This is a genomic window from Parabacteroides sp. B2-S-102 (assembly GCF_023656665.1).
Taxonomy (GTDB): domain Bacteria; phylum Bacteroidota; class Bacteroidia; order Bacteroidales; family Tannerellaceae; genus Parabacteroides; species Parabacteroides distasonis.
The window spans coordinates 288,358-403,700 of the sequence record NZ_JAMOKM010000003.1 but is presented as its reverse complement, the minus strand read 5'-3'; the positions used below and the strand labels follow the sequence as shown (position 1 = coordinate 403,700).

Sequence of the window (115,343 nt, the reverse complement as noted above, 5' to 3'; positions counted from 1 at the left end):
CACTCGATCTATTATAGAGGAGAAGCATGACGGGAAGATAGAGGTGGAATCGAAAGAAGGTGAGTTTACCCGTTTCATATTCCTTATTCCATTAACGAAATAAACAGAAGAATTATGGCGATCAAGATATTAAGCGTAGACGACGAACAGGATCTGGAAGCGTTGCTAACCCAATATTTCCGTCGGAAGATCCGTAAGGGAGAGTATGAGTTCTCCTTTGCCCATAATGGTTTGGAGGCATTGAGGATGATGTTGGACCATCCGGACTTTGATATCATATTGAGCGATATCAATATGCCGGAGATGGATGGCTTGACATTGCTGACGAAGATTAACGAGATGCGTAACCCGGCCTTGAAATGTATCATCGTATCGGCTTATGGGGATATGGAGAATATTCGTACCGCCATGAACCATGGTGCTTTCGACTTCGCTACCAAGCCGATCGATATGGAGGATCTGGAACGTACGATCGAGAAGGCGGTCGAGCAGATTTCTTTTATCAAGGAGGCCCAAAAGGAACATCATCAGCTAGAGGAGATACAATACGACTTGAACGTGGCACGTGAGATACAGCAATCGATCTTGCCGAAGCAGTTCCCTCCGTTCCCGCAATATAAGCAATTCGATCTCTATGCGACCATGAGCGCGGCGAAGGCCGTGGGGGGTGATTTCTATGATTTCTTCTTGGTGGACGATAATCATCTGGGTTTTACGATCGCTGACGTGTCGGATAAGGGGATTCCCGCCGCTATTTTCATGGCGATCAGCCGTACGGTGATCCGTGCTACGGCGCTTAGGCAGCTTTCCCCGGCGGTCTGCATGAAGGAATCGAATGATCTATTGTGCCGTGAGAGTGTCAATGGGATGTTTGTCACTACTTTTTATGCGATCTTGAATATCCATACGGGCGACGTGGTTTATTGCAATGGGGGGCATAATCGTCCGGTTTGGATTCGTAAGAACGATAAGGTATCTCTTTTGCCGATGACTGGTGGGATGGCCTTGGGAGTCGTGCCGGGATTAGCTTATAAAGAACAATCCTTGAAACTGGAGGCGGGAGACAGCTTGTTCCTCTATACGGATGGAATCAGTGAGGCGATGAACCTGCGGAATGAGCAATATGGAGATATCCGTTTGGTAGAGGCTTGTAGCTCCGTAAAGAACCAATCCCCCAAATCCATGATCGAAGGTATATCCGAATCCGTCCAATCATTCGTGAACGGCGCTACGCAGAGCGATGATATTACGATGTTGGCGCTGACTTATAAAGGATAGGCTGGGCTTGTTACACGAAAAAAGGGGCTGTGTCAAAATGAGGTATGACACAGCCCCTTCGCTTTCTTATCTCATTGTGTGGGAGGATCCGGCCATTCCTGACCTTCCATGGGATCTCGCTCTTGCTCGATATGGAGGATTAGTGACTGGAAGCCATCGCCCCCAATCTCTAGCATAAAGTAACGCTTCTTTCCCATGTTTTGATGAATCCACATCTCTACATGATCCTCTCGCTCATAGCAGTCGATACAACCTGTATATAGCCTCTTTGGATACGTGCCGGAGGCGGATATCGGATTGTTGAAAACAGTCGTATCCTGTCCCTCTATCATGCAGGCCTTTATCAAGCTCCACCCGGAAGGTTGCACTGCGATTTTGAGCCTATTCCCGTAATAGGGCACGACCGTGTCCCGTGCGCTCACCTCTAGTGCGGTTAACTCTTTTTCCGGAATAACCTCTTCGTTATCGCAGGCGATCATCGCCCCGACAATCAATAAAAGCAAAATAAACTTATTCATTGGGTCCTGTATATGTTTTGTTATCAGAGTTTGCTTCTTCATCGAAACCGTCGATATACAATGTATAGTATAAATCCGTATAATCAAGAATCTCTCCGGGAGGGAATTTGAACCATCCATTGTCCGTTCCGTTCCATCCAAAGTTACAATGAATTCTATACCAAAACACGGGAGGATTGTAATAATCATATTCCATTCCATCCAAAATCCAAGTATGTCCTTCTGATTCTGAGTAACCGACTATGATCGCCGGTCTACCTTCCATGATATTATTATATAGTTTATTGTGGGAAGGTGCCCCATTTGCTATGTTCCATTGATATCCTAAAAGATCGAAATCCTCAAAATTATGGGGCCATGCTCCACTTGCGTTACATTGATAATTCATGTTTGACTTTACGCCGCAATAATGGACAAATTTGGCTACCATATCTTGTAGGTTGGGGGTAAGATTTGTGGCAGAAGGGACAGCGGTCATGGCAGAATGGTTAAACACCCCTTGAAATCTTGAAGATGGTTTATCAAAGTATGCGATAACTTGTGCTAAGGCAACGGCGGTACAACCTGCCGGAGGTATACAGCTATTCCCCGTTACTTGACAAGTTTTATTATAAGGGTGCCTTTGCCCCCAAGTCGTTTTTATCAGATATATAGGATTACTTAGGCTTAATGTTGACGATTGCGGGGAAATGGAATTGGTTTGTATTTGCTTTAATTCCTCTTTTATGACGGAGGAGAAATTGTTAATGATAAATTTTAATCCCCAATTAAATGTCGTGTCAGTTATATTTCCATTCTCGACTATCGCATATACACTACTAAGCCTTTGATCTCCACTGGCAATAGCGAATCCTTTATTTCCATTATTAAAGTAATCAAATGTGAAAAGTTTAATGGAATCTTGTTCACTACCACCATCTATCTTGACTTTCATCTGTTTACATTCTCTGAGGGATAGAGTATATATTGGGAGTGATTCTCCCTTGGTTAGAGGTTTGGCGATTAAACGCTCTATAGCTTTTTTTGCATTTTGCAACTCGATATCTTGAGTATGTAATGTGATATTTTCCATTTCTTGGTCATTGCATCCGATGAACAAGAAAATAGAGATTATGTAAATTAAGATCTGTTTCATGTCTATAATTTTTTTAATTGTTGACTTATATTGTTCATATCCCTTATTCTTTCCTCTTGGCTGCCGCCTTCGCCGCACCGACGCGCTGGTTGTAAAGGGCGGTGGTCTCGTCGATGAGGGCGTTCAGCTCGTTGACGAAGCGGGTGGTCTCGGCGGTGGGAGCCGCTACGCTCTGCACGAAGGCGATCGTGGTCATATCATCGTAAAGGTCGTCCATACGTAGGCGTACGGCCGCGCTCGCCTCTTTGATGGAGGCTGCCTTGTTGCCGGTGCGCTGGGCGGTCAGTTTCGCGTATTCGTCGTTCGCCGCACGGAGGCTATCCTGTATCTCTTTCAGCCCCAATGTCTGTATCAGCGCCGGAACCCCCTCCTTGTCGAGATCTAGCAAAAGACCCTGTATCTGCGCCGTCTCTTGCTGGTTGGCCGATTTATAGATGCCGATATAGGGTTTGATAATATTGTAGACAGTCTGTGCCGCCGCACGTTGCGCCTCGATGGGGTTTTTCCTCATTTGCGACACCGAGGAGGTGAGATAGACCACGAGGTCGTCGCGTTGTTTGTCCAAGTCTAGCAACTGGGCGGTCTCGTCGCTGATGTGGGATTGGTTCACGAGGTCGGTCATTAAGACTTGATCCTTCTCGAAGGCCGCCTTTTGCGCGTCGGTGATGCCTAGCGGGTTATTGTCCAGACTGATCTCGTCGGGGCTTTCGGAGTCACCACCTCCCCCTCCGGCAGCGAACGCCAGCCGGTAGAAGGCGTTCATGAAGTTTGTGTACTCTGCGTTGTTCAATTTAGTCAGGCCCGCGGGTTTGATTTTCGTGTATGTTCCCATTTTTTTTGTATTTAAGGTTTAACTTATTGTTTGTCCTCAGTGGCTAAAGGTAGGAATTAATTTGGATACTATGCTTATTTGGTAAATAATAGTCGCCGCCGGAGTCGGAACGGTAGCGAAGTGGGGGGCGAGGGGCGCCATACGTTTCGCTTTGCTTTGGAGTCGTGCGGCGGGGGTCGCCGTGCGTTTCGCTTAGCTTTGGGGTTATGCGGCTAGGGTCGCCATGTGCTTCGATACCGTTCCGACTCCGGCGGCGGGGGCCGTTCATCATCTTCTTAATGGTTGTACATATCCTTATTATAAAAATCCAGCACCTTGATCGCCATATCGTAGGCCGCTTGTGCCGGGCTTTCCGGATTGATCTCTATCGCTTGCAGGTAGCTGTTGAGGGCTAGGCGTACGTTGCCTAGTTTATAATGAGCTTTTCCGAGGAGAAACCAAGCCTCGTCGGATCTCGGTTGCTCCGTGAGGTAAGCGTCCAAGAGCCGGATCGCTTCTTCTAGTTTATTCTCTGAAATAAGTCGCTTTATCTCTTCCATATTTTTGAATAGCTTTTTGATTTTGTCCCGCGAAGGTAAATAGAAACGCATGACTATATATATAATGTATAGGAAAAAACGCTTTTTTAGTGATCGATATACTGCGTACGTTAATTATTTGTGTAAGTTTGCACCCGATTTCTAACCAGCAAAAAATAGATATGCAAAAGAATTTGGTAATAGTGGAGTCACCCGCCAAGGCAAAAACCATCGAGAAGTTCCTCGGAAAGGACTATAAGGTTATGTCTAGCTATGGTCATATCCGCGACTTGAAAACGAAAGATTTCAGTATAGACCTCGAACACAATTATGCCCCCCAGTACGTGATTCCCTCTGACAAGAAGAAACTCGTGACCGAATTGAAGAACGAAGCGAAGAAAGCCGAGCAGGTTTGGTTGGCTTCCGATGAGGACCGGGAGGGAGAGGCCATCTCTTGGCATTTATATGAGGTATTAGGATTGAAACCTGAGAATACGAAACGTATCGTTTTTCATGAAATTACCAAGAACGCTATATTACATGCGATTGAGACGCCGAGAGATATCAATATCGATTTGGTGAACGCGCAGCAAGCCCGTCGTATCTTAGACCGTATCGTGGGTTTCGAGCTATCCCCCATTCTTTGGCGTAAGGTGAAGCCGGCTTTATCCGCGGGGCGCGTGCAATCGGTTGCCGTACGTCTGATCGTAGAGCGGGAGCGAGAGATCAACGAGTTTGTCTCGGAGGCCGCCTACCGTGTGATCGCTAGCTTTATCTTGCCGGATGGTACGACAATCCTCAAGGCGGAGCTGAACCGTCGTTTGAAAGATAAGGAAGAGGTGGAGGCATTCCTTGAATCTTGCAAGGACGCTTCTTTCACGATCGATGATATCTCGAAAAAGCCGGTGCGCAAGACACCAGCCCCTCCTTTTACGACATCTACCTTGCAGCAGGAGGCCGCCCGTAAGTTGGGTTATTCGGTCTCGCAGACCATGATGATCGCCCAACGCCTGTATGAGTCCGGATTGATCACGTATATGCGTACTGACTCCGTGAACTTAAGTGATTTGGCTTTGGGGACGGCAAAAGAAGCTATCTTGGATACCTACGGTGAGAAATATTATAAATTCCGTCAATATCATACCAAGAGCAAGGGAGCGCAAGAAGCGCACGAGGCGATTCGTCCGACCTATATCAGCAATGATGAGATAAGCGGGACCGCTCAGGAAAAGAGATTATACGAATTGATCCGCAAACGTACGATCGCTTGCCAGATGGCGGACGCCGAGTTGGAGCGTACGACGATCTCCGTAGGTATCGGCGGCAAGAAAGAGAAGTTCGTGGCTACCGGTGAGGTCATTACTTTCGACGGTTTCCTTCAGGTGTACCGCGAGAGTTTTGATGACGAGAATGAGAAGGAACAGGAAAACGGCCTTCTTCCTCCGGTTACCTTGAACGAGGTATTGAGTATGAAGGATATAGTCGCTACCGAACGTTTCACGCAACGTCCGCCCCGCTATACGGAAGCAAGTTTGGTTCGCCGTTTGGAGGAATTGGGAATCGGTCGTCCTTCTACCTATGCTCCTACGATCCAGACGATCCAGAATCGAGAGTATGTCGTGAAAGGGGATAAGGAAGGAACGGAGCGTACTTATAATATCATAACCTTGGCTCAGCATACGATCAAGGAAGTCCAAAAGACGGAGATCGTAGGAGCGGACCGGAATAAGTTGATGCCAACCGATATCGGTACGGTCGTGAATGATTTCTTGATGGAGTATTTCCCGGGCGTTATGGATTATAACTTCACGGCGAGCGTAGAGAAGGAATTCGATGCCGTAGCGGAAGGCGAGATGGTATGGACGGACGCGATCGATAAATTCTATAAACTATTCCATCCGATCGTGGAAGAGGCAGCCTCTGTCCGTACGGAGCATAAAGTGGGTGAGCGTGAATTGGGTATCGATCCGAAGAGCGGCAAACCTGTTTTCGTGAAGATCGGTCGTTATGGCCCAGTCGTACAGATCGGGCAGGCGCACCCAGAGGATAAAGAGGCTCCTAAACCTCAGTTCGCAACCTTGATGAAGGGGCAATCTATCGAGACGATTACTTTGGAAGAAGCCTTGAAATTGTTTGATCTACCCCGTACGATCGGTGAATATGAAGGTAAGGTCATGGTTGCCGCTGTCGGACGTTTTGGCCCGTTTATCCGTCATGACGGAAAGTTCGTATCCATACCGAAGGGCTTGAATCCTTTGTCGATAACAGCCGAGGAAGCTATCGAGTTGATCGAGGCAAAAAAACAAAAAGATGAGCAACGATTTATCAAGAAGTTCGATGAGGATCCGGAAATGGAGATCTTGAATGGTCGCTTCGGCCCTTATATCTCTTATAAGAAAAAGAATTACAGAATTCCTAAGACGATAGAGAAACCGGAGAACTTGACCTTGGAGGAATGCCAGAAGATAATCGCCGAGGCGGGAGAAAAACCTGCTGCGACGAAGAAACGTACGACACGGAAAAAGGCTTGATTATAGGCTCTAAAAATTCATAGTTATGATTTACTAAACTCATAACTATGAATTTTTCAAAACATAACTATGATTTTTTTAGACATCGATGCCCGTAAATTCTTTTAACGCATATCCGATCAAGAAGCTTAATGCGGCCACGCTAAAACTAAGTACTGCCATCTCAGTAAAACGCTTCCGGAAACTCTCGCTTCTCGCTATGGAATAATAATAGTTGAAAAGGGCGATGATACTCAACGCTATGATGAGCATAAGCCCTAAAGCCATTAATACGTTCGATATAAAGATAAATGGAGCGACCAAGGCGACTACCGTAAAGATATAAGCTATTCCCGTATAGATCGATGCCTTAACAGGATGTTTCCCGTTTTCATTTCCATTCTCGGACTTGGTAGATAGATATTCGGAGGAAGCCATGGATAATGCGGCGGCTATTCCAGTGATGCTTCCGGTCAACGCTATTAATCTAGAGTCGCTCAAGGCAAGGGTAAAGCCAGCTAAAGCACCTGTAAATTCTACCAAAGCGTCATTTAGCCCCAGTACGACAGAACCCATATATTCCAACCGTTCCTCATTGATCAAGGCGATCAACCTCTGCTCATGCTCATCCTCGTCACGTGCGATTTGTTGCAAATCCGGATACTCATCATAAGAGGCGTAATCATTCTTGGCGCTTTCCTCGCTACCTTCCATTAGCTTAATGGCGAAAGTAATCCCCAAGATACGTGCCAACCAGTAGTATTTAGTGACACGTAATTTATTCGGGGAGATCTCTTGCCCCGTATACTTTTTCAGGATCGTATAATGTCCTTTCTCGTCATTCGCTATCTGTAGTAATACTTCCTTGTTGCTTGGATCTTTCTCGATAGCGGCGAGTTGCGTATAGAGAAGGCTCTCCGTGATTTCATTTTGTTGAAATCGAAGGAGAGCCTTTCTTGTTTTCTCGTTTATGTTCATCTTCTATCGTTACATTCTTTCCGGAACCTCGATGCCTAATAAATCCATACCGGATTTCACGATCTTAGCTACATTGGCGGATAAGACTAAACGGAAGTTCTTCAATTCCGGATTCTCTTCGCGAAGGATGGAGAAATCGTGATAGAATTGATTGTATTCCTTTACCAGATCATAAATATAGTTGGCGACACAGGCCGGGCTGTATAGCTTACCTGCCTCTTTCACGATCTCCGCATAATCGGCGATCATTTGGATCAGGTTCTCTTCTTTCTCGGAAATGGCGAAAGTAAGCGGTAATTGCTCCGGTAATACGATGCCCTGTTCCGCCGCTTTGCGCAATACGGAACGGATACGGGCGTAGGTATATTGGATGAATGGTCCCGTATTCCCATTGAAGTCGATAGACTCTTTCGGGTTGAACGTCATATTCTTGCGAGGGTCTACCTTTAATATGAAATATTTCAAGGAGCCAAGACCTACGATTCGGGCGATATTCTCAGCCTCTTCCGGAGTCATCTCGTCCAATTTCCCTAATTCTTGGGAAATCTCACGTGCGGTACTGATCATCTCGGCCATCAAATCATCGGCATCTACGACCGTTCCCTCACGGCTCTTCATCTTACCTTCCGGTAGCTCTACCATTCCGTAGGAGAAGTGGACCAATCCTTTGCCGAACTCGAAGCCTAACTTATCCAATAAGATCGATAATACTTGGAAGTGATAATTCTGCTCGTTCCCTACCACATAGATCATCTTATTGATCGGGTAATCATCGAAGCGCAGCTTGGCGGTACCGATATCCTGCGTCATATAGACGGAAGTTCCATCCGCACGAAGCAATAATTTCTCATCCAGCCCGTCTTTCGTCAAATCAGCCCATACGGAGCCGTCTTCACGGCGATAGAAAATCCCTTTCTCTAGGCCTTCCATCACCTTACCTTTTCCTTCCAGATACGTTTGAGACTCATAATAAATCTTATCGAAATCTACGCCCATCATCTTATAAGTCTCGTTGAACCCGGCGTATACCCAATTATTCATCATTTCCCAAAGCGCACGCACCTCTTTGTCTCCGGCTTCCCATTTACGAAGCATCTCACGGGCTTCCGCCATCAAGGTGGATTGAGCCTCGGCTTCTTCCTTGGTAAGGCCTTTCGCTTCTAACGCATGGGTCTCCTCTTTTAATTTGTTGCTGAATAATACGTAAAAGTCACCGATCAGATGGTCACCCTTCTTTCCGGTAGACTCTGGGGTAGCTCCATTTCCCCATTTCTGCCAAGCCAACATGGATTTACAGATATGGATACCACGATCGTTTACGATATTCGTCTTTACGATCTGGTTACCGTTCGCTTTCATGATCTTCGATAAGCTGTATCCTAATAAGTTATTGCGGACATGGCCCAAGTGAAGCGGTTTATTTGTATTGGGAGAAGAATATTCGATCATAACCAAAGGCGACTGCTCGGTAACCGGAATGATACCGTAAGCGGGCTGCTTATTGATCGAGTTTAGTAAATCGATCCAGCAAGAGCAAGCGACCGTCAGGTTAAGGAATCCTTTGATTACATTGAATTCAGCTACCGCTGGCTCGTTTCTCAACAAGTACTCACCGATTTCCTGAGCGGTCTGCTCCGGAGATTTCTTCGACATGCGAAGGAATGGGAATACGACTAGGGTCAAGTGCCCCTTGAATTCTTTTTTCGTTTTTTGTAACTGCACTTGGCTAGCGGTGACATCCGCTCCGTACAGCTCTTTGATGCCGGCTATGATAGCCCCGGTAATCTGTTGTTCGATAACCATATTCGTCTAACTATAATTCGGATTTTATTTGCACGCGAAGGTACACAAAAAAAGGATACAATTTGCATCGTATCCTTCTTCTATAGAGAATAATGGTGTTTCTTATTTGATTAGCTCGTTCAATTCAGCACCAGCCTTGAACTTCACGGCCTTGCGAGCTGCGATTTCAATGGTTTCTTTAGTTTTCGGGTTAACACCTTTACGAGCGGCCTTCTCTGACACAGAGAATGAACCGAAGCCAAGTAGAGCGACTTTACCGCCTTCTTTTAATTCGTTAGAAACTGTGTCAACAAAAGCTTCTACTGCCTTTTTAGCATCCACTTTGCTGAGACCTGATTTTTCAGCGACTGCACTAATAAATTCTGATTTGTTCATGATGGTTTGACTGTTAATATATTAAACAAAACTATGATAACCGATAGACGGCTCCAAATGTAGTTTTATTTTGAAATATCACAAAAGAAAAACCTACTTTTTTTACCGATTTACATATGTTTTAGTATTATTATGGGCAAAAACGGCTAAAATATATTTACCTTTGCCGCTAAATTAACGTAGTATATGATGAATCAGACAAATTCGGGGTTCTTGAATAGTATCCCGCCGGTAACGAAAAATCTTATCATTATAAACTTGCTATTTTGGGTAGCCAGCCTTGCACTGCCGAAAGTCGGCATCGATTTGGTGGATTTATTAGGGCTTCACTTCCCGGGTGCTACCGACTTCAAGGCTTATCAGATCGTTTCTTATATGTTCATGCACGATACCCATTCGTTCGCGCATGTGTTTTTTAATATGTTCGCCGTTTATATGTTCGGCCGGGTATTGGAGAACGTATGGGGCCCCAAACGTTTCTTGATTTTTTACTTCGTGACGGGTATAGGCGCCGGTTTGGTACAAGAGGTGGTATGGTTCTTTAATTTGCGGGATGTGATCTTCGCTAGCCAAGACATGATAAACTTGAATGGAGCCCAGATTATCAGCAAAAGCGAGTTCTTGAATTATTTCGTGACCATTGGCGCTTCGGGTGCCGTATTCGGAATCTTGTTGGCATTCGCGATGATCTTCCCGAATGTTCCTTTGTACTTGATGTTCATACCGATCCCGATTAAAGCCAAATATTTCGTAATATTTTATGGTCTTGCCGAACTATTTATGGGTGTGGCTAGTTTTGGTGGCGATACGGTAGCGCATTTCGCTCATTTGGGGGGTATGTTATTCGGTTATTTCCTAATTCGTTATTGGAAAAAGAAAGATGCAGACAATGGACGGTATTTTTACTAATTTGAAGCGTATGTTTCAGTCGGGTAATATCCTGTCGAAACTGATATATATAAATGTAGGCTTGTTTATCTTGATACGTTTGGCCAGCGTATTGTTTATGCTCTTTAATGTGCAAGGGGTACCTTTTTTGCAGTATTTGCAGTTACCGGCTTCTCCGGAACTTTTGCTCTTCCGTCCGTGGACGTTGTTTACTTATATGTTCACTCATTTTGACTTCTTGCATATCTTGTTCAATATGCTTTGGTTGTATTGGTTCGGGGGATTGTTCTTGAATTTCTTCAATGAGCGGCAGTTGGGAGGCTTGTATATATTGGGAGGTCTTGCGGGTGCGATATTGTTTGTCCTTGCTTATAATATTTTCCCTTATTTCCAGAACGTGGCTTCTTTTAGCTATTTGATGGGGGCTTCGGCATCTGTTATGGCGATCGTTTTCGCCGTGTCGTTTTACCGGAAGGATTTGGAGATTAATTTATTCTTGATCGGAAGGATCAAATTAATTTATTTGGCTATCTTTACGCTGGTGATCGATTTGTTGGCGATGACTTCTGATAATGCGGGAGGACATATCGCCCATATCGGCGGGGCTTTGTTTGGTATGTGGTTCGCTTCCCGTATTCGTAATGGAAAGGACTTGACCGCTCCAATGAATCGGTTGATCGACTGGTTCGTGAATTTGGGCAAACGGAAACCGAAGATGCGTGTGACTTATAAACGTAACGAAACGGATTATGAGTATAACGCACGCAAACATCAGGAGTCGGTGGATCTAGATACTATACTGGATAAATTGAAACGTTCCGGTTATGAGAGCCTTTCCGCTGAAGAGAAAAAGCGACTTTTCGACGCCAGTAAGAAATAACAGATACTTATGAAAACTCTACGGATTTTTCTTCAATTCTTATTTGTCGTAGCGAATGTGGTGGCTGTCGTGTTGTTGATAGTCTCGGCTTACTCGGATCGGGTGTCTCCTGAGACGAGTATGACGTTATCTTATCTGGGATTAGCCTTTCCAGTCTTATGTGTAGTCAATCTTTGCTTTATTATCTATTGGCTGTTCTTATGGGAATGGAAGTTCTTATTGATCGGCATATTCTCCTTCTTGTTATGTTGGGGTCCCGTGAAACGCTATTTTCCGTTTCACTCGCATAAGGATGTCCCTCGGGAAGAGGTACTGAAGGTGCTGACTTATAATGTGATGGCTTTTGGGTACAAGAATCATACGAAGATAGCTCCGAACAAGATTATCCAATATATCGCTAACTCGGACGCGGATATTGTTTGTTTGCAGGAATATGCCACGGCTAAATCAGAGAAGAGCCTTACTGCCTCTAAGATCTATGATGCGTTGAGCATGTATCCTTATCGTTCTGTATTTTATCAAAGCTCCACGAAATTCCAGAGTTTCGGCATCGCTGTGTTCTCCAAATATCCGCTGTCGAATTCCCGGATGGTGAAATACGATTCGGATTATAACGGCTCTTCCGTACATGAAGTGAACATCAAGGGAAAGAAGTTGACCTTGATTAATAACCATTTGGAATCGTTTAAACTGACGATGGAGGATCGGACCCGTTATTCATCCCTTATAAAGAGCTTTAGCTCGGATGGGTTGGACGATTTGAAAGGAGCGTTCGAGCAAAAGCTAGGACCTGCTTTCCGGATTCGGGCTAAGCAAGCGGAAGCGGTATCAAAAGAGATTAAGAACGCGAAAGGAGATTATGTCTTGGTATGCGGTGACTTTAATGATACGCCTATTTCTTATGCGCACCGTACGATCCAAGGGGATTTGATGGATGCCTTTGCCGAGTCTGGCCGGGGAATGGGTATTACCTATAATCAAAATTTCTTCTGGTTCCGTATCGATAATATCCTGCATTCCCCGAACATGACCTCTATGAATTGTTCCGTGGATAAGGTCGCTTATTCAGACCACTACCCGTTATGGTGTTATTTGAAACTTGAATAAAAGGGTTTCATCACTCGGATTCTGCGTTCTGCGCAGCGTCAAATACGTCGGCGAACAAGTTCTCGACAAAGAAGAAGGTAGCGTTACAGAATAGCTTAGGATCTTTGATCAGCGCTATCGTATTGCTATCCCCATTATTGGCGATCACATCTTCCGCTTTATAGGTCTTGTACTTTTTATCGTTTAGCGGATCATATTGATATACGATATCGCTTGCCTCGATCGTGTATCGGTTGTCGAAGCAGGTGATACGCATTTTATATTTAATGATAGTCTTGTCTGTATCATTCAACAATAATTCAACCTTAGAGCTTACGAAGATGGTCCCTTTGTTCTTGTTCGAGTTTACGTTGGATAAGAAGACATCTTTTCCATAAGATTTCTTAGCCCATGCGTTAATAGCGTTGAATATTTCTAGTTTAGAGGTATTCTCGATCTCTACATCATCACTATAGCATACCTTCCCGTTTTTCATGGGGGCGCATTCGTCTACCTCGCCTTTATGCCCCTGCGCCATGACTAGCACAGGGAACATCATATATATTAATAATAGAATCTTTTTCATAAATGCAACTCTCTTTTTCGTTATTTGATCCATACATTCGTAATCTCGCCGATTAACATCGTTTGCTGTCCTTCGGAGGTCTCGCCTTGTTTACGGCACTCGATAATAATCCATGGCGCATCGGCAGATGTGCCGGGCTTGGAGAAGGATAATCGATATACATCGTTATTGCCAATCGCTTTATAAGCAGGACTATCTTTGGATATGGAGATTGTACTGATCGTTTTACCGAACATATTGCCTATGCCTTTCCATTCAACGTTTGCGTCGGTCGTATTTCCTTTTACGGCTTTGATCTGTAAAGCGTTGTCCGGTAACATTTGGAGGATCGTGCTAGGTATTTTGTCCGCTTGGAACGCTACGAAACCTTCCATCGGTGCCACAGGTCGTGTTTCCCGTTGCGGAGCGGATACTGGTTCTACCGGTGCGGCTGTCAGCAACTGTGCGCCTAATACGTTGGCTGCGCTATCGAACGTCTTATCCGCGAAGTCAATCGTGGCCTTACGGAACTTACCGCTGATACGGTTCAATTTCGTCTTGCTCTTATTCAAGGCATACTCGTCCGTGATCCATTCCTCGGCTAGGTATTTCTCCGGCTCGTTCTGGTAAGACACGTTATATTCATATCGGATGCCCGCAAGTTGCAGGGTACAAGCATGTTCCTTACATTCAATGATAATACGGTATTTCATCATCGCCCGATCGAGGGATAAGGCTGTGCTGGAGAATACTATATATTCTTCTCCGATAATGGCGATCTCGCCTTTTGCCTCATTTTGATAAGCTACTCTACTTTCCTTTGTGTTAAAATTTTCTTGTCCCCATTTTAATAGTTGTTGGTAGATTTGTGCCTTGCTTAAAGAGGGGGCATTAATCTCTCGGGTAAAAACGACTTTACCGTCTGCAACCGGAACGGCCCCTGCCAGATAGTGTTGATCCTCTTGTGCGAATAGCAGGGCGGGGATAAATAACAGAGCGAATAATAACTGTTTCATGGTATATTTTCCTTATTATTTTAGCCCCAAAGATATACATTTGCGTTTGAAATAAACTATGAGCGTGACAAATAATTATACTAATTGCTCTTTATCAAAGAAAAAAAGTCTATATTTGCACCCTGTGAAAAAACGAATATAAATAATGTAATAACATAAACCTAAGATTCAGATGCAAAACAAAGGATTTGTAAAGGTCTTCGCGGTGTTACTTACGCTTGTCTGTTTGTTCTATTTGTCGTTCTCGTTCGTGACGCAACATTACAACAGTAAAGCCGCTGAGTATGCGGGTGGAGATCCTGCGAAAGAGAGTGCTTATTTAGACTCACTATCTACTCAGAAGGTATGGTTAGGCTATACGCTTAAGCAATGCCGTGAAATGGAAATTAGTTTAGGTCTTGACTTAAAGGGCGGTATGAACGTTGTCCTTGAGTTGAACGTGGCGGATGTAATCCGTTCGTTGTCTAACAACAACCAAGACGAGAATTTCAACAAGGCGTTGGATTTAGCTTATGCGCATCAAGCGACTAGCCAAAAAGATTTCATCGACCTTTTCGCTGAGGAGTATAAGAAGTTGGATAGCGGCGCACGTCTTTCCGCTATTTTCAGTACATTCGAGTTAAAAGATAAAATCACGCCCCAGAGCTCAGACGCTCAGGTTGTTTCTGTTTTGAAACAAGAGTTGCAGAGTGCGATTGATAACTCATTCAACGTATTGCGTACTCGTATCGACCGTTTCGGTGTGGTTTCTCCGAACATCCAACGTTTGGAGACAGCGGGTCGTATCTTGGTTGAGTTGCCGGGTGTGAAAGAACCGGAACGTGTTCGTAAGTTGCTTCAAGGTAGCGCTAACTTGGAATTCTGGGAAACTTATAAGTTGCCGGAAATCTATCAACAATTGGTTGCCGCTGATAATGTATTGGCTACTATCCTAAGTAAGGAGGCTTCCGCTGATTCTGTTGCTACCGATAATGTTGAGAAAATCGCTGATGCCGCTGATGCGAATGTAAGTGAGGCCGATTCTTTGTTGGCTGAGCTCGGTCAAGATAAAAAAGATACGGAAGCTAATCAAAGCATGGAAGAGTTCGCTAAGCAACATCCATTATTTGCTTTATTGCAGATTAGCCAGTACAACGGTCAGTTGTCTCCGGGTTCGACGGTAGGTATCGCTCAAGCAAAAGATATGGAGAAGATCAGCGAATACCTGAACATGAAACAAGTGAAAGAGGTATTGCCTCGTAACTTGGCTTTAAAATGGGGTGTAAAGGCGATCGATGATAAAGAGCAGTTCTTTGAGTTATATGCCTTGAAGGTAACGAACCGTGACGGAAGTCCCGCTTTAGGTGGTGACGTAGTAACAGATGCTAACGCTGACTTTATGCAACAAGCCGGTCGTTCAGAGCAAATGGTTAACATGGTTATGAATGCCGAAGGCTCTAAGGCTTGGGCTCGTTTGACGAAAGAGAATATCGGTCGCCAGATCGCTATCGTTTTGGATGAGATGGTTTATTCCGCTCCGAACGTAAACGATGAGATCACGGGAGGTCGTTCACAAATCACCGGTCACTTTACACCGGAAGAGGCGAAGGACTTAGCGAACGTATTGAAATCGGGTAAGATGGCTGCTTCCGTACATATCGTTCAAGAAGATGTCGTTGGTCCGTCTTTGGGACAAGAGGCTATCAATGCCGGTGTGATTTCTTTCGTTTTGGCATTGGTGCTGTTGATGGTTTATATGTGCGCATTCTACGGATTGATTCCGGGATTGATCGCCGACGGTGCTTTGGTATTGAACATCTTCTTCACGATGGGTATCCTTGCTTCTTTCCAAGCCGTTCTTACCTTGCCGGGTATTGCCGGTATGGTGTTGACGCTGGGTATGGCAGTCGATGCTAACGTATTGATATATGAGCGTACGAAAGAGGAACTTCGTGCCGGTAAGTCTTTAGGAAAGGCTATCGCCGACGGTTACAGCAATGCGTTCTCCGCTATCTTCGACTCAAACTTGACATCTATCATTACCGGTATCGTATTGTTCTATTTCGGTACGGGTCCTATCCGTGGTTTCGCTACGACGATGATCATCGGTTTGTTCGCTTCATTCCTTACAGCCGTGTTCTTGACTCGTATCGTTTATGAGGCATTGTTAGCGAAAGATAAATTGAAGAACGTGACATTCACGACTTCTATTACGAAAGACTTGTTGACAAACCCGAAGATCAATTTCTTGGGTGCTCGCAAAGTCGGTTATTTAATTCCGGCGGCAATCATCGTTTTAGGTGCTATCTCTTTTATGACGATCGGCTTGAATAATGGTATCGATTTCACGGGTGGACGTAATTACGTGATCCGTTTCAATCAAGAGGTGAAGACTGACGATGTTCGTAATATGCTGGACGCTCAGTTAGACGGTTCTGTTAGTGTTATCCAGATCGGTACAGCTGATCAAGTACGTGTGTCTACCAACTATAAGATCAATGATAACGATCCTACGGTAGATCAAGAGATCGAGAATAAATTGTTTGAGGGCGTGAAATCCTTACTTCCGGAAGGAACTACATTAGATGAGTTCACGACTACTTTCATACAGAGTTCGCAGAAGGTGGGTCCTAGCATGGCAGACGATATCAAGAATAGCGCTATCTTAGCGGTAATCTTCGCCATGATCTGTATGGCCGCTTATATCCTGCTTCGTTTCCGTGATGTGTCATTCTCTGTGGGTGCGTTCGCCTCTGTTGCTACGACTACATTGTGTATCATTTCTTTCTATACCTTGTTATGGAAGGTTCTTCCGTTCTCAATGGAGGTAGACCAGACGTTTATCGCAGCTATCTTGACGATTATCGGTTACTCTATCAATGATACCGTGGTTGTATTCGACCGTATCCGTGAGACAATCGCTTTGTATCCGAAGCGTGATCGTTATCAAGTGATCAATGATGCGTTGAACTCTACCTTGTGTCGTACATTTAATACATCATTGACTACGTTGGTGGTTGTATTGTGTATCTTCATCTTGGGCGGTAGCACGATCCGAAGCTTTACGTTCGCTATCTTATTAGGTATCATTATCGGTACATACTCTACTTTGTTCGTCGCTACTCCGATCGCTTACGAGTTGCAGAAGAAGAAGATCAATAAGAAAGCTGCTGCTGAGAAAGCCGGAAAATAATATATTTCTTTAAGGATTTTATGAAGATCCTCTATCTTTCCTGTGTAAACGGAGAGATAGAGGATTTTTTTATGTATTAATTCTTAAGGAGATAAAGTATGAATGAGAATGATTTTGTGGTGGGTGTACTTACGTATATCACCTGCCTGCGTGAGAAAAAGCGTTATTCCACGGCGAAGAGTTATCAAGATGCGTTGAGGTCGTTTAAATGTTTTTGTGGCCGGGAAGAGATTCCTTATGCGTATATTAATCGGGATACACTTTTGCGTTATCAATCTTGGCTGTTGGCCAAGGGATGTGCTCGTAACACGGTATCTACTTATATGCGCCGGATTCGTCACATCTATAATTTAGCGGTAGAGGTGGGTGAGGCTGCCTATATTCCTCATTTGTTTAAGCATGTGTTTACGGGGGTTGAGAGTAAACGTAAAAAGGCGTTGCCTTCGGAAAGCTTACGCTTGCTGATGACAAGCCCGGTGACAGATCCACAACAGAAGAGGACCCAATCAGCCTTTTGCCTGATGTTTTTGTTTTGCGGGATGGCTTTCGTAGATTTGGCGCATTTGCGAAAGGAGGATATCAAGGAAGGGATCTTGTCTTATTATCGGCAGAAAAGCGGATCCCTTATACAGGTGGAGATCCCAGCGGAGGCACAAGGGCTGCTGAATGAGTTGGCAGCCGATACAACCGAGGATTCGCCCTATCTGTTTCCTTTTTTAGAGGGAATGAAGACCGGTGAGGATGCCTACAAGGAATATAATACCGTATTAGGAGGTTTTAACCGCAGATTGAAAATACTGTCGGAATCCATTGGCATTCATACTCGGGTTACCTCATACACGATTCGTCACTCTTTCGCCACGACCTTGAAGGAGCAAAACGTACCGATTGAGATGATCAGTGAACTGTTAGGGCATAAATCTATCAAGACTACGCAAATATACTTGAAGAGTTTCTCTTTAGAAAAACTCTCAACCGTAAACAAACTTTGTTTCGAGAGTGTGTATAATTATGCGCCGAAAGTAGGGTGAAGAAAAGTACGCTACTTGGCGAGTAGCCAAACTGACTGCTACTTGGCGAGTAGCCTTAACAAGAGGAGTGAAAGGATATTCCTTAGTTGTAGAGACGGAGCGTGTCCCGTTTCATCCCCTTACAATGGTATTTTAGTTACTATCAGGCGGTGGGAGACGGAGCACGCTCCATCTCTACATGATGTTATATGGAATTTACTTCGGATAACGTGATGATTTCGGGAATAACGAGGCCATTTCGTTTCTATTGCCATGTCTATACATCAGAAATAAGAACGAAGATTTAAAGAGAATTAAGGTTGAAACACAAACAAAGCCTAATGTTTGCTTGTGTTATGTTATTTTTTACTACATTTGCGGCATGAAATGAACGCTACTCGCCAAGTAGCATGAGTATTGAAGGGATGCAAATTTTCAGTAATTCCTTTTTTGTTTTCACATAAGTATTTATTTATCAGGGTATTACAAGAATATCTTGATAAGGCTCTGAATTATCTTCCTCAATGAATATCGTGACAAGTAATAGCTCTGATAGAGCTATGGTGCATATACGCAATCGCCGTAGCCAGGAGGCTGTACGTTGGTACGTACTGACGCTTCCTACCGCTGTTGGGGGACGTGATAATATCTATTCGTCAAAAGGATTAGATGCCGAGCTTTCCCGTCGTAAACGTTGTGGGGAACCCTTGTTCGAGTACTTTGCCCCCTCGTATGTCGAGGCTCGCAAGGTGGGAGGCAAGATGGTCAATACGAGGAAGCCTCTTTTATACAACTATGTGTTTATCCATGCTTCGGAGAATGAGATTTTCCGTTTGAAACGTATCATGCCCTTATATAATCTTCTTCCTCGGGTATCCGTGGGCGAACACTCTTATTTTCCTTACCTGTCAGATCATGAGATGGAGACCTTACGCTGGATGGCTGAATCTTATTCCAATGAGCTTCCGGTGTACGTACCGGATAGCGGTCGCTTGCTGAAAGGTGACCGTGTACGTATCACCTCGGGTTCTTTCATGGGGATGGAGGCTGAGGTGGTGGTGCAACCGGGTGGAGGTCATAAGGATGTCATGGTACGTATCCTTGACTGTATGTGGGTTCCTCTATTTGAGGTAAGGCAAGGCGAGTATGAGCTGATCGAGTTGAATACGAAAGGCAAGCATGTTTATACCCATTTGGATAACGATCGTTTATCGGAAGGTATGCACAAGGCGTTGGGGCGTTATTATCTCTCGGGCAAATTGGGAAAGGAAGACGAACTTTTGGTTCGTGAGGTGCTGAAGGGCTATGCTTCCCTTCGTGTGGAGACCGACGTGATGCGTTGCAAGGTTTACTCATTACTCCTTCCGGCCTATAAGCTGTTGGATCAGGAAGAGGAGTTTGAACGCTTGTATTCCACCCTACGCAATATGCTTCCATTGGTTAAGGCAGTGAATTCTCGTGCCTTGCTGCTCGTCACGCTTTACGGCTGCACGAATAGCAACCTGTATTACCGTATGGCGCATGAGCTGGTAGATCCCTGGCGGGATGACCCTTCGCCTAAGAGAAGCAAGGCCTTGTTGATACAGCGTTTACACGATTACGATATTTGGCTAAAACATTAAATAGTAGACTGTCATGAGAAAGGAAAGCGAAACTCCCTCCGGTATCCGTTTGATGCTATTGCTGAAAGGGCATTTGAGAGAGATCATGAATCGTGAGTGTGCGAATCAGACCTCGATCCATTTATATTGTACGGGATCTTATTGGGTCGCGTTCGAACGTTCCGCTTATCAATTGCGTCGTGCCTTTCCGGATAGTGAGATCACGCCGATGCGCCTGTACGCTTATCCTTTTCCGGTTGTCATGGTTTCCGTAACGGATCGTTCCCTTCGTTTGTATGAACGAAAACATATAGCTAAGCAGAACGGGGCGGATTACAAGTTATTGACTGTACCTGAACTCTCCGCTCCCGCCTACCAAGCGTGGCATTCGAGGGAGGTGAAGGGACTCCCTGCGTTAAACTAATCGGAAAACTCGTTCACGACATTAAAACAGGGACAGGATTTCGACGGGTCCAAGTCTTGATGTCCCACGATTAGGGCTTTGGGGAATCGCTGATGCAATTCACGAAACAAACCCTGTAGGGCTTCTCGTTGGGCTTCCGTTCGGGTATCCATGGGAGTCTTTCCATCGTTGGCGAGTCCTCCGATATAGCAAACCCCGATACTGTACCGATTGTGGTTCTTACAATGAGCGCCCACTTGTTCAAGGGGCTTACCGATCTCGATCGTACCATCGGTCGGGATAACGAAGTGATATCCGCAGCCTTTCCAGCCGAGAGAGCGATGCAGATGGTCGATGTCCATCATCCGTAAAGTGCTGCCCTGCCTATTGGCAGAGCAATGCACGATAATCAGCGTGATGGTTCTCATCCGATCCAACCGCTAGCGGCTCCACCGGCAGCACCGGTGATGACCAGTTCGACAATACGGATGATGTAGAGCAAGACGCTCTTCCAATTTGTTTTTTTCATACTTGTAGTCTTTAAATAAATGAATAAAATAAGCTTCATGGTTTAAGAGCCGTATTTCTCAATGGTAGGATTTAGATCTCATCAGGAGATTCTGAGTCTCCTTTCTTCAATGCAGCCAAGTCCACCGTGTCTTTATTCTCTTTTACCGCCTTCAGCGAGGCGGCTTGGATCGCACGGCTGGTTACTAGGTTGAATTCTGCCTTAGAACGTAGGTTCTCGAAGTCTATACCCGGATTGAATAGAATGTTCACCGCCTTGATATTATCGCTGGAGAAGTCCTTGAGTGTAGCGGCCGGCTCGCAGGTGATGGAGATACTAAAGATTCCTAGTTCGCCGAATTGTACCTTGTAGCCGTTCAGCAATTGTTCCACTAGACATGAGCAGGTGTCGCTTACCACGCCTTTTACCGTGCCGCGTGTGAAAACACCGTTGTGATCTGAGATGTGCTTCACGAAATCATCGAAACTCATCACTTTCGTCACTTGGTTCTTGGCGTACGCCTGTTCCTTTGCGGTCTCATCCAGTGGACTTTTCCACATGTAAGTTGAATAATTAATCATACTTCTTTTTTTTAAAAGATTAAACTTATTGTTGACAATGCGAAAGTACAACCCCCGGATAGCGAAATCAAATCCGTTGATAACCGTTGACAAACTGTTTACTTTTCATTGACAAACGATTCATATATACCTTATGTCTGATATAACGATTACCATACACGGCGGCAATAACCAGATACTCCCCAACGCTACGGAAGCCATCCAGAACTTCTATGTGGGGGAATATTGCGGGGAGACCTCCCTAGAAGAGGGGGACGGTAGATCCGGTCTCATGCCTGAAACGATCCGTTTTCGTGCCTATATAAATAAAGAAGAGGATCTGGAACGCTATCTTGCGCAGATCGTCGAGTGCCGGACGGTTACCGAGTTGGCCCAAGTCATTCTGGTCATGCAAGAGAACGAGCTGAAAATAACCCCCGAGGAGATGGTCAAAGAGCGTTTCATCCGCCTCTTTCTACCCATCACCCCCCGAATCACGAAGGGTAAAAGCGTCAGCAACATCCGTGCCCGTATCAACGATGCGTGGAGCAGTCGTCTCAGACACCGCTCAACTGGCCGTTTTTGAGAAGATATACTGCATATGCCCGAGGATATATACTGCGTTAGGCAATTGATATATACTTCATAGGGCAATTCATATATACCTCGTTTTCCAAGGGAAACGAAAAGTGATAACCTTACTGAAAAAATTACGATATGACAGAAAACCATGAGCGGGCGGAACAAGCACGTTTCGTCTTCCATATCTACGGTTGCAATGTGCAGATCGTGCCCAATGCAACCCATGCGATCCAAATCATCCACCAAGGTGATGGTACGATCTTGCGGACGGAAAGCTGTATTACGCCCGCCGCTTCGGGACGCCACGAGTCACAGGCGCCGCCGTTGGGAAAAGTTAGGGCATTGAATATAAAACAAACAAAATACAAATGATGGATTTTCATAAGGGCAGATGGCGATTGGCCTTAGGCCGTCTGGTGAATTTGCGGTATATCAACCGTTGGATCATTTTTAGTGCGGACCTTTTCGTCTCGCTTTCCGTATCGTTGCTGGGCGTACTAGGAATGTTCTCCATTCTGCATATACGTATTGGAGAGTCTGATGTGCTGAAAGTGGGCCTCTCCTCATTTGTGGCCAGTATCGTTTCGTTCTTGCTGTTCAAAGCATATCATGGGGTTATTCGCCATTCCACGCTGCGTGGCTTGTGGCGGATCGGTGGTGCTGCGATCGGCAAGTCGCTCTTGATGTTCCTGCTGCTTTGGCTGTTGAAAGCCCGTTTCAGCCCTCCTATCTATTGGTTGGGTGGAATTATGGACAGTACGTTGACGATCGTGATGTTGGTTACGTTGCGTGTCTTCGTGATTAATGTCTATAACAGCGTCCTCCTGCAACTAGGCAAGAAACGCAAGCGGGTACTGGTCTTTGGCACGGAGGAGGAGAGCGTGATGATCGCTACCTCGGCGAACCGTCAGGTATTCATGCAGAATTATAGCATCATGGGCTTCCTTTCCTTTGGCAATTCCAAGAAAAGCATCCGGATTGCAGAGTTACCGGTCTACCAGATCGAGAACGTGGAGGATCTGTATCGCTTGATCCCTCGCAACAGCTTGGATGGCGTTCTCTTCCCGAATATAAAGGTTGCCCATCAGGAGCGTGACCGTTTGATCCGTTATTGCGAGCAGGCCTCATTGAAGACGTTGGTAGTTCCGGAGATGGAGGAGCTACGTGGAGGTGAGGCGAAGCGTTCGGTCCGTGAGATCCGTATCGAGGATTTGTTGGGTCGTGAGGAGATCCATATTAATCTGGACGAAATCGGCAATCTGTTGGAAGGGAAGACCGTGCTTGTCACGGGAGCCGCCGGCAGTATCGGTAGCGAGATCTGTCGCCAGCTGGCTCATTTCCCGATTAAGAAGTTGGTTTGCTTCGACTCCGCTGAGACCCCGATGCATAATCTCCGTCTGGAATTGGAAGAGAAATACAAGGGACTAAACTTTGTCCCGGTGATCGGCGATGTCCGTAGCCCGGACCGTGTGGATTATGTGTTCCGCAACTGGCATCCCCAAGTAGTGTTCCATGCGGCGGCCTACAAGCATGTCCCTTTAATGGAGGAGAACCCCTGCGAGGCGATTCGAACAAACGTGTTCGGTACTCGTGTGATGGCGGATGCCGCTGTAAGCTATGGTGTGGAGAAATTTGTGATGATCAGTACGGATAAGGCGGTGAACCCCACGAACATCATGGGCTGTAGCAAGCGCTTGGCCGAAATCTATGTACAGAGTCTGAGCCTTGCGATCGAGCGAGGAGAGGTGAAAGGCGAGACGCGTTTCATTACGACCCGCTTTGGAAACGTATTGGGTAGCAACGGTTCGGTTATCCCCCGTTTCCGTGAACAAATCGCTCAAGGAGGTCCCGTGACGGTCACCCATCCCGATATCATCCGTTACTTCATGACCATCCCGGAGGCTTGCCGTCTGGTATTAGAGGCCGGTACAATGGGCAAGGGTGGTGAGATCTTTATCTTCGATATGGGTGAGCCGGTGAAGATAGCGGATTTGGCGAAGCGTATGATTGAACTGTCCGGATTGCAGGTAAACAAGGATATCGAGATCAAGTACACTGGCCTTCGTCCCGGTGAGAAACTATATGAGGAGCTATTGAACAACAAGGAGAACACGAAAGAGACCCCTCACGAGAAAATTCGGGTGGCGGCGGTTCGTGAGTATGACTATAAGGATGTGATAACACATATCCATGTATTAATCGAATTATCCCTTCGTGTCCAGATCCTCCCGATGGTGAGGGAGATGAAAGCATTCGTGCCTGAGTTCAAGAGCCAGAATTCTCGGTTTGAGGAGTTGGATTGAGGAGGGAATATTTCAAGGAGAAATGTTTGTGGTAAAAGGAATTGACTATATTTTCATACAATCAATTTGATATGCAAGCATCTATTTTGGATGAATAAACAAAAGAATATGGAAGCGACAGTATTTAATCCCGTGCAACAACATCTGTTGAAGTTTTTTGCTTTTGATGGCTCGGAGGAAAAGCTATTAGAGATGAAAGCGGTTTCGACGAAATATTTCTCGCAAAAATTGGACAAACGTTTGGATGAGTTATGGGATTCGAGAGGTTTCAATCAGGAGAAGCTTGACGAGCTGAGGACAATACACCTTCGTACAGATTTGAACGATGAGTAAAATCGTATTGGATACGAATAGTTTGATTCAAAGTCTTCCGAGTAGAAACCGATATCATTGAATATGGCAGTCGTTCTTAGATGACGCAAATGAATTATGTGCATCTGAAAGATCCTTAATGAAAATGAAGAAATATTAGAGCAACTGACGGGAAAAGAGATGACTAAACTAACCTTAGATGTTATTTTGAACAATCTATATATCAGCTTCCTTACTCCTTATTATAAGTTTAATTTGATAAAATCAGATCCGAATGACAATAAATTCTTGAATTATGCTGTTATCGCAAATGCAAAGTTTATTATGACGGAGGATCGTCATTTTGTCGCCGACACTGTCTGGAAGAACGAACAATCACAACTTAAGGCAATCAATACCATCTTGTCGTTATAGGATGACAATGTACCATGTCTTTGCTATTGCTGAATAGTTACATATAACCCCTTTGTTGTGAAATAAAATTAAAAATATTTCATTTTAGGTTTTTGCAGGTTTAAAATGACTGTTTACGTTCGATATAAATTATATTATAAATGATTCAAATTACAGATAAAAGTAAATGCTGTGGCTGCAATGCTTGTGGTGATGTATGTACCCATAAGGCTATTACTTTCAAGACCGATATAGAGGGATTTTGGTATCCGGAAGTTGATAAAAATAAATGTACAGATTGTGGTCTTTGTGAAAAGGTCTGCCCCAATTTGCACTCTGAGGAGCTAAAGAAAAATGATTTTGAGATTCCTGTTTGCTATGCCGCCATACATAAGAATATCGAGGTACGTTTCGACAGCACTTCTGGTGGAGCGTTCACAGCCCTTGCCGAATACGTTTACAAGCAAGGCGGCTACGTGGGTGGTGCGGTCTATAATGAAGACTGGTCTGTGTCTCAGTTCCTTTCAGCAGATAAGACCGACTTGCCTCGTTTGCGCTCTAGCAAATATCTTCAGAGCCGTTTCGATGGATTTTATATCGCTGTTCGTGAAGCCTTGAAGACTGGCAAGCCCGTGCTTGTTTGTGGAGGCCCATGTCAGATGGCAGCCCTGCGCGGCTTCCTGCACAAAACTTATGACAACTTGATTTTGGTGGATTATATCTGTAGGGGTATAGCCTCGCCATTGCTTTTCCGGAAGTACATAGAATATCTGGAAAACAAGCATCATTCAAAGGTTGTCTATTTTAAAGCTAAAAACAAGGAGTTGGGATGGCGTAAGCATACTTTTAAAATTCTCTTTGAAAATAGAGATGTCGAATATCAAACGTTGGAGAACAATCCGTGGCGTATTCTGAATTATATCGTTCCTGAGGTATGTCGGCCGAGTTGTTTTGAATGCCCCTTCAAGGGTTTCCCTAGAGCTACAGACATTACCATTGGTGATTTATGGGCTGATAAAAAGTATATACCTAAAGAGCTTGACAATGATTTGGGAACGTCCGTAGTCTTTGTGCATAGCAAAAAAGGCGCTGACTTGATACAGAATATTAAAACTCTGAAAAAGCAGGACTTCCCTCTAGACAAGGCCATAGTAGGAAATCGCCTTTTAATGAAGCCTTTGTGCCATTCTAGTCACGACAGGGATGCGTTCTATGCTACCCTCAATGAATCACTGGATGCCTGCATCAAGAAGTACCTGCCCCATTTTGGGAAGAAGGGGTTTAGCGTCAAGGAAAAGCTTAAGAACGTAGCCCGTTTCTTATTTAGCGTAAAAAAAGCCTCAGGATGGAGTCTTGGTACATGGACAAAAAACTTTCGATATAACTTCTTTTGCGGACAAGTAAAAGGAAATGTTTTGGAAGGAAAATTCTTCATCATAAATAAGTACTGTACTATAGTCATGGGATCCAAAGCCCAGCTGATACTGAATGCGCCCTTCCATTTTGGAAGTAAGCGTATCAAAGGATCTCGCCTGGACAGCAGGCTCTTGATTGAGAACGGAGGGAGGATGGAGATTAAATATGAACCTTATAGTGTTGCGTATGGTGCCGACATTGAGGTGTTCAGGAACGCTACTTTGGAAATAGGAGGTGGTTTAGGTGCGAATATTGGCTTGACGATCATATGCGCTGACCATATTTCTATCGGACGGTATACCGGATGTGGACGTAATGTCACTATCCGCGATAACAACGGGGAACACTTTATATCTATTCGCGGATATAAAACCTCTTCTCCCGTCACCATCAAAGAACATGTATGGTTAACGGAAAGCTGTACGGTGATGCCTGGGGCGGTAATCGAACCAGGTGCCATAATCTCTGCTCGTTCGGTGGTTTCCGGTCACATATCTGCTTTCAGTATAGTGAAAGGTGATCCTGCCGTGGTGGTGGAAAAAAATATTCTTTGGAAGGCTTAGATAAAAAATACTTGATATATGGAATTAAAAGATTTTATTGGCAAATTTGTTTCCCAATTCGAAGAGGAAGATCCTGCTATTTTTGAAGCTGATTTGGATTTTCATGAACTGGATAGTTGGTCATCGCTGACAAGTCTTAGTGTCGTAGCGATGGTCTATCAAGAATATGGTGTGGAGCTGGACACCCAAGACGTGCGTAATGCCGATACAATTGAAGATCTTTTCAATATCGTAAAAGAAAGAAAGGCATGAAAACAATCATACCAGATGTCTCTATCCGCAGTATTGCAAGCTGGCTACCGAGTAATAAGATTTCCTTATCTTCTTTCGCCGAGCAATATGGTGAAAAAGAGACAAGAGATGTTATCCGTACGACAGGAGTTGAATGGGTTTACAGAACCGATGCGAATCAGAAATCATCCGATTTATGCTTCAACGCTGCTGAATATCTAATCAGTAAGGATAACATCGACAGAGAGAGCATAGACGGCTTGGTTGTATTGACTGTAACTCGTGATTGGGCGCTCCCTGATACTTCTGTCTATCTTCAGCATAAATTAGGATTGAAGAATGAAACCGTTTGCTTGGATATTAATTATGGTTGTACCGGTTATATCTATGGTTTGATGCAAGCAGCTATGTGGATACATAGTGGATTGTGTCAGAACGTTTTAGTTCTTGGAGGTGATATGCTGAAGAATTGTCTTGACCCTAAAGCTGTTGGTAGTATTGATGCGAGCGATATAGGTACTGCTTCACTGATTTCAAAAGGAACAACTGGCATGGCTTTCCATCTCTGTTCAGATGGTGCGAGATACGATCGGATCATGATGCCCCATGGTGGATATATATGCCAAGATGGAATGGGGGTTTTCTCATTTAGTATAGTGAACGGTCCTAAAAGCATCCGCACTGTGATGGATTTGATGAAATGGGAGGATTCTGATGTGGATATATATGCGTTGCATCAATCCAGTCAGTTGATTATTAAGAATGTTAGAATGGCATTGAAGTCAAGCCAAGAGAAATTTCCAGTGAACATGAAGGACTTTGGTAACTCAAGTAGCTCCACTATCCCCAATTTGTTATGTGATCTTTATGGATTGAACAAGGCAAACCGTCCGAGGCATGCCGTTTTTTGTTCCTATGGCGCTGGCCTTACGTGTGGAAGTGTTGCTCTAGATCTTTCCAAAACTCATTTCTATGAACCGCTGAATAAACAGTGACCGATCCATTACTCGTAAGAATCGAAAAATATTTATTAGATATGCAAAAATCTGTTATTGAATATCTCCAGTCTACTGTTAGTCGCTTTCCTGCGAAAATAGCTGTTAAAGATTCGGAAATGTCTATCACATTTGGTGATTTGTGGAGAAATGCGCAAAAGATTTCGGCTGCTCTCGTGAATATGAATATCGGGTTAAATAACCCAATTGGTGTTTACATTCCGAAAGGGGGCAAGATGATTGAGTCTTTTGCAGGTATTAATATGAGTGGAAACTTTTATGTGCCTCTTGATACAAAGTCTCCCGTTTCTCGTGTCAGCAGTATTATCAAGACTCTTGAATCTAAAGTGCTCATAACTGATCGTTCTCATATTGAAACCCTTAGGGATTTTACCCATGTACAGATTCTTGTGGCTGAAGATATAATTGAGGGTGATATAAATATAGAAAATGCTTTTTCACAGTTCACTCATCAGATTGATACTGATCCTGCTTACAGCATTTTTACCAGTGGTTCAACGGGAATTCCCAAGGGTGTGGTTGTCTCGCATCGTGGTGTAATTGACTATATCGATTGGGCGAAAGATACGTTTCACTTTATGAGTGATGCAGTAATTGGTAATCAAGCCCCTTTCTATTTTGACAACTCAACACTTGATATTTACCTTATGTATTCCACTGGTGCGACGCTTAATATTATTCCAGAAAGTAATTTCGCATTCCCTGCCAAGTTGGTTGACTATCTCAATGAGGAGAAAATTACGTTCGTGTTTTGGGTTCCTTTTGTGCTCATCAATGTAGCCAATCTCAATATTTTCGAAACAAAAAAGCCTATATACATGAAGGATGTGTTCTTTGCTGGTGAAGTAATGCCAAATAAGCACCTTAATTACTGGCGTAAGCACCTCCCCAACTGCCGTTATGCTAACCTTTATGGACCTACGGAAATTACTGTTGACTGTACCTTCTATGAAGTGAAACGAGAGTTTTCTGATAGTGAACCTCTGCCTATAGGTTTCCCGTGTCGCAACAGTGACGTGTTGATTCTCGTTGATCGCAAACGTCGGGCGGCAAAGGGTGAACAAGGAGAACTCTGTGTACGAGGTTCTTCGCTTGCTCTTGGTTATTATAACAGTCCCCAAAAGACTGCTTCAGCCTTTATACAGAATCCTCTACATAATTATTATCCGGAGACAATCTATTGTACGGGTGATGTCGTTTATGAGAATGAGTATGGAGAAATTATGTATGTGGGTCGTGTAGATTCTCAAATTAAGCACAATGGTTATCGTATCGAACTCGGCGAGATAGAGACTGCAATTCTTGGTAGTCACATGGTGGATAGCTGTTGCGTCGTTTATGACTTTGCAAACAAGAAGATTGTGATGTTCTATCAGGCTACAGAGGAACTTGATATGGCAACTTTCCGCAAGGTTATCTCTGCTAGCATTCCTCGTTATATGCAGCCCACTGTGTATCATCATATCAGAGAGTTACAGCGTAATACGAACGGTAAGATTGACCGCCTGTTCTATAATAACCAAGTCAATGGATAAGATAGATTCACTTGATAAGATTAATGGCTTTGTGAGCGATATTCGTTCTTTGCGTAAGGGCTATCTGTCCAATTTCTTCTTGGATAGGAAGAAGCACTCCATATGGATAGAGAAAGGAGAGTTGTTTTACGTTTCTTTCCCTGACGGTTATTTTCTGCTCCATTTAACCGATTCGGTCAACAACCTGTTTTTTCTTACCACTACCTTGCAACAACTGGTCGGGGGATTGAAGGCTGTTTTACCTATATTGTCTGAGCAACTGGTCGTTGACATAGTGGGTGATGGAAAGATTGCGAGTCTGAAAGATGTGTTTGTGGAGCAAGGCTTCAGTGTGTATGAACAGCTCTACCGTATGAGTCGCCTCGGAGCCTTGGAGTATAAAGTGAGCGATGTCCCCAATGTATGTCTCGCTGAAGAGGCTGATGCATGTGTGGTACAGGATATGCTCCATACCAACTTTGACCCCTTGTCTGAACAGCTGCCTTGTTACGAGGAAATACTGGACTTCATATCCCGAAAGGGTGTGCTCGTATATAAGGAAAAAGGAAAGGTTTACGGTTTTATCATCTTTGAACTGAACGGGCAGACCTTATATCTGCGTTATTGGTTTGTCTTGCCCGAATACCGGGATTTAAAGATTGGTTCCCGATTGTTCAATGAATTTATGCGAGCTGGCCACGCCACCAAGCGTCAACTCTTTTGGGTGATAGCTAGTAACGAAAATGCCATTAAACGTTACCGTCATTACGGCTTTGAAGTAGAGAGACTTTATGATTATGTATTAATTAGAAATAAATAAAGGTATATAATTGCCAAGATTAAAGGAGAAAAAGATTATGAGAGAGAAAATTATTTCGATTTTGAGTGAGTTACGCCCCGAGTTCGATTTCAGCGAGCCTGTAAACTTTATAGAGGAAGGTATGCTTGATTCCTTCGATATAGTGACGCTGGTCGATACTCTCGACACCGAATACGATATCGTCATTGATGGTATTGACATCATTCCCGAAAATTTTGACAGCCTAGATAGTATTGTGAGGCTGCTGCAGAAGAACGGGGTGAACGAATGATAATCGTGTGAATGCGATTTAAATAAAAGGGGCAGTCTGAAATGAGTCAGGAAGTATCTTCAACAAATAAGCGTATAGCAAAAAATACACTTTTTCTATATGTGCGTATGTTACTTGTCATGGGGGTAAGCATATTTACTTCCCGTGTGATACTTCAAACGCTTGGTGTAGAGGATTACGGTATTTATAATGCGGTAGGTGGAATTGTGGCCGTAATAGGAGTGCTTAACGGTGCCCTGTCTTCATCAACCAGTCGTTTTCTGGCTTACGAATTGGGAATGAAGGACGCAGAGATGCTGAAGAGAACTTTCTCGGTTTCATTGAATTTGCATATGGCTGTGGCTTTTATTGTCTTGCTGTTGGCTGAGACTATAGGCCTCTGGTTCTTTTACGAGAAAATGGTTATACCGGTGGAACGACTATCAGCTGCGTGGTGGGTCTATCAGTTTTCTATTGTTACGGTGATGGTTAACTTCACCCAAGTACCTTACAATGCTTCACTGATAGCCCATGAAAATATGTCTATTTATGCCTATGTGGGCTTATATGATGCGTTTTCGCGATTAGCTATCGCTTACCTCCTTTCCTTATCTCCCATGGATGACTTGGTGTTTTATGCTTTGTTGTTAATGCTGAATACTTTTTTGATTCAGTTTTTTTATAGGTTTTATACGTATCGGCGTTATCAGGAGTGCCGTTTCAGATGGATTACGGATAAGACTTTATATAAAAGGCAGCTGGCTTATTCAGGGTGGGAGATGTTTGGCGGATTGGCATCAATAAGCCAAGGGCAAGGTATTAATATCCTTCTCAACTTATTTTTCGGTCCCATGGTCAATGCGGCACGTGCGGTGGCTTATCAAATCCAAACGGCTGTCAACCATTTTGTGATTAATTTTCTTATGGCCACGAGGCCGCAGGTAATTAAAAGTTTTGCCGAACACAATTATGAGAGGATGTACTCGCTTACGTTTAAGTCCGCACGTTATTCGTTCTTCTTGATGTTGGCATTAATCTTGCCCATCTGTTTTGAGTTGAGGTTCATATTAAACTTATGGCTGGGCAAAGCCACTCCTCCTGATACGTATGTATTCACTTTGATCATACTTTTACTCAGTCTTGCCGAGGTTTTCCGTGCGTCCATGATTATGGCCTTTCACGCTATCGGCAAGATGAAGCTGGGGAATTCGCTCAATGGAACCATAATGATATTGTCCTTGCCTATTAGTTATGCCATATTGAAAATGGGTGCTCCTGCCTATGCGGTGTTCATAGTTCTCGTCATCATTAATATAACTGTTATGATTGATGCTTATTTCATTGTCTATTCTTATGTACATTTCAACATACGTGAACTTTTAGTTGGCGCTGTTCTCCCATGTGTCTTAGTTGGTGCCTGTTCTGTAATTGTGCCTACGGCCATCGTATATTTGATGGAGGATGGATGGCAGAGGTTTATTATTCTATCCTTGCTTACAGAGGTCGTATTGATGATCCTTATCTTATACGTAGGAATAACACGTGCCGAAAGAAAAAAAATAGTCAGTTGGATTCAGACTAAGATGAGCAAGACTAAACAATGATCAGAGAATTTGTTAATACAGAAGATCTCATGAAACATTATATAAAGAACAAAATCAATACATTCATTAAGTCTTCTCATTGGTACAACGAGGTCCTTTTCAAAGATTGCGTGAAATTTTGGGAAATGAAAGAGGAGCCATTGGACGTTGTGAATCTAGGCAGCAGTTCCGGCGTATATGATTTCGATTACAGCGATATGGGATGTAAGGGAATGAACTGGGCTGTGGCGCCGCAGACGATGGTAGGCGACTTTTTGATACTCAAGCGATACCGCAAGTTTCTAAAGGATAATGCTATTGTGTTTTATCCGCTTTGTCCGTTTACGTCGATCAGTGGAGCGGTGGATTACATAGAAGACCGTTGCTATAGTTTTTTGGACTATCGAACGATTCCCGGTGGACACTATATCCGGAATAGTAAAATAAAGGGATATAAAAATAGCCCTATATCTATATACCCATTGGTGGAATTTATCCGTGACATTAAGACACGTATCCTTCCGCCCAAAGAAGTGATAATGGGAGATAGGCAACTGGAGCGTGATGCTGAGAATTGGATAAAGGGATGGACTATTCAGTTTAATATCAATAACTTGAATGATAAATTCGTAGAGAGTCATAGAACGGTATATGATAGGACTATATCAATGTTAAAAGATATGATTGAATATTGCAAAGAGGAGAAGTTAAGGTTGGTCCTGGTCATACCACCTATGCATAGATCTTTGTGCCGTAAATTTCCCTCTGTTGCCAAAGAGCAACTGATAGACTCTTTCATTACAGAAGCCAACGGGGGGGAGACATGGTACTTCGACTGTATGGAAGAGCCTGGATTTTCGGATGACAAATCCTTGTTTCGCAACTGCTATTATCTTAACAAGAGAGGAGCCCTACTATTCACTAAGTACATAATGGATAAAATAGATAATAAGTAATTATGGGAATAAAGTCTTACATCGTGAATTTCTTGAAATTCCTTAAACATGGGGGAGTAAAATATGTCTCTGTTACATTTACCAATCCTGATGCGAGATATACCAATAAGAAAGTATTTATTTCTGGCGGTAGCGAGGGATTGGGCAGAGCTATGGCTAAGGCGTACTTGGCAGAGGGTGCTGAGGTTATAGTGACTGGAAGAAGTAAAGAAAAACTGTCAAACTTCCAGCTTTCCGAAAGTAATGCCAAGCTTCATACGTTGGTATGGGACGCCTTGGATTTTGACTCTTATAAGCAGAAGTTCGATAAAGCCGTTTCCATGATGGGTAGAATCGACATATTCGTGAACAATGTAGGAGGTGGAATGTCTAAGTATGAACCGTGGAATGCATATACCGCGGAAGTACTGGACAGGACATATGATATCAATACGAAAAGTATGTTTTTGATGTGCCAAATGGAAGGGCTGTATATGATTGACAATAAAATCAAGGGGAATATACTCAACATTACCTCTATCGCTGGCTACCAAAGACTTTTCGACCCTTATGCCGTGGCCAAGTGGGGCGCTCATAGCTTGACAGGTGGAATCGCAAGAAAACTTATTGCTTATGATATCGTGGTGAATGGTATTGCGCCTGGCACATGCCTGACCTCCAATCCTGCGTTGCCTCATAATAGGAACTTTGAAGACAACGCTTATTTCCAAGGACAGCCGAGTAAACGTTTTACAATGCCCGAGGAAATAGCTAAAACCGCTCTCTTTCTCACTAGTGGCGAAGCAAGGCAAATTGTTGGCTATATAATCCCTGTAGATGGGGGTGTCTTGATTTGAACGTACTGATTGGCTATTGGATATCCGGTAAAGTATATTAATTGAAAAATGTGTTTTTGAATGTTCATATTCGTTGTTATATATGATTAAAATCCAAGAACAATGGTGAGAGACTATTCTATTGATTCGGTAAAAGGTGTATGCTTATTGCATATGTTCGTCCTGCATATTTTTATAATATATGGTTTTTTTTGATGCAAAAGGTGCCGCATCCGAATTCTATTTTAATGCCCTAAGTTTTTTTATGTCCTCTTTTTATTTTTTTAGCGGCTTTTTCTTCAAAAGCCCTGAGAATGGGAATGAGATGAAGTATATTAGGAGTAAGGTTAAGAAGTTTATCATACTGCTGACAACATGGCTGTCGTTTCTTTGCCCTTTGTTTATTGCAAGGATTATTTATTAATAGATGTTAACGTGTGGGGGGTGAAATGGTTTGAGCCTTTCACATTCGTTCTTCCATTAGGATGTTTACATTCAAATGATGCTTTGTGGTTTCTTTCGTCACTGTTTTTAGTGAATGTTATATTCTTCATAGTGAATAGAAGGCTTTCAGGCAAAAGGCTGTTTGTGTTTATTTTGCTTTGTTACCTATATTCTTTTGTTGATAGTAAAATACTCCCATGTGTTTTTAATAGTTCGAATGTTAGCTTGGGGATTGTCTATTTTTATGGGGGATATATGTTTCGTAAAGCTTCAATGAAATACTCTATATTTAGGGTTTGGTATTTTATATTGGCTTGTGTCCTCTACGTACTAATTATGACATTTGATCCACAGTATTTAATGTTTGTATCGTTAGGGCAGGTAAATGGGTACTATATTTTGAATTTAGTATTCTCCATATCGGGAATTTATATATTGTGGTTTGTTTTCAAGAAACTATTACGCATATCATTATTCGTATATTTTGGAGAACACTCTATGTCGTTGTACGTATGGCACATGATACCATTGCGTTTAGTCTTGGATCTAATTAATAAAGTATTATTATCCAGAATGTCCGTTCATTCTATATTTTATTACGATGCTCGTTACGATATGTTTAACCGCATGGATTATAGAATATTGTCTTGGTAGAAAATACTGTATCCTGTTTGGCTACTAGTTTTACTGGTATACAATATGTAAGTACTCAAAAAGGGCTTATATTTAAAATTATTACCATTGTTGCGAACAGAATATATAGTAATTATGTAGTAGTGAAAATTCAGGGAAATTTAATTTTCAGTATTAAACAGAGTCATTCTCCTATGAATAGTCTGTTCAGTTTTTTGAAAGAGGAATCGGGTTCCCTATAACCTCTTTCAAAAGTGGAATAAGGATACCCGCAATAAAATAGTGGAGGTAAGAGTTGAGCGTATGCTAGAGGATCTATCCTCTTCTTGTGCTATCGGCATCATCTAAACAGCATTGGATAATGGAAATAAGGAAAAGGAGGTTCGTATGAGTATAAACGCATTGTCCTCTTGGCTGATAATTCAATAGTAGATAAACTATTATTCTAAATTCAATAAGACAGAATTTAGGAAAGTCATGAATTACTTGAATGAGAAACTAATAAGATGGCTTAGGTGCAAGTTTAAAAGACTTCGTAATGGGGTATATTGAAGAGCAAGGCGTGTGCTTGCTATTACAGCTCAAAAGAATCCAATCTTGTTCATTGTACGTGTGGACATAAGTTGTATATGAAGCGTGTCGATTGAATTATAAACATATAACAAATGAGTTAAGTACGAAGAGCTGTGTGACGGGAGACTGTCAAGCACAGTTCTGTGAGAAGAGAGTGTGAAAGTTCCACTACTTACTTGACCTGATAAGATTGAGAAAGAAGAACTTGTTTATCCTGTTTTAACTAAAATAAGAAAGAAGATAAAAATATGGATCATGAAAATAGGAATATTGACACAACCTCTTAGAGGTAATTATGGCGGAGTTTTACAGAATTGGGCCTTGCAGCAGATCTTGATTCGGTTGGGGCATGAGCCGATTACTATTGACATCCTTCCTCGTCCTTCGATTGGAAGATTTATTCTTTCTACGATCAAATCCTTGCTTCTTTGGTTTATTCCTTCACGCAGGAGAAGATTTAAGAGATGGAGAGAGAGGAGGATGCCGCTATTTGAGGAATTTGTGAGTAAAAATATTATCAAGACTCCTGCTTGTAGAAATTATTCGATGGAGATGATTAGAGAATATGGTTTAGAAGCATTGTTGGTAGGTAGTGATCAAACGTGGCGTCCGATATATAATGTGAATCGTTTGTCGGATATGTTTTTGCATTTTGCGAGGAATTTTTCGGGAAAAAGGGTTGCCTATGCTGCTTCTTTTGGCGTAGACTATTGGGAATATTCAGAAAAACAAACCTCCGTTTGTTCCTCTTTAGCTCAGCTTTTTGATGCCGTATCTGTGCGAGAGACAAGTGGAGTGGCTCTTTGCGAGAGATATTTGGGAATAGATGCTGTGGCAGTACTCGATCCCACGTTACTTGTTAGAAAGGAGACATATGCGGAGTTGTGTATGAAAGTTCCTGTTTTTAAGAAGAGATATCTTGCTGCTTATGTGCTAGATTCCGCAAAGGAAGTAGATCTGATAATCACAGAAGAGGCGAAAAAAAGAGGATTGCCTATCCTTCGTTATTCCGCTTATGGACAGGCCAAGCTGACAGTAGAGGAATGGATCGCTATTTTTCGTGATGCTAGTTTTGTAATTACGGATTCATTTCATGGAACAGTATTCTCTATTATTTTCGAAAAACCTTTCCGTTGTGTTGTGAATGAGAGAAGAGGTGGTGTTCGTTTTGCTGATTTGTTAGAAAAATATCATTCTGGTAAGTTGGAGGAGTGGCGTGAAAAGAGTCTTGATTTTTTGCGAGAGGCGTTGAATGGCTGACGGTATGGATGTAGCGGTAAATGAAAATATTCTTAAGGATAACCTGTTATAATTTGATATCGTGCTTTCAGTATTTATTTATACATTTATAATGTGTTTTATGTTTTGCTGTGCTTCTATTGCATCTTATAGAGAGCATGTAACTATACATAAAAATCTGTTTTTTAGATGGGAGATAATCCTTATGCTCCTTTCTTTTGCTGTTTTATTTGGAATGCGATACGATGTCGGTCAAGATCATTTAGCTTATTTAGATGGATATATAAATCCATTTCTTCATAAGGAATATGAACCTTTGTTCGCATTAATTCGTGATACGCTTAGTAATGCAGGTGTACATCCAATCGTTTTTTTTGCGGTTTGTGCATTCATTCAAGTGTTTTGTCTTTTCTATTTTATGAAAGACTGTAAATTCTTATATCCAGCTTTGATTGTATCTCTTTTTATGGGTCAATTCTTTATTCATTGGATGAATGGTATTCGACAAGATATTGCAGGTTGTATATTCTTATGTGCTATTACTTGTGTTATAGATAAGAGGATTGTAGGATTCTTTACTCTTGTGTTGATTTCTGTTGGTTTTCATTATTCTGCTGTTATATTATTCCCGTTTTATTTTCTATATCTAAAAAAAGATCACTATTTTAATAGTGTTAATGTCCAATATTTATTACTTTTTGTTGTGGCTTATGTTGCTATATATAATGTTGATTTGTTGACATATATAAATGATGATATATTCTATTTAGCTACACTCTCTGGGTATGAAATGTATACTGAAGATGTGCTTGAAAGATTTGCGGATATTACGAAAATAGGTGTAAGTATGTATGTTTTTATTTTATTGGATTTGATTATTGTATCATATTATAAAAAATGAAATGCTATTATTGTGGAAGGAAATTTAATATAGTATATGATTTGTATTTTTTTGGTACTGTACTTCAAACTCTTTTTATTAATAATTTGGTGTTAGCTAGACCATTTCGCTATTTTAGGGGATGTAAGTTAATAATTATAGCGTATTTATTGTTTTTTTTATATAAAAAAGGAGGATTAACTGTTAATGCTGTTGTCTTTTTTATAGTTATGATATTATTACTGATACTATTTATTGCTACAATAAAAAATGAACCATTTTATTTTATGTCTATATGAAGAAAATAAGTGTTATTATTCCGTGTTATAATTCTGAAAAATATATTTCCAAATGTATAGAGAGCTTAAGGGCGCAATCATGTGATGATGTGGAATTCATATTTGTAAATGATGGGTCAACTGATAGTACTTGGAATTATATAAAACAATTTGAACAAGAAGATAAAAGAGTTATTGTTATAGATAAGCCTAATGAAGGTGTATCTAAGGCTAGGAATGATGCTCTTGATATTATCAGCGGTAGGTATGTGTATTTTTTGGATCCTGATGATTTTATTGATAGAGGTTGGTGCGAAGAAATGTATTTGTTAGCATGTAGATATGATGTCGATATTCTGATTTTTAATTTTTATAGTATAGTAAATGGATTCAAACAAAAATGTTTACATAATATTCCTGTTGGATTATATGATATTGAGGAGTTTTTAATAACGGTTGAACGTTTGCCAATTACACCTAAATTGTATAAGAGGGAAACAATTAAAAACGTTCGGTTTAATGAAAATCTTAAAGTAGGTGAGGTTTTTGATTTTTTTATTAACGCAATGTGTAATTCTTGCAAAATATATGTTACAGATGGTTTTTATTATAACTATGTTCGACATGTAGGTTCTGCAACTAAAAAACTAAATGTGGAGGTAGATTCGTTAATTGTTGATACAATATATAGTATAAATGAACGAGTCTATAAGTATAAACGTGAAATAATTTCTAGCAGATGTTTTGTATATTCTATTTGTTTGTTAATTAATAGTTTTGCGTTTAATAAATATGTTAAAAAAGTATCATTAAGTGAATCTGTTAGTTTAATAGAATGTGTGTATGCGGATTCTTTGGTGAGAAATTATATTAAAAAAAGGATAAAAATGACTTCGTGGGGAAGTGATGAAAAATATTATTTTTTATTGTTATATGCTTCTCCTAAATTGCTATATCTTTTTTTAAGGATCTTGTTTAAGTTTAAAATTCTGTAAATGCAAATTGAATAATAATGAAAAATCTTATAATAATTGCTGCAGGTGGATTAGGAAGAACTCTCTGTGGAATGGCAGAAAGTTGTCTTGGGTATGAAACTGATTTTGTTGTTAAAGGATTTATTGATGATGACTTAGATGCGCTTAATTACTTTGATAATTATCCCCCAATAATAGGAAAAATATCAGATTATGTGCCACAAAATGATGATGTTTTTGTTTGCTCTATTGGAGGAGAGTCTCGTAAAAGATGTATAGAGCAACTTATAGATAGAGGTGCTACTTTTATATCATTGATTCATAATACAGCTCGTATTTGTCATAATGTTAGAATGGGTGAAGGAAATGTCATTGGGGCTTTTACAAGTATAGGAGTGGATTCTGTATTAGGAAATTACAATTTAATTCAATCTCATACAGTGATTGGACATGATGTCATTATTGGTGATTGGAATAGAATAGATACACACGTAACATGTGTGGGAGGAACTAAAATATGTAATGCAACTGATATTTACACTTCGGCTATTATAAATCATGGAGTTGTTGTAGAAGATAAAGCACATGTTGGGGCTTGTAGCTTTGTTATAAAGAGAGTAAAAGCAGGAACTACTGTCTATGGTAATCCTGCAAAACGTTTATGACTTTATTTATTAATTAAATATTTATTTGTCATGGAAATACAAGATTTTATTGTGAAATTTGCAGAACAATTTGATGAAACAGATGTAACTGAATTTGTTGCTTCTACTAAATTTAGAGAATTAGATGAATGGAGTTCATTAATAGCGCTTTCAATTATTGCGATGGTTGATGAAGAATATGATGTCACGTTGAAAGGGGATGATATGCGTCAAGCAGAGACGATTGAGGAGCTATTTAATATTGTAAAAGGGAAATATGGCACTATTTGATATCACTAAAGTGCGTATTGCAGGCATCTCAGCGTGTGTTCCAAAGCAAGTAATACGTGTTGAAGACAGTGTAAAAAGTGCAGATTATGACTCTTCCAATTTTGCAGAAAAGACAGGTATAAAAAGTGCACATATTTCTAATGAATATACGGCATCAGACCTGTGCTATAATGCAGCGGAAAAGTTGATTAATGATTTGGAATGGAATAAGACTGATGTCGGTGCTTTATTTTTTGTGTCTCAACATCCTGATTACATTCTTCCAGCAACGTCTTGTATTTTACAGGAACGACTGGGGCTAAGTAGAGAATGCTATGCGATAGATATCTCTCTTGGATGTTCAGGATGGGTATATGGTTTGAGCTCTGTGGCTGCAATATTATCTCAAGGTGGTATAAAAAAGGCGTTATTGTTAGTTGGTGATGCGAGAAAAAGGGCACTTTGTGAATTTGATCCCTTGTTTGGTTATGCTGGAACTGTAACAGCTTTAGAGTATACAGGAAATGAGAGTGATAGATTCACTTTTCATTTTGGAACTGACGGCAGTGGATATGATGCTATTATTATACCTGATGGTGGTAGTCGAAATCCTGTGACATTAAAATCGTTTGATATGGAAGATGTAGATGGAAAGAAAGTGCATCGACTTCAAACAAGAATGAAAGGAATGGATGTTTTCGCTTTTGGGATTTCTGTTGCTCCAAAGTCTATAAAGAAAATAGTTGAATTTAGTGGAAAACAAATCTCTGATTATGATTATTTTATATTGCATCAGGCTAATTTGATGATGAATGAAAAAATTAGAAAGAAATTGCAATTGGACTCAGATAAAGTCCCATATAGTTTGACCGAGTTTGGAAATACTTCTTCAGCATCAATTCCTTTAACAATATTAACTCAGACAAGAGGAAAAGTAGAAAAAAAAGAAACTAATTGGATTGCTTGTGGCTTTGGAGTAGGGCTTTCTTGGGGTACTGTTGCTTTTACGACAAAAAATCTTGTATTATCAAATTTGATAGAATTGTAGATATGTATCAGTATAATCCTTTTTCTTTAGAAGGTAAAGTCATTCTTATTACTGGTGCATCTTCAGGGATAGGAAGAGCGACAGCCATAGAATGTGCTAAAATGGGGGCGTCGTTGATTATAACAGGACGAGATGAGGAGCGTTTAAAAGAAACTTTTGCAAAATTGGAGGGTTTTAAAAATAAAGTACATATGCAAATCGTGGCAGATTTGTCTACGGAGGATGGCATAAAAGATTTAGTTAATCAGATTCCGCAAATTAATGGTTGTGTTAGTAATGCTGGAATTGTGGGACTAACTCCAATTCAATTTGTTACTACTAAAAAAATAGAAGAAATGCAACAGATTAATTTAATGGCTCCTGTCTTATTAATCAAGCAAATTCTGAAGCAAAAGAAATTTCAATCTCAGGCCTCTATTGTTTTTACTTCTTCTGTTGCGGGTGTTTACCGTGTTTCTATGGGAAATGCTATTTATTCGATTACGAAATGTGGCATTGATGCATATATGCGCTCATCGGCTTTGGAACTTGCCACAAAGGGTATTAGATGTAATAGTGTTAATCCTGCAATGGTTGAAACTCGAATTTTGAATAGAGGACAGTTGACGCTAGAACAATATGAGGCTGATAAGTTAAGATATCCACTTAAAAGATATGGAAAACCTGAAGAGGTTGCTTGGGCTATTATATATTTATTGTCTGATGCATCTGCTTGGGTGACAGGCATATCCCTTAAATTGGATGGAGGAATGACATTGAGTTGAGATGGGAAGATTTTTAGAGAATAAAGTATGTATCATTACTGGTGCTGCACAGGGCATCGGAAAATCGATAGCCGAACGTTTTGCTGGTGATGGTGCTATTGTATATGCTTGTGACCGACAAGAAGGGAGCATGGATGTATGGGTAAAACAATGTGCGGCAGTGCAAGATACCCGTGTGATTCCGTTGTATTTTGATGTGACGGATGCTGCAGCTGTCAAGTCTGCTTTTATGTCGATATTCAAACGAGAAGGTCGTATTGATGTACTGGTTAATAATGCCGGTGTGGTGTTTAATAAGAAAATCGGCATGATTGTTCGACCGGAAACAGAACTGATGTTCCGGGTAAATGTGATTGCGGTCATAGAAATGGTGCAGTTGGTATCTCGTTTGATGGCTCGCAATGGCGGTGGATCGATTGTGAATATCGCATCTGTTACGGCTGTATTGGGGTCTCCCGGCCAGTCTGCCTACTCGGCTACCAAAGGGGCTATTATGGCGTTTACCAAATCGGCCGCAAAGGAATTGGCTCCTCTTGGTATTAGAGTCAATGCTGTAGCGCCGGGTATTGTGAAGACGGAACGATTCTCTGAATTGTATGAAGAGAGTGGTGAGAAAATAGATACACGTATTCGGAAGATTGCGTTGGGACGTTTGGGTACACCGGAAGATGTGGCAAACGCTTGTGCTTTTCTGGCTTCTGACAGGGCTTCCTATATTTCCGGCCAGATATTGGGCGTGGATGGTTGCGCTTCCATTTAGAATAAATAATCAGATGATATTGGGTTTAAATGAACGGTCGCATTCTGCGGTTGCCGCAATAGATGCTTCAGGGGCTGTCTTGAGGTATGGGGAATTGTTATCCTTTTCTGAGAGAATCGGATCTTTGCTTTCTGCACGTTCCTTATTGTTTTTGTTGACAGAAAACAATGTAGGGGGAATAGCGTGGAGTATGGGTTGTATTAATTCGGGTAATGTGCCTTTGATATTGAATGCGCATATCGAAGAGGAGCTTTATCATAATTTGTTTGAAATATACCGTCCTTCTTATGTGTGTCTTCCTACAAGAATGGCATCCGCATTGCGATATGAGATTGTGTGTGAGTGCTATGGCTATACGTTGTTGCATACAGGTATGGGACCTTGTACGCTACATGCCGACTTGTCTCACTTGTTACCTACTTCCGGCTCTACGGGAAGTCCTAAGTTGGTACGCCATAAGTACGGGAATATAGAGGCGGCAGCTTTGAATATATCGACTTTCTTTGGGCTTACGTCTAATGACAGGCCATTGCTGGTGTTGCCTTTGTATTATACGATGGGATTGTCAGTCGTATTCAGTCATTTGTATGTGGGCTCTACTGTATTGATAACGAATCAGAGCATGACGGACAAGGCTTTTTGGAACTTTATGAAGGAACAACGGGCAACTAGTTTTACGGGAGTGCCTTACAGTTTTGAGATATTGAACTTAATGCGCTTTTTCCGGATGGATTTGCCAGACTTGACCTTACTTACTCAAGGTGGTGGTAAAATGTCTCGTCAGTTGAATTTGAAGTTTGCCGAATATTGTCGTGACAACGGGAAACGCTGGATCGCGACTTATGGGCAATCGGAGGGGACTGCTCGTATGGCTTATTTACCTGCGGAATGGGCCATTGAGAAAGTCGGCAGTATAGGCAGAGCTGTACCTAATGCAGAGTTGTCGTTGATAGATAGTGAGGGAAATCGTATAGAGGGGGCCAATACCGAAGGTGAGATGTGTTATCGAGGTAAAAATGTGACGATGGGATATGCCCGTAGTCGGGAAGATCTGTCGCTGGGTGATGAACGCAATGGTTTTATGCGTACCGGTGATTTGGCTTATCGGGATGAGGATGGCTGTTACTACATAGTGGGGCGCATGGGACGTTTCTTGAAACTGTTCGGTATGCGCATCGGATTGGATGAGTGTGAGCAGATCATTAAAGGTAAATATCCGATGGAATGTGCTTGCGTAGGAACGGATGAGAAGCTGACTGTTTATTTGACCGACGGGAAATATGCGACGGAGGTAAAGGAGGTGTTGGTAGAAAAGACAAGGCTTGTGGCTTCAGCCTTTGAGGTTAGGGTGATCGATGAGATACCCAAAAATGAGGCCGGAAAGATATTGTATAGTAAGTTGAATGTATAAAAATAAATAGTGATGGCTAATATTGATCAGTATAATAATGCTTTTGTGGAAGTGTTTGGGGTGAACGCTTCTACCTTGAATGATGATTTTTCCAAAGAGAGCGTAGATACGTGGGACTCGGTTCATCAACTAAATATCATCGCATTGCTGGAGGAATCTTTTGATGTGATGTTTGATCCAGAGGATATCATGGAGTTCACTTCGTATGGAAAGGGACGTGAGATCTTGAAGAGATACGATGTTGGGCTTTAACGGTTGGACTTATGGCAAGGTGGGAAATTAAGAATGTTGGCATGAAAGGAGTGGCTATGGCTGTTCCTAAGAATGTGGTAACAACTTCCGAATTAGGACTTCTTTCTCAAGAGGAAGCGGAGGTATTTGATAATACGGTCGGTATAAAGCGCAGGCATATAGCTCCGGATACCATGTGTGCATCGGATATGTGTCAGGCTGCCGCAGAAAAGTTGTTGACGGAATTAGGATGGGAGAAAGATAGTATTGATGTACTGTTGTTTGAATCTGTTACAGGCGATTATCGTACTCCCCCGACCTCTTGTGTGCTACAGGATAGGCTTGGCTTGTCGGAAAATTGTTTCTGTATGGATATACCCATGGGATGCTGTGGTTGTATGTATGCCATAACGGTTGCCGGTAATCTGTTGACAGTGGGTAATGTGAAGCGTGCGTTACTACTTATAGGGGATACGGCCTTGCGAATGGGTTCCGTGAAAGACAAAAGCCGTGTACCTTTATTTGGAGATTGCGGTACAGCGATCGCATTGGAATATGATGAGACCGCTAACGATATTGTAGTAGACTTCCATACCTACGGAAAAGGATATGAGGCTCTGATGACCCCTCATGGTGGTTTTCGTCATCCGGCTACTCCTGCCTCTTTTGAATATGAGGATTTTGGTAATGGTATTGTGCGTGCGCCTATTCATACGTTGATAAATGGTATGAATGTTTTCTCATTTGCCATATCTCGTCCTCCTAAATCCGTTGAGACTTTCTTTGCGGATTATAATATCAATCGTGAAACAGATATAGATTATTTTTTGATTCATCAGGCGAACAAGATGATCGTGGATCGTATCGTGAAGAAATTGAAGTTGCCCAAAGAGAAAGTTCCTTACAATTTGGAAGAGTTTGGGAACTTAGGAGGAGCTTCGATTCCGTCATTGATGGTAACAAGGATTGCAGATCAACTTAGGACGAAAGAAACGACACTGTTAATGTCTTCTTTTGGACTGGGATTGAGTTGGGGAACCATGTGGATGAAGACAAAACCGATGGTTATATCAGAAATGGTGATTATGAAAAAGATATAGATCTTTAGTGAAAAAATAATAAGTATAATGATAATTACAGAAATAAGAGTTCTAATTTGGAAATTGTTGACAAAGTCTTTATATCCAGCTTATTTACGGATAATATACAAAATGGATATAGGGAAAGATGTGATGATTTCTCATAAGGCTATATTGGATAAGAGTGTTAATCCTAAAGGCTTGCATGTTGGAGATCGTGCTCATATTGTTGCAGGTGCTGAGATTTTGTGTCACGATGCATGGAGAGGCTTAAAGAAGGATACTTATATTGGTGTTAATTCATTAATAGGAAGTAGATCTCTTATTATGCCTGGTGTTAGAATAGGTGATATGAGTGTGGTTGGAGCATGTTCTGTTGTTACAAAAGATGTTCCTGATAATACTATGGTCGCTGGTAATCCTGCTCGTGTAATTAGAACAGGCATTAGTATAAATAAAGAAGGTCGTATTGTGAATTTTGGAGAGTTGTCGAAAAAGTAATAATCTTTATTTTGTAATTATGTATAGATATATAAAGAGATTTATAGATCTTACTTTGTCTTTATTGGGAATATTATTTTTGTTGCCATTATATCTTATCCTTACTATTTTAGTAAGGATAAAATTAGGATCTCCAATTTTCTTTATACAAGAGCGTTCAACTTTGAATGGACGTTCTTTTAGTTTATTGAAATTTAGGACAATGACTAATAAAACTGATTCAGATGGGAATCTATTGCCGGATGAACTGAGAAAAACTTCATTTGGCAGTTGGTTACGAAATACCAGTTTAGATGAGTTACCAGAGTTATTAAACATTTTGAACGGAGACATGGCTATCATAGGGCCAAGACCAATGCCTTCTAAATACAATATATATTTTTCTGATTATGAGAAAAAAAGATTTAAAGTGAGAGGAGGTTTGTTACCTCCTGAAGTTTTAAAGGATAATCCTACTCCAACTTGGGATGAACAACTACAGTGGGAAGCGGAGTATGGTGAAGATTGCTCCTTCTTTATTGATTTAAAAATATTGTTTAGAACGTTTAGACTTTTAATCCATAGGAAAAATGATAATTATGGCGAATATGTAAGAAAGTCTTTATCTGAAGAAAGAACAGAAAAAAATAATGCTTATGAAAGTAGCAATACATCAGCCTGATTATATTCCATATTTGGGATTCTTTTACAAGATGTATAAATCTGATTTGTTTATATACTTGGATGATGCTCAGTTCTCGAATGAAGCGGCTCACAATTTTAATAAGATCAAGACACCTCAAGGTGTCTTGCGTGTAAAGTTTCCCGTAGAAATGAAATTTGGTGATCCTATTAATCATGTGAGACCGAAAGATGAATTGAAATGGAAGGAAAGGCATCTTAAGACAATAGAGATGAATTATAAGAAAGCTCCTTTCTTTTCTGATATTTATCCATCTTTAAAAGAGGTATATCTAAATGACTACTCCAATGTGGCAGATTTGAATATAGCATTAAATACATTTATTTCCAATCAATTTGGTATTAAACCTAAAATATTTAGATCCTCAGAATTGCTTTCTCATGCTAAAAGAGAGGAGCGTGTAATTGATTTGTCATTGGAAGTTGGAGCTACTACATATATTTCGGGTAATGGTGCTAGAGTATATCAAGATGAATCCCATTTTAATGAAAGAGGATTAAAATTAGAATATATGGATTATTCTCCTATTGAGTATCCTCAGTTATGGGGTGATTTTATAGAGAATATGTCTGTTCTTGATTATATTTTTAATTGTGGATTTAATTTTGAGTATGTAGTTGATAAGGTTGATGCTATAAATGGAAATAGGTAGTTTTTTGGAATTAGACTTACGTGATACTGGTGAGTTGTTTGATGGCTCTGAAGTTTGTAGGTTAAATCTTAATAGAGCTGGTATTTATCATTGTTGTAGACTTCTAAATGTAAATAAAGTCCTTTTGCCTTATTATGAGTGCTTTACGGTTCGTGATTTTCTTCTTGGCAAAGGTCTTAAAGTTGATTATTATCATATAGATAAGGATTTTATGCCTCTTGATATTTCTCAAGGTGATGATACCGCAATAGTGTTTGTGAATTATTTTGGCCTTATGTCTACAGAGCACATGTTATCATTGATTGAGGGGTATAAAAATGTTATCATCGACAATGCCCAATCTCTATTCGCAAAACCTATAAATGGAGTCTATAATGTCTATTCTCCCAGAAAGTTTGTAGGCGTTCCTGATGGCTGTTATGTGGTAGGCCCAGATGCTGTAAGGTTTAGTGATGAATATGATCAAGATTTATCTTCTGAGACAGCAGGTTTCTTATTACAAAGAATAGAAGTGGGTTGCAATTCTGCTTATCAATATAGACAATTAAATGAGAAGCGTCTAGATATGTCTAACATTTCTAGAATGTCTATTCTTTCTCGGGCTATACTTAAAAATGCTCCTTATGGTTATATTAAAAATAAAAGATTTGAAAATTTTAATTTGGCATCTGATTTATATTCTTCTATGAATAAAATCAATCCTCATATATATTTCGATGATAATTGTGTTCCATTTGTTTATCCATTAGTTGTAGAGAAATCTGATATGGTGGATCTTTTAAGTAAAGAGAAAATTTATACCGGACGTTGGTGGAATTATTTGCTTAAGGAAACTGATTCTACATCTTTTGAGTATTATCTATCCTCTTATATGATCCCTATACCGATTGATCAGCGTTATGGGAAGAATGAGATTGAATATGTTTATAATATTATTAATAAATATTTAACTGAGTAGTCGTGTTTAAGAATATATTGGTTGTAGCACCTCATGCGGATGATGAAATATTGGGTTGTGGGGCAACTATTTATAAAATGATACAAGAAGGTCATAATGTGTATGTGCTGATTATGACAAATGCCAGTAAATCTGATCCAAATATTTTTTCCGAAAAAGGTATTCAGCGTGTTAGAACAGAGGCACTGGAGGCTCATCGTTTACTAGGTGTAAAACAGACCTTTTTCTTTGATTTTCCGGCTCCTGCATTAGATCAATATCCAGGTTATATCATGTCTCGTGAAGTTTCAAAATGTATATCCGAAAATCAAATAGATACTGTGTTTATTCCCCATAGAGGAGATATTCATAAAGATCATCGGATGGTCTTTGACAGTGTATTAGTCGCTTGTCGTCCTGTTGGAGATTATACGGTTAAGCGAGTTTATACCTATGAAACGTTATCTGAAACGGAATGGGCTGCTCCTTATGCGGATGATGCTTTTATTCCCACGGTATTCATTCCTTGTAGTCAAGATGGAATAAAAATGAAATTGAGAGCGATGGAGTGTTATCAATCTCAACTAAGGCGGTTCCCTAGTTCTCGTTCTTTAGAGGCTTTGGAAGCTTTGGCGAAATATAGAGGTGCTACAATTAGCGTAGAAAGAGCTGAGGCTTTTATGCTGATCCGAAGTATTTTCTAAAATCACAATAATAATGAATAAACGAATTTATCTTTGCCTTGCTCACATGAGCGGCAAAGAACAAATGTATATCAAAGAGGCCTTTGATACGAACTGGGTTGTGCCTTTAGGTCCGAACGTGAATGGATTTGAGAAAGATCTGGAGGAATTCGTGGGTGAAGGTAAACATGTGGTGGCTCTGTCTGCCGGTACTGCCGCAGTGCATCTGGCGTTGCTTGCCTGTGGCGTGAAGCCGGGGGATGAGGTGCTGGTACAGAGCTTTACCTTCTGTGCTTCCTCGCATCCGATCATGTATTTGGGGGCTACGCCTGTATTCGTGGATTCGGAGGCGGATACTTGGAATATGGATCCTGTGTTATTGGAAGAGGCGATTCAAGATCGTATCGGGAAGACGGGAAAAACACCGAAAGCGATTGTTCCGGTGGCCTTATATGGGATGCCTTATAAGGTGGATGAGATTATGGCGGTCGCTGATCGGTATGGGATTCCGGTCATTGAGGATGCGGCGGAGGGTTTTGGCTCTCGTTATGATGGACGTATGTTGGGTACGTTTGGAAAATATGGGGTGCTGTCGTTCAATGGGAATAAGATGATTACGACCAGTGGTGGTGGTGCGTTGATTTGTCCGGACGGGGAGGCTAAGCAGGAGATCATGTTCTACGCTACGCAGGCTCGGGAGGCTTATCCGTATTACCAGCATGAGCGGATCGGATATAATTACCGGATGTCGAATATTTGTGCGGGTATCGGGCGTGGTCAGATGACGGTGGCTGATGCTCATGTAGCTCATCATAAGCATACGTGTGATTTATACCGGGAACTGTTGAAGGATGTGAAAGGGATCACCTTGCATGAGAATCCTTCCGGTCGTTTTGATAGTAATTATTGGTTGAATACGATTGTCTTGGATCCTTTATTGAGGGTGAAAGGGCAGGAGAATGCTTATCAAGCAACGGTACAAGGTGCTGTTGGTGGTGCGGGTGGCGTGACTCACGTAGCGGTTAACGCACATACGGATTGCGAGCCGAATGCCAATGTCGAGGCGATGCGTATGGGACTTGACGCGATGGGTATAGAATCCCGTCCTTTGTGGAAACCGATGCATAAGCAACCTGTCTATAAGAATTGCCCGGCTTATGTGAATGGGGTGAGCGAATCTTTGTTTAAGGTCGGGTTGTGCCTGCCTTCCGGCCCGTATGTAACGGATCGGGATATTGAGTATATCGTTGGAGGTATAAGGGGCTTGATTGAGCGTTGATTTTAACAGCTATTCCATGAGTTAAATTCGTTTTACTGTGTAGGCCTAAGTAGAGGCTAATCATAAAGATTTTATTTTTGTTACGAGGAGGGTGTGTCATTTTGATGCACCTTTTTTTGTGTTTGGTAGAAAGTTGCAAGTTGAACAATGTGGACGCTTTGTTCTTGCCATGTGACTATGTTCGTCGTTATGGAGACGGCAAGGATGCTGAGATAACAAAGCCGTCTCAAACAGCCGCTTAATTGTTAAAGAATAAGAAATCTGAATTTTGTTCAGAAAAACTGGTATGGTTAACCTGTTGATAAATACTGGGTACGCTGTATTGGTGGTTCACGCTTGCAAAAAAAGTAGACTAAATACTGTATTATAATCAATAATGATTATATTTGTTTCTGTAAAAGAAAAAGATTATGGATACAACGGTGAAAATAGCGGATAGTTATATAAATTTATTGTCTTCGTTTAGCGATGAGATAAAGTTGCGTGTCATTCGTAAGCTTTCAGAGAGCCTTTTGAGGGGTAAAAAGAAAGAGACATCCATACAAGATTCGTTTGGCGCTTGGGATGATGACAAAAGTGCAGAAGAGATTATTGCTGAAATTAATAAAGCACGTGTTTTGGGAACGCGATCTATTGAATCTTTTGACGAATGAGGCGTTATCTTTTAGATACCAACATATGTATCTTCTATATGAAAGGGAAATTTCATTTAAATGAGAAGATTGATGATAAAATGAAGCGATATTGCTTTATTTCTGAAATTACTATTGCCGAACTTCTATATGGAGCTACTTGCTCAAATCGAAAGGATAAAATGTTGAAAGAGGTAGAATCTTTTATCTCGCAGTTTACAGTTTTACCAATTTACGGTTCTTTGCTTATGTTCGCTGAACTAAAAAGCACATTGAGATCTCAAGGACTTTTAATAGATGATTTTGATTTGTTGATTGGAGCTTCTGCCGTAGCAAATGATTTGATTTTAGTTACAGAAAATGTAAAGCACCTAGAACGTATTCCTCATCTTAAAATAGAGAATTGGATTGATAGAGCGAAGATTTAATTGATAATCTATTCATTTAATTAAAGTTACTTCATGATAGGAAAGATATAATGGAGCAAGTAGCTATTGCCGCTCGAGAAAGTTCACTTAGAGTGGAGATGGAACTGAAACGAAGAATGCAGGAAGTGAGAGAAAAACTGAAGATATATAGATCGAACGAATCTAAATAGTGATTTGTAATGAAAGAGAAACGCCCTACACTTTGTATTGTTGCTGGTCCTAATGGATCAGGAAAAACTTCTACTACTGAACAATTATAATTATGCCCCCGTCTTTCTTTCCCTTAGGGAGGATGAGAGAGACGGGGGCTTTTTTATGCTTCTAAACATGGAATGATAATTGGCTGGGATTTGGATAATTGCTAACTTGTCGGCGCTGAATCCGTGAAATTCCTTGCAGATTGTAAGCACCTACTAAATCATTCACGTTATGGAAATACATCTTGATAACTATTTGCCGGAATATCCTTCCTTCGTTTCCGGTATTCGCCGTGCTCCCGATCGCGGCTATTCGCTTACGCCCGCTCAAACAGAAACGGCATTGATGAACGCGCTTCGTTACATCCCTGTTGAATTACATGAGAAGCTAGCTCCTGAGTTCATGGAGGAATTATTGACCCGGGGACGGATCTATGGTTATCGTTACCGTCCGCAGGGAGACTTGAAAGCGAAGCCTATCTCTGAATATAAAGGTAAATGTATCGAGGGAAAGGCCTTTCAAGTAATGATCGATAATAACCTTTGCTTTGATATCGCTTTGTACCCTTATGAGTTAGTTACGTATGGCGAGACTGGGCAGGTCTGCCAGAATTGGATGCAATATCGTTTGATTAAGAAGTATTTGGAGGAGCTGACCGAGGAGCAGACCTTGGTGATCGAATCCGGGCATCCTCTGGGATTGTTTCATTCCAAGCCGGATGCCCCACGGGTGATTATCACGAACTCCATGATGGTGGGAATGTTCGATAACCAAAAGGATTGGCATATCGCCGCCCAGATGGGAGTCGCTAATTATGGACAGATGACGGCCGGAGGTTGGATGTATATTGGCCCGCAAGGTATCGTACACGGTACGTTTAATACATTGTTGAATGCCGGACGTAAGAAATTAGGGATTCCACAAGATAAGGATTTGCGAGGCTATCTGTTTGTATCTTCCGGTTTAGGAGGAATGAGTGGCGCTCAACCTAAAGCCGCTGTGATCGCCGGTGCTGCCAGTATAATCGCCGAGGTAGACGCTTCCCGTATCGAGACACGCCGATGCCAAGGATGGGTTCAGCATGTGACGGATGATATAGGGAAGGCTTTCTCCTTAGCCGACGAGGCGATTCGTAAGAAAGAACCGATCTCTATCGCTTTTCATGGCAATATCGTGGATTTATTGGAATATGCCGATAAACAGGGGCTTTCCATCGACCTTTTGAGTGATCAGACCTCGTGTCATGCGGTCTATGAAGGTGGTTATTGTCCGGTAGGCGTGACGTTTGAGGAACGTACGGAATTATTGGCTCATCACCGGGAAGACTTTTGTGCTTTGGTCGATAAAACGTTGAAGAGACATTTCGAGGTGATCAAACGTCTGGTTGCCCGGGGTACCTATTTCTTTGACTATGGGAACTCCTTCATGAAAGCGATCTATGATGCCGGTGTACATGAGATTTCCCGTAACGGTGTGGACGAGAAAGATGGTTTTATATGGCCTTCTTATGTGGAAGATATCATGGGGCCGGAATTATTTGATTATGGGTACGGTCCTTTCCGCTGGGTATGTTTAAGCGGTAAGCCGGAAGATTTGATTCGCACGGATCATGCGGCTATGGCGTGTATCGATCCGACTCGAAGAGGGCAGGATATGGATAATTATAATTGGATACGTGACGCGGAGAAGAACCGTTTGGTGGTGGGTACGCAAGCCCGGATCTTATATCAAGACGCTGAGGGGCGCTTGAAGATCGCCCTTGAGTTTAACCGAATGGTACGTGATGGGGAGGTAGGCCCGATTATGTTGGGACGAGACCATCATGACGTGAGCGGTACGGATTCTCCATTCCGTGAGACCTCTAATATACGGGACGGAAGCAATGTGATGGCTGATATGGCGGTGCAGTGCTTTGCTGGAAATGCCGCCCGGGGTATGAGCTTGGTCGCTCTTCATAATGGTGGAGGGGTTGGTCTCGGTAAGGCGATAAACGGAGGTTTTGGTATGGTTCTCGATGGTAGTGAGCGGGTGGACGAGATACTTCGTTCCGCTATGATATGGGACGTGATGGGGGGTGTCGCCCGTCGCTCATGGGCCCGTAACCCGAATGCGATGCGTACGAGCGCTACTTTCAATGAGAATCGTGGCGAACAGTATCATATTACCCTCCCGTATATCCCGGAGAAAGCGTTTATTCATGAAATCGTACAAACATCATTAAATAAAACGGTATGAGTACTTGGAATAAGATTATGGAATGTGTCCCTAACTTCAGTGAAGGACGGGATCTGGAGAAGATAGATAAGATCGTAGCGCCTTTCCGGGCTAAGACGGGTGTTAAACTGTTGGACTATAGTAATGACGAGGATCACAATCGCTTGGTTGTTACCGTGGTAGGGGAGCCAGTCGCTTTAAAACAAGCCGTATTGGAGGCCATTGGAGTTGCCGTTGAGCTGATTGATTTAAACAAGCATAGCGGTCAACATCCTCGAATGGGGGCCGTAGATGTTGTTCCTTTTATACCGATTCGCGGATGTACGATGGAAGAGGCGATCGCCTTGTCTAAGGAAGTAGGGGAGGAAGTGGGCACTCGTTATGCCGTACCTGTCTTCTTATATGAGAAATCAGCTTCCGCCCCTTATCGGGAGAATCTGGCGGCGATCCGTAAAGGAGAGTTTGAGGGGATGGCTGAGAAAATCCATCAACCGGAGTGGAAACCTGATTTTGGTCCGGCCGAAAGACATCCGACAGCCGGTACGGTCGCCATAGGAGCCCGCATGCCTTTGGTCGCCTATAATGTGAACTTAGGAACGAATCAATTGCATATCGCTACGGATATAGCGAAGAAAATCCGTTTCATCGGCGGAGGTTTACGTTATTGTAAAGCGATGGGGGTTGAGTTGAAGGAACGTGGTATCGTACAGGTCTCTATTAATATGACCGATTATACCCGTACGGCCTTGTACCGGGCCTTCGAGTTAGTTCGTATCGAAGCTCGCAGATATGGTGTTCCGGTGGTGGGGAGCGAGATTATCGGCTTGGTTCCTATGGAGGCGTTGATCGATACGGCCTCTTACTATTTGGGATTAGAGGACTTTTCTATGAATCAAGTATTGGAAGCCCGTATTATGGAATAGCGTATGGAGAATAGCAAGATATTAATCAGGAATGCTGCCCAGATCGTCACTTGCCATGGGGATAAGGCGCGACGGGGAGCGGAGATGTCTGATTTAGGCGTTATCGAGGATGGAGCCGTAGCGATGTCTGATGGGGTTATTACGCATGTAGGACCTACGGAGGAGGTACTTCGAAACATCCATGCGGAGGATTATTTGGAGATTCGGGCGGAGAACCAAGCGGTGTTACCCGGATTTGTAGATAGCCATACGCATTTTATCTTTGGCGGTTATCGGGAGGAGGAGTTCTCTTGGCGATTGCGGGGAGATAGTTATATGTCGATCATGGAGCGTGGTGGAGGTATCGTGAATACGATGAAAGCTACCCGTGAAAGTGATTTCGATACACTATGGGACAGAGGGGAAGAACGTTTGGATGAGTTATTCTCCATGGGTGTTACCACGGTGGAGGGGAAAAGTGGTTATGGTTTGGATTTGCAAACAGAATTAGTTCAGCTTCGTGTCATGTCGGACCTGAATGAGTCTCATCCGATGGATGTCGTATCGACCTTTTTGGGAGCTCATGCTGTTCCTCCTGAATTTGCCGGTCGTACGGACGATTATGTGGATTATATGATCGAGGAAGTTCTTCCTGCCATACGAGCCGAACATACGGTTACGTTTTGTGATGTGTTTTGTGAGAAAGGCGTTTTCTCGTTAGAACAGAGTGAGCGCTTGCTTCGTGCCGCCCGTCATCATCGTTTTAAATTGAAGATGCATGCGGATGAGATCGTTCCTTTCGGAGGGGCGGAACTGGCGGCCTCCTTGAAGTGTGTAAGTGCTGATCATTTGTTACATATATCGGACACAGGCATCAAACGTCTGGCAAGAGCGGGTGTCGTGGCTACCTTACTTCCGCTGACTGCCTTTTCCTTGAATGAGCCGTATGCGCCTGCAAGGAAGATGATAGATGCCGGTTGCGCGGTGGCTTTAGCTTCTGATCTAAATCCGGGAAGTTGTTTCTCCGCCTCGATCCCGATGATGATAGCCTTGGCCTGTATCTATATGAAGATGACCCCTGAAGAAGCGGTAACGGCATTGACCATTAATGGAGCCGCAGCTGTGGGACGTGCCTCCGAGATTGGAAGTATCAGCGTGGGAAAACGTGCGGACGTGATCTTGCTGAAATACCCGTCTTATAAGTTCCTACCTTATCATGTGGGAATGAATCTCGTGGATACCGTAATTAAGGACGGGGAACTTTATATGATGTAAGATAAGAATTGTTGAATCATTTAAATCAAAATACTATGTTAGCAGACTTGACAATTAAAGATTTTTTGGCGGAAACGGCGGGTAGTGCTCCCGTTCCCGGTGGTGGAAGTATATCTGCCTTGAATGGTGCTATAGCGGCAGCTTTGACAGAGATGGTGGCCCATCTGACTGTTGGCAAAAAGAAATATGCGGAAGTGGAAGGACAAATGAAGACGATCGCTACCGAGGCGGCTATGATCCGTGAACGTCTTACTGAATATATCGATAAGGACAGCGAGGCTTATGATCGTGTATTCTCCGCTTTTAAGTTGCCGAAAGAAACGCCTGACGAACAGGTGATCCGTACGAATGCGATACAGAGCGCAACGAAGGAGGCGGCTATTGTTCCGATGAGGGTGGCGGAGGAGATCGGTTCCGTAATGGAGACGATTATCTATGTGGCTCACAAAGGTAATCAGAATGCCGTCACGGATGCTTGCGTGGCGATGATGGCTGCCCGTACTTGTGTATTGGGGGCTTTATTGAATGTCCGAATTAACTTAACGTCCATCCAAGACGAGGTGTTCGTCGGAAAGATGCGGAAGAAAGCGGATGAACTGGAGGCGAACGCTATCCGTGTAGAGCAAAAGTTATTGGATTGGGTGAAGACTAAATTATAGCATATGAGCAATGTCTATTATGTGGGTTCCGAGCCTCTCTCTTTTGAGGGAATCGAACGGATACTTACTCAAAATATGAAGTTGGAGCTTTCACCCGAGGTGAAGGAGCGCATCCAGCGTTGCCGGGATTACTTGGATCATAAGATCGAGCAGCAGGAGGGGCCTTTGTATGGGATTACTACCGGTTTCGGGTCCTTATGTAATAAGAATATCTCTCCGGACGAATTGAGCACCTTGCAAGAGAACTTGGTGAAAAGTCATGCCTGTAGCGTAGGGGATGAGGTAAGTCCGGTGATCGTTCGTTTGATGATGTTATTGAAAGCGCATGCCCTTTCGTTGGGGCATAGTGGCGTACAGGTGATCACCGTACAACGTATTCTGGATTTTTTCAATAATGACGTGCTTCCGATCGTGTATGATCGTGGCTCTTTAGGCGCTTCCGGTGATTTGGCGCCTCTGGCGAATTTGTTCCTGCCTCTGATCGGCGTGGGTGACGTTTATTATAAGGGCCGCAAACGGGAAGCGATCAGCGTATTGGATGAGTTCGCTTGGAAGCCTGTGAAGCTGAAAAGCAAGGAGGGGTTAGCTTTATTGAACGGTACGCAATTTATGAGCGCCAATGGCGTATTCGCCTTGATGCGTGCGTTTAGCCTGTCCAAGAAAGCGGATCTGATCGCCGCTTTATCCTTGGAGGCTTTCGATGGGCGTATCGATCCTTTCATGGATTGTATCCAGCAGATGCGTCCGCATCCCGGACAAATCGAGACCGGGGCCGCTTTTCGACGGCTATTGGAGGGAAGTGAGTTAATCGCCCGGAAAAAGGAACATGTTCAGGACCCGTATTCATTCCGTTGTATCCCTCAAGTGCATGGGGCTACGAAAGACGCTATCAATTATGTGGCGAATGTCCTGCTTACCGAAGTAAATTCCGTGACGGATAACCCGACGATCTTCCCGGAGGAGGATAAGATTATTTCCGGCGGTAATTTCCACGGTCAGCCCTTGGCGATTTCTTATGATTTCTTGGCGATTGCCTTGGCTGAGTTAGGAAATATATCGGAACGTCGTGTCGCTCAATTGATCATGGGTTTGCGGGGATTGCCTGAGTTCTTGGTCGCTAATCCCGGCCTGAACTCCGGTTTCATGATCCCTCAATATGCGGCCGCCAGTATGGTAAGCCAGAATAAGATGTATTGCTATGCGGCGAGCAGCGATTCTATCGTGTCCAGTAATGGGCAAGAGGATCATGTGAGTATGGGAGCGAATGCGGCGACGAAGTTGTTTAAGATCATGGACAATTTGGATCATATCTTGGCGATCGAGTTGATGAATGCGGCACAAGGAATTGAGTTCCGTCGTCCGGCTAGGACTTCTCCGGTATTAGAGAAGTTCTTGAAGGATTACCGGAAAGAGGTGCCATTTATCGATGAGGATATTATTATGTACACGGAAATACATCGTACGGTGGCGTTTATCCGTAGGAAAGACTTTGTATATTAATGAATATCGTTAATAGAGGTTAGAAATCCAGCTGAATTTCCTATTCGGCTGGATTATTTTGTATTTTCGCCGTCAATCTAAACACAATCGATCTACTTTATGCAAAATGTAACAAATCCTACCGTGAAAACACACGTAGTTTGGCTGGATGTCGTACGCTTGATAGCCATGTTTACTGTTGTTTGCTGTCATTGTACAGACCCGTTTAATTTCTATCCCGGAGATTCTCCGATTATTGGAGATATTAAGTTTTGGGGAGCTGCCTATGGGGCTTTTCTTCGTCCTTGTGTACCTCTGTTCGTTATGATTACGGGAGCCTTGTTGCTACCGGTCCGGGAAGAGACTTCTATCTTCTATAAGAAAAGGATCTTGCGGGTGTTCTGGCCTTTCTTGATTTGGTCTGTTATCTATAATTTATTCCCTTGGTTTACGGGACTGCTTGGTTTGAGGCCGGAACTTATTCTTGATTTCTTCCCTTATTCGGGAGAAGAGGTGACTCGTCAATCGTTGAGTGTGTCTTTAGGCTATATCGCCCAGATACCGTTCAATTTCTCATTGTTGGATGTACATATGTGGTATATCTATTTACTGATAGGTTTATATCTTTATTTGCCGATCTTCTCCGCTTGGGTCGAGAAAGTTTCGGATAAGGCGAAATTATGGTTTCTGGCAGGTTGGGGAGTGACTTTGTTTATTCCTTATTATCGGGAATTCGTATCTCCTTACATTTGGGGTGGATGCTCATGGAATGAATTCAGTATGCTTTATTATTTCGCCGGGTTTAACGGTTACTTGCTATTGGGGCATTATCTGCGGAATCATGATTGGTCGTTAGGAAAGATCGTTGGGATAGGCATTCCTATGTTTGTCGTAGGCTATGCCATTACTTTCTTCGGTTTCCGCTATACGACCGCTTTGCCTGCTTACACGGAGGAACAGTTAGAGTTATTCTTCTATTATTGTTCTCCCAATGTGGTGATGATGACGATTCCTATCTTCTTGCTGGCGAAGAAGGTAAATGTTAAGTCGGATACGATTAAGCGAATGTTGGCGAACTTAACCATATGCGGTTTCGGTATCTATATGGTACATTATTTCTTTACGGGACCCAGCGTGCTGTTGGCGAGAGCCTTGAATATCCCTTTGGGTTTACAGATTCCTGCCGCTTCTGTGGTAGCATTCGCTGTATCTTGGCTGATTGTGTTGGGTATCAGAAAGATTTGCGGTAAGAAAGCCAAGTATATTGTGGGCTGAATTTATACGTACGTTCGCATAAGCTGATACGTATATAGGCGTAGGCCCATGCGAGCGTACGTGTAGGACGATACGTATATACGTGCGAGGCCACACGTATATACGTATAAATCATCTTTATTTCTTGGTTACAATCACTCGCTCTGTCGGAGCCAGATGCTCGTTGCGATAGTCTATTTGCTTGACTACATTCTCGGCCAATTCTTGGAATGCCTTACCTGTGATCGAGTCCGGGTTCAACGCTACCGGCTTTCCTTGATCTCCTCCTTCGCAGATACTTTGTACGATAGGAATCTGTCCCAGTAACGGCACGTTCAGTTCTTCAGCTAGGCGTTTACAACCTTCCTTTCCGAATATATAATATTTGTTTTCCGGTAATTCCGCTGGGGTAAACCAAGCCATATTCTCGATTAACCCTAAAACAGGGACATTAACCTTGTCTCCGGTGAACATGCTGATACCCTTACGAGCGTCCGCTAAAGCAACCTCTTGCGGCGTACTTACCACCACGGCTCCGGTTATCGCTAGTGTTTGTACCATTGTCAAATGGATATCACTCGTTCCGGGAGGTAAATCGATTAAGAAATAATCAAGCTCACCCCAGTTGGCGTCGCCGATCAATTGCTTCAATGCGTTGCTAGCCATTGCTCCACGCCATAGGACCGCGTCGTTTTTATTTACGAAGAAGCCGATGGATAACATCTTGACACCATAATTTTCGGCCGGCTTGATCAGTTCCCTGCCCTCTACCTCTTCCATATAAGGGCGAGCCTCTTCTAGGTTGAACATCTTGGGTTGGGACGGCCCGAATATATCGGCATCCAGCAACCCTACCTTATATCCTTGTAAAGCCAGTGCGACAGCCAGATTAGCGGCAACGGTACTTTTACCAACTCCTCCTTTACCGGAAGATACGGCGATAATATTTTTTACTTGCGGTAATAATTTATCCGGTTCCGGGCGAGCTAACTGACGGGCTTTTACCGTGATGTTCCCCTTGATATTCACCTCCGGGCTTACATAGGTTAAGATAGCTGTCTCCGCGGCTTTTACTACGGAGCGGATAAACGGATCATTCGGCTTCTCGAATAATAACGAGAAGGTGACATTCATACCATCGATACGAATGTTGTCTTCTACGAGGCCCATGGAAACGATGTCCTTTCCCGTACCCGGGTAACGAACGTTCTTCAACGCCTCAATAATCAGATTCGGATAGATTGTCATATCTGTTGATTTTTTTAAGTCATTCTTTTATTTACCAGAAGCCAAAGCGCTTCGTTTACTGCGATTAAAGCTACGATAAGGATCTAACTCTATTTCTACGTCAGGTTCCACCAATCGCTCTCTTTCCTCACAAACAAATTTGATGTATTTGATGTTTAAGCCACGATCTAGCCATTGTTGCTCGTAATAGGTCTTGATGGATAAGATCTCATCCGCCAGATTGGAATGATATAGGTCGTCTGTACTGAACAATACGGGATAATGGTTCGTTTTTACCATCTCGCACGTATAGGTATACATGAAGTTACTGTCCGTTTTTAAATGGATAATACCATCTCCGGAAAGGATTTCCCGATACATTTTCATAAAACGGGTTCCGGTCAGACGCTTGTTGACCTTTTTCATTTGAGGGTCTGGAAATGTGATCCAGATCTCGGCTACTTCGCCTGGAGCGAAGAAATAGGAAATCAATTCGATACTCGTACGTAGGAAAGCCACGTTCTTCATCCCGGTTTCCAGCGATTCTTTCGCGCCGGTCCACATACGTGCTCCCTTGATATCGACACCAATAAAATTCTTATTTGGGAAAAGCTTTCCCAAACCTACGGTATATTCCCCTTTTCCACATCCCAATTCCAAAACAATAGGATGGTCGTTCTTGAAAAAACGTTCATGCCACTGTCCTTTCATGTCAAACCCTTTTTCTTGTAGGGCGGCGAAAGGGTATTGGAATACGTGCGGATAGCCCGCCATATCGTCAAACTTAGCTAATTTATTCTTTCCCATGTCGCGAAGATAATACTTAAAAAAATGCTTTTTACGTTTTTTCTACTGTTTTAGATAGGGGTTTTTATACGTTGGCGAGTCTTTTGAACATATAGGCTGTCAGAAGTTTTATTTGAAAGTGGAGTTGTAACGAATAAAAAAGGATATGTTGAGAGTATTTTTTAGACGCCCGATATTTAAGAATCCGAGGTTTGTCGGATTTGTTTGGTTTGCGACGGCCCTTGTCGCTTGCTTATTGAAATTACCTGTGGGAAGGACTTATAATAACTTTATGATTTATAGGGCTTCCTTTTTCCATGCGTTAGAGTTGAAAGACCTTTATATATATTATCCGAATGAATACCACGACCGGTTTTTATACGGGATCCCTTTTACGGCTATAATAGCGCCTTTCTCCCTCTTCTCTCCTTATATCGGGATGTTGCTATGGTGTCTCGCGAATAGCTTGTTGCTTTATATGGCTATCCGTAAACTCGGATTGGCGGATTGGAAACAGGCGTTTGTCATTTGGGTATGCTTGAATGAGTTGTTTACGTGTGTTCTTATGCAGCAATTTAACATAGCCATAGCCGGCATGATTTTATTCTCGTTTATTTTTATTGAGCGGAAACAGGAGTTTTGGGCGGCGCTAATGATCGTCTTGGGTACGATGACTAAGATTTATGGCATTGTCGGTCTTGCTTTCCTGTTATTCTCAAAACGCCGGATCGCCTTTTTGAAAGGACTTATTTTCTGGGGCATAGTCTTGTATGTTCTTCCGATGTTATATACATCTCCTCAATATGTGGCAAGTCAATACGTGAAATGGTATGAGGTACTTCTCGATAAGAATGTAGAGAATTTATTTACCCCTTATACAAATATCTCTTTGTTGGGAATGGTTCGTAAGATATCGGGAGTCAATACGTATAGTGATCTCTGGTTGGTTATCCCCGGGCTACTTTTATTTATTGCTCCTTATTTTAGGATAAATCAATATGATAACAGGCGGTTCCGCATGCATTTTCTTTGCTCTACTCTTTTGTTCATGGTCCTTTTTAGCTCCGGAACAGAGAATAGCGGATATTTGGGAGCCATGATAGCCGTCTGCCTTTGGTATATAGGTACGCCTACCCGTAAGACGACTCCTGGCTTGAATACGGTACTATTCGTTTTCTGTTTTATTCTGACATCCCTTTCCCCTACAGATATATTTCCCTGTTATATCCGGAAAATGTATGTTATTCCTTATGCGTTGAAAGCACTTCCTTGTGTGTTGATCTGGTTTAAGATCGTATGGGAGCAATTGACATTGGATTTTTCAGAGCCGCTTCATCGGCCGAAGACTCTCCCGGGTAAAGAGGAGGCGATCGACCTTATCTTGCCTTGTTATAACCCACAAGAAGGCTGGGAACGTCTGATGATCGAGAAACATGCGGAATTGGTAAAGATGCTTAAAGGCCGCTCATTCCGTTTTATCGTCGTGAATGACGCTTCGAAGAGAGGATTTACGAAGGATGCGGTGGGACGTCTTCTGGAGGCTCTCCCTGATACGATGATCGTAAGTTATGATACGAATAAGGGAAAAGGAGCCGCTGTTAGGGCTGGCTTGTCTCATTCCACCTCATCTATTACTTTATATACGGACTATGATTTCCCGTATGAGACGGATTCTATCTGCCGGATGGTAGAATGGTTGGAATCGGGATATGATGTCGTTATCGCCGTGCGGAATCATACTTATTATACCCATTTAAGTACTCGAAGAAAGATTATGAGTTATGCTTCCCGTATATTGAATTTTACGCTTCTAGGATTAACGCATACGGATGCTCAAGGAGGTTTGAAAGGTTTTAACCAGCGGGGAAAATCGTTCTTGGCCTCAACTCAGGTGAATCGCTTTTTATTTGATACGGAGTTTATTTATAAGGCTTCGCAGGAGTCGGATGTACTTATTAAAGACATGCCCGCTGATTTGCGGGATAACGTTCATCTTCCCAATATGCGTCGTGGAGTCCTTGCGGAAGAATTAAAGAACTTATTTTTAATCGCTTGGAGAGGGTAGGAAGATTACAGGATTGTTAATAACCCTGTTGAAAACCCTGTGAATAACGGAAAAAGAACAAAAGAAAAAAGAGATACCTATTAATAGGTATCTCTCTTTTTGCTCTTCCTCTTGGACTTGAACCAAGGACCCTCTGATTAACAGTCAGATGCTCTAACCAACTGAGCTAAGGAAGAATCAGTTTTTAACTTTTTAATCTCTATATGAAAACTCTTTTCGCTCTTCTTCTTGGACTTGAACCAAGGACCCTCTGATTAACAGTCAGATGCTCTAACCAACTGAGCTAAAGAAGAATGTTTTTCAGTCTTTCCCGATGTCTTTTCGCTCTTCCTCTTGGACTTGAACCAAGGACCCTCTGATTAACAGTCAGATGCTCTAACCAACTGAGCTAAGGAAGAATTTTTTGCTCTTTCAAAGGTTATTCCGTAACCCCTTTCTGAAATTGCACTGCAAAAGTACGGGGTATTTTCGAAATATGCAATATCTTTGCGAAAAAAATTACGAAAAAATGAATACAATAGGTTTAGGAAACGCTTTGGTTGACGTTTTATTGAGGCTTGAAAATGATGATGTCCTATCGGAAATCGGTATACAGAAAGGAGCTATGGATATGATTAACAGGGAACAAATGATCGCTATCCGTACAACTTTAGCTGGCTTGCCACGTACGCAAACCCCGGGAGGATCTGTCTGCAACACGATGCGTTCGATGTCTTCTTTAGGGGCGAATTCCGGTTTTATCGGTAAGATCGGGGATGATTCGATCGGCGGATTTTATGAGGATGCGTTGGAAAAAGCGGGTGTCACTTCCTATTTTATCAAGACGGATGGACTTACAGGTAGCTGTACGGTGATGATTTCTCCGGATGGGGAACGTACGATGGGGACTTTCCTTGGCCCGGCCCCGACAATAACCCCGGATGAGATCACCGAGGAGATGCTAAGTAAATATCAATGTATTTATATAGAAGGTTACTTGCTCGTAAACGAGCCGTTGGTTCGTTCTACGATGGAGAAGGCTAAAAAGTTGGGCTTGAAAGTAGCGCTGGATTTGTCGAACTTCAATATCGTGAATGCTTTTAAAGGAATGCTGGAGGATATCATTCCTAAATATGTGGATATTTTGTTCTCTAATGAGAGTGAGGCTGAGGCTTTTACCGGGCAAAAGGCTGCTGAGGCCGTACATACCTTGTCTGAGTTGGTAGAGGTCTCATTGGTCACTTTGGGAAAGGAAGGTGCCTTGATCGGTAGTCATGGTCAATTTTATTCTGTCCCGGCTGAGGGGGGCAAGCCTGTTGATACGACTGGCGCCGGTGATAACTTCGCCGCCGGATTCTTATACGGTCAATCCATAGGAGCGTCTTTGGTACAATCCGCACGCATCGGATCGATGCTGGCGGGCTATGTGATCGACGTGGTTGGCCCGGAGATTCCGTATGATAAATGGGAACAAATAAAGTTAAAAGTAAAAGGGATATTGGCTTAGGCGGCGTATTATTCCTTACATTTATGCCGTTAATTAACTAAATATTGTATGTACAGATTGGTTCAACGAAGAGGAATTATAGGTTTATTTTGCTTGCTGTTCGTCGCAAGTAGCGTAGTGCCGGGATGGGCGCAAAAAGATAACCGCTTTGAGGTGAGTAAGAACCTAGACATTTTCAATTCTTTATTGAAAGAAGTAGAGATGTTCTACGTGGATTCAGTGGATGTGGATAAAACCGTTCAGCGGGGAATCGAGGCAATGTTGGCTGGTTTAGATCCTTATACGGAATACTATCCTGAGCAAAAAACGGAGGAATTGAGTCTGATGACGACCGGCGAATACGGAGGTATCGGTTCCTTGATCCGTCAGCGTAACAACGAGGGAGGCGTGATGATTGCCGAGCCTACCGAGGGAATGCCGGCCGATTTAGCGGGTCTGAAGCCGGGCGATCTGATCTTGGCGATCGATACGATCGATGTTTCCAAGGCGACAAACTCCCGGGTCAGCGAGTTGTTGAAAGGTGTTCCGAATACGAAGATGGTTTTGACGATCCAACGTCCGGGCGAGAAGAAACCCCGGAAGTTCGAGATTACCCGTAAGCAGATCACGACACCTCAAGTTACTTACTACGGGGTTAAGAATGACAGTATCGGTTATATTTATCTAAAGGCATTTACTATCAAGAGTGCTCAAGAGGTGAAAGAGGCATTCTTGGATTTAAAGAAAAATCATAATATTAAGTCTTTGGTACTGGATTTGCGCGGTAACGGCGGCGGTGTGCTGGAAGGTGCCGTACAAATCGTAGGTATGTTCGTACCGAAAGGCAGCGAGGTGCTTTCAACGAAAGGAAAGATCAAGCAATGGGATCGTACGTACCGAACCTCTACGGAGCCTTTGGATACGGTAATGCCGTTGGCTATATTGATCAATGGAGGTACGGCTTCCGCCGCTGAGATCGTATCGGGATCTTTGCAGGATATGGATCGTGCCGTGTTGGTGGGACAACGTTCGTTTGGTAAGGGGTTGGTGCAAGCTCCTCGTGACCTGCCTTATAATGGGAAAGTGAAAATCACGATGAGTAAATACTATATCCCGAGTGGCCGTTGCATCCAGCAAATCGATTATTCGCACCGGAAAGAGGATGGTAGCGTGGCTGCTATTCCGGATAGCTTGACTTCCGTATTCTATACGTCCAAGAAGCGTCCGGTTCGTGATGGTGGTGGCGTACGTCCGGAGTTTGAGGTGAAGGAGCCGAAAGTGCCTACCATGATGTATTATTTGGCGGCGGATACGGTCTTGTTCGACTTCGTTACGGATTGGGCACAAAAGCATAAGACAATCGCTCCTATCGAGGAATTTACGGTTTCCGATGAGGATTTCGAAGCTTTGAAGCAATACGCCAAGTCCAAGAATTTCACGTATGACCGCCAAAGCGAGAAAGTATTGAGGAACTTGAAAGAAGTGGCTGAGTTCGAGGGGTATCTGGAGGAGGATTCTACTGCGTTCAAGGAATTAGAGGCTAAGCTGACTCCGAATCTGGAAAAAGATTTCGATCGTTTCAAGGATGAGGTGAAACGAGTAATGGCCGCCGAGATCGTAAAACGTTATTATTACCAACGAGGAGAGTTGCAAGAAAGCTTGAAAGATGATCTTGTATTGGAGAAAGCGTTGGAGGTATTGGGCGATCCGGATTTATACAGGCGTACATTGAGCGTGCCGGTTGAGTTGGAAGCGGCCACCAAGGGTACCGAATAGGCGGGTTTCTGCCGATGCCCATTCAAAGGGCCTTACAATGCCCATTCAAGCGAGCTTACGATGCCCATTGTCAGCTCCCTTGAATGGGCATCGTGCTTTTCCCTCTTTCGCCAGTCTGTTTGGGGGCTTTGAAGCGGATATGCAATACGACCAATTCCGAGACGGTTCCCACCCGATAAGGAGGTCCTGCTATACCAATGCCGGAAGATACATAGAATTGCGTAGGTCCTTTCTTATAATATCCGTACGGGCATTCATACACAAGTTTCATCAGTAGGGGATAAGGCCATAACTGCCCGTTATGCGTATGTCCGTGCAGTCCCAAATCCACCCCATTCATATTCATCTCGGCGAACGACCAAGGTTGATGATCCAAAACGATAATCGGTTTGCCGGTATCCACCCCTTCCATTAACGAATGAAGCGATTTTCGTTTCTTATGGATGAAATCATCCCTCCCTATCAAATAAAAAGTTGAGTCCGGTTGGACCACCGAGTCTATTAGTAGCGTACCTCCGGTCTTTTGCAGCCAACGATATTTGGCGTTCCGGTTTGCCCGGTATTCATGATTCCCGTAAACGATATATACGCCCAACGGAGCTTTTAATTGTTTTAAATCATCCTCGATGTGGGCGTTTTCCGCAAACCGGGATTCATAATCCATGATATCCCCCGCTAATACCACCATATCCGGATGCTGTGCGTTGCTGAGTGCCACATATTTTTGTACCAAGTCCTTCCCGATAACCTCTCCGATATGTAAGTCGCTCATCATGACAATAGTCAGACTATCCCGATCCCCCGCGGCTTTGGGCAACGTGATATATACGTTCTTAACAATCGGATTCATTACCGTATGGTATGCGTGAATCATTAAACCGGTAACACCGAATACGATAAGAAAAAACAGGGTTAGCTTGGTTTGCTGCCAATGCCCTTTCATCCATTTGGGGAACCATGGCTTGATACGTTGGGAGAGCCTGATCAACTCAAGTACCAAGAGAGATAAAGTGATATAAATGGACGCTATATACCAAGTGTTACAGATGTATTGGATCGTGATTATCACGTTATCAGGTAGTTCATTCCTAAAAATAAATCCGAAAAAATAAAGCGATAGTTCGAGTACGAAAAACAAGATAAAAGGAATCCGGCAACTTTTCTTAGGAGGAAGCGCTTGATATCCTCTCCAGAAAATATACGGATTTAGTAATAGCTGCGCTACGATCGATTGAATAAATACTTTCATCTTTACTCTTTGAATGTAATATTGAACACCACCATCTCGCTGTCCGTCCCGATACGGAAAGGCGGTCCCCACAAAGATAAGCCGGATGAGACATAAATCGTACTATTTCCGATTTTTTTAATCCCGTAACTTAATTCGAACAGATGATCCACGATCCAGTTCATCGGCCATACTTGTCCTCGATGTGTATGTCCGCTAAACTGTAAGTCTACGCCAGCCTTTTCCGTTTTTTCTAAATCGTAGGGTTGATGGTCTAGTAAGATAACAGGTTTGCTTTTATCAAGGTTCGCAGTAAGCTGACCTAAAGTTTTCCGTCCTTTGTTATGCCGGTCGTCCCGTCCTATGAGTTGGATCTGATTGGGCAAGATAGCCACGGAATCCCTTAAAAGTACGATGGGCGTCTGCGCTATAAATTTCTCGCTCTCCTCTATGCCACTGATATACTCATGGTTACCCGGTACCATATAAACGCCTAATGGGGCGTAGATCTTGGACAGTTCCTCTTCCATATGCTCGTATCGCAGAGGTGCGACACTGTTGTCTATCAAGTCTCCACCGATAAGAACGATGTCCGGGCGTTGGGCGTTTATCATATCCACATATCCGGCAAGCATTGTCTTGTTGGTAGCGTATCCTAAGTGTATGTCGCTAATGGCTACGACCTTCAGCGGCTGTCCATCGGTATCGGCCGGTTTGTTGATAACCATGTTGATAATTCGTGTATCAGGATGTTGGTAATTATAGTTTCCATATCCTAATAAGCTGAGTGTTAAGAATAAGGATAAATAGAATGAGTATTTGAAACGTAGGTGGAAAAGTCGTAAGATATCAAATACCAACAGGGCCAATACCATGTATAAAGTGAACACGAGCCATCCTGTTCCTACTTGGGAAACTGTTTGAGCGAAAGAAGCCGGCATATCTAGGTTCCTGAATAGAAAACTACTGAAGAACGACAAAGCTCCTCCCCAAAAAACAATGGATAACAATACTTTAACTCCGGTAGACTGGCTTTTCAAAGCCTGTTTTCCCTTTAGATAAATATAAATATTCCCTGCAAGATACAGGATTGGAAGTATGATAAAGAACGTCCACATCTCAATTAATTTTCCGCGAAGATAATGAAAACTCTTTAGGTAGCAAACGCTGCACGCTACGTCCCTATAGGATCGATATAAATTCCAAACAATAAGTTTGGTAATGAAAAGAATTATATAATATGCTGATTATTAGTATGCTAAAAACAGGATGATCTTTTACTCAAAACATGTACGTGTTTTTCAAAAAAGTCGTACGTGTTTTTCCCGAATCATGTGATAGGGAACAAGGGCGTATCTAGAAATCTACAATAAGCCCCCCTTAATTACGATGAGGAGAGTTGGTCTTTTTTTGATAATATATATCCAACTCCTTTTACGGCATCTATTGAAAGTGTGGTATCTTTTTCCAATAATTTGCGCAAACGTGAGATGCTGTTGTTTAGGCTATCATGAACTTCTTGCCCATCCCATATTTCATGAAAAAACTTTTCTCTGCTTACTGGCTGATTTAATTGCTCGGATAACAGATAGAATAACTTGAAATCTTTAGGACTTAATGTTTTTGACTGCTCTTGTTTATAGAATAATTTATGAGTGGAGAGTTCCAGTTGGTAATCTCCAATAGATATACTATTTGATATCGGACTGGCCTTTTTACAAAACCTTTGGATTAGGAAATCTATTTCTTGTATATCATACGGTTTTTTGGTGTAATGATTAGCTCCGGCTTCATAGCAGCGTGTTATTTCCTCCCCTTCGTTGTGGGAAGAGGCTATCAGTACAGGCAATGAAGGATGCTTTGAACGAATAAAAGGCAAATAATCCAATGCGTTTTGATTGCCAACTTCCAGATCGAGAAGCAGGATATTAGGGTAGTCTTTTTCTATCATGTCTTGAATACCGCTTAACGTGTTGGCGTAGTAAACCTCGTATCCTTTACTTTGCAAGGCCAATACGATGATTAATCCAAGGTTTGGGTCATCTTCAATAAAGATCACTTTCAGCTTATCTTCCATATCGTGTTATGTGTTTTCGGCCGGCAAGTTAATGAAAAATGTTGAACCTACATTTTTCTCGCTCTGAAAAGTTAGGGAGCCGCCCATTTCTTTAGCCATTAGCATTACGCTACTCAACCCTAATCCATATCCCGGTTGCGCTGGCTTGTCGGCTTGTTTCACCCGGAAGAATTGTTGTCCGAGTTTCTTCTGGGCTTTCTTGGGGATTCCCCAACCGGTGTCTTTTATGGCTATTCGGTAATGGTTGTTTTTCATAGTCAACGTTACGGTGATTCGTACATCGTCATTCGAATATTTCAATGCGTTCTCTAGCAAATTCCGGAGGCAACGTTCCAGACGAACGGTATCAGCTTCGATCATGTCGGGGAAATCCTCGCTTTTCTCAAGCTTGAACAAGGGGATCTTGTTAGGATAGAGCCTTGCTATCGCTTGGTAGGTTTGCTCAATAAATGATTTAATATCTATAGGCGACTTTCGTGCGCTCTCTTTTCCATCCGCTGTTTTCAATAGTGACAGCATGGACTCGATGATCTCTATCAACTGTTTTATCTGAGTTTTTCCGGTATTTAATATATTCACTTTCATCGGTTCATTCTCTAGGCTAGCGATAAGATCCATAGAGGCATACGCCGTGTTCAGCGGGGATTTCAAGTCGTGGATAGCGCTATGTACGGCTATTTCACGGTCTCGGAGTTGGGCGTGGGCTTTACGTATTGTTCTTAATAAATAATATAGGCAGCTCGCCGAGGTAAGGATGATTAGACAAGATACGATAAAAGCCAAGAGCTTTCGTTGGACAATGTCAGAAAGAGGTAATTTAACGAAAGCCTGTACATATTGTAATCCCTGCGTTCCTATCGGGAGCTTTTCTGTTTGGAACTTATAAAATGAAAGGTTGAATTTTTTTCCTACCGTATTTACGGTTTGCCGGGTAGAGTCTGATATTTCTATATAAGATATTGCTTGTAAATTGTGATCAGTTAATGTTTTATTGAATAGGCTGTCTAATACATTTGGTTTTAAGGGTCTATTTGCATTACGTAGACCGTCTTGCATACGTTGCGCTAATAGGTCGGCATAGTTATCTTTTAGATTCCGATTTTTTATTTGTGGCCAGATTATGGTATCCCCTTTTAGCTTGGCTCGTTCCTCTGGTGTCATATCACTAGCTCTTCTTATGATTCTTTTGGGGTTGTTGGGGTCTTTCGGTTTGTTGCTAACCATTCGCTTGGACATTTCTTGCTTGATAGCCTCTTCGAATAGCTCTTCAAGGACTTCTTGCGTTTTATATTTTTCAGCGTTATATATATTGTATAGCCAATATCCTTGGGAGAGTATTAAGACTAGCAACATAATGGCTGCAATATATAAGGAGTGTTTCATGATAGATTCGTTATTTTGGATGTGAAGATAGTGAATAATCTTAAAAAAGATGCGTTTTTCTCGTTTTGTTAGCTTTTTGTTAGATGAAAATTAGGTGTTTGTTAGATAGAGTACGAAATTTTACTTATATTTTTGTAACAGACTAAAAAAGCATATAGACATGGAAATTGGTGATTTGTTGTCGAAGGAAGAACTTTCCGCTATAAAAGGTGGTGAATGGCATTATGATGAAGAGACTGACGAATGGTATTGGATTGAGGATGGACGGAAGGTTCTGTGTCCACAAGAAAATCCTAGACAGTCATAAGTAAAATAGTAAATGAAACGGTCATAGATTATGACCTATTATAAACTATAAATTTTAGATATTATGAATGATTTAATGAATTTGCCTAGCCTTATTTTAGAGAGGCTAGAGGAAAATGAACTTATTTTAGTTCGTGGAGGAGAGGATCCAGATGATAAGGCTCCGAATAATGGGGATGGAAGTTGTTCTGGTACTAACAATGGCTCAGGTAAGTGTGGAGGAGTCAATAATTCTTCAGGGAGGTGTGGCTAATTGATAGTTTTTTTAGTTTGATGCTTTCCCTGTAACAGGGAGAAGGCATCAGCTATTTCTATCGAGAAATTAATGAAAAATGAAATGAAGAAGATATATTATCAGGTTGTAGAGAACGTTTTGCCGCAGGTTTATTTACTTTATAATTCATTTAATAATAAATTTATATTATTAAATAATGTGAGATATGAAAAATATAAAAAAGAAAATATTTTAAAATTAGAGCAATCTGATCCTGTATTATATAAATCTTTGGTGGATAATCAATATATTGTTCCTGATGATTTTGATGAAAGAGAGATTGTCTTGTTTCGGAAAAAAAGGATGCAATTTGATGCCTCTATGTATCAAGTCATGGTGAATACAACATTGGATTGCAATTTAAACTGTTGGTACTGTTACGAGAATAGAATAGCGGGAAGTTTCTTGAAGAGTGAAGTAATAGAAGCTATAAAAAAGAATATAGAACAAGAATATATTAAAACATCTTATAGGATATTAAAATTATCATTCTTTGGGGGAGAACCTTTTTTGTATTTCAGAGGGATAAAAGAAATTCTGGATTTTGCGAGAAACTTTTGCCAAGTTAATCAATTGGATCTAATTGCTGAATTTACAACAAATGCGATTTTGATAACAGAATCTATTATAGATTATTTAAAAAACTTTGAATGCCAATTCCAAATTACTTTGGATGGTGATAGAATACATCATAATCAAATAAAGAAAGATAAGGATAACCCGAATCAGGATACTTATGAGAAGACATTGAGAACTATTCGGCTTATTAATGATAAAATTCCCAATAGGTGGCTTGCGGTAAGAATAAACTTTGATAATAAGACATTAGAGAAAATAGATGAAATCATTGGTGATTTGGATTTTCTAGATCGTAAGTATTGTTTTGTCATTTTGAAAAAAGTGTGGCAACTAGAAAAAGATAAAGTTAATGTGCCGTTATTACATGCTTCGGTTCAAAAGTTTTTAGATAAGAAATTTTTATTGGATTATTATATTATGCCAAAAGGAGATGTTTGCTTTGCTGAACGGCATAGAGAAGTTTTGTTTAATTATGATGGTAAAGTTTTTAAGTGTTCTACGATTTCTTCTTTTGATGATCAAAATGCGTTAGGAGAATTTGATTTACAATCAGGACAGGTACATTGGAATGAGACAAAACTTTCTTATTGGTTAAAGGAGATATTGCCTCAAAATTGTATAGATTGTAAATTACTGCCTGCCTGTTTGGGACCATGTAATAAACAAATAATGTTGCATCCGGGGGAAAATATATGTACATTTGACGCAATCAATATGACTTTGAAAGAATATCTGATGTATCTTTTCAAATGTCAATTATTAAAAGAAGAATTATACGCATAATACCATGAGAACTATCGCTTTCTGGCTTCTGTTCATCTCACAAGGCCTCTTCACATTGTCTGCCCAGTCTTACACCTTCTCAGGAATAATTACAAACGAGAAGCGGAAGATGATGGATGGGGTACAGGTGATATTGAGTGTGGAAGACTCGTTATCGGCCATGGCTTTAACTGATGAAAAAGGTCATTTTCGTATAGATGGATTGAAGGAGGGAGCGTATGAGCTACGTTTGTTTTTCTTGGGGTATAATGCGCAGGAGCAAATATTGCGAGTGGAAAACAGGGATGTTAGAAAAGACTTCTTGCTGACACCTGAGAAAACGGTCGTATTGGACGAAGTAATGGTGACGGGTAATCGGAATGATCAAGTGAATCGGACCGCTACGGGAGAGATCTTTTATCTGTCAGAGAAGGCTAAAAATATGAAAGACCCTTTCCGGGCCCTGCAAGAGATCCCACGCTTGTACTCGGATGTGGCTAACCGGAAGGTGCAGTTGGAGGATGGGGCGCAACCCTTGATATTGATAAACGGGAATCGTTATAACTCGGGAATCGCCACTCTTGATCCGAGAGAGATAGAATCCGTGGAGATAATCGATGTGGTGAAAGCCCGTTACTTAAAGGATGGTTACCAAAAGATATTGAATATAAAATTGAAAAAGAAGACACAACCTTTTATCTTCTTGGAAGGAGCCACGCGGCATGATGTCCCTTTCCGTAAGGGGCTTGGGGTAGGGTATTTTGAGGTTGGAAACTCTCGATACGCACTTTATGGAAGAGCTTCAGTGGACTATTTGTATGATGATCGCTCGGAACAGGAGCAACGGCAGCTAAATACGGGGTATAGTAAATGGACGAAGGGAGAGGAACGTTTGGATGGTACTAGCTATTTAGGTGAGTTGCAATTCCGTTGGATGTGTACAGACAAGGATTATATCGTAGCTCATATGTATGGTAATAAAAAAATCAATAAGAAGAAAGGTTGGGGTGATGGACTTTTAACGGATGGAATACCCCAAGAATTCGATTATTCTTCTTTTAATAAGGATCAATCGTATATTTTTACGGCTAGCTTGTTCCATAAGCATACGTTTGCGAAAAACCATATATTGGAAACGACCCTTGCTTTCAATAAGAATCATAACGAGAATGACGGAAATCGCTCGGAGTCATATCTGGATTGGTCTTATCTGAATACATATTTATATAAGAACGACCGGAATTCCGGTCGTTTTGATGTGGATTATAATGTGGATTTTGCAAATGGAGGTAGCTTGAATGTAGGGAATCAGACTCGTTTTACGAGTGATCGTATACGTCAAGTGAGTATAGGAATGCCTACTTTCCGGCACGAGAAATGGGAAGAGTATTTGTATGCGGACTATAGCCAGTCTATAAAGCGTTTTTCTTATATGCTTTCTGCTGGGCTGGAAGGAATTTGGCTGAAAGCGGGTGAGGCCTCTAATCATTACTTCAAGCCTCGCATTTCTTTAAGCGGTAATTATGATTTTAGCGATCATCTATCTACGAGATTGGGATACACGCTTACCAATACGGCTCCTACCGAGAGCGAATTGAATCCTTATAATATGTCTACGGATTCTTTAGTGAAGACACAAGGAAATCCTTATCTGCTTCCGAGCCAAAATCATAAATTGAACCTATCCTTGACATTTAACACGAAAGGATTTTATTTGACACCGAGCGTCTCTTATCGGATCAGTACGGACTTGGTGGAATCGTATGGATTCAGCGAAGAGGATATTTATATCAGTAGCTATAGGAATAGCGGGAAGTATAAGAATTTACGCATAGGGGGAAGTCTGTCTTATCGGATAGGCAATTTAGGGCGTATAGGTGTCAATGCGTATCATGTCGTGGATTATTATGAGAATGAAGATCCAAGGAAAGGGTTTAGTACCTATTTGTATTTCAATGCGAATTATAAGAAGTGGTATTTGGGTGCTGATATATTATATAACAATTATACCTATACGCCAATCTCTCGTGTGAAGTATCATAGCCCTTCTTTTTCGATGGTACAGGTCTCTTATAATTTTACGGACTATTTCTATATTTCCGTGGCGATGGAGAATTGTTTGGTTACTTATCGTACCTCGATGGAATTACGTAGTGGTAGCTATGAGAACTACAGCGATCAACGAAAAATCAGTGCCTCTTTTCGGCCTTGGATCTTGCTTCGTTATACATTCCGTAAAAACAAGTCGAAAGCAATGAAAGAACGGAAAAATGTGTATAGTATAGAGGAAGGTATTAAATTATGAGCTTCCCCCATATCAAGCAACCCGACTCCATGGAATGCGGCGCCACCTGCCTCCGCATGATCGCCAAGTTCCATGGCAAGGAGTATTCCGCCGAGACGATGCAAAACCTTTGCGTCGTAACCCGGGAAGGAGTCTCCATGCTGGGTATCGCTGATGCCGCCGAGTATATAGGATTTCGTACGATATGTGGACGAATGACCTTGGGGAAGATGGTGGAGCAACGCCCCTTCCCTTGTATCCTCCATTGGAACCAAGATCATTTTGTCGTATTATATGACGTTAAAAAGAAACAGGATGGGAAATCTGTTTTTTATATAGCCGATCCCGGTAAGAATTTGTTGCGTATCGATGAGGAAGAGTTTCGTAATGCGTGGATCAGTACCCGTTCGAGAGGGGAGGAGAAAGGCATATTAATGGCCTTGCAGCCGACCCCCGCTTTTTATAAGCGGAAAGATGAACGCCATACGGGAAGAGATCCCTTTCATTTCCTTTGGGGGTATATGAAACCTTATAAACGTTTCTTTATCCAGTTGTTGCTGGGGCTTGCGCTGGGAAGCGTATTGCAATTAATCTTTCCGTTTCTTACCCAAGCGATCGTGGATAAAGGTATCGCTACTAAGAATCTGAATCTGATCTATCTGATCTTGGCGGGACAATTGATGCTGGTCTTGAGCCGTGCCTCGGTGGACTTTATCCGTCGCTGGATATTACTGCATATAAGTGCGAGGGTGAATATATCATTGTTATCCGATTTCTTGATCAAACTGATGCGATTACCCATGTCGTTTTTCGATACGAAGATGACGGGCGATCTCTTGCAACGCATCCATGATCATGAGCGTGTGGAACGTTTCTTGACGGCGCAGACATTGACGGTGCTTTTCTCCGCTTTCAGCTTTGTGGTGTTCGGTGGGGTATTACTTTATTATAATCGATTGATATTCTTTATTTTCGTACTAGGTAGCGCTTTATATGCCGTATGGGTGACATTCTTCCTTAAAAAACGCCGTTTGCTGGACTATACTTATTTTGAGCAACGGGCCCGTAATCAATCGAAAACCATGCAGTTATTGAATGGTATGCAAGAGATCAAGCTCCAGCATTGTGAGCGCCGCCGCCGTTGGGAATGGGAGGATATACAAGCGGACTTGTTCCGGACGAACATCGAATCGATGCGGCTGCAACAGAGTCAGGAGGCCGGCAGTATCTTGATTAATGAGGTAAAGAATATCGTGATTACGGTGATTGCCGCTACGGCTGTGATCGGGGGTAGCCTGTCGTTGGGTATGATGTTGGCTATACAGTATATTATCGGGCAGTTGAACGCTCCGGTGGAACAGTTCGTGCAGTTTCTTTATAGTTGGCAAGACGTGAAGATTAGTCTGGAACGGATGAGCGGGATCCATGATCGGGAAGAAGAGGAGACGCCGGAACGTATGATAACCGGTTTTAACGGAAGCGATAGGGACATTGAGATTCGTAACGTGACGTTTCAATATGAGGGCATCCATTCGCCGAAAGTCTTGGAGCGGATAAACCTTAAAATACCTCGAGGCAAGATTACGGCGATTGTAGGAACAAGTGGTAGCGGGAAAACAACCTTGATCAAGTTATTATTGGGCTACTATAATCCGGTAGAAGGCGATATCCGAGTGGGTGGAGATGATTTGCGATCTTTCAGCCTTTTATGGTGGCGTGACCAATGCGGTGCGGTGATGCAAGACGGTTATCTGTTCTCTGAATCGATCGCACGCAATATTGCCGTGGATGACGGTGAGATTGATAAATCTCGCTTATTATTGGCAGCTCGTATCGCCAATATAGAGGAATTTATCGAGCGCTTACCCTTAAAATATAATACGGTGATAGGTCCGGATGGTCAAGGCGTAAGCCAAGGCCAGCGTCAGCGGATCTTAATTGCCCGTGCGGTTTATAAGAACCCTTCTTATCTCTTTTTCGATGAGGCGACGAATTCGTTAGATGCCAACAATGAACGTGCCATAGTGGAGAATCTGACGGACTTTTACCGGGGTAAGACAGTAATAATCGTCGCCCATCGATTAAGTACCGTACGCAATGCCGATCAAATCGTGGTGCTGGATAGAGGCCGTATCGTGGAAGTAGGTTCACATGAGGAGCTAATCAAACGTAATGGGGCCTATTACAACTTAGTGAAGAATCAATTGGAACTAGGAAACTAAATATATGGCAACGTATAATGAGATGAAGAAAAAAGCGGATTTGGAAAAGGATCGTATCGAATTGCGTAGCGAGAAGGTACGTAACATGATTGGCGAGATGCCTTCTTTTTTGATCCGGTGGGGGAATACGATCTTGGTGATCATATTCGTTCTGCTGGCCTTGATCGCTTGGCTTGTATATTTACGCCCCTAAGTTGTGCTGTAAGACCGTATTCTTAAGGACGTAAATATATGGTTTCTGGCCTTGATGTCTACCCTGTTGAACTTATCGTCGGTGGTGAGTTGATTACCTTCGCTCTCGAGTAATTCAATGATGCTCACTTTTTCACCCAGCAACACGGTGAGGAATCCTCGTAAGCCCACAAGATTATTCTCGTGAGCCTACGAGTATAATCCTATTATTTCGCATAACCTACCGGATGATTGATCATCGGGATTTGGGAGTCGGATAGCTTTAATACCTTCTTCAACGCATCCGCCTCCATGCTGCCACGGGGAACCGTAACCAAACCACATCCGGAACAGAACAAGGCGATGTTTTGAGAGACCAATCCTGCGTCTAACGCTCCAAAGCGCTCGCGCATTTGCGGTGTGCCCACGTTGCCGAACTTAGAAATATCAGAAACCATCAACAGGCAAACAGGGGCAGAGTTCACGGAGGTTTGCTTGCCACCGATTAACGGACGATGGTCACCTTCCACTACCGGGTTTAGTTGGTGGGCCTTTGGATCATACAAATAAGCGCCCTCTTCCATAAGTACATAGACATCTATGTCTTGCTTGTTCAAAGCGGAAGCGGCGGTACGTTTCCCATCCTCCCGGTTGATACCGATAGCGGCCCATATCAAATCGGAAAGATCTTGTTGGCTGAGTTTCTTGTTGGCGAACTCACGCTCGGAATGACGATCTGCCAAGGCTTTCATCACCGAAGCGCCTCGGGTCTTGTCGGGAGCATTCAACTTAATGGCTTTTAAACTCTGGGCCTGCATACCGGCTATGCCTAACATCAAAGTGGCTAATACACAAAAAATAGTTCTCATAATGTTGTTATTTAGAAAATTAGATGTGCAAAAATAATGATATATTTCTTTTTTTAGACTTTTTGTGAGAAATAATAGCCAACGAATGTTTATAATGTTTTTATTTGTACGAATAAATCGTAAACGCAGTGTTATGAGTGGAATATATTGTGTTTTGTAATAAGTGACGCATGTATGGGAGAAAAGTTGTTAACCTTATTTATGGTACTGTTCCTTGCGCTTCCGCTGTATGCGCAAATGGATAAAGCCGCTTCTTTTACGGTTAAAGGCCAGGTGCTGGATTCACTGACAAATGAATCCGTACCGTATGCCACATTGAGAATCGCTTTGGCAAGTACACCGGAGAAGCCAATCAAGCTGTTGGCGTGTGATATAGATGGGAAGTTCCAGACTCCGCTGAATAACATCGGAACGTATATTATCGTTATGCAATCTATCGGGAAGGCTCCGGCAGAGAAGGTATTCACCCTTTCGGATGAACGGAAAGTCATGGATCTCGGCGTGCTGTTTATGCAGGATAATAACCTGCGTTTGGAAGAGGTTACGGTCACGGCGCAGAAACCTTTGGTGAAAGCAGAGATCGACAGGATCATTTACTGTCTGGAGGATGATCCTGAGGCTCAGACCAATAATACGCTTGAAATGCTTCGTAAGGTCCCGATGGTTACCGTGGACGGTGAGGATAAGATTGAGTTGAAGGGGGCTTCAAATTTTAAGGTTTACATGAACGGTAAGCCATCGAATTTGTTAAGCAATAATCCGTCGGTAGTATTGAAAAGCATGCCGGCAAGCTCGGTGAAGAACATCGAGGTTATCACGGAGCCGGGTGTGAAGTATGATGCCGAGGGAATTGGGGGGATTATCAATATCATCATGGTGAAAAACACCTTGCAGGGTTATACGGGATCGGTAAGTTTGAACACCATCACCAATGGGCGTATCTTCGGGAGCGGCTATCTGTCGCTGAAAGCCGGCAAGTTCGGATTGTCTGCCAATTACAACTGTGACCGTGACAATACGCCTTGGAACGATGCTTCTTCCATGCGTGAGGATCTGAATAATAAGGAAGAACATTATCTGAATCAGGTGGGACGTAGTAAATCGAGAGCCCCTTATCATTTCGGGAATCTGGAAGGTAGTTATGAGATCGATTCGTTGAACTTATTGACTGTAGGGATTGGTCTGTACCTCGGAACCACGAGGAGCGTCTTGGAATATGCGGTGAAGATGCTGGATGCCGACCGGAACCCCGTTTATAGTTATAACCGTAATTCGGAATCGAGCCGCAAGTCCGGCTCAGCTGACATGAATGTGGATTATCAGCGTTCCACGCGCAAGAAAGACGAACTACTCACTCTCTCGTACCGTTTCAGTCGTTCCCCGAACGATAACGAGGATTATACGGAGTTGACGGATATTCGTAACTACGAGCCGTGGTTGGGCTATCCGCAAAATAATATCAATAAGGCATCGACGAACGAGCATACCGGGCAGTTTGACTATACTACACCTACTTGGAAAGATCAGAGCTTGGAAGCGGGCATAAAGTATATCTACCGTCAGAGCCGGAGTAATACGGATCGTAAGGCCTTCAACCAGACATCGCAAATGTGGGAGGAGGCGACTCCCGCGGATAGCCATTTCGATCATTCGCAACAGATCTATTCCGGCTATCTGGGATATACGATGAAATTTGGAAAATTCGGGGTGAAAGCTGGTGCGCGGGCAGAAGGGACTTCCTTGAAAGTGAGGTATGAGCTGGCACCGGATATGAATTTCGGGAACGATTACTTCGACGTGGTGCCAAGCGCTGTCGTATCGTACCAGCTTAGTATGAGCCAGCAGCTTCGTCTGGGATATAATATGCGTATCCAACGACCGGGTATCTGGTACCTGAATCCGTATGTGAGCAATGCGGATCCGCAGAACATCTCTTATGGTAACCCGAACTTGGATTCGGAGAAGAGTAACGGTGTGAACCTGAATTATAGTATATTCGCCCAAAAGTTCAGTTTCAATACAAGTATCTCTTATACATTTATAGATAACTCAATCGAGCGGTATACGTTTATCGATCCGGCGGATCCAGGAATTTTCCGGACTACTTACGGGAATATCGGGAAGAGGCAGACTACTGGCCTTTTTGTTTACGGTAGTTGGAATCCGATCCCCCTGTTCCGCGTTAACTTGAATGGAAGCTTGAGCTATACGGATTTGAGGAGCGAAAAGAATGACATGGCGAACAGTGGCTTTAGCGGGCGTGTCTTCGCCGGGGCTCAGTTTAACTTACCACTCGATATCCGGTTGAATCTGAATGGAGGCTTTATCTCTTCGGCGATACAGCTGCAAGGGAGGCGTTCGCCGTTGAATTTCGCTACAGTCTATGTGAGCAGGGATTTTTTGAAGAAGAAACTGTCCGTATCCCTCTATTTTTACGATATGTTTTGGAAACGCAGGAAAATGGAGGCTACGATCTACGACGATACTTTCCATAGGCAAGATATCAGCTATTCTCCGATGCGTACATTTGGTATCGGCATCTCCTATCGTTTCGGTAATTTGAAAGACGCTATCAAGAAGGTGAAACGTGGTATAAGGAACGATGATGTAAAAGCTTTGGAGAGCGGTTCATAAAGGATATAGATGAGGAAATATGCAACTTATCGGTATCAAAGCTCGTCTTTGTATGAAAATAAAGTTTTTTCAGACTTTTTGTGAGGAAAAAATGCTTACGAACGTATATTAATGTCTTTATTTGTACGAATCAATCGTAAACAGTGTGATTTAGTACAAAAAGTTGAGAGATAAGTATAGTATTATGTAATAGATGATGAACGTATGAAAGAAAAATTGTTTGCCTTATTTTGGGTACTGTTCTTTGCGCTTCCTCTGTATGCGCAAGCGGACAAGACAGGTTCTTATTCTATCAAGGGACAAGTGTTGGACTCGCTAAGCAATGAGTCCGTACCCTATGCGACGTTGAGAATTGCTTTTGCGAAGACCCCCGAGAAACCGGTCAAGCTTTTAGCGTGTGATGTGGATGGTAAGTTTCAGGCGCCATTGAGTAGCGCCGGCAAATATATCATCTCTATGCAATCTATAGGAAAAACTCCTGCCGAGAAAATATTTACGATCTCGGATAAACAGAGGAACTTGGATTTGGGTAAGTTATATATGCAGGAGGATAACCAGCGGCTGGGGGAAGTGACGGTTACGGCGCAGAAACCTTTGGTGAAAGCTGAGATTGATAAACTTACCTATAGCTTGGAAGATGACCCCGAGGCACAGACCAACAATACGTTGGATATGTTGCGCAAAGTGCCGATGGTAACCGTGGATGGAGATGACCAAATCCAATTGAAAGGTTCCACGAACTTCAAGATCTACATGAATGGTAAACCCTCTAACCTGTTGAGTAATAATCCTGCTGAGGTATTAAAGAGTATGCCGGCCAATTCCGTGAAAAACATAGAGGTGATCACAGACCCGGGCGCTAAGTATGACGCCGAGGGTATCGGTGGTATTATTAATATCATTACAACGAAAAATGCTCTACAAGGATATACTGGTACGGTTCGTGTGAACGGTAGTTCGTTGGGGCGTGTAGGCGGTGGTGGTTATGTATCTCTAAAAGCCGGAAAATTAGGACTTACCGCCAACTATAACTATAATCGGGAGCGGGACCCATGGAATGACGCTAACTCCGTACGGGAAGATTTGCAAAATGACGGGGAACACTTCTTGACACAAAATGGACGTAGAAAGAGCCGTGGACCGTTCCAATTCGGTTATTTGGAGGGAAGTTATGAGATCGACTCTTTGAATCTATTGACCGTTGGCGCGAACTTATTCCGTGGCGAGATGAAAAGTTTCTCGGAGTATAACGTGAATATGCAGGATATTAATCATAATCCGGTCTACAGTTATAACCGTAACTCGGAAACGACAGAGACATTTGGTTCTACGGACGTGAACGTGGATTACCAGCACTCTACCCATAAGAAAGATGAGTTGCTGACGGTCTCTTACCGTTTCAGCCATTCTCCGAATGATAGTAAGGATTATACGGAATTAGAGAATGTCGTGAATTACAATCCTTGGCTCGGCTATCCGCAAAATAATATCAATAAGGCTTCTACGAATGAGCACACCGGACAGGTGGATTATACGACTCCTACATGGAAGGACCAGACCTTGGAGGTTGGCGCGAAATACATATTCCGCCAGAGCCGGAGTAATACAGATCGTACCGCTTTCAACGATTCGCTGAATATATGGGAAGATGTTACTTCCAAGGATAGCCATTTCCGTCATACCCAACATATCTATTCCGCTTATCTGGGCTATTCGATGAAGTTTGATAAGTTTGGCGTGAAAGCGGGTGTCCGTGCGGAAGGAACTTCTTTGGATGTGAAATACGAGATGGCTCCCGATATGAATTTTGACACCCATTATTTCGACGTGGTGCCAAACGCTACGATCTCTTATCAACTGAGCATGGCGCAACAGCTTCGCTTGGGATATAATATGCGTATCCAGCGTCCGGGTATCTGGTATTTGAATCCTTATGTAAACAATGCGGACCCGCAGAATATATCCTTCGGTAACCCAAATCTGGACTCTGAGAAAAGTAATAATATTAACTTGAACTATAGTATGTTCGCCCAGAAATTCAGCATTAACGCGAGCGCTACTTATACGTTCGTGAATAATTCGATCGAGCAATATACCTTTATCGATCCGAAGAACCCGGGTATTTTCCAGACTACTTATGGTAATATAGGAAAGAAACAATCTACGGGCTTGTTCGTATACGCAAATTGGAACCCGGTTCCTTTGTTCCGTATTTATATGAATGGAGGTGTGGATTATACGGATTTGAAGAGCGATATGAATGATATGGCGAACAGTGGTTTCAGCGGTCGTATATTCGCCGGTACGCAGTTTAATTTCCCGATGGATTTTCGCTTGAACTTGCATGGAGGATATTTCTCTCCTTGGATTCAGTTGCAGGGTAAACGTTCTCCATTCTATTTTACGGGAATCTCCGTAAATAAGGATTTCTTGAAGAAAAAGCTCTCGGTTCAGTTGTCTTTCCAGAACCCGTTCTGGAAACGAATGAAGATGGAAAACACTTCTTCAGACGATACGTTCTTCCGCCGTGAGACCAATTACCGAACGATGCGCATGTTACAAGTTAGCGTATCCTATCGTTTCGGTACCTTGAAAGATGCTATCAAGAAAGTAAAACGCGGTATCAATAACGATGATGTGAAGAGCGGCGGCTCTGGCGGCGGCGAGCAGCAGATGTAAGTACAGGATTGAACACGGAACACACAGCGATACACTGAGGTATATAGTATCAGTCCGTGTGTTTCGTGTATTCCGTGTTCAATATAATAATTAAACCTTTTCTTTTGCCGTCTTCTATATACTTTCTATCTTTACGATCCGAAAAACAGTTGGAGAATGAAGAATAGACTATTTGTTAACAATAATACCATTATACTATTCCTTTTTATTATAGGTAGTTTCCTATTCATAGAGTTGAATTTTCGGTATTGGTATCGTTTTCTGGAGCAGTATATGATGTTTCAGACTGCCGGTAGTTATTTCCAAGATCGATTGGCCGAACCGGGTGGATTGAATGAATATGTGACTGAGTTCTTATCGCTTGCGTTTATCCATCCTAATGGAGCTTCGGTAGTGATCGCTTTATTATTAGGGCTGATCTCCGGCTGTTTTTTCCTTTACTTAAAAGCTTGTGGGGTTCGTGCCTCTATGTTGGCGGCTATTCTTCCCTCTTTTTTAATTTGGATCTATCCGCAGGAGTCAATCGCCTTGTTGACGATGCTCGCTTTCGTGCAGGTTCTTGCGTATTTGTATACTTCAATCAAGATTGATTGGCTTCGTTATCTCTTTGGCTTCTTGTTTTTGGGGGGCTCTTATTTTTTTGCGGCACCCGCTAATTTATTGTTGGCCTTATTGATCGCGGTTTATGAGTGTTGTGCTAAAGAGGATAAGGCTCGTTTTGGAGTAGCCATTATCGCTATCGCTTGGGGAGGTTTGCTACCGTTGATCGCCATGCGTACGGTTTATATTCTTCCGATGCGGGAAGCTTTTTTCAGCAAACATCTATGCCATCCCGAATATCCGATACCTAATTCTTTAGGATATATCATGCTTGCGTATCCTTTGATCGCTTTCATTCTTTATTATGTAAGGAGCCGGGTTTTCATCCGTAAGGAATCTTGGAAACGAATCGTTTCTTACGTTTTTCTTTTGATAGCGATGGTCGCCGGGATTCTCTATAAGAAAGATCCGATGGAGCAGGCCTATCGGTATGATTACTATGCACGGCTGGGAGAATGGCAGAAGATTGTCTCGCACGCTCGTGCGCATTCTGTGCGGGATATGGATGCCTTGATTTATCTGAATTTGGCTTTGTCGAAAACCGGACGTTTTACTTCCGATTTGATGCGTTTCCCCCAGATCGGTGAGGGTGGTTTTATTCCGCACGATCCGAAAAGCCGGATGGGGTTGATCGAGGCGAGTGAGGTCGCTTGGCAAGTCGGGCAAGTGAACGCCGCCCAACGTTTCGCCTTTGTGGGGGTATTAAGTTCACAACGTTGCGTGCAACCTCGTTTGATGAAGCGTTTGGTGGAGACTTATCTGGTAACCGGCGAATATCGTGCGGCGGAGAAATATATCAAGATACTGGAATCGAACCCGCATTACCGGGATTGGGCAACCGCTCAACGTCCATTATTGGACTCCGTGGCTTGTGCGTCGGAAGATTGGATAGCGGCAAAACGGGCGATGCTTCCGATTACCGATAATCCTTTGGACCTGACCTTGATCTTTCCGAACGCATTGGCTTTTTTGATCGATGATCATGCCGATAACCGTCCGGCTTTCGAATATGGGATGGGATATCTTTTGGTTTATAAGGATTTGATGACTTTTATGCATTATATGGAATTGATGAAAGAACGGGGTGAGGCATTCCCGGTGCTTTATCAAGAAGCTATTTGCTTGTTCTTCGCGGCCGTACAGAAAGATCCGGAGGCGTTCCGGAGCTTCCCGATCAGTCAGGAGGTGCAGAATCGCTTCCTGCAATTCATGAAAGTGGCACGCTCTATGCCGCCGGCAGCCTTGAAGCAACAGTTTGGTGATACCTATTATTATTACGCTCAATTTATCCCGACTCCTAAACGACAATAATACATGGATAATACAAAGAAAAGAAAGATCGTCCGAAATTTTGTGATCGGATATCTAATAATACAAGTTCTCACTATAGTCGTATATTTAGGCTTTTGGTCCTTGCATCCGGAAGGCATTACGAATGTCACGAACGAACGTATGTCCCCGCCTCCTATTTTTCCGGATTATAAAGGGACGACTATACCTTATAATATAGCTCCGTTGAATTTCCGGATCAATGTACCAGCGGATGAATGCTATGCGAAAATAGAAGGTAGTGAGTCGGAAGTATTTGAATATCATGGGACAAATACGATCCGTTTTAAGATGAAGGATTGGATTCGCTTGACACGTGCGAACCGTGGAAAAGCCTTTTTTGTTACGATCGCCACGAAGATAGGTGATGAGTGGACTAAATGGGCACCATTCTCTGTCTATATCAGTGATCAAGCGATCGACTCTCATTTAGTATACCGTTTGATAGAGCCGGGATACGAGAAATGGCATATTGTGGGTATTTATCAGCGGAATTTGGAGTCGTTTGACGAACAGCCGATTATCCGTAACGATATGACTGGCTATAATTGTATGAACTACCATTCGTTCTGTATGGGAGATCCGGGGCAGATGATGTTCCATATGCGTGCGGCGAATGGGGGAACTTATATTGTCCAAGACAAGAAAATCAGTAAATTGAATACGAAAACGAATGGGACGATCAGTAATATGACGTATCCTTTCTGGCATCCTTCCGGGCGCTATATCACCACATCGGTAAATGATATCAAACAGTTTTTCCATTCCGTGAAAGAGAAAAAGATGGAAGTGTTCGACTTGGAGTCCGATGTGGTGGTGTATGACGTGAAAAACAAAGAAATCCTTTCGAAAGCCTCATTGATCACAAAAGATGCATTCGAGACTTTCCCCGCGTTCTCTCCGGATGGTAAATGGCTTTATTTCTGTACGGCCCCGGCCCAGAAGATGCCGGAGAATTATGATAAGGTACGTTATAATCTCTGCCGTGTGGCGTTTGATCCGGATCGTGGCGAGATCAGCTTCCCGATCGATACGTTGGTACATGCGGATAGCTTGAGCTATACATTTCCCCGTATCTCTCCCGATGGGCGTTTCCTGATGTACACGGAAACCGCTTATGGGCAGTTCCCTATTTGGCACCCGGATGCGGAGATCCGGATGATGGATTTGGAGAATCGGACAGCGATGGATATGTCTGCGTTGAATAGCCCGGATACGGATAGCTATCATTCTTGGAGTAGTAATAGTGATTGGGTCGTATTTAGTAGCCGCCGGGATAACGGTTTATATACTTTACCTTATATTTGTTATATAGGGAAAGACGGTAAGCCTTCGAAACCGTTCTTATTGCCTCAAGAAGATCCGGATAAGTATGACTATCAGTTGTATTCCTACAATATTCCGGAATTGACGAAAGGCGCCGTAGAGGTCAGCCCCTATGAGATCCAGCAAGTAGCCGAGAAAAATAAACCGGAGCAGGTTCGGTTTAAATGACCGGATCTATTTATATTCGCGTATAAATAAGAGATAAGATGACAAAAGATATTATAGCCGAATCTGTACAAAACGATTTACGGTATTTGCAATTGTTGGCACGGAGTTTCCCGACGATCGCGGATGCCAGTACGGAGATCATTAATCTGGAGGCGATCTTGAACCTACCGAAGGGTACGGAGCACTTCTTGAGTGATTTACATGGCGAGGATCAAGCCTTTAGCCATGTGCTGCGAAACGCTTCCGGTGCCGTAAAGCGCAAGGTGAACGAGATTTTCAGTAATACGCTCCGGGAATCCGAGAAGAAGGAGCTTTGTTCCTTGATTTATTATCCGGAGGATAAGCTGGAACTGATCAAGAGCCAAGAGCAAGATCTGGAAGATTGGTATCAAGTTACCTTGAATCAATTGGTACGTGTTTGCCGGAACGTGTCCTCCAAATACACCCGTTCGAAAGTACGTAAGGCTTTACCCAAGGAGTTCTCCTATATTATTCAGGAGTTATTGCACGAGTCTTCCGTAGAGCCGAATAAATCCGCTTATGTGGATCAGATTATTTGTACGATCATCTCCACGGGACGTGCGGACGATTTCATTATCGCTATGTGTAACTTGATCCAACGGTTGACAATCGACCTGTTACATATCATCGGCGATATTTACGATCGGGGTCCGGGCGCTCATCTGATCATGGATATCCTTTGCGATTACCATAATTTCGATGTTCAATGGGGTAATCATGATATCTTATGGATGGGAGCCGCTTCCGGTAATTTGGTAAGTATAGCCAACGTGATTCGTATGTGTTTACGCTTTGGTAATATGGCTACCTTAGAAGATGGATATGGTATCAATCTTTTGCCGTTGGCCACTTTCGCGATGGAGGCGTATGGGGATGATCCTTGCGCGTTATTCATGCCGAAAACAAAGTTCGCCGATAATGCAATGGATGAGAAGACCACCCGTTTGATCGCCCAGATGCACAAGGCGATCACCATCATCCAGTTCAAGCTGGAGGGTGAGATCATCCGCCGTCGTCCGGAGTTTGAGATGGATGACCGGATGTTGTTGCACCATATCGATCTGAAGCGGGGAGTGGTTCATATCGATGGAAAGGATTATACGCTTAAAGATACTAACTGGCCTACTTTAGACCCGAAAGATCCGTATCGTCTTTCTATTGAGGAAGAGGATTTGATCCGAAAGATATTGCATTCTTTTGAGAGCAGCGAGAAGATGAAAAAGCATATGCGTTGTTTCTTCCGGCATGGGGGAATGTATCAGGTTTGTAATTCCAATTTACTGTTTCATGCCTCTATCCCGATGAATCCGGATGGTACATTTAAGTCAGTACGTATCTTGGGGCAGGATTATAAGGGCCGTGCTTTGTTGGACCGTGTAGACCAACTGATCCGTACGGCTTATTTCAAGACCGGGGAACAGGAAGAAGTGGAATATGCGCATGATTATATCTGGTATCTTTGGGGCGGCAAGGACTCCCCGTTATTCGATAAAAGCAAGATGGCTACTTTCGAGCGTGCCTTTATCGAAGAGGCCGAGACTCATAAGGAGGAAAAAGGCGCTTATTATACGTTACGAGAGCAAGAGGAAATTTGTGATAAGATATTGGATGAGTTTGGGGTGACCGGTATGCATCGGCATATCATCAACGGACATGTCCCTGTCCGTTCCAATCAAGGTGAGAATCCCATTAAGGCGAATGGCAAGATGTTGGTAATCGATGGCGGTTTCTCCCGTCCGTATCATTTGGAAACCGGTATCGCGGGCTATACATTAGTATATCACTCCCGTGGTTTCCAGCTTGTGCAACACGAACCCTTCGAATCCCGGGCGAAAGCGATCGAGGAAGGCTTGGATATCAAATCCACCACGATCGTGGTAGAATTAAGCTCCCATCGCCAGATGGTGAAAGATACGGATAAGGGTGCGGATCTTCAAAGCCAGATCAAGGACTTGGAGAAACTGCTTTATGCGTATCGGAATGGGTTGATAAAGGAGAAGGAGAGGATGGAGCGGTAGTTCCTGACAGATAGGGTATCGGACATACTGTAACGCTCCCCTAATGCCCATAAGCATTTGGGCACACGTTCATTCTTTCAAACGCCTAGTAGGTAAGAGCGCAATATTCAAGATCGGGGGACAAGAAGAGGCAAAGAATCTACTACATTGATCCTCATATAAAAAAGGTCTATGGTATTGACAAATATCCAATAGAATAATAGAAGATACAAAACAAGCAACGCCCCGTCACAGACTTACGAATAAGTTGGTGACGGGGCATTACTTTCTAAGAATGTCTTCACTTTCAACATCAATAGAATCCGAAAACCTTTGTCACCTGTTGACCGGTAGACGCAAGAGGACCTGATAGAGTAACCGTACAGCCACGTGATCCTCCTGTCTTGAAGAATATTTCACATAAATGGCTATCAGAGATATAAGATGATATACCATTACCGGAGACAGACCAATTATAGGAAGATAATACGGGATTACTTACGACAATTGTAAGCCTTGTGGGTGTATTGTATCCGGGAATCTGGTTTGCGGTCATCAACTCAATCTGCCCGGAGAAAGTATCACCTGTAAAATATCCTTCTAGCATCAGAGGGTCAGAAGCTCTATACGCTTCTTGGGAGGCTTCCACATAATTAGCGGGCTTTTCCGCATAGTTCGCAACGGCGACGAGTAACATCGCAAGTAAAATCAAATACTTCTTCATGTTCGTATTATTTTAAGATTATACAAAAAGGGCTAGACGAAACCTAAAAAGTCTCATCTAGCCCATAGAATATTTTAGAATGCGGGATAACCCGGGTTCTGTTTTAAGTTCTGGTTCGTTTGCCATGCGTCTTGAGAGATCGGGAAGATATTCATGTAGTCTTTCCCTTTCGTTTCAGATTTCAGCCAACGAGCGTTTTGGAAAGTTCCAAAGCGAATATTGTCTTGACGTGCGTGGCATTCCCATGCCAACTCGAACTTACGTTCTAAGGCGATCTTTTCTAGATCTACGGATGCGTAATTGTGGTTAGAGTTACCGTAAGCACGTTTGCGGACCGCATTGACCAAACGTGTAGCCTCCGCATTGTTGCCTCCTGTGCGTATCAAACACTCTGCTTTCATCAAATATACATCAGCCAGACGGAAGATATGGAAATCATTCTCCATCGCATTAGTTAAGGACTTATCGAAAGTCCATTTGTTACAACGAGCGCCGTCTTCTTGGTTCACGTCACCCCAAATCGTACCATCACGTTCCGTTCCGGGGATAACTGTAACTTCCGGAGTGTGTATCAAAGGACGGTCGTGTGCCGTGATCAACACTTTCCCAGTAGCAGGGTCGATACTTGGACCTACTAAGAAAGAGCCTTCATAGCGAGGATCTTCCTTGTCGAATAGCAATACATAATCCGGCTGTGCGCAAATACCGTTCCATGCGCTGAAAGTAGCTCCAAGAGGTATATTATCTTTATAGTGCAAAGTACGGTAATGTAATTGATTTTGCCATTCCGTATCGTTCGCACTAAAGCAGCAAGCCAAGATAGCTTCTCTTGATTGTTGGTTATTTACTTGGAAATTTGTTTTCCAGTTAGCCTCTAATATATAAGGAAGCCCCATCACGACATCACAAGCGTCAGCGGCCTCTTTATATCGAGGAGAGTCTACGCCCCAAGCCTCTGCGTTTAGGTACAACTTTGCCAATAAGGTATAAGCGGCACCTTTCGTGAATTTTCCATAACTAGCGTCAGAAACATCTTCACGAAGCAAGTCCTTGATCTCGTTTACCTCTTTAACCAACCAATCATAAACTTCCTTCCTTGTTTTGCAAGTGGGCAGTTCTGTGTCATTGTAATCTATACTCAATGGAACATTTCCCCAATTATCCATCAGGTAATAAATCCAGAACGCACGTACACCGCGGATTTCCGCTAACGCTCTAGCTTTTACGGATTCTTCCAATGCGGAAGTACTAATAGTCTCGTAAATTAAGTTACAAGCAGAGATCGCTTCCGTAGATCTTGACCATGCGTTTTTCACGGCTGAGGTATTCGCAGTCCATGCGTGCATGTGTAACTCACGATACTGACCACCATCATACCAGTCACCACCTTTACGGGTAGGTACGACCGCCATATCTCCTGAGCATTCCGATAAAGCAATACATGCGTCAGAGAAATATCTTTTAAATGTATTGTATGCAGGGCCAATGATCGAATTGATTTCACCATCGGTTTTACCGAAGTTTTCTGCTGGAATCTTATCATACACCGTTTCATCCAAATCCGTACAGGAGGGCATGGAAAACATTAGTGCAGCACCAGTAAATAATGATATAATTGATTTTTTATTCATAATTAATAACGATTTAATTTAGAAAGTTAAATTAACACCCAATGTGAAGGTACGTGCCTTCGGGAAGAATTGACGAGGCTCAATACCCGGAGACAAACCAGCATCCGTATCGGAAGATTCACCACGGAACAATTCAACCTCTGGGTCTAAACCTTTGTATCCAGTAATTACGAATAAGTTCTGAGCGGCGAAATAAAGACGAGCTTTATCCAACCAATTAATCTTCTTCGTATCGAAGGTGTAACCTAAGGCCAAGTTATCCAAACGGATGAACGAACCATTCTCCAAATAATAAGAACATACGCGAGAAGATTCTTTCATCGTATAAGTCAATTCATCATCTAATGCGTTTGTACCGATCAAGTACGTATTATTCGCATAAGCCGCACGCGGGTTGTTCAATACCTTGTTGCCGATCGTTCCACGGAAGAAGAAGCTGAAATCCCAGTTCTTCCAAGTGAAATTATTTTGCCATCCAAATGTCAAGTCTGGTTGTGCGTCTCCTACGTATGTGCGGTCATCGTCCGAGATCTCACCATCACCGTTCAAATCCGTAATGATATATTTTCCGTCCTTGATACCCGTACATTCCAGCATGAAGAATTGTCCTACGGGACGGCCTTCCTCTACTACGTGAGAAGTTACGCCGGAAGCACCACGGATCCATGGATCGCCTGTATAAATACGGTCTGTCGTATAAAGATCGCTTGACAACTTCGTGATTTCATTCTTATTGTGGGACAAGTTCAATGACATATTCCAGTTGAATGTCTTGTTACGGATCACATCTAAGTTTAACAAAACCTCGATACCTGTATTTTTCATATCACCTACATTGGCTTGCATACGGTCGTAAACATACGGAGGAGTCGGAACCTTGTAAGTATAAAGCATGTCTGATGTACGTTTGTCATACCATTCGATTGTACCACCTAAACGGCCATTGAACAAAGAGAAATCTAAACCGATGTTTAACATAGCCGTAGACTCCCATTTCAAATCCGGGTTGGCATTCTGGGAAATCTTATAAGATGTAGCCCAATTACCATTGTCATAATAGATACCGGACATGCCATAAAGCTCCATGCTCTTATACGGCTGTAAACCATCTTGGTTACCGGTAACACCGTAGCCCGCACGTAACTTCAAGTCATTGATCCAGTTTACGTCTTGCATGAATGCCTCTTGTGAGATACCCCAAGCTGCGGAAACAGAGGGGAACGTACCCCATTTATGATTCGCACCGAACTTAGAGGAACCATCTCGACGGACGGTAGCCGTAATCATATAACGCTCGTCATAGCTATAGTGAGCGCGGGCGAACATAGAGATCAATTTGTAGTAGTTCTTACCAGACTCAACGTCGCCTGTCTTTAATCCGGCTCCGGATTGCAAAGCGTTATATGACAAATCGTTGATCAAAAAGTTGCGGTTTTGAGCGAAGAAATAAGAATATGTGTTATCCTCCCAAGAGTAACCGAGAATCGCATTCAATTTATGTTTTTCGTCCGCACCAAAAGACTTATTGTAGTCCAAAGTCCACTCCATCAAGTTACGATCCCATGCCCGATTACGTTTTTGCGCAAAGCCATTATTACCCTGTCCGACCGTCGTACGAGAGTCGTCATAGCGGCTATACTCATTAGAGAAACGGCTCTTATATAAATTTGCCTTGATGTTCAATCCGTTGATAATCTCAAATTGGATATCACCGGCACCATAAAAATAAACGTTGCTGTTTTTTCGCTCGTTCAGATTTTGGTTTTGAACAGGATTACCTTGGTCATACTCCGCATTAACTTTCGTGAAGTAAGAACCATCAGCGTTATAAACTGGGTAAACAGGCAACATGCTGTATGCCAACACGAAGTTGTCACCATTCGGAACATGTGAGTCTGTCAAGGTAGCAGATCCAGCCAAACCAATACGCAAACGGTCATTGATCGCACGCTGCTGGAACTGGAAGCGGAAGCTATGGCGTTGCATATCGTTATCGCGCATGATACCATTTCGATCCAAATAGGTATAGGACGCACGATAGTTGTTCTTAGAACCACCACCAGACAAAGAGATTGAATGGTTCTGAGAAACTCCGGTACGAGTCAGTTCATCAAACCAATCTGTGTCGGCACCATATTGGTCGTATACGCTATAGTCTAGACCTTTGCTATTTGCGTAACCTCTCCATTCGTCCGCATTCATTAAATCGGGCTTATTGGCCATCTGATCAAAGGCAACATAACCATCATAGCTGATTTGTGTCTTGGAGCCAGAACCTCTCTTGGTCGTAATCAATACTACACCACCAGCGGCACGAGAGCCGTAGATAGCGGCGGAGGAGGCATCTTTCAAGACGGAGATAGACTCGATATCGGAAGGAGCTACCGTCGACATATCACCACCGGGAATACCATCGATAACGATTAACGGACCTTGGTCGTTCTGCAACGTGGATGTACCACGCAAACGCATCGTAGATCCACGCGTCACATCACCGGAGCCGGAAGTGATCGTCAAACCAGCTACCTTGCCTTGCAACAAGTCGGAAGCGTCACGTGTGATACCTTTGTTAAAACTTTCTTCGGATACGTTCGCCACGGATCCTGTGATCTCCCTACGGGTCTGCGTACCGTAACCGATCGCCACGACCTCTCCTAAGTTTACTACGGATGGAGATAACTTAATCTCTACCGTGCTACGTCCTTTAACACTCTCTTCGATCGTGTTATAACCAATAAAGGATGCTTGAAGAACAGCCTTTTTTAAATCATTTACGGTAAGGCTGTAGTTACCGTCCATGTCAGTGATAGTACCATTGGTAGTTCCCTTTTCTACGATGTTCGCACCGATGATGGGTTCACCAAGTTCATCTAGTACTATGGTTCATCTAGTACCATGGTTTAGAATCATGCTACGTATACTTTGTTAATATCAAACATATTCAATATTTTTCCGTAATAAAAAATCAAGCATGGTAGCATCTAGGTATATCAGGTACCATATGAGTATTACACAATAGAGTGAAATAAATCAATCATCAAAACAAAGTATGGATGGTTTTATGTAATGTTTTTTTACATTATCATGGTTTAATTTTAAAAAAGTTATTATATTTGCCTCGAAAATTCTCAATTGTGTTTGTGAATTCAATGATTGTTAACCTAAAAATTAAGTAATTATGCAACGAAAGAAAACATTTGATTCTTTCAGACGCTGTAAGGTAGTGATACTTTCAGTGTTGATGTCTTTTTGCATGACAGCGGCTTTTGCCCAATCTGGCGCTGTTAAAGGAAAAGTTCTAGATGAACAAGGTGAGCCCATCATCGGTGCGAACATTGTAGAAAAGGGTACTACCAATGGTACGATTACCGATATTGACGGTAATTACACTCTAACGCTTAACGACTTGAAAAAAGCCGTTCTTCAATTTTCTTTTATTGGTTATAACACTTTGGAAGAAGGTGTTAAAGGACGTAACAAAGTGGACGTTAAATTAGCTCCATCCGTAGTAAATTTGGGTGAGGTTGTTGCGATCGGTTATGGTACGCAGACTCGTAAGGAGATTACCGGATCTGTAGCCAATGTCTCCGAGGAAAACTTCAACAAGGGTGTTAATCGTGATGCTTCAGATTTGCTACAAGGTAAAGTGGCTGGTTTGCAGATTACTTCTGGCTCTGGTGATGTGACTCGTAGCTCTCAGATTCGTTTGCGTGGTACTTCTACCTTGCAAAACGATCAAGGTCCTATGATCGTTATCGATGGTGTTCCCGGTGGTGATATGTCTACGGTTTCTCCTTCAGATATCGAGTCTATTTCCGTATTGAAGGATGCCTCCTCCGCCGCTATCTATGGTTCTCGTGCCGCAGGTGGTGTTATCTTGATTACGACCAAGAGAGGTTCGGGAGCTAAGACTCAGATTAATTATGATGGTTATGTGACAATGGATAAGGTTGCTAACAAACCGGATATGCTGAATGCTTCCGAATGGCGTGATGTGAACAAACAATTGGGTAGTGACATCTCGCAATATGACAAATATAACGCTGATACTGATTGGTTCGGTGCTTTATTACGTACGGGTATTTCTCAGAATCATGCCTTGTCATTGTCTGGAGGTTCTTCCAAAAGTAACTATCGTGCGTCTTATACTTACTTAGACCGTAAGGGTATCGCTCGCGATAACTGGATGAAGCGTCACAGTTTCCGCTTCCAATTCCAGCAACGAGCTATCAATGATCGTTTGCGTATTGGTTTGACGGGAGCTGCTACCTTGACAGATATGCAAGCTACGTTTGCCGACTATTTCATCGCTGCTTACAATAATGTTCCGGTCGTTCCGATTTACAATGAGGATGGCTCTTATTTTACGGGTAACGACAACGCTTATAACCAAGGTAACATGGTGAAAGCCCAAGATGAAAACTACAAATTATTCAAAAATAATTATTTCTATGGACAAGGCGATGTGCAGTTTGAAGTAATTGAGGGCCTGAACGTAAAGGCGAACTTATATAAGAGTCGTTATACTAGCGATTATAGCCAATGGGAAAGTCCCGACAATGCGTTAGGTGGTGGTGCTGGAAACTCTTTGGGTGATAGCTCGAATGGCTATGCCAAGAGACGCAACTTCGTATGGGATCGTGAGTTGATGGAATGGACGGCCGACTATAACAAGTCTTTCGGTGCGGAGGAAAAACATAAACTGAACGCTTTGCTGGGTTATTCTTGGGAAACCAACGGTTATCAGTCGCAAGAATCTTTGGCAACACAGTTCTCTGTAGCATCTATGGGTGCCAACTCTATCCAAGCTGGTAACGATTTGAAGATCGGTAATGTGACTTCCAGCAAGAATGACTATAAATTGATCTCTTTCTTTGCTCGTGCGCACTATAGCTACGATGAGCGATATATGATCACCGCTACGATGCGTCGTGATGGTTCTTCTAAGTTCGGTGCTAATCATAAATGGGGATGGTTCCCGTCTGTATCTGCTGCTTGGGGTATTTCTCAAGAGGCCTTTATGCAGGATATCAGTTGGTTGAACGACTTGAAGTTGCGTGCTGGTTATGGTGTGACAGGTAATCAAGATGGTTTGAAGCCTTATAAGAGCTTGGAGTTGTATCAGCCGTATGGTACTTATTATAACGGTGGTGGTACATCTACCTCTTTCCGTATCACGCAGAACCCGAACCCGGATTTGAAGTGGGAATCAACTGCTATGTTTAATATCGGTGTAGACTTCCAGTTATTTAACGGTCGCTTGGGCGGTACGGTAGAATATTATAGTAAGAAGACTTCCGATATGCTTTATGACTATGCTGTACCGACTCCAACGTATGTGTATAAAAAGATCGCTGCCAACGTTGGTGATATGAGCAATAAGGGTATCGAGGTCATGTTGAACTTAGACGTGATCCGAAACAAGAGCTTTAACTGGAATACTTCTATTAATTTGTCTCACAATAAGAATGAGATCACGAAGTTGTCTAACGACCTGTTTTCAACAAGCCGTGTTTATGTAGGTGATCCGTGGATCCGCGGTGCTTCCGGCGTGACTTCTCATGTGGTAGAGGAAGGCTATCCGGTCGGTCAGTTCTTTATGTTGAAATGTAACGGCATTGATGAAAACGGTAAGTTTATTATGGAAGATGTCAATAAGGATGGACAAATCTCGGACGATGACCGTACATACGTAGGTGATTCCCAGCCGGATTTGACATTTGGATGGAACAATACCTTCACTTGGAAGAATTGGGATGCCAGCTTCTTCTTACGTGGGCAGATCGGTGGCAAGTTGTTGAACAACCCGCGTGCCGCTTATGGTAATAATACCTATGTAGCCGGAGCTAACGCTATGAAAGGTGATGACTTGATGTTACTGAGAGAGAATTCGCGTGTAAGCTCATATTATTTGGAGAATGCCTCTTTCGCCCGTTTGGATAATATGTCTATTGGTTATACATTCAATACGAAGAAGATTGATTGGCTAGACAAAGCCCGTATTTATGTAGCTGCTCAGAACTTGTTCGTAATCACAAGCTATTCCGGTTTGGATCCGGAAGTGGAGCTCTTCCGTGGCGAGGCTAGCGATACGGATGCCGGTCTGTCACCGGGTATCGAACCGCGTAACTATATGCCGAAGGCTCGTTCATTTACATTTGGTGTTAACTTATCATTCTAATTTTAAATGCATTCGTTATGAAAAAAAGAAATATAATATCGTTCTTGACTGGTACGGCTCTCCTTTTTTCTATGCCAGCGTGTACGAACTTGGATGAAACGGTATACGATAATGTCCCTGCGGATTCATTCGGTTATACTGATTCGGAGATCAGTGTGTTGGTAGGGACCGTGTATAAGACATTGAAGAATTATCCTGCGGATGGAAATTTTATTGCGCTGGATGTGATGTCGGGATCTGATGCTGTTACTCCTACCCGTAAGGGTGGCGACTGGTATGATGGTGGTCAGTATCGTGAGATCTACATGCACACATGGACTTCGCAGACTTCTGTGATCAAGGGAGCATGGTCTACGGCTTCTGAGGCTATCGGTACTTGTAATGCCAACTTGAAGGTAGTGGAATCTTCTGATTTCTTATCGGACGAACAGATGTCTCTATATACATCTGAAATCCGAGGTATCCGTGCTTTTTGGATTTACAAGATGATGGACGATTGGGGCAATATTCCATTGGTTACTGATTATGCGGATAAGGAACTTCCGGCTTGCCAACCTCGCCAGGCCGTGTTTGATTGGTTGATTAAAGAAGTGACAGAGATTGCGGAAACTTGTCCGGGTCGTGAAAATGGTTATGCTAAGTTTACGAAAGGTGCAGCTTATACGTTGTTGGCTAAATTATATTTGAATGCGGAAGCTTGGGGTGTAAGTTGTAACAATGCTTACCAGATGGCCGCAGAGTGTTGCGACAAGGTGATGGCGATGGGTTATATATTAGAGCCGGACTTTAAGACAAACTTCTCCTTGACGAACGAGAGTTCTCGTGAGGCGATCTTGGCCGCTCCGTTCTCAGAGACGGATACGGATAAGGATAATCGTTGGCAATTGATGAACCGTACGTTGCACTACAAAGATCAGTTGGCTCTTTCTAACGGTGTTTCTGCTTGGAATGGTGTTTGTGCGCAGCCGGAATATGTTAAATTGTTCTCTGATGACGATCCTCGTAAGGAAGCTACATTCTTGATCGGCCAGATGTATAATGCCTCGACCGGTGAGCCTATTGAGACAGACCATGGTTTCTTGTTGAACCATACGATCGATGTTACTATGTTGGCTGGTACGGAATATGATGGAACAACTTGGGGAGCGGTAAATCAGCACGATGGCGCACGTTGCCAGAAATGGCCGTACTCAACGACTTTGACAGACGCTATGGGTAATGACTTCCATGTGTTCCGTTATGCGGATGTTCTTTTAATGAAAGCAGAGGCATTGCTTCGTAGTGGTGGTAGTGCGTCTGAGGCCACAAGCTTGGTTAATCAAGTCCGTGAACGTGCGTTTGGTGATTCCAATCACAATTACGCTACTGTTACGCTGGATGATATCCTTCTTGAGCGTCGCCTCGAATTGTCTTGGGAGATGCACAACCGCCAGGATGATATCCGTTTCGGGGTCTATGACAAAGGTATGTGGGCTGCTTCAAATTGTGTGAGAAAGACAGATGATTATTTGAAATTGTTCCCTATATCTCAAGATGCTTATCAATCTAACGATAAATTGACTCAGAATCCGGGTTATCCTGCATTCAAATAAAGACTTTCAGAGCTAGATGAGGTACGGTAGTACTTTGTCTAGCTCACTAAAGTAAGGAAGAATCGTTTATTTCGAGCCAAAGTATGTCTTGTCATCAAATTTGAAAGAAAATTTTAGCAATCCATTGCCTTATAGTGATTTCTTGAAAAACGCCCTTTTGATCCTTTTTTGATGTTTCCTTGACACACCTTATTTCCGTGCAGAAACATATCTCCTCTTTATTCTTATTTCCCATCTCAAAATCATGCCCATAGTATAACCGTGACAATCTAACTGGTATAATATAACTTGCTTTTTGGGCTTTAGCCACAGTGTGTCTTTTCTTGAAATAGCTGGTTCTTCTTTAATTTAGTTGAAGAGCTAGTTGAGTAGTAAAATGCGTTTGCGAAATATATCTGGTATACAGTTGATTAAGTCACTCGTAAAAGGCTTTTCAAGTGATTAGTTATTCACTTCCCAAGCCGCAAGCTAACGGCTAGGTATAGTCGTTAGTTATTCACTCGACAAGCCGTTAGTTATTCACTCGACAAGCCGTTAGTTATTCACTTCAACAGCCAAAAATAGTGTGCTTCTCAACGACCAAAGCATCTCCTTTTGAGAGAATGGAACTGTAAGCAAAATATTGAAATGAATGACTTGATCGAGTTTTATCGAACCAAAACAACAGACAGATGCATTCGTTTGTGAACTAAACTTGAATAAATGCATTTGCAAACATTGTGGTTGCTCTTTTTTCTAAATATTAGTGCTTATTGCAAGGAATAGACTAACTTTGCCTACAACAAGTATAAAAGTTATCCAGTATATGAGTCAAGTGAAAGGAATCCCTTACGGATTATCAGATTTCAATCGAATAAGGAATGGTAATTTCTATTTCGTGGATAAAACGATGTACCTTCCGCTTATCGAGAAGATGCCTAGCTATCTTTTCTTGATCCGTCCGAGACGGTTTGGCAAGAGCGTATTCCTTAGCATGATGCGTACGTATTATGATATATTGCGTCAGGATGATTTTGATGCATATTTTGGAGATCTATGGATTGGTACGCATCCAACCGGTGAAAGGAATAAGTATCAGGTACTTTATTTCGATTTCTCTAAAGCGGGTTGTTCGATGCCGGGAGCGGACCTGATGACAAGCTTCAATGACTATTGTGGCTTAATCATTAATCAGTTCGCGCATGTGTACGCAGCTTATTATGACGCTGATTTTAAGGAGACCGTCGAGCATATAGAAAGCGCGAAGTCTAAGCTGGCTTACATAGAGGTAAAAGCGAAGGAAAAGGGATATCCCCTGTATCTCATTATAGATGAGTACGACAACTTTACCAATGTGATATTGAGTGAGCATGGGCAGCGAATGTTTCATGACTTGACTCACGCCAGTGGTTTCTACCGGGAGTATTTCAAACAATTCAAGGGAATGTTTGACCGTATATTCATGATGGGGGTAAGCCCTGTGACGCTGGATGATTTGTCGAGTGGATATAATATAGACTGGAATATCTCGGTAGATCCTCGTTTTAATGTCATGATGGGTTTTGATGAAACGGATGTTCGTGAGATGTTCCGTTATTATCAGCAAAACGATATGCTCAAAGGGGATGCTGAGGCTATGATTACGGAAATGAAGCCTTGGTATGATAATTACTGTTTCGCAAGAGAGAGCTTGGGTGACGATCGGATTTTTAACTGTGATATGACTTTGTATTATTTACGTTGGCAAGTTGATTTTCATTGTTCCCCGGTAGAAATGGCCGATAAGAATATCCGAACGGACTATAGTAAGCTGAAGATGCTGGCACGTATTGATCGTGACTCTGTACAGGAGGAAAATCGTATGGGTACCATCGAGGAAATCGCGGCAAAAGGAGAGATCTTGGTGGACTTACATACATCCTTTCCTGCCGAACGGGTAACGGATATAGATAATTTCCGTAGTCTACTTTATTATTACGGTTTGCTTACGATGTGTGGTACTCGAGGCGATCGTTTAAGAATGTGTATTCCTAATAATTGCGTACGTGAGCAATATTTTGGTTTTCTTCGTGAGGTAGGGAGAAGTATAACATAACTCCGCTTTTTTGTATACCTTCGCGCCATGAACAAACAAGCACTGCTTTTTTATCCGTTGTTGGGGGTGGTTCTTTTGGTGCTCTTTGTGGGAGGGCTGGCGTATGGGGCCGTACCGATTCCTTTGGATCACGTGATGGATATTTTGCTGGGGAAGGGATCTGATAAGATCGCATGGCAGAATATCGTGTTGCAATCTCGTTTGCCTCAGGCTATAACCGCATTATTGGCGGGGGCTTCCTTGGCTACCAGCGGGTTGCTATTACAGACATTGTTCCGGAATCCGTTGGCGGGACCTTCCATATTGGGCATTAGTGATGGCGCTAATCTTGGAGTAGCCGCTATCATGCTCTATTTCGGTGGTACGTTGGGGCAGTTCACGGATTGGCCGATCAGCGGATATATGGCGGTAATCCTCGCGGCCTTTGTGGGGGCTTGCGTGATACTGGGACTGATTATCTATTTTTCGGCAAAAGTGAAGAATAATGTCATGCTTCTGATTATCGGAATCATGATTGGCTATCTAGCTTCTTCGGTTATTTCTATCTTGAATTATTATTCATCTACAGACCGGGTACATGCGTTCGTGATGTGGGGGCTTGGTAATTTTTCCGGTGTATCCTTGGAACAATTACCATTCTTTGGAACTTGTGCGTTAATCGGGCTGTTATTAGCGATCTTGCTGATCAAGCCTTTGAATGCCTTATTATTGGGAGAAATGTATGCCGCTAATTTAGGTATCCGGATCAAACGAACACGGATTGCGATTCTTTTGTGTACGGGAGTATTAACGGCTACAACTACTGCTTTTTGCGGCCCCATTTCCTTTGTCGGATTAGCAGTTCCACATATCGCCCGGTTGATGTTAGGCTCTTCCAATCATAAGATGTTGGTGCCAGTTACAATGCTGACAGGTTCCTGCGTTGCTCTTCTATGTAATATGCTGATGGTGGTACCGGGCAGTAATACGATCCTGCCATTGAATGCCGTTACCCCTATGCTTGGGGCGCCTGTTATTATTTACGTAATCGTGAACCGGAAAAATATTCAATATTTTAATTAGTGGCTATGGAACGGATCCCTGTGATAAAGACAAGTGATTTAAGTATTGGGTATATATTGAAAGGCGGACAGAAAAAGCGCGTGCATGATGCGTTGGATCTGAATCTATATCCGGGTGAAGTGACCTGTCTTCTCGGATTAAATGGAGCGGGAAAGTCTACCTTATTGAGGACATTATGTGGTTTTCAACCTCCTCTGGGAGGAGAAATCGAGCTAATGGGGAAGCCGCTGAATTCTTATTCACAAGGTAATTTCTCACGGCTGGTGGGAGTTGTCTTGACAGAGAAGACAAATGCCGGTGGAATAACGGTTTACGAGTTGGTCTCTTTAGGAAGACATCCCTATACCGGCTTTTTCGGACAATTAAGGCAGGAAGATCGCAGGATTATCGAGGAATCGCTTGCTGCCGCCGGTATCGCTCATAAGGCTTATAATTATGTGTCGGAACTTAGTGATGGCGAGCGTCAGAAAGCCATGATCGCCAAAGCGCTGGCACAGCAATGCCCCATCATATTGTTGGATGAGCCGACGGCCTTTTTAGATGTGACAAGTCGGATAGAGACTATGGTCTTGTTACATAAATTAGCGGTAAAGCAACAAAAAGCGATTCTGCTATCGACGCATGATCTTGATTTGGCGATCCAGCTGGGAGACTGTCTATGGTTACAGGAGAAAAGTCGCCCAATGGCATGTGGAACGCCGGAGGACTTGATTATGGGAGGAGCTTTCGAGACTTTCTTTAGTAAGGAAGGAATCGTGTTTGATCCGAATACCGGGAAATTGAATACGGCAGCTCCAACAAAGCTTATTGGGGTTGAGGGGGATTTTATGACTTCTTATTGGGTTGGGAATGCCTTGATCCGGAATGGCTTTAAGCCCTCGTCGGTTAGCGAGGATTATATAAGTGTTTATTGTAATGCTCCGGATAGCCTGCGTATTCAGTTCCCTGCGGAAGAGGGCACGAGAATCGTAGGAAGTGTGGCGGAGATGATCTCAATCATAATTCATAAATCATAAGTTATATATGTCAAATGAGATTACATGGCGGCTGGAAAATGAGAATATAGGCCGTTTGTTGGTACATTACGCGATTCCCGCCGTTATCGGGACCATGGTTAATGCTCTTTATAATATCGTAGATCGTATATTTATCGGACAAGGAGTGGGTGCGCTAGCTATCTCCGGATTGACTTTGACTTTCCCGATACTACTCTTTATGCAGGCATTTGGAATGTTGATCGGTGCGGGAGCCGCTACAAGGGTCTCCATTCATCTAGGCCGTAAGGCGAATGATCTGGCAGATAACGTATTAGGAAACGCTTTCACTTTGACATTCATTATCGGAGCCTTGACGATTATCCCCAGTATGATTTTCTTGGATGATTTGTTAACGTGGTTCGGAGGAAGCGAGCAGACGATACCTTATGCGAAAGACTATTTATATATCGCTATCCCGGGTAATTTGCTGGCTACATTAAGCTTTAGCTTTAATGCCGTGATGCGTGCTTCCGGATATCCGAAAAAGGCGATGTTCACGATGATGATCGGTGCCGTATTGAACGTGATCCTAGACCCGATCTTTATCTTCTGGCTGGATATGGGGATACAGGGTGCCGCTATCGCTACGGTGATCTCCATGGCCGCCGGTGCCGCTTTCGTGATGAGTCATTTTATCAGCAAGGATAGTATCGTACGTTTCCATACGAAATATTTCCGGTTGAAAGGTTCCATTATTTGGAATATATTTACGATCGGCATGTCTCCATTTTCCATGCAGATGGCGGGCAGTGTGGTTGTGGTGATCATGAACCATGCGTTGAAAGAGAATGGAGGCGATTTGGCGATTGGTGCCAGCGGTATTATTTCCAGTATCGCCATGCTGCTGGTTATGTTGATTATCGGTATCGCCCAAGGGATGCAACCGATTGTCGGGTTTAATCATGGCGCTGGGCATCATGACCGGGTATTGGCTACCTTGCGGTTGTCTATTATAGTATCGACCTTGATTACAGGGGTAGGATGTATCGTCAGTTTATTATTCCCGAGACTGATCGTTAGCGTATTCTCGACGGATGCCGAATTGGTGTCGATTACGGATAATGGATTACGTCTGACGATGCTGGTCTTTTTCGTTGTCGGTTCCCAGATTACGATCAGCCAGTTTTTTCAAAGTATCGGTGTCGCATGGAAAGCGATGTTTCTGAGTCTAAGCCGGCAGGTTTTATTCCTGATACCGGCTATCCTGCTATTTCCTCCGATCTGGGGATTGGATGGCGTTTGGCTAGCGCAACCTTTCTCCGATTTCATCGCGGCGGTAACCGCATGGGGCTTTTTATGGTATCATGTTAAAAACGTGAAAAATAAGGGTTAAAGATGAACTTATGTCGATGTTAATTGTATTTTTATTGTATGTATAAAAGTACTTTTATAGACAAACCTTTAAAAATGAGTTAATATGAAGAAGATTGTATTATTGCTCGCCGTTTTATTATTTGGTGCAGGGTCGATGATGGCACAGCAGGACAAGTCAGCAGAGAAAGCTGCGAAGCAGGCCGAGAAAGAAGCAAAGAAAGCAGAGAAGGCAGCGAAGAAAGCTGCGGAGGAAGCCGAGGCTAACGCATTGTTTGAACAAGCGGTGCAAGCTTTGAAGAATAAGGATTTCGTATTGGAAGCGGATCGTATAGAGTTTAAGCGCGGTAGTTTTGTTTATGTTACTCCGAACACGAACTTCGTTTCGGTGAAGGGTGAGAAGGCTACCATTCAGTTAGCGTTTAATACTCCGGCGGCCGGTCCTAACGGAATAGGAGGTATAACGGTTGATGGAACAACTTCCGGTGTACAGATGAAGACTGACAAAAAAGGAAACGTTATGTACGAGATGAATGTGCAGGGTGTAGCGGTATCCGCTAGGGTTACGTTCCGTATGGCGAAAGGTACGAATAAATGTACTGCCACGGTATCGCCTAACTTTAATAGCAACCGTATATCCTTTACGGGAAATCTCTATCCTTCAAGCGAGTCGAATGTGTTCAAGGGACGTTCTATTTAATGTAGATACAAAGAATCGTGAAGGCGGACTTTCTTTCGGGAAGCCCGCCTTTCTGTTTATAAGAAGGATGAGATTGGACTATTTCCAAGCATCATTTTGTACCAGATAAGCTTGGCCGTTCTCATCGTTTCCTGCGGTCTGGATCTCTGTCTCGGGAAGCGGGAACATCGTCTTAGAAGCGGTTGGAGCGGATACACCATAGAATTTAGTTAGGTATTGCTTCTCATAATTTATATATGCCGTCAATTCCTTGTTCATATAATCACCTCCCCAACGAACCAGATCGAAAAATCGTTGTCCTTCCATCGCAAGTTCCAGCTTACGTTCCATATGAATCGCCTTGATACAAGTTTCCTTGTTGCTGAATGCGGCGTGACTGGATGGATAAGGTTTCACTAAATAATTGGCGGCAGGCGTTCCGTCTTCCAGATAAATGATATTATCCGGTTTGGCTGCACGTTCACGGATATCGTTTACTTGCTGCATGGCGGCACTTAATTCTCCGTCGTTCGCTAGGCATTCCGCGTATAACAATTTACAATCACGTAAGCATAGATATTGTAAATTCATGGCAGAACCGGGAGCCCAGCCGGATGAATAGGTGGAGCCAGCTAATCCGGCATCCTGTTCCGCTTTGCTATAGACATGCTTTTTCGGTAGGAATACACCACCGCTACTTACATTTCGTATCCAATCATTAGCAGGCAATCCCCAATCTTTATAGGGAATCTCCATACGTCCTACGGCGAAATCTAAACGAGGGTCCACGGCGATTGTTTTATCATTCTTAGAGATGTAATCATAATCGGTAACACGTTCTGTTACGGATTTTTTATTTCTGTACTCTCCGTCAAGATAAGGAAGTCCGTTTTCGTCTACTTGGAATGAGTTTACCAGTTCGTAAGAGGGTTGATAAAATCCGCAACATCCACCGGGGCCTGTGTTATGAGGATAATTCAGTAAAAATCCGTAATTCCCGTTATTATTGGCTCCGACAGAGAATTGTACCTCAAAAATAGACTCTTTCCCATTTTCGGTAGTTGCGTTAAAATTTGCGTCCAGATCATCTTGTAAGGCTAATCTCTCTCCTTTAGGGCTTAATCCGTTTGCGATAATATCGGCCAAGATCGGTTTGGCGGCTGTCATATCACCTTGTTGCATTAGTATTTTAGCCTTTAACGCTTTTGCCGCTGTTTTCGTAGGGCGTGCCACTTCGGTCTGTTTTTCGGGTAATCCTTCAATGGCCGCTTCTACGTCTGCTAAAATATTAGGATAGATGTCCGTACCGTTATGAACTTTCGGGTCATTTTCTTCAGCGGCGATCGTCTCGTCGATATAGGGCATGCCGGTCGGTCCGAAAATCTTTACCCCTTCGAACATGAATAGGGCACGTAAGAATTTTAGCTCCGCGGTCCGGTAGGCCTTGGTTGTCTCATCCATGTCTGCCGCTTCTTTCATCACATTGAGTGCTAAGTTGCAACGTTGTGCTCCATAATATGCGTCTTTCCACTTATTCTGTAAATAGTCGTTTGTGGCCGTGACGGCATACGTCTCTACGGAGTTCAATACAGATTGGTCATTGGATTCGGAGCCTTTATTAGCGTCACCTCCGTATACACCACCGAATACCCAATTGAACATATTGTCATATCCGGTCGGCCGGGTCAAACCGGCATAAGCGTTGACCACCAATAACTCAACCCCTTCAGCATTTGTTAATGCTTCTTGGTCAATACTGCCTTGAGGAGCTTTATATAGAAAATCCTCACCGCAAGAACTCAAGGTAAATAAAGCAACTGCGCTTACTATTAATATTTTATGTCTCATAATAGTCGTTTTTATAGTAAAATGGATTTAGAAAGTAAAATTCACGCCCAATAAGAATCGCATAGTTGTAGGCCAGCCTCCCATATCGACTCCTCTTTTTAAGTCTACACGTCCGGCTCCGTCGGTGTCAGAATCGCTTTGCCGTAAATAGGCGTTGGTAAACTCTGGGTCCAAGCCTGTATATCCGGTGACCGTAAGGATATTCTCGGCTTGTAAATACAGGCGGAGATTCTGGATACCAGCCTTCTTGAGTAATTCCTTAGGCAAGGAATATCCCAATACGAGATTTTTCAGGCGTAAGAAGGAGGCGTCTTCTACGTAATAAGAGCTAGAATAAGCTCCGGAATAGTTATCTTCCGTATTCAGCATAGGAAGGATAGCATTACTGTTATCGCCATTCAATGTCCATGATTGATCTCTGAGGCGTGAGGATTTATTACCGTTGAAAGTCCAGAAATCGGTAAAATATTTTGTGTTATTATATAAGTCATTGCCGATAGAGAAGTTCCAGAACATAGTAAAGTCCCAGTTTTTCCATGTTAACGTGGCGTTGAGGCCTCCGGTTAAGTCCGGATGAGGAGAGCCGATAAAGGTCCGGTCGCTATCATCCAATTTGCCGTCTCCGTTCAAGTCCTCGAAACGGAAGCGGCCGACATAAGCGGCAGCGTCTGCCTCTGTGATATCACTTTGTCCGAATGGCTTGGTTGCCATAACATCGGCTACGGACTCATAAAAACCATTTTGCTTCAACCCCCAGAATTCAGACACGGCATGTCCTTTTGTCGTACGGGTTACGTATCCTTCGATGCGCGTACCGCTAGCCCATAGAGAATAATCGTCAGCTTCCGCGAGTTTCAAGACCTCATTTTTATAATGGGATAAATTCAAGGATAGATCCCATGCCCAGTCTCCTTTTCGGTCACGGTAATTAAACATGAAGTCGAAACCGGTGTTCTTTATATCTCCGAAGTTGATATAAGGGCTTCCGGATTCTCCGGCCATCGAGGTGTAGGCCGCTTGTATCAACATATTGGATGTCTTCTTCGTATACCATTCGAATGAACCGCTGAATTTACCATTCAGGAAGGTTGCGTCCAGACCCAAGTTGACCATCTTGGTCATTTCCCATTTCGTATCAGTGTTACCGTAGGTACTGAGGCGGAATCCGGTTGTCTCGCTATTGTTCGCTCCGGTCATGTCGTAATTCGTATAGGAGGTGCTGGTCGTGAACAAATTGGCGAAATTAGTCGCGACAGGAATCTCTGAGTTACCCGTGATGCCGTAACCGGCTCGTATCTTTAAGTCGTCCAGCCAATCTCGGCTTGGTTCCATAAATGCCTCCTCTGACATACGCCAACCGGCGGAGATAGATGGAAAGACTCCGTAACGATTATTTTCCGAGAAACGGGAAACACCGTCCCGGCGGATAATACCGGTTAATAGATACTTATCCTTATATCCATAGTCTGCACGGGCAAACATACCAAATAGCGCGAATTCTCCATTGTAAGTGGAAGAATTGGTACGTTGGCTATTGTTCTCGCCCATATCCAAGGTGTATGTATTGGTATTGTCTTCGAATAAATAGTTATATCTACGTGCGTTGAGGGATCTGCCTAAACCGTCCCGAATAGCCTCTGTTCCCAATAAGATGTTCAAGGAATGGATCTCATTGAATGTTCGGCTGAAAGATAACGTGTTGGTCCAAACCCAACGATAATTAAAGTAATTACTTTCGTAAAAGTTATTTTGACCGCCGGACTCGGAGAACTCTGGGTTGTTTTTAGTCATCGAGTAAGAATAGTCATTACGATAATCGATACCGAAGTTTGTTTTAAAAGTCAGTCCAGTCCATAGGTCTGCCTCTCCATATACGTTGCCAAATACACGTTGGGTAGTGGCATAATTATCCTTATTCCTTTCACGAATAGCTACAGGATTCTGGAAATTGCCGGTCCCGGCGAATAAGGAGCCTGCATAATTGCCCGCATAGTCATAAACCGGTACATAAGGAGAGGCCCGATAAGTCCATGAGTAGATGTTGGACTCTGTACCTGAGAAGCTAAGTCCGTTGTTTTTGCTAAAACTATAAGTTAGGTTCTCTCCGAATCGCAACCATGGGCGGACGTTATACGACGAATTAGCACGTGCTTGATAGCGGGTGAAATAAGATTCGATAGCGGTACCTTGCTGGTCGAAATAGTTCATGCTCATGGTGTATTGCCCTTTATCGGTACCTCCAGACAAGGACAGCTGATGATTCTGCATCCAACCGAGTTGACTGATCTCATCCCACCAATTCGTATCGCCTACGGGCGCATAGACAACGTTGTTCGCTTGATCGTAATCGCTAGGATCGATGGAGGTGCTACCACCGGCGCCGGTTACGGTCATGTAATTAGGGAGATGATTAACCCAAGAGTCGGAAGTGCTTCCAAATTGCTGGTGGAAAGGTAATTCTCCGTTGGCGCTAGCTCCCGTTAGGTCCAGATTGTTTTTCGAGGCTTGCCATTCAACATCAATACGGTCATAAGCGTTTAAGACGTCATAGCGTTTACCTGTTTTAGAGAAACCGTAATATCCGTCATAGGTTAATCTCGGTTGTCCCGTTTTTGTCCCTTTCTTGGTCGTGATCAAAATGACGCCATTCGCTGCTTGCGCTCCGTAGATCGCAGCGGAAGAGGCGTCTTTCAATACTTGCATACTCTCGATGTCATTGGGATTGATAGAGCTTAGGTCTTGGTCACGAGTGGATACGCCATCGATAACATACAAAGGTCCGTTGTCATTGATGGAATTAATACCTCGGATGCGTACCATCGTGGCTGAACCGGGAGCACCGGAGGTACCGATGTTTACGCCCGCCGCTTTACCTTGCAACTGTTGTGTGGCGGAAGAACCGGAAGACGCCAATAGCTCTTCGGTATCGATAACCGCTACGGAACCTGTGATGTCCTTTTTCTGTTGGGTACCGTAACCGACAACGACTACCTCGTCTAGATTTTGGGTGTCTTCCTTTAAGGTAATGTTCATGACGTTCCCGCTTGCAGGTGTTTGTTGAGTTACGTACCCGATGTAAGAGATGACCAGAATGGCATTCGGCTCTACTTCTAATACGTATTTACCATCCAGATCGGTGATCGTTCCGTTCGTGGTACCCTTTACGACTACGTTAACACCTAATAGGGGCTCTCCTTTAGCGTCGGTGATCGTACCCGTTATTTTCCGGGATTGTTGCGTAACGGAGGTTTCCGCTTTTAATACGGAACTTTGCGGTATGATAGCACCGCCTGCCAATAAAAAGCATAAGGCCAATCCTAGCCTGCTTTTAAAGATCGCATGTCTGTGTTTCATAATAAATAGGTTAATAAAGTCTAGTAAACTGAGGCAATATTAAGGTTTGTTTAGACGAAGACCAATAAAAATCAATGAATGCCTTTATCTATTCGGTGAAAAAGCCTTTTTAATCGGCGAACAACTTTTGGTGGAATTCTTTTGTTTTTTATCCGTCTGGGCAAAGAAAAAGGACACCGGCAGGTGTCCTTTTTCTTTAATGTTTACCTATTCTGCCGGTCTGTATGATGAACCGGTTTGTTAGGGCTTTCACAAGTCCTAACGGTGCAAATGTAAATCAAGGAGAGAAGTATAAAAAATAGAATCAGTGAACTGGCGGAATTATTCGATGAACAGGGTTTTTTGTTCGGTAAACTTTCCGTAAGTTCGCGAAATAAAAATTTAACATCTTATAATCATGCAACTATCCATAGATCAAAAAGACATCGATAAATTTCTGATGATAGGCGATAAAGTATTGATTAAGCCTAAGAATCCACAGAGCCAGACTAAGACCGGATTGTATCTGCCTCCCTCGGTTCAACAAGGGGAGAAGATACAAGCGGGTTATATCATAAAGACGGGGCCCGGATATCCGTTGCCTTCTCAATCTGAGGAGCATGAGGTCTGGGAGAAAAAGAAAGGGGAGGAGGTGCAATACTTGCCGCTTCAAGCCCGTGAAGGTGATTTGGCTGTCTATTTGCAGAATGCCGCTTACGAGATCAATTTTAATGACGAGAAGTTCTTGATTGTTCCTCATTCCGCTATTTTGATGTTAGTGCGTGATGAAGGTTTGTTTGAATAAAGCCTTTTGTTAAGGAAAATAGGGCTATATTCACTTTTTTATCTTATTTTTGCCAGCAAAACAAGACAAACTATCAACAGTAGCGATTATAATGAATAAGATTGTAAGTAAAGAACATTTCTCAGCCAACGTGGTGAAGCTGGAAGTCGAGGCTCCTTTGATCGCCCGCTCCCGCAAGGCCGGTCACTTCGTGATCGTGAAGGTTGGCGAAAAAGGCGAACGTATACCTCTTACCATTGCCGGGGCGGATACCGAGAAAGGTACCATCACCTTGGTGATCCAAGCGGTAGGCGGCTCATCCCGTAAAATCTGTGAATTGAACGAGGGTGACTATATCACGGATGTGGTGGGTCCGTTAGGGCAGGCTACCCATATCGAGAAGGTTGGAACGGTTGTTTGTGCCGGTGGTGGCGTAGGTGTCGCTCCGTTGTTGCCGATCGTGGAGGCTTTCCATAAGGCAGGAAATCGTGTGATCGTCGTATTGGCGGCCCGTACCAAGGACTTGGTGATCCTTGAGGAGCAGATGCGCCAAAACTCGGATGAGGTAATTATCATGACCGATGACGGATCGTATGGTATGAAAGGCTTGGTGACGAATGGCGTGGAGAGCGTGATCAACCGGGAGAGGGTGGATTTATGCGTTACGATCGGTCCGGCTATTATGATGAAATTCGTTTCCGCTCTTACAAAGAAATACGAGATTCCTACCGTAGCTTCCTTGAATACGATCATGGTGGACGGAACGGGTATGTGTGGTGCTTGCCGTATTACGGTAGGCGGGAAGACCAAGTTCGTTTGTGTGGACGGACCGGAGTTCGATGCTCATCAAGTGGATTTTGATGAGATGATCATGCGCCTCGGCGCTTATAAGGATATAGAGAAGAAATAACGAAACCACGTAATTGAATCATGACAACAGAAGAATTAATCGCTGCTCGTCGTGCCGAACCTTGGCGGGAGGCGCTTCGCAAAAGCAAGAAAAATAAAGAACGTGCGGATATCCCCCGTGTGAAGATGAACGAGTTGGACCCGGAATACCGGAGTCGTACCCGTTTGGAGGAAGTTAACTTAGGCTTGACAAAAGAACAGGCTATGCAAGAGGCCGAGCGCTGTCTGGATTGTCCGAATCCTACTTGTATGCAGGGATGTCCGGTAAATATCAATATACCTACTTTTATCAAGAATATCGAGCGTGGGGAATTCTTGGAGGCCGCTAAGACCTTGAAAGAGACAAGTGCCCTGCCCGCTGTTTGCGGTCGTGTATGTCCGCAGGAGAAACAATGTGAGAGCAAGTGTATCCATTTGAAAATGGGTAAGGAAGCGGTTGCCATTGGCTACTTGGAACGTTTCGCCGCTGATTACGAACGTGAGAGCGGTAATATCTCGGTTCCGGAGATTGCGGAGAAGAACGGTATCAAGATTGCCGTGGTAGGTTCCGGTCCTGCCGGATTGTCTTTTGCCGGAGATATGGCGAAGCGTGGATATGATGTGACTGTGTTCGAGGCATTGCATGAGATCGGTGGTGTATTGAAATATGGTATCCCGGAGTTCCGCCTACCGAATAAGATCGTGGACGTGGAGATTGATGGCCTTCGTAAGATGGGCGTACGGTTTGAGAAAGATTGTATCGTGGGCAAGACGATCAGTTATGATGATTTGCATGCGGATGGCTTTAAGGGCGTGTTCGTGGCAAGTGGCGCCGGTCTGCCTAATTTTATGAACATTCCGGGTGAGAACTTTGTGGGCGTGATGTCGTCCAACGAGTATTTGACCCGTGTAAACTTGATGGATGCGGCGAATCCGGAAAGTGATACGCCGGTGCTACAAGGGAAGAAGGTGGCCGTGATCGGAGGTGGCAATACCGCTATGGACTCTGTCCGTACCGCTCGCCGTCTGGGCGCTGAGCGTGCTATGATTGTCTACCGTCGTAGCGAGGAGGAGATGCCTGCCCGTCTGGAAGAGGTGAAACATGCGAAGGAAGAAGGTGTGGAGTTCATGACGCTTCATAATCCGATCGAATATATAGGTGATGAAAGAGGCCGTGTGAAACAGATGCGCTTGCAGAAGATGGAGCTAGGTGAGGCGGATGCCTCTGGTCGCCGTCGTCCGGTACCTATCGAGGGAGCTATCGAAACAATCGATGTGGATGAGGTGATCGTTAGCGTCGGTGTATCTCCGAATCCATTAATACCCCGTGCCTTTGGAGGCTTGGAGGTGAGCAAGAAGGGTACGATCGTAGTGGAGGAAGACAGTATGCGCTCCGCTTTAGGCGATGTGTATGCCGGTGGTGACATCGTTCGTGGTGGAGCTACCGTGATTCTGGCGATGGGAGACGGTCGTAAGGCTGCCGCCGCTATGGATGCGGACTTAAGAGGATAAGTATAATATCTATTAGTTCTATAAGGAAAGACGGGTTTGTTTGGACGATCCGTCTTTTTTCTTTTATCGTGATACGGAGATTTATGTTTATTATCTATAAGACTAATTCTTGAAATAATCTCTCAAATGTCTGTTCTAGATCGTTGGAAAAACCGGGATGTGGACGCGAGGTTTGGATAGAGGCACTTCTTATGGCGGTAAGCCAACGAAAGCGCTCCGGAATATCTAGGCTGGCTATAGGACCTCCATCCTTCGCGCCGGAACATATCTTATCGAAAACGTGGAGATTCGTACACAAAGATTCTTTATCTATATCTGATGTGAACAGACGAAGTTTCTCCTCGTCTACATGATAGCGAGCCTTGATGAATTTAGGCCGTTTACAGAACATGATAAGGCCTACATTGATAAACTCCTCCCGTTCGATTTTCGGCACGATACGGATTACGGCATATTCATATAAGTGTTTGTCTTGCATGTCGAGCTTCATTTATAAACGTGTCAGAATGGGCGATTCGGTCAATTAAAAACCGGATATATACATCACGTATCTCTTGAGGCGTACCGGGACTATCGTTCCAATACAACCAATCGTCGGGTACTAGACCTACGATCTCACGAATTTTCTCTTCAGTTAAGATACGTTTGAAATCTTTGTTTACTTCCTCCAGCAGCGTCGCTTGTGGCAATAATACATGATCCTTGATATGGATGAAAGGGCCGATCGCATGTTTTTGCCAATTTACCCATGAGAAATGGAAAAATAAGGAAGCTCCATGATCGATGAGCCAAAGTTCTTTATTCCATATCAACATATTCGTATTCCGGACCGTGCGGTCTATATTTGTCAAAAGAGCATCGAGCCATACGACTTGTGAGGCGAGTTTGGGATCTACACGATTGACTACCGGATCGAAAGTCAAGGCTCCGGATAAAAAATGTAATCCCAGATTGAGCCCTTGACTTGCTTGTAGTAAGTCTTGTATCTCCTCGTCACCTTCCGACCGCCCGAAAGCCTCGTCAAGATTCAGGAAGACCAATTCTGGTACATGGAAACCCAAGCAAC

General features: G+C 42.9%; 99 protein-coding genes, 3 tRNA genes and 1 pseudogene (2 of these 103 only partly in view). 75 read left to right on the top strand and 28 right to left on the bottom strand.

Annotated features, from left to right (window positions below; translation table 11 throughout):
• Together NBH07_RS06790 and NBH07_RS06785 are read left to right on the top strand one after the other, a co-directional pair.
• A protein-coding gene (locus NBH07_RS06790) for a sensor histidine kinase (RefSeq protein WP_005859269.1) crosses the window boundary here: on the top strand, positions 1 to 103 show its 3' end. It extends 749 nt beyond the left edge of the window; only the last 103 of its 852 coding nucleotides appear in the window; its start codon lies off the left edge, out of view; it ends in the stop codon at positions 101 to 103.
• Between the two features lie 11 nt (positions 104 to 114).
• On the top strand, positions 115 to 1,278 hold the full coding sequence (locus NBH07_RS06785; protein WP_005859268.1) for a PP2C family protein-serine/threonine phosphatase: 1,164 nt from the start codon (positions 115 to 117) through the stop codon (positions 1,276 to 1,278).
• Positions 1,279 to 1,349: 71 nt separating this feature from the next.
• On the opposite strand, the gene NBH07_RS06780 is transcribed toward NBH07_RS06785, so the two are convergent.
• The 4 genes from NBH07_RS06780 to NBH07_RS06765 all read right to left on the bottom strand — a co-directional run bounded on the left by NBH07_RS06780 (position 1,350) and on the right by NBH07_RS06765 (position 4,302).
• Complete coding sequence (locus tag NBH07_RS06780) at positions 1,350 to 1,796, bottom strand: hypothetical protein (protein ID WP_039848542.1); 447 nt, start codon at positions 1,794 to 1,796, stop codon at positions 1,350 to 1,352.
• Complete coding sequence (locus NBH07_RS06775; RefSeq protein ID WP_009016938.1) at positions 1,789 to 2,931, bottom strand: C10 family peptidase; 1,143 nt, start codon at positions 2,929 to 2,931, stop codon at positions 1,789 to 1,791. Before NBH07_RS06775 ends, NBH07_RS06780 begins: the two co-directional genes overlap by 8 nt.
• 43 nt (positions 2,932 to 2,974) lie before the next feature.
• Positions 2,975 to 3,763: a DUF6261 family protein gene (locus NBH07_RS06770; protein WP_156682704.1), complete on the bottom strand. Its 789-nt coding sequence runs from the start codon at positions 3,761 to 3,763 to the stop codon at positions 2,975 to 2,977.
• 275 nt (positions 3,764 to 4,038) lie between these two features.
• A complete protein-coding gene (locus NBH07_RS06765; RefSeq protein ID WP_005859264.1) occupies positions 4,039 to 4,302 on the bottom strand; it encodes a tetratricopeptide repeat protein in 264 nt (87 codons plus the stop codon).
• A 161-nt stretch (positions 4,303 to 4,463) separates the two neighbouring features.
• Here NBH07_RS06765 and topA point away from each other — a divergent pair, with 161 nt between their 5' ends.
• Positions 4,464 to 6,812: a type I DNA topoisomerase gene (gene topA, locus NBH07_RS06760; RefSeq protein WP_009016940.1), complete on the top strand. Its 2,349-nt coding sequence runs from the start codon at positions 4,464 to 4,466 to the stop codon at positions 6,810 to 6,812.
• A gap of 78 nt (positions 6,813 to 6,890) precedes the next feature.
• Here topA and NBH07_RS06755 read toward each other — a convergent pair whose 3' ends face one another.
• The 3 genes from NBH07_RS06755 to NBH07_RS06745 form a co-directional block, all read right to left on the bottom strand.
• Entirely contained in the window at positions 6,891 to 7,769 is an 879-nt protein-coding gene (locus NBH07_RS06755; protein ID WP_005867660.1) for a VIT1/CCC1 transporter family protein, read from the bottom strand.
• A 9-nt stretch (positions 7,770 to 7,778) separates the two neighbouring features.
• The gene (argS, locus tag NBH07_RS06750; RefSeq protein WP_005859258.1) at positions 7,779 to 9,572 is read right to left on the bottom strand and encodes an arginine--tRNA ligase; all 1,794 of its coding nucleotides are present in this window, start codon (positions 9,570 to 9,572) and stop codon (positions 7,779 to 7,781) included.
• Between the two features lie 102 nt (positions 9,573 to 9,674).
• On the bottom strand, positions 9,675 to 9,947 hold the full coding sequence (locus NBH07_RS06745; protein WP_005859256.1) for an HU family DNA-binding protein: 273 nt from the start codon (positions 9,945 to 9,947) through the stop codon (positions 9,675 to 9,677).
• Positions 9,948 to 10,133: 186 nt separating this feature from the next.
• Between NBH07_RS06745 and NBH07_RS06740 the strand changes: the two genes are divergently transcribed.
• The 3 genes from NBH07_RS06740 to NBH07_RS06730 are packed head-to-tail and all read left to right on the top strand — an operon-like array spanning position 10,134 to position 12,822.
• Complete coding sequence (locus NBH07_RS06740) at positions 10,134 to 10,856, top strand: rhomboid family intramembrane serine protease (RefSeq protein WP_005859254.1); 723 nt, start codon at positions 10,134 to 10,136, stop codon at positions 10,854 to 10,856.
• Positions 10,837 to 11,715 carry a rhomboid family intramembrane serine protease gene (locus NBH07_RS06735; RefSeq protein WP_012056087.1) on the top strand — a complete coding sequence of 293 codons (879 nt, stop codon included), beginning with the start codon at positions 10,837 to 10,839 and terminating at the stop codon, positions 11,713 to 11,715. Before NBH07_RS06740 ends, NBH07_RS06735 begins: the two co-directional genes overlap by 20 nt.
• Before the next feature lie 9 nt (positions 11,716 to 11,724).
• Positions 11,725 to 12,822: an endonuclease/exonuclease/phosphatase family protein gene (locus NBH07_RS06730; protein ID WP_005859249.1), complete on the top strand. Its 1,098-nt coding sequence runs from the start codon at positions 11,725 to 11,727 to the stop codon at positions 12,820 to 12,822.
• Positions 12,823 to 12,832: 10 nt separating this feature from the next.
• Here the strand turns inward: NBH07_RS06730 and NBH07_RS06725 are convergent, their stop codons facing one another.
• A complete protein-coding gene (locus NBH07_RS06725) occupies positions 12,833 to 13,387 on the bottom strand; it encodes a DUF4468 domain-containing protein (RefSeq protein ID WP_005859247.1) in 555 nt (184 codons plus the stop codon).
• A gap of 20 nt (positions 13,388 to 13,407) precedes the next feature.
• On the bottom strand, positions 13,408 to 14,382 hold the full coding sequence (locus NBH07_RS06720; protein WP_005859245.1) for a DUF4468 domain-containing protein: 975 nt from the start codon (positions 14,380 to 14,382) through the stop codon (positions 13,408 to 13,410).
• Between the two features lie 172 nt (positions 14,383 to 14,554).
• Between NBH07_RS06720 and secDF the strand changes: the two genes are divergently transcribed.
• From secDF to NBH07_RS06700, 4 genes are all read left to right on the top strand, one after another.
• The gene (gene secDF, locus NBH07_RS06715; protein ID WP_005859243.1) at positions 14,555 to 17,554 is read left to right on the top strand and encodes a protein translocase subunit SecDF; all 3,000 of its coding nucleotides are present in this window, start codon (positions 14,555 to 14,557) and stop codon (positions 17,552 to 17,554) included.
• A 98-nt stretch (positions 17,555 to 17,652) separates the two neighbouring features.
• Positions 17,653 to 18,585: a tyrosine-type recombinase/integrase gene (locus tag NBH07_RS06710; RefSeq protein WP_005859241.1), complete on the top strand. Its 933-nt coding sequence runs from the start codon at positions 17,653 to 17,655 to the stop codon at positions 18,583 to 18,585.
• Positions 18,586 to 19,088: 503 nt separating this feature from the next.
• Positions 19,089 to 20,186, top strand: coding sequence for a hypothetical protein (locus tag NBH07_RS06705; RefSeq protein WP_005859239.1), 1,098 nt, complete (start codon positions 19,089 to 19,091; stop codon positions 20,184 to 20,186).
• A 13-nt stretch (positions 20,187 to 20,199) separates the two neighbouring features.
• Positions 20,200 to 20,589, top strand: coding sequence for a hypothetical protein (locus NBH07_RS06700; RefSeq protein WP_005859237.1), 390 nt, complete (start codon positions 20,200 to 20,202; stop codon positions 20,587 to 20,589).
• Here the strand turns inward: NBH07_RS06700 and NBH07_RS06695 are convergent.
• Together NBH07_RS06695 and NBH07_RS06690 are read right to left on the bottom strand one after the other, a co-directional pair.
• On the bottom strand, positions 20,586 to 20,996 hold the full coding sequence (locus NBH07_RS06695) for an N-acetylmuramoyl-L-alanine amidase (protein WP_005859235.1): 411 nt from the start codon (positions 20,994 to 20,996) through the stop codon (positions 20,586 to 20,588). The two genes, NBH07_RS06700 and NBH07_RS06695, sit on opposite strands and share 4 nt — an antisense overlap.
• 172 nt (positions 20,997 to 21,168) lie before the next feature.
• Positions 21,169 to 21,657, bottom strand: coding sequence for an HU family DNA-binding protein (locus tag NBH07_RS06690; RefSeq protein WP_005859232.1), 489 nt, complete (start codon positions 21,655 to 21,657; stop codon positions 21,169 to 21,171).
• Positions 21,658 to 21,790: 133 nt separating this feature from the next.
• On the opposite strand from NBH07_RS06690, the gene NBH07_RS06685 reads away from it, so the two are divergent.
• The 41 genes from NBH07_RS06685 (at position 21,791) to NBH07_RS06495 (ending at position 59,414) form a co-directional block, all read left to right on the top strand.
• The gene (locus NBH07_RS06685) at positions 21,791 to 22,222 is read left to right on the top strand and encodes a hypothetical protein (RefSeq protein WP_005859229.1); all 432 of its coding nucleotides are present in this window, start codon (positions 21,791 to 21,793) and stop codon (positions 22,220 to 22,222) included.
• 131 nt (positions 22,223 to 22,353) lie between these two features.
• A complete protein-coding gene (locus tag NBH07_RS06680) occupies positions 22,354 to 22,590 on the top strand; it encodes a hypothetical protein (protein ID WP_005859228.1) in 237 nt (78 codons plus the stop codon).
• Positions 22,587 to 24,521: a polysaccharide biosynthesis protein gene (locus tag NBH07_RS06675; protein WP_005859225.1), complete on the top strand. Its 1,935-nt coding sequence runs from the start codon at positions 22,587 to 22,589 to the stop codon at positions 24,519 to 24,521. Before NBH07_RS06680 ends, NBH07_RS06675 begins: the two co-directional genes overlap by 4 nt.
• 108 nt (positions 24,522 to 24,629) lie before the next feature.
• Positions 24,630 to 24,854 (top strand): DUF8507 family protein, encoded by a 225-nt coding sequence (locus tag NBH07_RS06670; protein ID WP_005859223.1) that lies wholly within the window; start codon positions 24,630 to 24,632, stop codon positions 24,852 to 24,854.
• A gap of 159 nt (positions 24,855 to 25,013) precedes the next feature.
• Complete coding sequence (locus NBH07_RS22580) at positions 25,014 to 25,247, top strand: hypothetical protein (protein ID WP_005859221.1); 234 nt, start codon at positions 25,014 to 25,016, stop codon at positions 25,245 to 25,247.
• 140 nt (positions 25,248 to 25,387) lie between these two features.
• Positions 25,388 to 27,205 (top strand): Coenzyme F420 hydrogenase/dehydrogenase, beta subunit C-terminal domain, encoded by a 1,818-nt coding sequence (locus NBH07_RS06665; RefSeq protein WP_005859219.1) that lies wholly within the window; start codon positions 25,388 to 25,390, stop codon positions 27,203 to 27,205.
• An 18-nt stretch (positions 27,206 to 27,223) separates the two neighbouring features.
• Positions 27,224 to 27,457 carry an acyl carrier protein gene (locus NBH07_RS06660; RefSeq protein WP_005859218.1) on the top strand — a complete coding sequence of 78 codons (234 nt, stop codon included), beginning with the start codon at positions 27,224 to 27,226 and terminating at the stop codon, positions 27,455 to 27,457.
• Positions 27,454 to 28,431, top strand: coding sequence for a 3-oxoacyl-ACP synthase III family protein (locus NBH07_RS06655; RefSeq protein ID WP_005859216.1), 978 nt, complete (start codon positions 27,454 to 27,456; stop codon positions 28,429 to 28,431). Before NBH07_RS06660 ends, NBH07_RS06655 begins: the two co-directional genes overlap by 4 nt.
• Before the next feature lie 41 nt (positions 28,432 to 28,472).
• Entirely contained in the window at positions 28,473 to 29,987 is a 1,515-nt protein-coding gene (locus tag NBH07_RS06650) for an amino acid adenylation domain-containing protein (RefSeq protein ID WP_005859213.1), read from the top strand.
• Positions 29,980 to 30,786 carry a GNAT family N-acetyltransferase gene (locus tag NBH07_RS06645; RefSeq protein ID WP_005859211.1) on the top strand — a complete coding sequence of 269 codons (807 nt, stop codon included), beginning with the start codon at positions 29,980 to 29,982 and terminating at the stop codon, positions 30,784 to 30,786. Before NBH07_RS06650 ends, NBH07_RS06645 begins: the two co-directional genes overlap by 8 nt.
• Before the next feature lie 37 nt (positions 30,787 to 30,823).
• On the top strand, positions 30,824 to 31,057 hold the full coding sequence (locus NBH07_RS06640) for a hypothetical protein (protein ID WP_008779271.1): 234 nt from the start codon (positions 30,824 to 30,826) through the stop codon (positions 31,055 to 31,057).
• A 41-nt stretch (positions 31,058 to 31,098) separates the two neighbouring features.
• On the top strand, positions 31,099 to 32,640 hold the full coding sequence (locus NBH07_RS06635; protein WP_005859206.1) for an MATE family efflux transporter: 1,542 nt from the start codon (positions 31,099 to 31,101) through the stop codon (positions 32,638 to 32,640).
• A 29-nt stretch (positions 32,641 to 32,669) separates the two neighbouring features.
• Positions 32,670 to 33,575, top strand: a complete 906-nt coding sequence (locus NBH07_RS06630) for a hypothetical protein (protein WP_005859204.1) — start codon at positions 32,670 to 32,672, stop codon at positions 33,573 to 33,575.
• Between the two features lie 2 nt (positions 33,576 to 33,577).
• Positions 33,578 to 34,411 (top strand): SDR family NAD(P)-dependent oxidoreductase, encoded by an 834-nt coding sequence (locus tag NBH07_RS06625; protein ID WP_005859202.1) that lies wholly within the window; start codon positions 33,578 to 33,580, stop codon positions 34,409 to 34,411.
• Between the two features lie 354 nt (positions 34,412 to 34,765).
• The gene (locus NBH07_RS06620; RefSeq protein ID WP_224202013.1) at positions 34,766 to 35,488 is read left to right on the top strand and encodes an acyltransferase family protein; all 723 of its coding nucleotides are present in this window, start codon (positions 34,766 to 34,768) and stop codon (positions 35,486 to 35,488) included.
• Positions 35,489 to 35,899: 411 nt separating this feature from the next.
• Positions 35,900 to 36,019, top strand: a complete 120-nt coding sequence (locus tag NBH07_RS22575; protein WP_122114632.1) for a group II intron maturase-specific domain-containing protein — start codon at positions 35,900 to 35,902, stop codon at positions 36,017 to 36,019.
• A gap of 276 nt (positions 36,020 to 36,295) precedes the next feature.
• The gene (locus NBH07_RS06615) at positions 36,296 to 37,300 is read left to right on the top strand and encodes a polysaccharide pyruvyl transferase family protein (RefSeq protein ID WP_005859195.1); all 1,005 of its coding nucleotides are present in this window, start codon (positions 36,296 to 36,298) and stop codon (positions 37,298 to 37,300) included.
• Between the two features lie 100 nt (positions 37,301 to 37,400).
• On the top strand, positions 37,401 to 38,180 hold the full coding sequence (locus tag NBH07_RS06610) for an EpsG family protein (RefSeq protein ID WP_250833488.1): 780 nt from the start codon (positions 37,401 to 37,403) through the stop codon (positions 38,178 to 38,180).
• Between the two features lie 274 nt (positions 38,181 to 38,454).
• Complete coding sequence (locus NBH07_RS06605) at positions 38,455 to 39,432, top strand: glycosyltransferase family 2 protein (RefSeq protein ID WP_005859191.1); 978 nt, start codon at positions 38,455 to 38,457, stop codon at positions 39,430 to 39,432.
• A 17-nt stretch (positions 39,433 to 39,449) separates the two neighbouring features.
• Positions 39,450 to 40,076 carry an acetyltransferase gene (locus NBH07_RS06600; protein WP_005859189.1) on the top strand — a complete coding sequence of 209 codons (627 nt, stop codon included), beginning with the start codon at positions 39,450 to 39,452 and terminating at the stop codon, positions 40,074 to 40,076.
• A gap of 30 nt (positions 40,077 to 40,106) precedes the next feature.
• Entirely contained in the window at positions 40,107 to 40,346 is a 240-nt protein-coding gene (locus tag NBH07_RS06595; RefSeq protein WP_005859187.1) for a hypothetical protein, read from the top strand.
• On the top strand, positions 40,333 to 41,373 hold the full coding sequence (locus NBH07_RS06590; protein ID WP_005859185.1) for a ketoacyl-ACP synthase III: 1,041 nt from the start codon (positions 40,333 to 40,335) through the stop codon (positions 41,371 to 41,373). Before NBH07_RS06595 ends, NBH07_RS06590 begins: the two co-directional genes overlap by 14 nt.
• A 2-nt stretch (positions 41,374 to 41,375) precedes the next feature.
• Positions 41,376 to 42,137, top strand: coding sequence for an SDR family NAD(P)-dependent oxidoreductase (locus NBH07_RS06585; protein ID WP_005859183.1), 762 nt, complete (start codon positions 41,376 to 41,378; stop codon positions 42,135 to 42,137).
• 1 nt (position 42,138) lies between these two features.
• A complete protein-coding gene (locus tag NBH07_RS06580; protein WP_005859181.1) occupies positions 42,139 to 42,897 on the top strand; it encodes an SDR family NAD(P)-dependent oxidoreductase in 759 nt (252 codons plus the stop codon).
• Between the two features lie 13 nt (positions 42,898 to 42,910).
• On the top strand, positions 42,911 to 44,308 hold the full coding sequence (locus NBH07_RS06575; protein ID WP_005859179.1) for an AMP-binding protein: 1,398 nt from the start codon (positions 42,911 to 42,913) through the stop codon (positions 44,306 to 44,308).
• A gap of 12 nt (positions 44,309 to 44,320) precedes the next feature.
• Positions 44,321 to 44,560, top strand: coding sequence for an acyl carrier protein (locus NBH07_RS06570; RefSeq protein WP_005859177.1), 240 nt, complete (start codon positions 44,321 to 44,323; stop codon positions 44,558 to 44,560).
• Between the two features lie 11 nt (positions 44,561 to 44,571).
• On the top strand, positions 44,572 to 45,639 hold the full coding sequence (locus NBH07_RS06565) for a 3-oxoacyl-ACP synthase III family protein (RefSeq protein WP_005859175.1): 1,068 nt from the start codon (positions 44,572 to 44,574) through the stop codon (positions 45,637 to 45,639).
• 27 nt (positions 45,640 to 45,666) lie between these two features.
• Complete coding sequence (locus NBH07_RS06560) at positions 45,667 to 46,119, top strand: acyltransferase (RefSeq protein ID WP_005859173.1); 453 nt, start codon at positions 45,667 to 45,669, stop codon at positions 46,117 to 46,119.
• A 19-nt stretch (positions 46,120 to 46,138) separates the two neighbouring features.
• Complete coding sequence (locus tag NBH07_RS06555) at positions 46,139 to 46,780, top strand: sugar transferase (RefSeq protein ID WP_005859171.1); 642 nt, start codon at positions 46,139 to 46,141, stop codon at positions 46,778 to 46,780.
• Positions 46,755 to 47,453, top strand: coding sequence for a WbqC family protein (locus NBH07_RS06550; protein ID WP_005859169.1), 699 nt, complete (start codon positions 46,755 to 46,757; stop codon positions 47,451 to 47,453). Before NBH07_RS06555 ends, NBH07_RS06550 begins: the two co-directional genes overlap by 26 nt.
• The gene (locus NBH07_RS06545; RefSeq protein ID WP_005859166.1) at positions 47,440 to 48,411 is read left to right on the top strand and encodes a hypothetical protein; all 972 of its coding nucleotides are present in this window, start codon (positions 47,440 to 47,442) and stop codon (positions 48,409 to 48,411) included. The genes NBH07_RS06550 and NBH07_RS06545 overlap by 14 nt, the downstream gene beginning before the upstream one ends.
• Before the next feature lie 2 nt (positions 48,412 to 48,413).
• Positions 48,414 to 49,094 carry a PIG-L deacetylase family protein gene (locus NBH07_RS06540; RefSeq protein ID WP_005859164.1) on the top strand — a complete coding sequence of 227 codons (681 nt, stop codon included), beginning with the start codon at positions 48,414 to 48,416 and terminating at the stop codon, positions 49,092 to 49,094.
• A 13-nt stretch (positions 49,095 to 49,107) separates the two neighbouring features.
• Positions 49,108 to 50,352, top strand: a complete 1,245-nt coding sequence (locus NBH07_RS06535; RefSeq protein ID WP_005859161.1) for a DegT/DnrJ/EryC1/StrS family aminotransferase — start codon at positions 49,108 to 49,110, stop codon at positions 50,350 to 50,352.
• A gap of 410 nt (positions 50,353 to 50,762) precedes the next feature.
• Positions 50,763 to 51,005, top strand: coding sequence for a hypothetical protein (locus tag NBH07_RS06530; protein ID WP_005859159.1), 243 nt, complete (start codon positions 50,763 to 50,765; stop codon positions 51,003 to 51,005).
• Positions 51,002 to 51,412, top strand: a complete 411-nt coding sequence (locus NBH07_RS06525; protein WP_005859157.1) for a type II toxin-antitoxin system VapC family toxin — start codon at positions 51,002 to 51,004, stop codon at positions 51,410 to 51,412. The genes NBH07_RS06530 and NBH07_RS06525 overlap by 4 nt, the downstream gene beginning before the upstream one ends.
• Before the next feature lie 429 nt (positions 51,413 to 51,841).
• Complete coding sequence (gene hutU, locus NBH07_RS06520; RefSeq protein WP_005859155.1) at positions 51,842 to 53,845, top strand: urocanate hydratase; 2,004 nt, start codon at positions 51,842 to 51,844, stop codon at positions 53,843 to 53,845.
• Positions 53,842 to 54,747 carry a glutamate formimidoyltransferase gene (gene ftcD / locus NBH07_RS06515; protein ID WP_005859153.1) on the top strand — a complete coding sequence of 302 codons (906 nt, stop codon included), beginning with the start codon at positions 53,842 to 53,844 and terminating at the stop codon, positions 54,745 to 54,747. The genes hutU and ftcD overlap by 4 nt, the downstream gene beginning before the upstream one ends.
• A 3-nt stretch (positions 54,748 to 54,750) precedes the next feature.
• A complete protein-coding gene (gene hutI / locus NBH07_RS06510; protein ID WP_005859151.1) occupies positions 54,751 to 56,001 on the top strand; it encodes an imidazolonepropionase in 1,251 nt (416 codons plus the stop codon).
• A gap of 35 nt (positions 56,002 to 56,036) precedes the next feature.
• Complete coding sequence (locus NBH07_RS06505; RefSeq protein WP_005859149.1) at positions 56,037 to 56,660, top strand: cyclodeaminase/cyclohydrolase family protein; 624 nt, start codon at positions 56,037 to 56,039, stop codon at positions 56,658 to 56,660.
• A 3-nt stretch (positions 56,661 to 56,663) separates the two neighbouring features.
• The gene (gene hutH / locus NBH07_RS06500; protein WP_005859147.1) at positions 56,664 to 58,160 is read left to right on the top strand and encodes a histidine ammonia-lyase; all 1,497 of its coding nucleotides are present in this window, start codon (positions 56,664 to 56,666) and stop codon (positions 58,158 to 58,160) included.
• A 99-nt stretch (positions 58,161 to 58,259) separates the two neighbouring features.
• Positions 58,260 to 59,414, top strand: coding sequence for an acyltransferase (locus NBH07_RS06495; protein WP_008779296.1), 1,155 nt, complete (start codon positions 58,260 to 58,262; stop codon positions 59,412 to 59,414).
• A 117-nt stretch (positions 59,415 to 59,531) separates the two neighbouring features.
• Here NBH07_RS06495 and NBH07_RS06490 read toward each other — a convergent pair whose 3' ends face one another.
• Both NBH07_RS06490 and trmB read right to left on the bottom strand, forming a co-directional pair.
• The gene (locus NBH07_RS06490; RefSeq protein ID WP_005859141.1) at positions 59,532 to 60,641 is read right to left on the bottom strand and encodes an Mrp/NBP35 family ATP-binding protein; all 1,110 of its coding nucleotides are present in this window, start codon (positions 60,639 to 60,641) and stop codon (positions 59,532 to 59,534) included.
• A gap of 27 nt (positions 60,642 to 60,668) precedes the next feature.
• Entirely contained in the window at positions 60,669 to 61,427 is a 759-nt protein-coding gene (gene trmB, locus NBH07_RS06485) for a tRNA (guanosine(46)-N7)-methyltransferase TrmB (protein WP_005859139.1), read from the bottom strand.
• Positions 61,428 to 61,572: 145 nt separating this feature from the next.
• Between trmB and NBH07_RS06480 the strand changes: the two genes are divergently transcribed.
• Complete coding sequence (locus NBH07_RS06480; protein WP_009016952.1) at positions 61,573 to 63,471, top strand: glycosyltransferase 87 family protein; 1,899 nt, start codon at positions 61,573 to 61,575, stop codon at positions 63,469 to 63,471.
• Positions 63,472 to 63,573: 102 nt separating this feature from the next.
• Here the strand turns inward: NBH07_RS06480 and NBH07_RS06475 are convergent.
• The 3 genes from NBH07_RS06475 to NBH07_RS06465 all read right to left on the bottom strand — a co-directional run bounded on the left by NBH07_RS06475 (position 63,574) and on the right by NBH07_RS06465 (position 63,869).
• Positions 63,574 to 63,647, bottom strand: a tRNA-Asn gene (locus NBH07_RS06475).
• A 43-nt stretch (positions 63,648 to 63,690) separates the two neighbouring features.
• Positions 63,691 to 63,764: transfer RNA gene (locus NBH07_RS06470), tRNA-Asn, on the bottom strand.
• A gap of 31 nt (positions 63,765 to 63,795) precedes the next feature.
• Positions 63,796 to 63,869 (bottom strand) — tRNA-Asn (locus NBH07_RS06465).
• 110 nt (positions 63,870 to 63,979) lie between these two features.
• Here NBH07_RS06465 and NBH07_RS06460 point away from each other — a divergent pair.
• Both NBH07_RS06460 and NBH07_RS06455 read left to right on the top strand, forming a co-directional pair.
• Positions 63,980 to 64,957 carry an adenosine kinase gene (locus NBH07_RS06460; RefSeq protein ID WP_009016953.1) on the top strand — a complete coding sequence of 326 codons (978 nt, stop codon included), beginning with the start codon at positions 63,980 to 63,982 and terminating at the stop codon, positions 64,955 to 64,957.
• A 48-nt stretch (positions 64,958 to 65,005) separates the two neighbouring features.
• Positions 65,006 to 66,712 carry a S41 family peptidase gene (locus NBH07_RS06455; RefSeq protein ID WP_005859133.1) on the top strand — a complete coding sequence of 569 codons (1,707 nt, stop codon included), beginning with the start codon at positions 65,006 to 65,008 and terminating at the stop codon, positions 66,710 to 66,712.
• Between the two features lie 70 nt (positions 66,713 to 66,782).
• Here the strand turns inward: NBH07_RS06455 and NBH07_RS06450 are convergent, their stop codons facing one another.
• From NBH07_RS06450 to NBH07_RS06435, 4 genes are all read right to left on the bottom strand, one after another.
• A complete protein-coding gene (locus NBH07_RS06450; protein WP_009016954.1) occupies positions 66,783 to 67,961 on the bottom strand; it encodes a metallophosphoesterase in 1,179 nt (392 codons plus the stop codon).
• 2 nt (positions 67,962 to 67,963) lie between these two features.
• The gene (locus NBH07_RS06445; protein ID WP_250833487.1) at positions 67,964 to 69,058 is read right to left on the bottom strand and encodes a metallophosphoesterase; all 1,095 of its coding nucleotides are present in this window, start codon (positions 69,056 to 69,058) and stop codon (positions 67,964 to 67,966) included.
• A gap of 266 nt (positions 69,059 to 69,324) precedes the next feature.
• Positions 69,325 to 70,017 (bottom strand): response regulator transcription factor, encoded by a 693-nt coding sequence (locus NBH07_RS06440; RefSeq protein ID WP_009016956.1) that lies wholly within the window; start codon positions 70,015 to 70,017, stop codon positions 69,325 to 69,327.
• A 6-nt stretch (positions 70,018 to 70,023) separates the two neighbouring features.
• Positions 70,024 to 71,400, bottom strand: a complete 1,377-nt coding sequence (locus NBH07_RS06435; protein ID WP_009016957.1) for a sensor histidine kinase — start codon at positions 71,398 to 71,400, stop codon at positions 70,024 to 70,026.
• Between the two features lie 160 nt (positions 71,401 to 71,560).
• On the opposite strand from NBH07_RS06435, the gene NBH07_RS06430 reads away from it, so the two are divergent.
• The 6 genes from NBH07_RS06430 to NBH07_RS06405 all read left to right on the top strand — a co-directional run bounded on the left by NBH07_RS06430 (position 71,561) and on the right by NBH07_RS06405 (position 78,020).
• The gene (locus NBH07_RS06430) at positions 71,561 to 71,707 is read left to right on the top strand and encodes a hypothetical protein (protein ID WP_005859123.1); all 147 of its coding nucleotides are present in this window, start codon (positions 71,561 to 71,563) and stop codon (positions 71,705 to 71,707) included.
• 63 nt (positions 71,708 to 71,770) lie between these two features.
• A complete protein-coding gene (locus NBH07_RS06425) occupies positions 71,771 to 71,959 on the top strand; it encodes a hypothetical protein (protein ID WP_005859121.1) in 189 nt (62 codons plus the stop codon).
• Positions 71,960 to 72,043: 84 nt separating this feature from the next.
• The gene (locus tag NBH07_RS06420) at positions 72,044 to 73,342 is read left to right on the top strand and encodes a radical SAM/SPASM domain-containing protein (RefSeq protein WP_009276180.1); all 1,299 of its coding nucleotides are present in this window, start codon (positions 72,044 to 72,046) and stop codon (positions 73,340 to 73,342) included.
• Positions 73,343 to 73,346: 4 nt separating this feature from the next.
• The gene (locus tag NBH07_RS06415; protein ID WP_009016959.1) at positions 73,347 to 75,626 is read left to right on the top strand and encodes a TonB-dependent receptor; all 2,280 of its coding nucleotides are present in this window, start codon (positions 73,347 to 73,349) and stop codon (positions 75,624 to 75,626) included.
• A complete protein-coding gene (locus NBH07_RS06410; protein ID WP_009016960.1) occupies positions 75,623 to 77,827 on the top strand; it encodes a peptidase domain-containing ABC transporter in 2,205 nt (734 codons plus the stop codon). Before NBH07_RS06415 ends, NBH07_RS06410 begins: the two co-directional genes overlap by 4 nt.
• A 4-nt stretch (positions 77,828 to 77,831) precedes the next feature.
• Positions 77,832 to 78,020 (top strand): hypothetical protein, encoded by a 189-nt coding sequence (locus NBH07_RS06405; protein ID WP_009016961.1) that lies wholly within the window; start codon positions 77,832 to 77,834, stop codon positions 78,018 to 78,020.
• 205 nt (positions 78,021 to 78,225) lie between these two features.
• Here NBH07_RS06405 and NBH07_RS06400 read toward each other — a convergent pair whose 3' ends face one another.
• Positions 78,226 to 78,867, bottom strand: a complete 642-nt coding sequence (locus NBH07_RS06400; protein WP_009016962.1) for a SagB/ThcOx family dehydrogenase — start codon at positions 78,865 to 78,867, stop codon at positions 78,226 to 78,228.
• A gap of 174 nt (positions 78,868 to 79,041) precedes the next feature.
• On the opposite strand from NBH07_RS06400, the gene NBH07_RS06395 reads away from it, so the two are divergent.
• From NBH07_RS06395 to NBH07_RS06375, 5 genes are all read left to right on the top strand, one after another.
• On the top strand, positions 79,042 to 81,501 hold the full coding sequence (locus NBH07_RS06395) for an outer membrane beta-barrel family protein (RefSeq protein ID WP_039848543.1): 2,460 nt from the start codon (positions 79,042 to 79,044) through the stop codon (positions 81,499 to 81,501).
• A gap of 204 nt (positions 81,502 to 81,705) precedes the next feature.
• Positions 81,706 to 84,180, top strand: coding sequence for an outer membrane beta-barrel family protein (locus NBH07_RS06390; protein WP_009016964.1), 2,475 nt, complete (start codon positions 81,706 to 81,708; stop codon positions 84,178 to 84,180).
• 156 nt (positions 84,181 to 84,336) lie between these two features.
• Entirely contained in the window at positions 84,337 to 86,091 is a 1,755-nt protein-coding gene (locus NBH07_RS06385; RefSeq protein WP_009016965.1) for a DUF6057 family protein, read from the top strand.
• A 3-nt stretch (positions 86,092 to 86,094) separates the two neighbouring features.
• Positions 86,095 to 87,603, top strand: a complete 1,509-nt coding sequence (locus NBH07_RS06380; protein WP_156682703.1) for a TolB family protein — start codon at positions 86,095 to 86,097, stop codon at positions 87,601 to 87,603.
• 38 nt (positions 87,604 to 87,641) lie between these two features.
• Positions 87,642 to 89,642 (top strand): fructose-1,6-bisphosphatase, encoded by a 2,001-nt coding sequence (locus NBH07_RS06375; protein WP_005859099.1) that lies wholly within the window; start codon positions 87,642 to 87,644, stop codon positions 89,640 to 89,642.
• Between the two features lie 292 nt (positions 89,643 to 89,934).
• Here the strand turns inward: NBH07_RS06375 and NBH07_RS06370 are convergent, their stop codons facing one another.
• From NBH07_RS06370 to NBH07_RS06360, 3 genes are all read right to left on the bottom strand, one after another.
• Complete coding sequence (locus tag NBH07_RS06370) at positions 89,935 to 90,345, bottom strand: hypothetical protein (RefSeq protein ID WP_005867839.1); 411 nt, start codon at positions 90,343 to 90,345, stop codon at positions 89,935 to 89,937.
• Between the two features lie 74 nt (positions 90,346 to 90,419).
• Positions 90,420 to 91,976 carry a RagB/SusD family nutrient uptake outer membrane protein gene (locus tag NBH07_RS06365; RefSeq protein WP_250833486.1) on the bottom strand — a complete coding sequence of 519 codons (1,557 nt, stop codon included), beginning with the start codon at positions 91,974 to 91,976 and terminating at the stop codon, positions 90,420 to 90,422.
• An 18-nt stretch (positions 91,977 to 91,994) separates the two neighbouring features.
• Positions 91,995 to 94,856, bottom strand: coding sequence for a SusC/RagA family TonB-linked outer membrane protein (locus NBH07_RS06360; RefSeq protein WP_080707547.1), 2,862 nt, complete (start codon positions 94,854 to 94,856; stop codon positions 91,995 to 91,997).
• A 298-nt stretch (positions 94,857 to 95,154) separates the two neighbouring features.
• Between NBH07_RS06360 and NBH07_RS06355 the strand changes: the two genes are divergently transcribed.
• The 7 genes and pseudogenes from NBH07_RS06355 to NBH07_RS06325 all read left to right on the top strand — a co-directional run bounded on the left by NBH07_RS06355 (position 95,155) and on the right by NBH07_RS06325 (position 105,933).
• Positions 95,155 to 98,157 (top strand): SusC/RagA family TonB-linked outer membrane protein, encoded by a 3,003-nt coding sequence (locus tag NBH07_RS06355; protein WP_008777904.1) that lies wholly within the window; start codon positions 95,155 to 95,157, stop codon positions 98,155 to 98,157.
• 17 nt (positions 98,158 to 98,174) lie between these two features.
• A complete protein-coding gene (locus NBH07_RS06350; protein WP_009016969.1) occupies positions 98,175 to 99,749 on the top strand; it encodes a RagB/SusD family nutrient uptake outer membrane protein in 1,575 nt (524 codons plus the stop codon).
• Between the two features lie 805 nt (positions 99,750 to 100,554).
• Positions 100,555 to 101,802: pseudogene (locus NBH07_RS06345) on the top strand (ATP-binding protein); the annotation flags it as partial.
• 48 nt (positions 101,803 to 101,850) lie between these two features.
• Positions 101,851 to 102,885 (top strand): iron chelate uptake ABC transporter family permease subunit, encoded by a 1,035-nt coding sequence (locus tag NBH07_RS06340; protein ID WP_009016971.1) that lies wholly within the window; start codon positions 101,851 to 101,853, stop codon positions 102,883 to 102,885.
• Between the two features lie 5 nt (positions 102,886 to 102,890).
• A complete protein-coding gene (locus NBH07_RS06335; RefSeq protein WP_039848544.1) occupies positions 102,891 to 103,901 on the top strand; it encodes an ABC transporter ATP-binding protein in 1,011 nt (336 codons plus the stop codon).
• A gap of 7 nt (positions 103,902 to 103,908) precedes the next feature.
• Positions 103,909 to 105,255, top strand: a complete 1,347-nt coding sequence (locus NBH07_RS06330; protein ID WP_009016973.1) for an MATE family efflux transporter — start codon at positions 103,909 to 103,911, stop codon at positions 105,253 to 105,255.
• Between the two features lie 84 nt (positions 105,256 to 105,339).
• A complete protein-coding gene (locus NBH07_RS06325; protein WP_005859017.1) occupies positions 105,340 to 105,933 on the top strand; it encodes a DUF4251 domain-containing protein in 594 nt (197 codons plus the stop codon).
• A 78-nt stretch (positions 105,934 to 106,011) separates the two neighbouring features.
• On the opposite strand, the gene NBH07_RS06320 is transcribed toward NBH07_RS06325, so the two are convergent.
• The gene (locus tag NBH07_RS06320; RefSeq protein WP_005867851.1) at positions 106,012 to 107,760 is read right to left on the bottom strand and encodes a RagB/SusD family nutrient uptake outer membrane protein; all 1,749 of its coding nucleotides are present in this window, start codon (positions 107,758 to 107,760) and stop codon (positions 106,012 to 106,014) included.
• Positions 107,761 to 107,787: 27 nt separating this feature from the next.
• On the bottom strand, positions 107,788 to 111,114 hold the full coding sequence (locus NBH07_RS06315) for a SusC/RagA family TonB-linked outer membrane protein (protein ID WP_050775566.1): 3,327 nt from the start codon (positions 111,112 to 111,114) through the stop codon (positions 107,788 to 107,790).
• Between the two features lie 397 nt (positions 111,115 to 111,511).
• Between NBH07_RS06315 and NBH07_RS06310 the strand changes: the two genes are divergently transcribed.
• From NBH07_RS06310 to gltA, 3 genes are all read left to right on the top strand, one after another.
• A complete protein-coding gene (locus NBH07_RS06310; protein WP_005859009.1) occupies positions 111,512 to 111,898 on the top strand; it encodes a co-chaperone GroES in 387 nt (128 codons plus the stop codon).
• A 91-nt stretch (positions 111,899 to 111,989) separates the two neighbouring features.
• Positions 111,990 to 112,787 (top strand): sulfide/dihydroorotate dehydrogenase-like FAD/NAD-binding protein, encoded by a 798-nt coding sequence (locus tag NBH07_RS06305; RefSeq protein ID WP_005867880.1) that lies wholly within the window; start codon positions 111,990 to 111,992, stop codon positions 112,785 to 112,787.
• 20 nt (positions 112,788 to 112,807) lie between these two features.
• A complete protein-coding gene (gltA, locus tag NBH07_RS06300) occupies positions 112,808 to 114,277 on the top strand; it encodes an NADPH-dependent glutamate synthase (RefSeq protein ID WP_009016975.1) in 1,470 nt (489 codons plus the stop codon).
• A gap of 94 nt (positions 114,278 to 114,371) precedes the next feature.
• On the opposite strand, the gene NBH07_RS06295 is transcribed toward gltA, so the two are convergent.
• Both NBH07_RS06295 and NBH07_RS06290 read right to left on the bottom strand, forming a co-directional pair.
• A complete protein-coding gene (locus tag NBH07_RS06295; protein WP_005859003.1) occupies positions 114,372 to 114,755 on the bottom strand; it encodes a DUF3037 domain-containing protein in 384 nt (127 codons plus the stop codon).
• Positions 114,733 to 115,343, bottom strand: the 3' portion of a protein-coding gene (locus NBH07_RS06290) for a HipA family kinase (protein WP_009016976.1). Its footprint extends 172 nt past the window's final position; 611 of the gene's 783 nt are visible here — the last part of the coding sequence; its start codon lies off the right edge, out of view; it ends in the stop codon at positions 114,733 to 114,735. The genes NBH07_RS06295 and NBH07_RS06290 overlap by 23 nt, the downstream gene beginning before the upstream one ends.

What these genes read in the sequence shown, in the direction of transcription:
- NBH07_RS06435 (WP_009016957.1), bottom strand. Translation starts at nt 71,400, where the DNA reads ATGAAACACTCCTTATATATTGCAGCCATTATGTTGCTAGTCTTAATA.
- NBH07_RS06530 (WP_005859159.1), top strand. Translation starts at nt 50,763, where the DNA reads ATGGATACAACGGTGAAAATAGCGGATAGTTATATAAATTTATTGTCT.
- NBH07_RS06705 (WP_005859239.1), top strand. Translation starts at nt 19,089, where the DNA reads ATGAATATCGTGACAAGTAATAGCTCTGATAGAGCTATGGTGCATATA.
- NBH07_RS06605 (WP_005859191.1), top strand. Translation starts at nt 38,455, where the DNA reads ATGAAGAAAATAAGTGTTATTATTCCGTGTTATAATTCTGAAAAATAT.
- NBH07_RS06320 (WP_005867851.1), bottom strand. Translation starts at nt 107,760, where the DNA reads ATGAGACATAAAATATTAATAGTAAGCGCAGTTGCTTTATTTACCTTG.
- NBH07_RS06335 (WP_039848544.1), top strand. Translation starts at nt 102,891, where the DNA reads ATGGAACGGATCCCTGTGATAAAGACAAGTGATTTAAGTATTGGGTAT.
- NBH07_RS06640 (WP_008779271.1), top strand. Translation starts at nt 30,824, where the DNA reads ATGAGAGAGAAAATTATTTCGATTTTGAGTGAGTTACGCCCCGAGTTC.
- NBH07_RS06730 (WP_005859249.1), top strand. Translation starts at nt 11,725, where the DNA reads ATGAAAACTCTACGGATTTTTCTTCAATTCTTATTTGTCGTAGCGAAT.
- NBH07_RS06455 (WP_005859133.1), top strand. Translation starts at nt 65,006, where the DNA reads ATGTACAGATTGGTTCAACGAAGAGGAATTATAGGTTTATTTTGCTTG.
- NBH07_RS06600 (WP_005859189.1), top strand. Translation starts at nt 39,450, where the DNA reads ATGAAAAATCTTATAATAATTGCTGCAGGTGGATTAGGAAGAACTCTC.
- NBH07_RS06325 (WP_005859017.1), top strand. Translation starts at nt 105,340, where the DNA reads ATGAAGAAGATTGTATTATTGCTCGCCGTTTTATTATTTGGTGCAGGG.
- NBH07_RS06305 (WP_005867880.1), top strand. Translation starts at nt 111,990, where the DNA reads ATGAATAAGATTGTAAGTAAAGAACATTTCTCAGCCAACGTGGTGAAG.
- NBH07_RS06430 (WP_005859123.1), top strand. Translation starts at nt 71,561, where the DNA reads ATGGAAATTGGTGATTTGTTGTCGAAGGAAGAACTTTCCGCTATAAAA.
- NBH07_RS06495 (WP_008779296.1), top strand. Translation starts at nt 58,260, where the DNA reads ATGCAAAATGTAACAAATCCTACCGTGAAAACACACGTAGTTTGGCTG.
- NBH07_RS06405 (WP_009016961.1), top strand. Translation starts at nt 77,832, where the DNA reads ATGGCAACGTATAATGAGATGAAGAAAAAAGCGGATTTGGAAAAGGAT.
- NBH07_RS06700 (WP_005859237.1), top strand. Translation starts at nt 20,200, where the DNA reads ATGAGAAAGGAAAGCGAAACTCCCTCCGGTATCCGTTTGATGCTATTG.
- NBH07_RS06620 (WP_224202013.1), top strand. Translation starts at nt 34,766, where the DNA reads ATGGCTGTCGTTTCTTTGCCCTTTGTTTATTGCAAGGATTATTTATTA.
- NBH07_RS06725 (WP_005859247.1), bottom strand. Translation starts at nt 13,387, where the DNA reads ATGAAAAAGATTCTATTATTAATATATATGATGTTCCCTGTGCTAGTC.
- NBH07_RS06570 (WP_005859177.1), top strand. Translation starts at nt 44,321, where the DNA reads ATGGCTAATATTGATCAGTATAATAATGCTTTTGTGGAAGTGTTTGGG.
- NBH07_RS06365 (WP_250833486.1), bottom strand. Translation starts at nt 91,976, where the DNA reads ATGAATAAAAAATCAATTATATCATTATTTACTGGTGCTGCACTAATG.
- NBH07_RS06695 (WP_005859235.1), bottom strand. Translation starts at nt 20,996, where the DNA reads ATGAGAACCATCACGCTGATTATCGTGCATTGCTCTGCCAATAGGCAG.
- NBH07_RS06390 (WP_009016964.1), top strand. Translation starts at nt 81,706, where the DNA reads ATGAAAGAAAAATTGTTTGCCTTATTTTGGGTACTGTTCTTTGCGCTT.
- NBH07_RS06395 (WP_039848543.1), top strand. Translation starts at nt 79,042, where the DNA reads ATGGGAGAAAAGTTGTTAACCTTATTTATGGTACTGTTCCTTGCGCTT.
- NBH07_RS06775 (WP_009016938.1), bottom strand. Translation starts at nt 2,931, where the DNA reads ATGAAACAGATCTTAATTTACATAATCTCTATTTTCTTGTTCATCGGA.
- NBH07_RS06680 (WP_005859228.1), top strand. Translation starts at nt 22,354, where the DNA reads ATGACAGAAAACCATGAGCGGGCGGAACAAGCACGTTTCGTCTTCCAT.
- NBH07_RS06580 (WP_005859181.1), top strand. Translation starts at nt 42,139, where the DNA reads ATGGGAAGATTTTTAGAGAATAAAGTATGTATCATTACTGGTGCTGCA.
- secDF (WP_005859243.1), top strand. Translation starts at nt 14,555, where the DNA reads ATGCAAAACAAAGGATTTGTAAAGGTCTTCGCGGTGTTACTTACGCTT.
- NBH07_RS06425 (WP_005859121.1), top strand. Translation starts at nt 71,771, where the DNA reads ATGAATGATTTAATGAATTTGCCTAGCCTTATTTTAGAGAGGCTAGAG.
- gltA (WP_009016975.1), top strand. Translation starts at nt 112,808, where the DNA reads ATGACAACAGAAGAATTAATCGCTGCTCGTCGTGCCGAACCTTGGCGG.
- ftcD (WP_005859153.1), top strand. Translation starts at nt 53,842, where the DNA reads ATGAGTACTTGGAATAAGATTATGGAATGTGTCCCTAACTTCAGTGAA.
- NBH07_RS06565 (WP_005859175.1), top strand. Translation starts at nt 44,572, where the DNA reads ATGGCAAGGTGGGAAATTAAGAATGTTGGCATGAAAGGAGTGGCTATG.
- NBH07_RS06630 (WP_005859204.1), top strand. Translation starts at nt 32,670, where the DNA reads ATGAAACATTATATAAAGAACAAAATCAATACATTCATTAAGTCTTCT.
- NBH07_RS06460 (WP_009016953.1), top strand. Translation starts at nt 63,980, where the DNA reads ATGAATACAATAGGTTTAGGAAACGCTTTGGTTGACGTTTTATTGAGG.
- NBH07_RS06675 (WP_005859225.1), top strand. Translation starts at nt 22,587, where the DNA reads ATGATGGATTTTCATAAGGGCAGATGGCGATTGGCCTTAGGCCGTCTG.
- NBH07_RS06755 (WP_005867660.1), bottom strand. Translation starts at nt 7,769, where the DNA reads ATGAACATAAACGAGAAAACAAGAAAGGCTCTCCTTCGATTTCAACAA.
- argS (WP_005859258.1), bottom strand. Translation starts at nt 9,572, where the DNA reads ATGGTTATCGAACAACAGATTACCGGGGCTATCATAGCCGGCATCAAA.
- NBH07_RS06550 (WP_005859169.1), top strand. Translation starts at nt 46,755, where the DNA reads ATGAAAGTAGCAATACATCAGCCTGATTATATTCCATATTTGGGATTC.
- hutU (WP_005859155.1), top strand. Translation starts at nt 51,842, where the DNA reads ATGGAAATACATCTTGATAACTATTTGCCGGAATATCCTTCCTTCGTT.
- NBH07_RS06655 (WP_005859216.1), top strand. Translation starts at nt 27,454, where the DNA reads ATGAAAACAATCATACCAGATGTCTCTATCCGCAGTATTGCAAGCTGG.
- NBH07_RS06535 (WP_005859161.1), top strand. Translation starts at nt 49,108, where the DNA reads ATGAATAAACGAATTTATCTTTGCCTTGCTCACATGAGCGGCAAAGAA.
- topA (WP_009016940.1), top strand. Translation starts at nt 4,464, where the DNA reads ATGCAAAAGAATTTGGTAATAGTGGAGTCACCCGCCAAGGCAAAAACC.
- NBH07_RS06340 (WP_009016971.1), top strand. Translation starts at nt 101,851, where the DNA reads ATGAACAAACAAGCACTGCTTTTTTATCCGTTGTTGGGGGTGGTTCTT.
- NBH07_RS06685 (WP_005859229.1), top strand. Translation starts at nt 21,791, where the DNA reads ATGTCTGATATAACGATTACCATACACGGCGGCAATAACCAGATACTC.
- NBH07_RS06545 (WP_005859166.1), top strand. Translation starts at nt 47,440, where the DNA reads ATGGAAATAGGTAGTTTTTTGGAATTAGACTTACGTGATACTGGTGAG.
- NBH07_RS06355 (WP_008777904.1), top strand. Translation starts at nt 95,155, where the DNA reads ATGCAACGAAAGAAAACATTTGATTCTTTCAGACGCTGTAAGGTAGTG.
- NBH07_RS06745 (WP_005859256.1), bottom strand. Translation starts at nt 9,947, where the DNA reads ATGAACAAATCAGAATTTATTAGTGCAGTCGCTGAAAAATCAGGTCTC.
- NBH07_RS06450 (WP_009016954.1), bottom strand. Translation starts at nt 67,961, where the DNA reads ATGAAAGTATTTATTCAATCGATCGTAGCGCAGCTATTACTAAATCCG.
- NBH07_RS06735 (WP_012056087.1), top strand. Translation starts at nt 10,837, where the DNA reads ATGGACGGTATTTTTACTAATTTGAAGCGTATGTTTCAGTCGGGTAAT.
- NBH07_RS06615 (WP_005859195.1), top strand. Translation starts at nt 36,296, where the DNA reads ATGAAAATAGGAATATTGACACAACCTCTTAGAGGTAATTATGGCGGA.
- NBH07_RS06555 (WP_005859171.1), top strand. Translation starts at nt 46,139, where the DNA reads ATGTATAGATATATAAAGAGATTTATAGATCTTACTTTGTCTTTATTG.
- NBH07_RS06410 (WP_009016960.1), top strand. Translation starts at nt 75,623, where the DNA reads ATGAGCTTCCCCCATATCAAGCAACCCGACTCCATGGAATGCGGCGCC.
- NBH07_RS06400 (WP_009016962.1), bottom strand. Translation starts at nt 78,867, where the DNA reads ATGAGAACTATTTTTTGTGTATTAGCCACTTTGATGTTAGGCATAGCC.
- NBH07_RS06525 (WP_005859157.1), top strand. Translation starts at nt 51,002, where the DNA reads ATGAGGCGTTATCTTTTAGATACCAACATATGTATCTTCTATATGAAA.
- NBH07_RS06660 (WP_005859218.1), top strand. Translation starts at nt 27,224, where the DNA reads ATGGAATTAAAAGATTTTATTGGCAAATTTGTTTCCCAATTCGAAGAG.
- NBH07_RS06445 (WP_250833487.1), bottom strand. Translation starts at nt 69,058, where the DNA reads ATGTGGACGTTCTTTATCATACTTCCAATCCTGTATCTTGCAGGGAAT.
- hutH (WP_005859147.1), top strand. Translation starts at nt 56,664, where the DNA reads ATGAGCAATGTCTATTATGTGGGTTCCGAGCCTCTCTCTTTTGAGGGA.
- NBH07_RS06765 (WP_005859264.1), bottom strand. Translation starts at nt 4,302, where the DNA reads ATGGAAGAGATAAAGCGACTTATTTCAGAGAATAAACTAGAAGAAGCG.
- NBH07_RS06440 (WP_009016956.1), bottom strand. Translation starts at nt 70,017, where the DNA reads ATGGAAGATAAGCTGAAAGTGATCTTTATTGAAGATGACCCAAACCTT.
- NBH07_RS06770 (WP_156682704.1), bottom strand. Translation starts at nt 3,763, where the DNA reads ATGGGAACATACACGAAAATCAAACCCGCGGGCCTGACTAAATTGAAC.
- NBH07_RS06420 (WP_009276180.1), top strand. Translation starts at nt 72,044, where the DNA reads ATGAAGAAGATATATTATCAGGTTGTAGAGAACGTTTTGCCGCAGGTT.
- NBH07_RS06315 (WP_050775566.1), bottom strand. Translation starts at nt 111,114, where the DNA reads ATGAAACACAGACATGCGATCTTTAAAAGCAGGCTAGGATTGGCCTTA.
- NBH07_RS06415 (WP_009016959.1), top strand. Translation starts at nt 73,347, where the DNA reads ATGAGAACTATCGCTTTCTGGCTTCTGTTCATCTCACAAGGCCTCTTC.
- NBH07_RS06595 (WP_005859187.1), top strand. Translation starts at nt 40,107, where the DNA reads ATGGAAATACAAGATTTTATTGTGAAATTTGCAGAACAATTTGATGAA.
- NBH07_RS06385 (WP_009016965.1), top strand. Translation starts at nt 84,337, where the DNA reads ATGAAGAATAGACTATTTGTTAACAATAATACCATTATACTATTCCTT.
- NBH07_RS06505 (WP_005859149.1), top strand. Translation starts at nt 56,037, where the DNA reads ATGTTAGCAGACTTGACAATTAAAGATTTTTTGGCGGAAACGGCGGGT.
- NBH07_RS22580 (WP_005859221.1), top strand. Translation starts at nt 25,014, where the DNA reads ATGACTAAACTAACCTTAGATGTTATTTTGAACAATCTATATATCAGC.
- NBH07_RS06560 (WP_005859173.1), top strand. Translation starts at nt 45,667, where the DNA reads ATGATAATTACAGAAATAAGAGTTCTAATTTGGAAATTGTTGACAAAG.
- NBH07_RS06610 (WP_250833488.1), top strand. Translation starts at nt 37,401, where the DNA reads ATGTTTTGCTGTGCTTCTATTGCATCTTATAGAGAGCATGTAACTATA.
- trmB (WP_005859139.1), bottom strand. Translation starts at nt 61,427, where the DNA reads ATGGGAAAGAATAAATTAGCTAAGTTTGACGATATGGCGGGCTATCCG.
- NBH07_RS06480 (WP_009016952.1), top strand. Translation starts at nt 61,573, where the DNA reads ATGTTGAGAGTATTTTTTAGACGCCCGATATTTAAGAATCCGAGGTTT.
- NBH07_RS06780 (WP_039848542.1), bottom strand. Translation starts at nt 1,796, where the DNA reads ATGAATAAGTTTATTTTGCTTTTATTGATTGTCGGGGCGATGATCGCC.
- NBH07_RS06710 (WP_005859241.1), top strand. Translation starts at nt 17,653, where the DNA reads ATGAATGAGAATGATTTTGTGGTGGGTGTACTTACGTATATCACCTGC.
- NBH07_RS06330 (WP_009016973.1), top strand. Translation starts at nt 103,909, where the DNA reads ATGTCAAATGAGATTACATGGCGGCTGGAAAATGAGAATATAGGCCGT.
- NBH07_RS06375 (WP_005859099.1), top strand. Translation starts at nt 87,642, where the DNA reads ATGACAAAAGATATTATAGCCGAATCTGTACAAAACGATTTACGGTAT.
- NBH07_RS06740 (WP_005859254.1), top strand. Translation starts at nt 10,134, where the DNA reads ATGATGAATCAGACAAATTCGGGGTTCTTGAATAGTATCCCGCCGGTA.
- NBH07_RS06490 (WP_005859141.1), bottom strand. Translation starts at nt 60,641, where the DNA reads ATGACAATCTATCCGAATCTGATTATTGAGGCGTTGAAGAACGTTCGT.
- NBH07_RS06380 (WP_156682703.1), top strand. Translation starts at nt 86,095, where the DNA reads ATGGATAATACAAAGAAAAGAAAGATCGTCCGAAATTTTGTGATCGGA.
- NBH07_RS06295 (WP_005859003.1), bottom strand. Translation starts at nt 114,755, where the DNA reads ATGCAAGACAAACACTTATATGAATATGCCGTAATCCGTATCGTGCCG.
- NBH07_RS06370 (WP_005867839.1), bottom strand. Translation starts at nt 90,345, where the DNA reads ATGAAGAAGTATTTGATTTTACTTGCGATGTTACTCGTCGCCGTTGCG.
- NBH07_RS06575 (WP_005859179.1), top strand. Translation starts at nt 42,911, where the DNA reads ATGATATTGGGTTTAAATGAACGGTCGCATTCTGCGGTTGCCGCAATA.
- NBH07_RS06635 (WP_005859206.1), top strand. Translation starts at nt 31,099, where the DNA reads ATGAGTCAGGAAGTATCTTCAACAAATAAGCGTATAGCAAAAAATACA.
- NBH07_RS06650 (WP_005859213.1), top strand. Translation starts at nt 28,473, where the DNA reads ATGCAAAAATCTGTTATTGAATATCTCCAGTCTACTGTTAGTCGCTTT.
- NBH07_RS06665 (WP_005859219.1), top strand. Translation starts at nt 25,388, where the DNA reads ATGATTCAAATTACAGATAAAAGTAAATGCTGTGGCTGCAATGCTTGT.
- NBH07_RS06690 (WP_005859232.1), bottom strand. Translation starts at nt 21,657, where the DNA reads ATGATTAATTATTCAACTTACATGTGGAAAAGTCCACTGGATGAGACC.
- NBH07_RS06350 (WP_009016969.1), top strand. Translation starts at nt 98,175, where the DNA reads ATGAAAAAAAGAAATATAATATCGTTCTTGACTGGTACGGCTCTCCTT.
- NBH07_RS06585 (WP_005859183.1), top strand. Translation starts at nt 41,376, where the DNA reads ATGTATCAGTATAATCCTTTTTCTTTAGAAGGTAAAGTCATTCTTATT.
- NBH07_RS06645 (WP_005859211.1), top strand. Translation starts at nt 29,980, where the DNA reads ATGGATAAGATAGATTCACTTGATAAGATTAATGGCTTTGTGAGCGAT.
- NBH07_RS06720 (WP_005859245.1), bottom strand. Translation starts at nt 14,382, where the DNA reads ATGAAACAGTTATTATTCGCTCTGTTATTTATCCCCGCCCTGCTATTC.
- NBH07_RS06670 (WP_005859223.1), top strand. Translation starts at nt 24,630, where the DNA reads ATGGAAGCGACAGTATTTAATCCCGTGCAACAACATCTGTTGAAGTTT.
- NBH07_RS06310 (WP_005859009.1), top strand. Translation starts at nt 111,512, where the DNA reads ATGCAACTATCCATAGATCAAAAAGACATCGATAAATTTCTGATGATA.
- NBH07_RS06785 (WP_005859268.1), top strand. Translation starts at nt 115, where the DNA reads ATGGCGATCAAGATATTAAGCGTAGACGACGAACAGGATCTGGAAGCG.
- NBH07_RS06590 (WP_005859185.1), top strand. Translation starts at nt 40,333, where the DNA reads ATGGCACTATTTGATATCACTAAAGTGCGTATTGCAGGCATCTCAGCG.
- NBH07_RS06625 (WP_005859202.1), top strand. Translation starts at nt 33,578, where the DNA reads ATGGGAATAAAGTCTTACATCGTGAATTTCTTGAAATTCCTTAAACAT.
- hutI (WP_005859151.1), top strand. Translation starts at nt 54,751, where the DNA reads ATGGAGAATAGCAAGATATTAATCAGGAATGCTGCCCAGATCGTCACT.